Raw genomic sequence first — 114,069 nt, 5'->3', positions numbered from 1 at the left:
CACCGAGCTGGGCCTCGGCCTGGACGAGGTGCGGGACGTCCTCGCCGCGGGCGCGACCGGCCGCACCGGTGACGACGCCCCCTTCCTCGCCGCCTTCTTCGCCGACTTCGCCCCCGCTCAGGCCGCCGCCCTGCGCCTGGCGATCCGCACCGTCACGGGAGAGGAGTCGCCCGCATGAAGCTCGCCCGGGCGGTCGCCGTGCACGAGGCCCGCGTCTGGGCCGGGCTCGTGCTGTGGCTCACCCGGCGCCGCGACGGCGTCGGCGCCGGCGTCCGCGCCCTGCCCTACGCCCGCGCCCAGGCCTCCACGATGTACGCCTTCGCCTTCGTGTGCCTCGTGGAGACGGTGGGGATGTCCTTCTTCACCGCCGCCTACCCCGGCATCCACGAGCTGGTGCTGTTCCTCGACGTCTACACCGTGCTGCTCGTCCTCGGCTTCCACGCCGGCAGCGTCGTCCGCCCGCACACGGCCGGCCCGGAGGGGCTGCGGATCCGCCAGGGCGCGTCCCTGGACCTGTACATCCCGGTGGCGCTCATCGGCGCCGTCCGCCGCGACCTGCGCTTTCCCGGCAACGAGACCCCCGCCGGCATCCTCGACGTGCCCGTCGCCTCCCAGACCTCCGTCACCGTCGAGCTCACCGCCCCCGTCACCGCGGCCCGGCTGTTCCGGCAGCCGCGCGAGGTCCGTACGGTCCGCTTCCACGCCGACGAGCCGCATGCCGCCGTCGAGGCGATACGGGGGCTCATGGCCGCCGAGCCCGCCCCCTAGCCGGGCGAAGGCGGGCGAAGGCGGGCGGGCTGCGCCGGGCGGGTGACGGGTGCGGCGTTAGGCTCGTCGGGGCGCCGCCGGGGCCACCGTGCCCCGCGCCCGATCCGTACCGATGGGAGAAGACACCGTGCTCGTGCTGTTGCCGCCGTCCGAGGGGAAGGCCGCCGCCGTCGGAACCGGCGCCGGGGCCGCACTGGAGGTCGGTGCGCTGTCGCTGCCGGGGCTGACCGGGGCGCGCGAGACCGTGCTGACGGAGCTCGTGGAGCTGTGCGCGGGCGACGAGGACAAGGCGGCGGAGGTGCTCGGCCTGTCCCCGGGGCTGCGGGGCGAGATCGCCAAGAACGCGGCGCTGCTGACCGCGGGCACCCGCCCGGCGGGCGAGGTCTACACGGGCGTGCTGTACGACGCGCTGGGCCTGGCCTCCCTGGACGCCGCGGCGCGGAAGCGGGCCGAGCGGTCCCTGCTGGTCTTCTCGGGGCTGTGGGGCGCGGTCCGGACCGGCGACCCGATCCCCTCCTACCGCTGCTCGATGGGTGTGAAGCTGCCGGGCCTGGGCGCGCTGGGCCCGTACTGGCGCGGCGCCATGGACGCGCACCTGCCGCAGGAGGCGGGCGACGGGATGGTGCTCGACCTCAGGTCGGCCGCGTACGCCTCCGCGTGGAAGCCGAAGGGCGAGCTCGCGGAGCGGACGGCGACGGTCCGGGTGTTGCAGTCGAAGGTCGTGGACGGGGTCGAGAAGCGGTCCGTCGTCAGCCACTTCAACAAGGCCACCAAGGGGCGGATGGTCCGGGACCTGCTGACTGCGGGCGCGGAGCCCGCCGGGCCCGCGGAGCTGGCGGAGGCGCTGCGCGACCTCGGGTACGCGGTGGAGGGGAGCGCCCCGGCGAAGGGCGGCCGGCCGTGGGCGCTCGACGTGGTGGTAACGGAGCTCTGAAGAAGCTTTGACGGAGCTCTGACGAAGGACTGAAAGGCCCGGTAGCCGCGCCCTGTTGCGCATAACGCAACGCCCGTTGCGTGAGCCGATAGCGAGGAACAGGATGGCGGCGTGACCGCCTCCGTCCTCGGCCTCGCCCCCGTCCTCCCCGTCGCCGTCCTCTCCGACGCGGCCGACGCCGTGCCCCTCGCCCGCGCGCTCGTCGCGGGCGGCCTCCCGGCGATCGAGGTGACGCTGCGCACGGACGCGGCCCTGGACGCGATACGGGCCGTCGCCGCGGAGGTCCCGGAGGCGGCCGTGGGCGCGGGCACCGTCCTCTCCCCGGCGCGGGCCGCCGCGGCCGTACGGGCCGGGGCCCGCTTCCTGGTGAGCCCCGGCTGGACGGACCCGCTGCTCGCGGCGCTGCGGGAGGCGGGGGTGCCGTTCCTGCCGGGCGTCTCGACGGTGTCGGAGGTCATGGCCCTGCTGGAGCGCGGGGTGCGCGAGATGAAGTTCTTCCCCGCGCAGGCCGCGGGCGGCGCCCCGTACCTCGCCTCTCTGGCCTCACCGCTCCCCGAGGCCCGCTTCTGCCCCACGGGCGGCATCGGCCCGGCCACGGCCCCCGCGTACCTCTCCCTGCCGAACGTCGGCTGCGTGGGCGGCTCGTGGATGCTGCCCCGCGACGCCCTCGCCCGCCGCGACTGGGCCCGCGTGACGGAACTGGCCCGGGCAGCAGCGGAGTTGGGGCGCGGACCCGCACGTTCCTGATGGTGTCAGCCCCCTTCACAGCCGCCCCACCCGCGCGCACTCTGCACCACATGACCCCCCTCTCCGAAAATCCGTTCACCCTCGGAGTGGCGTCCGGCGACCCCCTGCCGGACTCCGTGGTGCTGTGGACCCGGCTCGCCCCCGCCCCGTACGAGCCGGGCAACGGGCTCCCCGCCGACGGCAGCATCGCCGTCCAGTGGGAGCTCTCCGAGGACGACACCTTCCGCCGCGTCGTGCAGAGCGGCACCGCCCCCGCCCCCGCCTCCGACGGCTACACCGTCCACCTGGACCTGAGCGGCCTCGAACCCGAGCGCGCGTACTGGTACCGCTTCCGCGCCGACCGCTGGATCAGCCCCGTGGGCCGCACCCGCACCGCGCCCCGGGCCGACGCGGCCGTCGCCACCGCCCGCTTCGGACTGCTCTCCTGCCAGCAGTTCGACGAGGGCTACTACACGGCCCTCGGCCACCTCGCCCGCGAGGACCTCGACGCCGTGTTCTTCGTCGGCGACTACATCTACGAGAACGCCATCAACGCGCAGGGCGGCGCCCGCCGCCTGACGGACCCGCTCCCGTCCTTCTACGACCACTGGACGCTCAACCTGGAGGACTACCGCCAGCGCTACGCCCTCTACAAGTCCGACGCCGAGCTCCAGGCCGCGCACGCCGCCCACCCCTGGTACGTCACCTGGGACGACCACGAGGTCGCGAACAACTACGCGGGCGACATCTCGCAGGACAACGACCCCGTCGACCAGTTCCGCGCCCGCCGCGCCGCCGCCTACCGCGCCTACTGGGAGAACATGCCGCTGCGAAGACCCCAGCGGCCCGCCGGACCGGACATGCGGCTGTACCGCCGCTTCTCCTACGGCCGGCTCGCCCAGCTCGACATCCTCGACACCCGCCAGTACCGCTCCGACCAGGCCTACGGGGACGGCTGGCACACCCCCGGGCCCGAGACGCGCGACCCGGCCCGCACGATGACCGGTGACGCCCAGGAGCGCTGGCTCCTCGACGGCTTCCGCGCCTCCGCCGCCACCTGGAACGTCGTCGCCCAGCAGGTGGCCTTCTCCCAGCACAAGGAGACGCCGGACGACGACGCCCGGGTCAGCATGGACACCTGGGACGGCTACTCCGCCTCCCGCGACCGCGTCCTGGCCGGCGTCGAACAGGCCGGCATCCGGAACCTGGTGATCCTCACCGGCGACGACCACGTCCACTTCGCGTACGACGTGAAGGCCGACTTCGACGACCCCGGCTCGGCCACGCTCGGCGTCGAGCTCCTCGGCACGTCCGTCTCCAGCGGCTTCGACGGCGACGAGCGGCCCGCGGACTGGGAGACGACGCTCGCCGCCAACCCGCACCTGAAGTACTACGACGGGCGCCGCGGGTACGTGGTGGTGACGCTCGACCCGCAGCGGGTGCGAGGCGACTTCCGTACGGTCACCAAGGTCACGACGCCGGGCGCGCCCATCGCGACGGCCGCGTCGTTCGTCTCGGAGGCGGGCGCTCCGGGGCTCCACGAGGCGTGACGCGCGCCCGCGCCGGTACGGGGAGCGACACGGGCGCCAGTGCGTCCCGTCACACCCGCCCGCCGAACAACATGTAAGCCCCATATATTGGCCGCGGTCATGACACCATGGTTGAACGAACGACGACCATGGAGCGCCACGCATGACGGATCCCGGCCAGGACACGGCCGAGCAGCAGCAGGAGCAGCAGCCCGCCCGAAGCGCCCGGCCCGCCGACCGGGATCCCGCGGGCCCCGGCATATCCGGGGCCCGTGCCACGGGCCTGATCGTCACCCTCGTCCTCGGCGGCCTGACCGCGCTGCCACCGCTCTCCATGGACATGTACCTCCCGGCCCTCCCGGAGGTCACCGGCGCGCTCCACAGCCCCGCCGCCACCGTCCAGCTCACCCTCACCGCCTGCCTCATGGGCATGGCGCTCGGGCAGCTCGTCGTCGGCCCCATGAGCGACAAGTGGGGACGTCGCCGCCCCCTCCTCGCCGGCATGGTCGTCTACGTCCTGGCCACCGCCGCCTGCGCCCTCGCCCCCACCGCCGGCCTGCTGATCGGCTGCCGCCTCGTCCAAGGGCTCGCCGGCGCCGCCGGCATCGTCATCGCCCGGGCCGTCGTGCGCGACCTCTACGACGGCGTGGCCATGGCCCGCTTCTTCTCCACACTCATGCTGATCTCCGGCGTGGCCCCCGTCGTCGCGCCCCTCATCGGCGGCCAGATCCTGCGCCTGACCGACTGGCGCGGCGTCTTCGTCGTCCTCACCGCGGTCGGCGTGCTGCTCACCCTCGCCGTGTGGCGCTTCCTGCACGAGACGCTGCCGCCGGAGAAGCGCCAGGCCGGCGGCCTCGGCGCGGCCCTGCGCGCCATGGGCGCCCTGCTCGCGGACCGCGTCTTCACCGGCTACATGCTCGCGGGCGGCTTCGCCTTCGCCGCGCTCTTCGCCTACATCTCGGCGTCGCCGTTCGTCATCCAGGACATCTACGGGGCCTCCCCGCAGACCTTCAGCCTCCTCTTCGGTCTCAACTCCGTCGGCCTCGTGCTGGTCGGCCAGATCAACGGCAAGCTGCTCGTCGGCCGCGTGAGCCTCGACAAGGCCCTCGCCGTGGGCCTCACGGTGATCACCCTGGCCGCCGTGGCCCTGCTGCTGATGGCCTCCGGCGCCTTCGGCAAGGCGGGCCTCGCGCCGGTCGCGGGCGGGCTGTTCGTCCTGATGTCCGCGATGGGCCTCGCCATGCCCAACACCAACGCCCAGGCCCTGATGCGCTCCCGCGACGCCGCGGGCTCCGCGTCCGCCCTGCTCGGCACGTCCACGTTCCTGCTGGGCGCGTTGGCCTCCCCGCTCGTGGGCATCGCGGGCGAGGGCACGGCGGTGCCGATGGCGACGGTCCAGCTGGTGTGCGCGCTCGCGGCGGCGGCGTGCTTCCTGGGCCTGTGCCGGCCTTGGCAGCGCTGAAGCCTCCCGGCGGGGTGCGGGGCCCGTGCCGGGCGCATCCCCCGGTCCGGCACCGCCGGTCACGTACGGTGTGGCTTTTCGCCGCCGCGGCGGAAGGACGTGCCGAGGCGCCGGCCTCAGCGCGTCCGTTGCGGCGGCGAGCCCGGTCGTCGTGCGGCCGTGCCGGGTCGGCGGCCCGGCGGATTCTTCCGCCGCAGCGGCGAGTCACCACGACGGCGCAGTCCGGCGGTGCCGGACCGCCGTTTCGCCACGACCTCGCCGGCCGCAGGCCGCCCCGCCCGCATAGACTCCATCAAATGCACGCCCCCCATTTCCCCCGGTCCGGTGAGGAACTGCGCTCCGCGCTCGCCGGTCTCCTCGACGGTCTGCCGCCCCGCCAGGCCGCGCAGGCCGTCGAGCGGCTGATCGCCAGCTACCGGGGGCTGACCCCCACCGACGCCCCCGTACTGCGCGACCGCTCCGACGTGGCCGCGTACGCCGCGTACCGCATGCCGGCGACGTTCGAGGCCGTCCGCTCCGCGCTGGAGGCCTTCCGCGACCGCCTGCCGTCCTTCGTCCCCGCCTCGCACGTCGACGTGGGCGGCGGCACGGGCGCGGCGACGTGGGCCGTGGCGTCCGCCTGGGAGGGCGAGGACCGGGACACGACCGTCCTGGACTGGGCCGCCCCCGCCCTCGCCCTCGGCGCCGAACTCGCCGGGACGGCCTCCGACCCGGCCCTGCGCGCGGCCCGCTGGGAGCGCGGGATCATCGGCGACGGCCTGCGCGTGCCCGACGGCACGGACCTCGTCACCGTCTCGTACGTCCTGAAGGAGCTGACCGACGCCGGCCGCGCCGCGGTCGTCGCCGAGGCCGCCCGCGCCGCGCAGGCCGTCGTGATCGTCGAGCCGGGCACCCCGGACGGCTACCTGCGGATCATCGAGGCGCGCGACCGGCTGATCGCCGCCGGTTTCCGCGTCGTCGCGCCCTGCCCGCACAGCGGGGCGTGCCCCATAGAGCCGGGCAAGGACTGGTGCCACTTCTCGGCCCGCGTGAGCCGCTCCTCGCTGCACCGGCAGGTCAAGGGCGGCTCGCTGGCGTACGAGGACGAGAAGTTCGCGTACGTGGCGGCCGTACGGGGCTCCCTGCCGGAGGCTTCCGGGGAGGTGCCCGCCCGCATCGTGCGCAAGCCGCAGATCCGTAAGGGCCAGGTCCTCCTCGAACTCTGCACGGCCGAGGACGGCCTGACCCGTGAGACGGTGACGAAGCGGCACGGTGACGCGTACAAGGTTGCGCGGGACGCGGGCTGGGGGGACGAGTGGCCTCCGGCTGGGGTTTGAGCTAGCGCTCTGCCCGGCTGGTCGGCTGCGGGTTGTACGTGGCTGGTCGCGCAGTTCCCCGCGCCCCTTGCGGGGCGCGGAACCGTGACGCGGCTGTCTTGCAGGCCGAACCGCGCCCCTACCCCCGCAACTCCTGCGTGCAGCACTTCACGCTGCCGCCGCCCTTCAGGAGTTCGCCGAGGTCCATGCCGATCGGTTCGTAGCCCCGTGCCCGTAGCGGTTCGAAGAGGCCGACCGCCGCCTGCGGCAGCAGGACGTGCCGGCCGTCGCTGACCGCGTTGAGGCCCAGCGCCGCCGCGTCCTCCTCGCTCGCGACGAGGGCGTCGGGGAACAGCCGCCTCAGCACCTCCCGGCTGCCCGCCGAGAACGCGCCGGGGTAGTACATGATCTCGCCGTCGGTGGTGTCGTCGAGGACGCACAGCGCGGTGTCGAGGTGGTAGTAGCGGGGGTCGACGAGGTCGAGGCCGATCACCGGCCGGCCGAAGAACTCCTGTGCCTCGGGGTGGGAGAGCGGGCTGCTGCGGAAGCCGCGCCCGGCGAGCAGCCAGGAGGCGGTGACGGCGAAGTCGCCCTCGCCCTCGTTGATGTGCTCGGGTTCGAGCACGTCGGCGTAGCCCTGCGAGCGGAACCAGGCCGCGTGGACCGCGGCCTCCTCGGCCCGCTCGGGGTGGGCGAAGCGCGCGCCGAGCACCCGTCCGTCCACGACCGTCGCGCCGTTGGCCGCGAAGACCATGTCGGGCAGCCCTCGTCTGGGCTCCAGCTCCTCGACGGTGTGCCCGAGGGCCAGATAGCGGTCCCTGAGGTCCTCCCACTGCGCGAGCGCGAGGGGGATGTCGACCGGCTTGTCCGGATCCATCCAGGGGTTGATGGAGTAGGTGACCCTGAAGTGGGCAGGGGGGCACATCAGATAGCGCCGCTGAGTGGCCGCGCGTGGGGCTGTCCTACGCAAGGAGTGCTCCTCACGGTGGTGTTGGGCACGTACGGGTCGTCGTGCGTGCCCAAATCGTCCACGCTCCACGGGCTTTGGCGCATGAACCGTACGGGTGGTTTACCGCTGGCTCACTCACACTCCGGTGGTTCCGCTTCGTCCTTCCCGCAACTTCCGCAGCAGTTCCCGCTTCTGGGCCGCCGCGTCGGTGCCGCCTCCCGCGCGCCCGGCCCGGCTGCCGCCGCGCAGGGCGCTGCGGGAGAGGTTGCTGCGGGTGCCGCCGACGCCGAGCATGCCGCCCGATCCGCTCCTGCTCATGAGGTTCTCCCTTCGTCCGAGCGAGACGGTGCGTCTCGCTTCCCCCAGAGAGTGCAACGAGACGTATCGTCTTGTCAAGACGATACGTCTCGCTCCATGCCTCGCTAGGATGCCGCCATGACCGACGCCCCGGCCCCCAAGACCCCCGACGCCTCCCGCCGCAGCGAGCGCTCCCGCCGCGCGATCCTCGACGCCGCCCTGGAACTCGTCGGCGAGACCGGCTTCGCGAAGCTCACCATCGAGGCCATCGCCGCCCGCGCCGGCGTCGGCAAGCAGACCATCTACCGCTGGTGGCCCTCCAAGGCGGCCGTCCTCTTCGAGGCCTGCGTGCCCGAGGGCGTCGACCCCGCCGCCATCGAGCTCCCCGATACCGGCGACATCACCGCCGACTTGAAGACCGTGCTGCGGGCCACCGTCGACGACCTCAACAACGAGCGCCTCGACGCCCCCACCCGCGCCCTGACCGCCGAGACCGCCAACAACCCCGAGCTCGGCCGCGCCCTCACCGAGAAGGTCCTCGAACCCCAGCTCCAGGCGTACGTCCGGCGCCTGCGCGCCGCTCAGGAAGCCGGTCAGGTCGACCCGGACGCCGACCTCCGCATCGCCCTGGAACTGCTGGTCGGCCCGCTCTTCCACCGCTGGCAGACCCGTACCCTGCCGCTCACCCACGCCTACGCCGACACCGTCGTCGACCTGGCCCTGCGCGGCATGACCCCGCGGCACCCGTAGCCCGCCGCCCGGACCATCACTCGTCCGGAGGAGGCGCCCGCGGCGGCGCGGAGACCGGCGGCCCCGCCCGCGCGAGCGGCCGGTCTCACACCCCCTGGATACGTCCGACGGTCACACCAGGCGCAGGATGGTGGCAGCATTGACCGGAGACCGCGGTCGAAGTGAGGGGATAGATGGAACGCAAGAGCAGGTTCTCCCAGTGGCTGCGCCGTCCCAGGGGAGCGGGCGGCGGTACGGGCACGGGGGCGGCGGACAGCGCCGCCCGCGAGGAACTGCTCCTGGCCGCGGCGGCCGCAGGCTTCCCGCTGGCCCCGGCCGCCCACCCGTCCGGGTACGGCTGTTCCTGCGAGCGCATCGGCTGTCCCACCCCGGGCCGGCACCCGGTCTCCTTCGCCTGGCAGACGCTCGCCACCACCGACGCCGAGAAGGTCACGGCGTGGCTGCGCAGCCAGCCGGAGGCCAATTTCGTCACCGCCACCGGCATCGCCCACGACGTCCTCGACGTCCCCGTGGAGGCCGGCCGGCAGGCCCTGGCACGGCTGGACAAGGCCGGCGTCGAGACGGGCCCCGTCGCCACCGTCGCCCCCGACCGCATGCTCTTCTTCACCGCCACCCGCGGCACCCCGGACGACGAGGACGAGTGGTGGCCCTGCGAGCTCGACTGCCATCCCGAGACGATGGACGAGCATCCGGGCCTGCGCTGGCACTGCCGCGGCAGCTACGTGCTCCTGCCGCCCTCACGCCTGCCGGATGACGACGCCGGCGTCGCCTGGCTCCAGGGCCCCGAGCGGCCCTTGCCGGATCCGCTGACGCTCCTGGAGACCCTCACCGACGCCTGCGCCCAGTACGCGGGGGACCGCCCGGACCACGAGGCGGCCTGGCCCATCGGCCGCTGAGCAGCCCGTACGACCCATCGGCCGCCGAGCCGCCGCTATTCCCCCTGCGCCGCCGTCATCGTGTCGATCCGGTTGAGGAAGACGATCTGCCCGCCGTCCGCCTGGCGCGGCGGCACCTGGACCGCCGCCTCCGAGACCCGCGTGTACGTCACCGAGCGCTTGAGGGCGCCCTTCAGCAGCGCCTTCGTCCGCGGGTCGGTGACCGCGGGCCGCAGCCCCTCGGCCATGGTCCGCTTCTCCCGGTGGTGCGCGGTGAAGAACACCAGCGCCCCGCCGCCCTCGGTGCGCAGCGCCGGGGCGGGGAAGGCGGGGGCCTGCTCGGGGGTGTCGATGAACTCCGTCCAGAACGTGGCCGTACGGCGCACCTTGTCGCGCTCTTCCCGCAGCCCCGTCGTGCGCGGCCCGGGCGCGAAGGACCTGCCCTCGCCGGTGCGCAGGAAGCCGGTGTAGGCGGCGCTCACCTTGGCGGGGTCGGCCATCAGGCCGTGGTCCTTGCCCTTGGCCGCGGGGACGGCCTCCGCGTAACCGTCCTTGTCCGTCACGAACTTCGGGACCTTGCCCGGGTTCACGAGCGACAGGTAGGCGGCCTTCCACGGCTCCTTCACGCCGTACCGCGTGAAGACCACGAGCCAGCGGTTGCCGTCGCGGTTGCTGCGCGTGTCAGCGAGGAAGAACTTCGGCCAGCCGGCCTGCTTCGGCACGGTGAACCGGGCGTCATCCAGGACGAGGGCGGGGTACTTCGGGTTGCCGCCGGGCGTCTGCGCGCTCTGCGCCGCCAGGTCGGACTTGCCTATCTCGGCCAGGGCACCGGTCTCGACCCGGGCGATGACGCCCGGGTCGAGCTTGCGGTAACCCTCGTTGTAGCCGTCGGTGAAGGCCTTGAGGACCTTGGCGGCCTCAGCCTTGCCCACCGACGGGACGATCTCCCGTTCGCCGTGCACCGTCATGCACCCGGTCGCCGTCAGCAGCAGCAGCGCCGCCGCCGTCGCGGCCGTCCGCACCGTCGTTCGCGTCGTGCGCGGTCTGCCGGCCCGCCGTCGTCTCATCGGGCTTCGACTCCTTGGTGGCTGCTCGGTTCGGCGCCACCCTACCGGGGGCGAAGAACACCAGGAGGGTGGGGACCAGATACAGCGCCCACACCGCCACCTGCAGCCAGGTCGGGTCCGGCTGGAAGTTGAAGACACCCTTGAGCAGCGTGCCGTACCAGCTGTCGGCCGGGATCTGCTCGCTGATGTCGAAGGCCTTGCTGCCCAGGCCGGGCAGGACGTCGGCCTCCTGGAGGTCGTGGAAGCCGTAGGCGAGCACGCCCGCCGCGACCACGATCAGCATGGCGCCGGTCCACGTGAAGAACTTCGCCAGGTTGATCTTCAGGGCGCCGCGGTAGAACAGCCAGCCCAGCACGACGGCGGTCAGCAGCCCCAGCAGCGCGCCGACCAGGGGCCGGACGCCGTCGTCGGTGGCCTGCACGGCCGTCCAGATGAACAGCGCGGTCTCCAGGCCCTCGCGGCCCACGGCCAGGAAGGCGGTGACGACGAGCGCGGTGGTGCCCATCGCGAGCGCGGCGTCCAGCTTGCCGTGCAGCTCCTTCTTCAGGTGCCGCGCGGTGCGCCGCATCCAGAAGACCATCCACGTCACCAGGCCGACGGCGATGACCGACAGCGAGCCGCCGAGCATCTCCTGGGCCTCGAAGGTCATGGTCTGCGAGCCGTACTGGAGCAGCGCGCCGAAGCCCATGCTCAGCAGCACGGCCACGGCGATGCCGGCCCACACCGGGCGCAGGGCGTCGCGGCGCTTCGTCTTGACGAGGTAGGCGACGAGGATGCACACGACCAGGCTGGCCTCCAGGCCCTCGCGCAGGCCGATCAGGTAGTTGCCGAACACGCGGCATCTCCTCTCAAGAAGGACAGAAGGTCAGAAGGGCGGAAGGACAGGTGGGCTGAAGGGCAGGCGGGTCACGCGAACAGGGCCTTGCCCCACCAGTCGCCCTTGTCACGGACGCCCGGCGGCACGGCGAAGATCGCCGAACCCACGTGCTGGATGTACTCGTTGAGGGCGTCGTTGCGCGCCAGGTTCATCTGGAGCGGCACGAAGCCGTCGCGGACGTCCTTCTGGTACGCGATGAAGAACAGCCCGGCGTCCAGCCGGCCCAGCCCGTCGGTGCCGTCCGTGAAGGAGTAGCCGCGGCGCAGGATCGTCACCCCGTTGTTGCTGTCGGGGTGGGCGAGGCGCACGTGCGCGTCGGGCTTCATGGCCTTCAGCAGCGGCTCGTCGCGCTCGCGCTGCTTGCCGGCGGGCGCGCCCTCGGCCTTGTCGCGGCCGAAGACGTCCTCCTGCTCGGCGAGCGAGGTGCGGTCCCAGGTCTCGATGTGCATCCGGATGCGGCGCGCGACCAGGTACGAGCCGCCGACCATCCAGTCCGGGCCGTCCTTCTCGCCGACCCAGACGTGCTTGCCGAGGCGGTCGGTCTCGGTGCCGGCGATGTTCCGGGTGCCGTCCTTGAAGCCCATCATGTTGCGCGGCGTCTGGGCGTCCGGCGTCGTCGAGGACGTCTTGCCGAAGCCGAGCTGCGACCAGCGGATGGCGACCTTGCCCATGCCGATGCGGGCCAGGTTGCGGATCGCGTGCACCGCGACCTGCGGGTCGTCGGCGCAGGCCTGGACGCACAGGTCGCCGCCGCTGCGGGCCGCGTCGAGGTTGTCGCCGGGGAAGGCCGGCAGGTCGATCAGGGCCTTGGGGCGGCGGTCCTTGAGTCCGAAGCGGTCCTTGCCGTCCTTCTCGAACAGGCCCGGGCCGACGCCGAAGGTGAGGGTCAGCCGGGACGGCTTGAGGCCGAGGGCCTCGCCGGTGTCGTCCGGCGGCAGCTCGTCGTTGTCCTGGACGGCGCCCTCGCCCACCTCGTGGCCCGCGGTCATCCGCGCGGCGGCGGCCGTCCACTCCTGGAGCATCTTCACCAGGGCGGCGCGGTCGGTCGTCGTCACGTCGAAGGCGGCGAAGTGCAGCCGGTCCTGGACCGGGGTGGCGATGCCGGCCTGGTGCTCGCCGAGGAAGGGCACCGCGTCGCCGGCGGAGGCGGCCGGGGCGGTGTCCTCGCCGAGGCGCAGCGCGGTGGCGGTGCCGCCCGCGGCCGCGGCGCCGAGCGCGAGGCCGGCGCCGCCCCAGCCGAGGACGGAGCGGCGGGAGGGCTTGGCGGAGGGGGAGGCGGTGGCGGTGGCCTGCGCGGCCTCCGGGGCCTCCGCGGTGCCGGTGTTGCCCGTGTTGCTGCTGCTGTCGGTGTTGTCCGTCATCAGAGGTCCCCCGTTACTTCGCGACGGCGCCGGCGAGCTTGGACAGGGGCTCCGCGAGGGCGTTCACGGCGTCGGACAGCTTCTTGCGGTCGTCCTTGCCGACGCTGTCGTACGCCTTGAAGGAGTCGCCGTCGCGGTACTCGCCGAGCAGCTTCTTCAGGTCGGCGAACTGCTTGTCGAGCTCCGTGGCGAGTGCGGCGTCGCTCTTGGCGGCGACGGGCTTCAGCAGCTCGTAGGACTTCTCGGCGCCCTCGACGTTGGCCTGGAAGTCGACGAGGTCGGTGTGGCTGTAGCGCTCCTCCTCGCCGGTGACCTTGCCGGTCGCCACCTCGTCGAGCAGCTCCTTGGCGCCGTTGGCCATGCTGGTCGGGGTGATCTCGGCGGTGCCGACGCGCTTCTGCCAGTCCTTGAGGTCCGTCATCAGCTGGTCGGCCAGCTTCTTGTCGTCCTCGTCGATCTTCTTCTCGTCCCAGAGCGACTTCTCCAGCTTGTGCCAGCCGGTCCACTTCTGGTCCTTCTCCAGGCCGTCCTCGCGGACGTCGACCTTCGGGTCGATGTCACCGAAGGACTCCGCGACCGGCTCGGTGCGCTCCCAGCCGATGCGGGAGACCGCGTAGAGCTTCTTCGCCTCGTCGACGTCGCCGGCCTTGACCGCGTCGGCGAACTTCTGCGCCGCCGGGATCGTCTCGTCGGCCTGCTCCTGGGCGTACTTGCGGTACGCGGCGACCGCCTTGTCCAGCTCCGGGTTCGCCTTCTCCGCCTTGCCGCCGCCGGTCACCGTGATCTTCTGGCGGATGCCGTCGCCCTTCATGCCGGGCTTGCAGGCGATTTCGTAGTCGCCCGACTTCTTGATCGTCGCGGTGATCTCGGCCTTGGTCTTCGGGCCGATGTTCTCCCGCTCCGTCACGATCCGGTCGCCCGCGGCGTAGACGTAGACCTCGGTGACCTTCGAGCCGGCGTTCTCGATGTTGATCTTTATGTGCCCGGCCGGGAACGAGGTCTTGGAGACCTCGCACTTGTCGTCGGAGGCGGTGACCTTGATCGCGTCCGCGTCCTTGCTGTCCGACTTCTCGGCGCAGCCGGACACGGCGGTCAGGGCCGCGGCCGCGGCGACGGCGGCTATGGCGGAGGAGCGGAAGGCGCGCATAGGGGCTCCAGGCGTGCTCGGAGAGGACGGAAAGGACGTTCGCGCCATAAACGGCATGGCCAAAAAGCGGCTGTCCGAATAAGGCCGCCCTAACTTATCTGAGGCTTGCCTACCCTGTTCCCGGAAGGGTGCGTGATTCTGCTCTCACGAGGCAAAATTTCGTCCAGCGCGCAACGGGATCACCAATGGTTCACCGGTGCGCGGATGATCAATTACCTCCACCGGCTGCAAATAGACACGAGTGAGCAACTCCGCTTCCAGTACGCGGGCCGGCGGGCCCTCCGCCGCGACCCGGCCCCCGTGCAGCACCGCCACGCGGTCCGCGTAGGCGGCGGCGAGCCCGAGGTCGTGCAGGACGACCACGACCGCCGCCCCGGCCGCCGCCCGCTCGCGGCAGATCCGCAGCACCAGTTCCTGGTGGCGCAGGTCCAGCGCGGCGGTCGGCTCGTCGAGCAGCAGGAGCGGGGTGCGCTGCGCGAGGACGCGCGCCAGCGCGACCCTCGCCCGCTCGCCGCCGGAGAGCGCGGCGAACGGGCGGGAGGCGAATCCGGTCACCTCCGCGGCGGCCATCGCCTCCCGCACGGCCGCGTCGTCCTCGCCCTCGGCGGGCGTCCCGGCCCAGGGCGCGCGGCCCATCCGGACGACCTCCTCCACCGGGAACGGGAACGACAGCTCGGCCGACTGCGGCAGGACGGCCCGGCGCAGGGCGAGTTCGGCGGCCGACCAGGAGGCCGCGGGCCCGCCGTCGATCCGGACCTCGCCGGACGCGGCGGGCAGGTCGTGCGCGAGCGCGGCCAGCAGCGTGGACTTTCCGGCGCCGTTGGGGCCGACGAGCGCGAGGACCTCGCCCGCGGCGACGCCCAGGTCGACGCCGTCGAGGACGGTACGGCCGCCGAGCCGCACGGCGAGGGAGCGCGCCTCGGCGAGCACGGTGCCGGCGGGGGAGGGGAGGGGGAGCCGGCGGCGCCGGCGACCGCGGAACGGCAGGGGCCTCATGCCCAGCCTCCCTGCTTCCGCCGGGTCCGTCGCAGCAGCCAGAAGAAGAACGGGCTGCCGAAGAGGGCCGTCAGGACGCCCAGTGGCAGCTCCGCCGGCTGGGCGGCCGTGCGGGCCGCGAGGTCCGCCGCGACGAGGACCAGCGCCCCGCCCAGCGCACTGCCCGGCACCAGGAACCGGTGACCGGGGCCCGCGGCCATCCGCAGCAGGTGCGGCACCAGCAGACCCACGAACGTGATGACCCCCGCCACGGCCACCGCCGCCGCCGTCAGCAGCGCCACCACCAGCACCGTCACCAGCCGCAGCCGCTCCACGTCCACGCCCAGGTGGCGGGCCGGCCGCTCGCCGAGCGCGAGGAGGTCCAGCTTCCGCCCGTACAGCGGCGCGACGGCCAGCCCCACGAGGGCGCACGGCAGCACGGCGAGCACCTTCGGCCAGGTCGCCTGCGCGAGCGAACCGAGCTGCCAGAACGTGATCTGGGTGACCTGGGCGTTGTCGGCGAGGAAGACGCCGAGCCCGACGAGCGCGCCGCCGAACGCGTTCACCGCGATGCCGGTGAGGATGAGCGTGACCACTTCCGTACGGCCGCCCGCGCGCGAGAGCGAGTACACGAGCAGGACCGTCACGAGCCCGGCGGCGAACGCGCAGACGGTGACGGTCCAGTTGCCGAGGAAGGTCAGCCCCAGGGAGATCGCGGCGACCGCGCCGACCGCCGAGCCCATCGAGATGCCGATGACGCCGGGCTCGGCGAGCGGATTGCCGAACACGCCCTGCATCAGCGCGCCCGCGCAGCCGAGCGACGCCCCCACGAGCAGGGCCAGGGCGACGCGCGGCAGCCGTACGTTCCACAGCACGCTCTCGGGGACCCGGTCCAGCCCGGCCCCGCCGAGCCCCGCCCGGTGCAGCAGCGAGCCGACGACGTCGCCGAGCGGGATCTCGTACGCGCCGAGCCCGGCGGAGAGCAGGCACGCCAGCAGCAGCGCCGCGGCCAGGCCGGCGGTGAGGAGGGCGGTGGTGCGGCGGCGCCCGCCGCGCGGCGGCGGCTCGCCCCCGGGCCCGGCGGAAGCGGGTACGGGGGAGGGGCCCGTGGTCTTCAGGAGGCTCACGTCACTTCCCGCCGTTCCCGCCGTGGATCTGCTCGACGAGGGAGGCGAGGACGGTGTCCGTGCGCGGGCCGAAGTTCAGCAGGACGCCGTCGTCCACGGAGGCGACGCGGCGGTCCAGGCCGGCCGGCGTCTGCCCGACGCCGGGGGTCTTCACCAGGCCGTCCACGCCGCCGACGGACGCGAGACCCTTGCTCATGACGAGGATGACGTCCGGCGCGGCCTTGGCGAGGGCCTCGCTCGTCAGCGGCGTGAAGTCCTTCTTCAGCCCGGACTCCTTGCCCGCGTCCACCCCGCCCGCGGCCTCGATGAGCGAGTCCGCGCCGGACCCGGCCCCGCCGAGGAGGTAGACGGAGGCCGTGCCGCGCAGGTAGAGGAAGGCGACGCGGGGCTTCTTGCCGCCGCCGTGCGGGACGGCCGCCGCGGCCTTGTCCAGCCGCTGCTCCGTACGGCGGTTGAGCTCCTCGCCGGCCGCGGGGACGCCGAGGGCGGCGGCCACCTTGCCGATGCGGGGCCCGACGTCGGCCAGCTTGCGGGCCGGGTCGAGGACGACGAGGGGGACCCCGGCGGCGCGGATCTGCTCGACGGCCTCCGCGGGCCCCGTCGTGGTCTCGGCCAGCACGAGCGTGGGCTTGAGCGAGAGGACGCTCTCGGCCGAGACGTCGTGGGCGCGGGTGACCACAGGGAGCTTGGCCGCCTGCTCGAAGGTGGCGGTGACGTCACGGGCGACGACCCGGTCGCCGAGGCCGAGGGTGAAGACGATCTCGGACAGCGCCCCGGTGAGCGGCACGATCCGGTCCGTGCTGCGCACGGTCACGTCGTGGCCGTCCACCGACCGTACGGTGGCGGGCAGTTGCGCCTTGGGCGCGGTGGGGAGTGGCTCGATGCGGTCGGCCGCCGGCGCCTCGGACGCCGCCGTGGGCGCCCCTGAGCTGCTCGAACCGCCCGAGGAGCCGCAGCCGGTGAGGGCCAGAGCGAGCAAAGTGAGCCAAGTGAGCAGTGCGGCGCGTATGCCGGTGCGGCGTGGGGTAACTATCGCGGTGCCCGCCGACTGCCGTTGAAGCACGGTTCTGTCTGCCTTTCGCTCCGGCCGGGGGTTTCCGACCTGATGGAACGTAGCTTAGGTTAGCCTTACCTAAGTTGCTACAGCGCGATGCCGGCGTTTGTGCGCGCCGCCTGGTGCGCTGTCGGCTGTCCCGCCCGAAGGCCGAAAGGGGCTTCCCGATGCCGCCGCCGTCCAGACCTGCCCGTGCCCCCGTCGCCGCTGTGCTGGCGGCGGTGCTGGCGGGGTTGGTGCCGGGGTTGGTGCTGAGCGGGGTCGCGCACGCGGACGGCGCGGTACGGGCGGTCTCCGGCGGGCGGCTGGACTGGGGCATCAAATCCTCCTTCCAGAGCTACGTCACCGGGCCCATCGCCCAGGGGCGCTCGGACCTTCAGGGCGGCGCCACCACGATCGGCGGCAGCAGCTTCCGCTTCCACTCCGCCAAGGGCAGTTACGACGCGAGCAGCGGAGCGTTCGAGGCCGGTTTCTCGGGCGGCGTGCACTTCACGGGCCACAAGAAGCCCGACGGCTCCTACGAACTCGACCTCACCATCAGCCGCCCGGCCGTCCGCATCGCGGGCGCGAGCGGCACGCTCTACGCCGACATGGTCAGCAAGGCCAAGGGCTCGGGCGAGGTCACCCGGGCCTCGCACGTGCCGCTGGCCGCGCTCGACCTGACGGGTGTGAACATGCGCGGCGCGGGGTCGGCCGTCTCCCTGGCCAACGTCCCGGCGACCCTCACCGACCAGGGCGCGAAGGCCTTCGCGGGCTATTACGCGGCCGGTACGGCGCTGGATCCGGTTGCGCTGTCGGCGGACGTGGTGGCCGGGGCGGGGACGGGGGCGTCGCCGGCCGAGCCCGGCCCGTCGGGCAGCCCTGAGAAAAAGGACGCCCCCAAGGGCGAGTTCACCGGCGCGGCCGTCGACTGGGGCGTGCGCCGCACCTTCCGCGAGTACGTCACCGGGTCCGTCGCCCAGGGCTCCTGGAAGCTCAGCGACGGCGCCCAGGACGGCGGCGCGCTCTTCCGCTTCCCCGCGGGCAAGGGCACGTACGACGAGGGCGCGCGCACCCTCGACGGCGCGTTCACGGGCGCGGTCCGCTTCACCGGCAACCATCTTGACCTGGCCCTGAGCGGGGTCAGGGTGAGGGCCGAGGGCGGCAAGGGGACGCTCTCGGCGGACGTCGCCGGCGGCGGGGGCGAGCCCCTGCGTTCCGTTCCGCTCGTCACCTTCGACGCGTCCGGCCTGAAGGAGAAGGACGGCCTCGCCACCGTCACCGAGGCCCCGGCCGAGCTCACCGCCGACGGTGCGAAGGCGTTCGGCGGCATGTACCAGGAGGGCGCGGAGATGGACCCCGTCTCCCTCGCCGTCCCGCTGGGAGCGGAGGCGAAGCTTCCGCCGCTGCCGGACCTGGGCAGGGCGGGGGCGCCTGCCGCGGGCGATCCGACGGCGGGTCAAAAGGCTGATTCCGGCCGTAAGGTGACCGTGAAAAGTGCAACCGATGCCTCATCCTCCTCGTCCTTCCCGGTGCTTCCGGTAGTCGCGGGTGCGGCGGGGGTCGCCGTGGTGGCTGCGGCCGCCGTCGTCGTCCTGCGCCGCCGCCGGTCGTCCACCGGCTGACCCACCACCTCCCGCGCCGGCCGCGGCGCGCCCTTCTTCTCTTGCCTCAGCTAAGGAGACAACCGACGATGAACGTCACCTCACGCCGACGGGGGGCGCTCGTGGCCGTGGCCACGGCGACCGTGCTCGGGATCACCGGGCTCGCCTTGCCGGCGTATGCGGACGGCGCACCGCCGAAGACCGACGGGACGCCGTCGAAGCTGTTCGAGCTGAAGGACGCCACCCTGGAGTGGGGCGTGAAGGAATCGTTCCGCCAGTACGTCGTGGACGGCTTCGCCGACGGCAAGATCAAGGTGGCAGGCGCCGCCAAGCAGGCTTCCGGCAACGGCGCCTTCACTTTCGGCGAGGGCGCGGGCACGTATGACCTGGACACCCATGCGGTGACCACCACGTTCAAGGGCAGCGTGCGGTTCCTGGGCCACGCTGACGACGACGGCAAGTGGGAGCTCAACCTCAAGCTCGACGATCTGCGGCTCAAGACCGACGCGAAGAGCAACGGCAAGACGGGCACCGTCACCGCTGACATCACGAGCCAGGACGGGCCGGTTCAGCAGGACGTCGAGATTGCGACACTCGACCTGGCCGGCGTGAAGGCGAGTGCCGGTGCCGGCGGTGCGATGACCTTCCCGAAGATACCGGCGAAGCTGACGGAAGCCGGCATGAAGGCGTTCTCGTACAAGGGGAAGCCGTTCTACAAGGTGGACACGCCGCTGGACCCGGTCACCCTGACGGCCAAGCAGGGCAGCGAGGTGAAGGAAACGCCGGGGGGCGGCGACCCGAAGACGGATCCCAAGACTGATCCGAAGACGGACCCTAAGGCTGATCCGAAGGCGGATCCCAAGACGGACCCCAAGACGGACCCTAAGACGGATCCCAAGGCGGACCCGAAGTCCGGCGAGAAGTCTGCCAAGGGCGAGCTGTACGACGGCAACCTCGACTGGGGCCTGCGGAAGTCCTTCCGGGACTACATCACCGACGGTTTCGGCAAGGGGAAGATCGAGGTCACCAGCCCCGCGACGAAGACCGGCGCTGGATTCCGCTTCCCCAAGGGCGAGGGCAAGTTCGACGAAGGCGCCTCCACACTGAAGGCGGCCTTCGCGGGCCAGGTCCGCTTCACCGGCCACAACGGCGACCTGGACCTCACGTTCAGCAAGTTCGCGCTGGAGGTCTCCGGCAAGTCCGGCAAGCTCTCCGCGGAGGTCCTCTCCAAGGAGGCCGGTTCGACGCCCAAGACCGTGCAACTCGCCGACCTGGCCGTCCCTGACGGTGCGCTCAAGGCCAAGGACGGCGTGGTGAACCTCCAGGGCGTCGGCGCGAAGCTGACCGAAGCGGGCGCCGCGGTGTTCTCGCACGACAAGAAGCAGTTCTACAAGCCGGGTGCCGACCTCGACCCGGTGACCGTCGCCGTCGCCACCGAGGCGAACGCCAAGCTCCCCGAGCCCCCGGCCGGGAGCGGAACCGGCGGTGCCGGGACCACCGGTAGCACCGGGACCACCGGTACCGCCACAAGCACCGGCACCGCCGGCACCACCGGCGGCGGAGCCGCGACCACCGGTGGTACCGGGACCGGAACCGACACCACCACCCCCCTCGCCAGCACCGGTGCCACCACCCCCACCGGCCCCCTCCTCGGCGCCGCAGGCGCCCTCGTGCTGGCCGGTGGCGGGGCCGTGTACGCCACGCGCCGCCGCGGCCGCGGGCCCGCGCAGGGCTGAGCCGAGCCCCCCACAGACCGGCGTCCCCTGCCTCCACCGGCCCCGGCAGGGGGCGCCGCCGCACCGGCCGCAACCGTGACCGAACTGCCGTTCAACCGCGCCCGGTTGCGGTGTAGCCTCGTGGCCCCGGCAGTCACATGAGGCACGGAAGGGGCAGTGAGCGCACCGTGAAGGCAACGCTGACGGTCAGCACCCCGGGCACCGCTCCCGGCACGGGCCCCGGCGCCGTGAACGACCTCCGCCGCTGGCTGCAACGCCATCCGGAGCTGCGGGCGCACATCCGGCAGGAGCCCGCCCCCGAGCCCGCCCCCGGCACCATGGGCGCGGCGTCCGAGACCCTCACCCTCCTCCTCGCCCCCGGCGGGGCGACGGCCGCCCTGTCCGCCGCCGTCGTCGCCTGGCTGCAGAGCCGCCGCGGCAACCAGACCGTCACGATCACCCTGCCCGACGGCACGCAGGTCACCGTCGCCTCCGAGAAGGTGCGCGACCTGAACGCCCGGGACAGCGGCGAGCTGGCCCAGCGCCTGGCCGAGGCTCTCCGGCGAGGCGAGCTGCCTCCGGCGGACGGGTCCTGACCTCCGTGGACGAGGGGCCCGGAAGAGACCTGACCGGCCCCGACTGCCACGCCCTCGTGGTCGGTACGGGCCGGCACCCCGCCGGCGCCCGCCTCGCCGGCCTGCCGAGCGCCGCCCGCTCCGCCACCGCCCTCGCCGAAGCGCTGCGCTCGGCGTGCGGCATGGCGGACGACCGCGGCGACCGCGTCACCCTGATCACCGACCCGGCCGGCCCGTCGGACGTCCTGGCCGCCATGGAGGCCGTCACCGCCCGCGCGGAAGGCGGCGTCGTCCTCTTCTGTTTCGTCGGCCACGGCCTCCTCGGCCCGGCCGAGCAGCTGTATCTCGCCACCTCGGCCTGCACGTCGGCGCACAGCACCGCCCACGCCGTCCCGTACGCCGAGATCAGGAACCTGCTGAGCTCCTCCTCCGCCCGCCCCGTGGTGGTCCTGGACTGCTGCTTCTCCGGGCTCGCGGAGGCCGTCCAGCAGGGCCCGCGCCGCGACCCGTACGTCTCGGCCCGCCCCGACGGCAGTTTCCTCCTCGCCTCCGCCACGCACTACGCCGCCGCCTTCGCCCCCGAGGGCGAGGAGCACACGCTGTTCAGCGGCGAACTCCTGCGCCTGCTGCGCGAGGGCGACGCGGGCGGCCCGAAGTGGTTCACGCTCGCCGACCTCTACCGCTCCCTCGACCGCCGCCTCCAGGGCGCGCCCGCCCGGCCGCACTCCGGCAGCGTCGGCCGGATCGGCGACCTCGTCCTCGCCCGCAACTCCCGCTCCGCGCCCGCCGCCGGGCCCGGCCCGGAGCCGCCGCAGTCCGACGGCCCGTGCCCGTACCCCGGGATGCGCCCTTTCCAGGCCGAACAGCGCCACCTGTTCTTCGGCCGCGAGAAGCTCACCCGGGCCCTGCTCGACCGCGTGACCGCCGTCGAACCCGGCGGCCCCGTCGTCCTCGTGGGTCCCTCCGGCGTCGGCAAGTCCTCGCTCCTGCGGGCCGGGCTCGGCGCCGCCCTGGACGGTACGGGGCCGGGCCCCGCGCTGCTCGTGCCCGCGCCCGGCGCCCGCCCCTTCCACACGCTCACCGAGGCCTGGGCCGAGGCCACGGGCCGCCCGTTCGGCGAGGTCGAACGGGACCTGGGCGCCGGGCGGTTCGGCGGGCCGGCGGACGGCGGACGCCCGCCCGGCGTCCTCGTCGTCGACCAGCTCGAAGAGATCTTCACGCACTGCGAGGACACGGAGGAGCGCGAGCTGTTCATCCGGGCCCTCACCGGCGCGGAGGGCGCGCCCGCCCCCCGCATCGTCCTCGGCCTGCGCGCCGACTACTTCGGCCACTGCCTGCGCGACCCCCGGCTCTCCCGGCTCGTCCAGGACGGGCAGTTCACCGTCCCGCCGATGACCGACGGCGAACTGCGCGAGGCCGTCGAACGGCCGGCCGCGTACGCCGGGCTGAGTCTGGAGGACGGCCTGGCCGGCCACCTGCTGCGGGAACTGAAGGACGAGCACGCCGGCCCCGGCGAGGCCATCGCCCTGCCGTTCCTCGCCCACGCCCTCCAGGAGACCTGGGCCCGCCGCCACGGCGACCGGCTGACCTTCGCCGGCTACCAGGCCACCGGAGGCATCCGCGCCTCCGTCGGCAACACCGCCGAACGCATCCACGACGCCCTCGACGCCGACGGCCGGCGCGCCTTACGGGAACTCCTGCTGCGCATGGTGCGGCTGGTGGACGGCGACGGCAAGGCCGTACGGCGCCGGGTCCGCACCGGCGAACTCGGCGGCCACGCGGCGCTGCTCGGCCGCCTCGCCGACGCCCGCCTCGCCGTCGTCGACGACGGCGTGGCCCAGCTCTGCCACGACTCCCTGCTCCACGGCTGGCCCCGGCTCCGCGACTGGATCAACGCCGACCTCGACGGGCTGCTGGTGCGCCGCAGGCTGGACGACGCCGCCGACGCCTGGGCCGAGGCGGGCCGCCCCTCCAGCGGCCTGTACGCGGGCAAGCACCTGGCGGCGGCCCGCTCCCTGACGGCCGGCGGTGACGGGCTCGGGCGGCAGCTGCCGCTGCGCCCGGTGGAGCAGGACTTCCTCGCGGCGAGCTGGCGCGCCCAGCGGCGGCGCAGGACCGCCCAGCGCGCCGGGCTCGCGATCGTCGTCGTCCTCGCGGTCCTCGCGTCCACGCTCGCGGTCCTGGCGCGGGGTGCGCAGCACCGGGCGGAGGACCGCGAGTCGGTGCTGCTCTCCCGGCAACTGGCCGCCAAGGCCGACGCCCTGCGCGACCGCGACCCCCTGACGGCGTTCCGGCTGAGTCTCGCCTCCTACCGCCTGGCGAAGACCCCCGAGAGCCGGTCGAGCTTGTACGCGGTGCAGATGTCCCGGGTGCCCGTGGACCTCAAGGGGACGAGCGAGCCCGTGCTGCACGTGGCGTACAGCGGGGACGGCAAGGTGCTGGTGACGAGCCGGCGCGGCGGCCGCGTGCAGCTGTGGGACGTGAGCCGCCCGACGGCCCCGCGCAAGGCCGCCGCCCTGGACCTCGGCTCCACGGCCGCCGTCGCCTTCCACCCCCGTACGCGCCTGCTGACCGCCCAGACGCCCGGCGGGTTCGCGGTGTGGGACGTCACCGACCCGCAGCGCCCGCGCCGCCTCGCCGCGCGCGGGGCACCCGGCGGGGCCGCGTCCTCGCTCGTCTTCAGCCCGGACGGCAGGACGGTGGCGGCGGGCCTGGAGAAGGGCCGGCTCCTGCTCTGGGACCTCGCCGACCCCGCCCGGCCAGAGCTGCGTACGGACCGGACGGTCGCCGAACAGGACGTGGTGTCCGTCGCGTTCAACCGGGACGGGCGGCTGCTGGCCGTGAGCAGCGGCACCCTGGGTGCGGACGACGGGTCCGGCGCGACAGGTGCGATCGGGCTGTGGGACGTACGGGATCCGGCCCGGCCCGCCCTGAAGGACACGGCGACAACCGGGACGGCGACGAGGGTCGCGTTCCACCCGCGGCGCGATCTGCTCGCGGGGGCGAGCCGGAAGAGCGACTTGTCCGGGTGGGCGGTCGAGGGAGGCGAGCGGCTGAAGTCCCTCGCGCCGGCCAAGTCCTATCCGTACTGGAAGTTCGACGACCTGCCCGCCCTCGGCTTCAGCAAGGACGGCGCCCTCCTGGCGGGGGCGGGCAACCGGACCTCCGGAAACGCGGATCCCAGCACGTTGTTCCTGCGGCGCGTCGGGGACGCCGACTCCGCGCTCTTCGACACCCTCGCGGAGGGGAGCCCCCTGCCGGTGAGCGCGCCCGCCCGGACCGTCGCCTGGGACCCCGGAGGCGCCTACCTCGCCGCGGGAGGGGACGACGGCACGGTACGGCTGTGGCCGCAGCACCCGCTCGCCCCGGCGGCCCTCGGCTCGCTGCCCTCCGCCGACCTGGGGACCAGCCCCATCAGCCCCGACGGCACCCTCATGATCACGGAGGAGCGGACCAGGGGATCGGAGGAGGCGGCGAGCCGGGTGTGGGACGTCAGCCGGTGGACGGCGCCGCGGCTGAAGTTCACGCTCCCGCAGGGCTGGGAGGCCCGGAACTTCCTGCCCGGCACGTCCCTCTTCCTGGCCCACAAGTGGACGAGGAGCACCAACGAGCACGTCTTCCGCCTGTGGGACATGAGCGGGCCCGCCGCCCCGGTCCAGGGCGGCGACATCACCCTCACCGCCCCGGACGTGAACGTCGGCTTCAGCCCCGACGGCCGGCTGCTGGCCCTCGGGCGGACGTTCGACCACCGCATCGAGCTGTGGGACGTGAGCAGGCCGCGCACGCCCGTCCGGCGGTCGGTGTTCGAGGGCAGCACGAAGGACTTCACGGCGAGCATCTGGTTCCTGACCGACCGGGTCATCGAGACCCCGGAGGAGAAGGGAAAGGTGCAGCTCTGGGACGTCTCCGACCCCGGCCGCCCCCGGCGGGCGGGGGCCGTCACGGGCATGAAGCCCGACGGGAGGATCGGCTTCGGAAACCCCGGCTCCCGGCCCCTCCTGCTGACGGAGATGCCCGGTCAGAAGTGGGCGATATGGGACCTGTCCGACCCCGACAGGCCGCGGCCGGGCGGCTCCCTTCCGCTCGGCGTGAACGGCTATCAGACGATCGGCGGTGACATGCTGGCGGCCGTCGACCGGAACAACACCCTTCAGTTCTGGGACGTGAAGGACTTCCGGAACCCCCGCAAGACGCGCACCATGCCCCTGGAGCCCGGCGAGAACCAAGCCGAGATCGAGAGGGGCTTCGGCCGCGGCCGGGCCCTGACGGGCAAGAAGCCGTACCGGATCTGGGACGTCGGGCCCGGCGGGGACTGGCGCACGCCCTCCTTCGCCGTGCTGCCGCCGGCGATCAGCGTCCGCCTCTTCCCGGACCGGCGGCCCCTCATCGCGATCTCGACCGGGAAGAGCAGCTACGACGCGGGCACGCTGACGCTCCTCCTGCACCCCGACACCGACCGGCTCTACGCGGACCTGTGCCGGACCTCCCCGGCGAGCGTGCCCGAGGAGGAGTGGAAGAACCTCTTCTCCGACGTGGCCTACCAGCGCTCCTGCTGAGCGCTCCGGTCAGGCGCTCAGCGGGAACTCCCGCCCCAGCTCCTGGAAGACCGCCGTGTTCAGCGCGAAGGCGCGCTTGCACTCGTCCACCACGCGCTGCTTCTCCAGGTCGTCCACCGGCAGGGCGTCCAGCAGCTCGCGGTACTCGCGCTTGAAGGCGGCCGGGTTGGCTATGGCCTCGAAGACGTAGAACCGCACGCCGTCGCCCTTGCGGGCGAAGCCCCACGTCTTCTCGGCGGTGCCGCGGATGATCTGGCCGCCGGAGAGGTCGCCCAGATAGCGCGTGTAGTGGTGGGCGACGTAGCCCGCGGGCCAGTCGCGCGCGCACTCCTCGATCCGGGCCGCGTACCGCGCCGTCGCGGGCAGGGGCGTGAGACCGCCGCGCCAGTCCGGGCCGCCGAGGTGCGCCAGATCGCGCTCCAGCTCCGCGGTGCGGGCCAGGGCGGGGAGGAGGAAGGGCCCGGCCACGGGGTCCTCCGCGAGGGCCGCGGAGGCCGACTCCAGGGCGCGGTAGACGAACCAGAGCTGCTCGGTGTAGCGGCGGTAGGCGTCGACGCCGAGGCGGCCGCCGAGCATGTCGCTCATGAACGTGGAGTTCTCCGCCTCCGTGTGCTGCTCGTGCGAGGCGTTGCGGATCAGCGTGGAGAACGGCGTGCTGGCGGCGGTGCTGGCGGACACGTCCAAGGCGGACCTCCGGGATGGCCGAGGGGACGGGCGTGGCGACGGGAAGCCATCCTGCTACTTAGGCTTACCTAAGTCAATGACTTCCCGACGGTCCGTCGGTAAAACGTTAGCGCCCGGACGCCCGCCCCGCAGGGCCTACGGAAGAGTGAGGACCTCCGCGCCCGTGTCCGTCACCACCAGCGTGTGCTCGAACTGCGCCGTCCGCTTCCGGTCCTTCGTGACGACCGTCCAGCCGTCCTCCCACATGTCGTACTCGTACGTCCCGAGCGTCAGCATCGGCTCGATCGTGAACGTCATGCCGGGCTGGATCAGGGTGTCGTGGTGCGGGCTGTCGTAGTGCGGGACGATCAGGCCGGAGTGGAAGGACGAATTGATGCCGTGACCCGTGAAGTCGCGGACGACGCCGTAGCCGAAGCGCTTGGCGTACGACTCGATGACCCGGCCGATGATGTTGATCCGGCGGCCCGGCTTGACCGCCTTGATCGCGCGGTTCAGCGCCTCCTGCGTCCGCTCGACCAGCAGGCGCGACTCCTCGTCCACGTCACCGCACAGGTAAGTGGCGTTGTTGTCGCCGTGCACGCCGCCGATGTACGCCGTGACGTCCAGGTTCACGATGTCGCCGTCGCGCATGACGGTCGAGTCGGGGATGCCGTGGCAGATGACCTCGTTGATCGACGCGCACAGCGACTTCGGGAAACCGCGGTAGCCGAGCGTGGAGGGGTAGGCGCCGTGGTCGCACATGTACTCGTGCGCGACGCGGTCCAGCTCGTCCGTCGTCACGCCCGGGGCGATCAGCTTGGCCGCCTCCTCCATCGCCCGCGCGGCGATGCGCCCCGCGACGCGCATCCGCTCGATCGTCTCCGCGTCCTGGACCTCCGGGCCGGAGTACGGGGTGGGCGCCGCCTTCCCGACGTACTCGGGCCGCGCGATGGAGGCGGGGACGGGGCGGGTGGGGGACAGGGTCCCCGGCGTGAGAAGCGACTGGCCAGACATGTCAGCGAGTGTAGCCAGGGCCCATCGGGGAGCATGTGGGCGAGAGAACGGATGTGAGGGAGATCCCGATGGCCCTGTTCAAGAAGCGCCCGGAGGGCAAGCCGGGCGAGTGGTACTACTGCCTGAAGCACGGCACGGTCGAGGAGGGCCCGGAGTGCCGCGCCGCGGACCGGCTGGGCCCGTACGGCACGCGCGAGGAAGCGTCCCACGCGATGGAGACGGCGCGCGAGCGGAACGAGGAATGGCGGAAGGATCCGCGCTGGAACGACGATGCCGCCGAGGGCGGGGAGGGCCCGAAGGCGGGCTGAGGGTGCGCTGTCGCGGCGGGGCCCCGGGGCGAAGCCCCAGCACTTTCTTCCGCCGCGACGGCGCCAAGCCCCCACCGGCGTGTCCGGCGGTGCCTAAGCCGCCTCAGCCACCGCCTCCGCGGCCTTAAGCCGCCGCATGCGGACCGCATGCTCGTCCGTCCGCTGGTCGTACGACATCAGCTTCGGCAGCGACGCGGCCAGCAGCCCCACCGACGCCACGCACGCCAGCCCGCCGGCCCACACCGAGGCCCGCACGTTCGTCAGGGACGCCATGCCGCCCGCGCGGACCTGGCCCAGCTGCGGGCCGATCGAGTACGAGAGCATCTCGATCCCGGCGAGCCGCCCCCGGAGCTCGTCCGGGATCGTCTGGTCCCAGATCGCCGACCGGAACAGGCCGCTCACCATGTCGCAGCCGCCCGCCACCGCCAGGAACAGCAGCACCAGCCACACGTTGCCCAGCCGGCCCGCGACGGCCATGGCCGCGCCCCAGCCCAGCGCCGCGTAGACGACCATCCGGCCGTGCCGGTGCACCCGCGACGCCCAGCCGCTGGTCAGGCTCACCACCAGGGAGCCCACCGCGCCCGCCGCGTACATCAGGCCCAGCGCCCACGGCGCGTCCAGGTCGTCGGCGAGGAAGGGGAAGATCGCCGTGGGGAACGCGAACAGCATCGCCGCCATGTCGATCACGTACGTGCCGAGCAACTCCTTGCGGCTCCACGCGTACTGCGCGCCCTCCCAGATGCCGCGCAACGACGGCTTGTCGGCCTCGCGCGCGGCCGGGGACGGAGCGAGCCCGAAGAGCAGCAGGGCGGAGACCGCGTACGAGACGACATCCAGCGCGTACGCCCACTGCAGGCCCGCGAACGCGATGAGCACACCCGCCAGGGACGGGCCGGCGATGGCGCCGACCTGCCAGCGAATCGAGTTCAGAGCGATCGCCGCGGGCAGCTGCTCGTGTGCGACGACGCGCGGCACGATCGCCTGCATCGCCGGCCGCTGCAACCCGCTCAGCGCGCTGACCAGCGCCGCCACCACGTACAGGGGCCAGATCATCGGGTGCGGCAGGAGCGTGTTGAGGAGCAGGAGCGCGGAGAGGACGCCGAGACCGGCCTCCGTCCACAGGATCAGCTTGCGCCGGTCGACGGCGTCGGCGAGCGCGCCGCCGTAGAGCCCGAAGACCACCAGCGGGACCAGCTCGACCACCCCGACCGCACCGACGGCCAGAGCGGACCCCGTCAGCTCCTTGAGCTGGAGCGGCACGGCGATGAACGTCAGGAACGTACCGAAGACGGTGACGAGACCCGCCACCCACATGCGGCGGAAGTCGCGGGAGGAGTGCCAGGGCGTCAGGTCGGGCAGCAGGGCACGGAGCCGCCGGGAAGAGGGCGTGGAGGGCGTGGGGGGAGAAGGGGGGTCTTGCGCAGTCACGGGAGACCATGGTCCATAAGCGGAGGATCCGCAGCGAACGCTTTTTGCCGCTCTCCCAGGGCCGGAGGGCTACCAGCGCGGCGGAGGCGGCGCCGCCAGCTGATCGGCGAGCCGCGCCAGCCGGTCCCGGAACCGCCGCCGCCCGCCGCGCGGCGCGGGCAGCCCGTTCTCCCCGGCGGCCGCGCTGACCAGGTGCTGCACGGTGTCGAGATCCAGCTCCGTCCGCGTCGAACACGGCGCGGGCGGGGGCACCGCGAGCTGATCGTGCGCGAGCGCCCGCAGCTCCGCCCCGGCCTCCGCGGGCGCCCCGTCCAGCGACAGCACGGTCGCCCCGCCCCGCCGGGCGTCGTGCACCCGCTCCAGCAGCCCGTCCCCGGGCTCGTCCGCGGTCACCACCAGCAGCGTCTCGCCCCGCCGCGCCGCCTCCAGCCTGCCCAGGCCGACGGACAGGTGCGCGGGAACTCCCGGCGGCACCCGGTGCCGCACCAGCGTCGGCGACAACTCCGGCAGCCCCGACCACGCCGCCTCGTCATCCAGGTGCGCCGCCAGGTGCCACGGCTCGTACCCCTCCGTCCCCACCAGCAACAGCCCCCCGTGCCGCCGCGCCACCGAGGCCCGCAACGCCCCGGCGAACCGGCGCGTGTCCTGCAACCACTCGGTCCCGGCGAGCACTTCCCTCAGCAGTGCGACCCGTACGGCGTCCATACGCCGAGCGTTCCGCAGGCGGCGGCTCGGGCGGGCGGGTTACGGGGGTTCTCACCCATATGAGCGCGGACGGCGGCGTCACGCCCGTGGTCCACGGCGGGTACGCCGGACGGACCGCCCGGCAGCCGCACTGTCGGCCACCACACTCAGGAGCCCCATCGCGAGCTCACGGCACAGCTCGTCGTGCTCACTCCCCGAGCATCGCCTTACGAGCCTTCGCAGCGCGCACAGCAGCAGTGCGATGCGGCACGTCCTGGCCAGCTCGACCGCCACCGGGGCGGATGCCACGAGCAGGATCACCGTGGTCACCGTGCGCTCCGGTTGTCCGAGGCGTAGAGGGCTGCCAAACGCTCCTGAATGCTCGGCAGTGTTCCTACGGGCATGAAGCACCTCGGCGACCAGCGGAGAGTCACCTTTGCGTGGTCGAAAGAGGGAAAGTCGTCCAGTGGTTCCCGCTCGTGCGGTGGCTGGTGAGGAGGAGCCCAAAGCCCGCTGGTCAGGAGGTCGGCCTTGAAAGCGTCCTTGCTGATGCCACAGCACCACTCGAACACCATGTTGCCGTCCAGGGACCGGTAGGTGTTGACGAATCCATGGACGGCAACACGATTGACCAGGCCTGGCCTCCGGAGCAGCCTGCTGTTCAAGATGTCCGTCGCGCGCGTGAAGTCGCGCCACCGAGCGGCGACGGTCTCATCATGCCGCCATCCTTCGCGCCCGGCGCCTGTCAAGGAACCGGGCGATGCCCGCCAGGGAACCGATGCCGCTCGCTGCCACTCGGGCAATATCGATTCGATGGACCAGTAGTCGATGCCCTGCAGGATCACCCGCCCCTCGCCGGCGAGGTCGATCAGTTCCGTGCCGAATGCGCTGGGGCGCGGGCGGAGCCCCTCGACGCCGAGCACTCCGCCCGCGTCGTCACGGTGCGGCAGAACCTCGCCCAGCCACGCGCCGGCCATGCGGGGGTGCAGATGGAGGGAGAGGCTCTTGGCTGTGGGGCGGGCGCGGAGCACGCCGTACACCGCGCCTACTCCGACCGGGAGCCGGAGCGTCTCGTCAGGTCGTCCCGGGATCTCGAGATCCCGCTTCTCCGTCATCAGCTGTCGGTCTTGGAAGGCGTTGGCGACGGCCTGAAGAATGCGGGATTCAAACTGCTGCTGCCGACCGGAGCCGGCATCAGGTACAGGTGAGCAACGCGTGATCCGACGCGCCTTGGCCCACTGTGCGCAGTCACTCTGCCGCCACCCGGTGAGGGATGAGCAGAGATGCGCGATCTTGGACTTCGCGTTAGAGCTGGGCATGCCGATACCTCCGGTGCGGCTGGAGCCCGGCACAGCTCGGCAGAGATACGTCTACATGTCCAACATCGTGCGCGTTCGAGTCGTGGGGACTGCGAGGAGTCCTCTTGGCAACTCCGTATTGCCGGGCCGGAGTTTCAGCCTGCCGCCTCCACGAAGGCGTCTCGGCAGTATGCCACAGCGTGCTTCCTCGTGCCGTCGTTCACTCACACGTGGGATGCGGGTTCGAACCCGGCCTGTACGGGCCTTGTCCGCCGTAGCGTCCGTTGATACGGACGAGGTACGGGAAGGGACGGGGAACCGTGAGTGTGCTTTCTCAGCCGCCGATGGCGTGGCGGCTCTGCGGGAACCAGGTCAAGCTGTGGCGCATGGAGGCGGGCGTCTCCCGTGAAGAACTGGGGCGCGAGGCGGGGTACGGGGAGGAGGCGGTGAAGTCGATGGAGCAGGGGCGTCGGAAGCCGACGCCGCAGCTGCTCCGGGTGGCGGACGAGATGTGCGGAGCGCGGGGAAAGCTGCTCGCGACGCAGGACTACCTGCAGCCGGACCGAATGGCCCCCTACGTCCGGGACTTCGTACGCCATGAGTCCGAGGCCGTCGCCCTTCACAACTTTCAGCCTCTGCTCATTCCAGGCCTGCTCCAGACGGAGGAGACCATGCGCACGCTGTTCAACACGCATTGGCCGCCGGTGGACGACGCGACGATCGAGGAGCGAGTTAAGGCCCGACTGGATCGACAAGCGATCCTCGCCACGCAGACCAAGGCATTCACGTTCCTCATCGGGGAGCCTGCGCTGCGCAATACGCTCGGCTCCCCCCAGGCGCACAAGAGGCAGCTCCTGCACTTGCTGGAGATGGGCGCGCGGCGAAACATCGTCGTCCAGGCCGTGACCTTTAACGCGTCGCACCCGGGGCTTGACGGGGCATTCGTGCTGGCGGAGACGCGCGAGCACGAGCACTTCGCCTACGAGGAAGGGCAGACGACCAGTTCGATGCACTCGAACCCGGAGAAAGTCGCTGCCCTCATCCAGCGGCATGCAATGATCGCTCGCCATGCGCTCAGCCCCGAGGAAACCGTACGATTCATCAGGAAGCTGGCAGAGGAACTATGAGCACCGAACTCATATGGCTCAAGTCGAGTTACAGCGGTGGTGCGGCGGGCGAATGCGTCGAGGTCGCCGCGTCATCACCCCGCACCGTCCACATAAGGGACTCGAAGCGCCCGAAGGGCCCCGCGCTGGCCGTTCCGAACGTCGTGTGGGCCCAGTTCGTTGCCTTTGCATCCGTGGTTTGACTGCGGGTCAGAACAGGCTGGCAGCAGGGGGAGGGGTGGGGGCTTGGCCACGTCGGGTGTCCGACGCCCGGTGGGTGGCTGGCCGCCGTACTCCTGCCGTCACGGATGCGGCTGCGTGAGGAGACCTCCCCATCAGCCTGGGCTGATGGGGAGCGGGCTGCTGCCGCGATGTGGTTTCTCCCGTCGTGGGCGTTCCACTCACTTGTTCGCCGTCGTGGCTGAGCGGCCGGGTGCGGGTGGTGGGGGTTAGCGCCCTCTTGGCGCGGAAATCAACCGGCGGGGCCGGGCTGCGCGGCGTACAAGTGACCCGAGAGCGGCAGCAGCGCGCTCCCCCTCAGGGGCGCCCCGCACCCCTCCCCCTGCTGCCGGCCTGTCTTGGCCTCGACCCATCCCGATTTCGCGGGCGGCGGAATGCCTCAACACCCCCGAACCGCCGCCGTCGTTCTAGGCTGAAGTGGTGACCACCCAAGCGTCAAAGACAGCCGCGGCCACCGCCCACGTGATCCCCCTGCGCCCCGCCGGGGCGCCCCCCACCCGGGAGCCCCTCTGGCGCGACGTCCTCGGGGACGTGCTGCGGCGCGAGCGGCTGGCGCAGAAGCGGACGCTCAAGGACGTGGCCGACGCCGGGCGGATCTCCATGCCGTACCTCTCCGAGGTGGAGCGCGGGCGCAAGGAGGCGTCGTCCGAAGTGCTCGCGGCCGCCGCCGCGGCGCTCGGACTGAGCCTCGTCGAGCTCCTCCTGCTGGTGCAGAAGGAGCTCATCCGCCTGGCCAGCCGCACGTACACCCCCGGACAACCCGTCAGGGTGCAGCCGGTCCAGCAGATCAGGCAGGCCGCCGCGCCCGCACGCCGAGGCGAAGTGCGCCTCGCGGCCTGATCGGCGGCCGCCCACCCCCGTAGCGCGGCCGCCCACCGCCCTGTCTGCTCAGGCGGGGGTCAGAACCCGCCTGCTCAGAACCTCGTCGGCGAGCCCGTACGCCACCGCCTCCTCCGCCGTGAAGATCTTGTCGCGGTCCATGTCCGCCCTGAGGGACGCGACATCATGCCCCGTGTGCCGCGACAGGACCTCTTCCACCTCCGAGCGGATGCGGAGCATCTCCTTGGCCTGGAGGGTGAGGTCCGAGACCGTGCCCTGCTGGCCGCGGCTCGCGGGCTGGCCGAGCAGGATCCGCGAGTGTTCGAGGACGAAGCGCCGCCCCGGGTCGCCTCCGGCGAGCAGGACGGCCGCGGTTGACGCCGCCTGACCGACGCAGAACGTCGATATGGGGGCGCGGACGAACGTCATCGTGTCGTAGATGGCCATGAGGGAAGTGAAGGACCCGCCCGGCGAGTTGATGTAAAGGGCGATCTCGGTTTCCGGGCTGGAGGATTCGAGGTGCAGGAGCTGGGCGATGACGACGTTGGCGACGCCGTCGTCGATCTCGGTGCCGAGGAAGATGATGCGCTCGGAGAGCAGCCGGCTGTAGACGTCGTAGGCCCGCTCCCCGTTGGGGGTGCGCTCGACGACGGTGGGGATCGTGTACTGGCTCATGGCGGGGGTCCTCAGAGTCCGATGCGTCGCTTGGTGCCGGCCGGGCGTACGTCCTCCAGGGACTCCACGACGCGGTCGATCATTCCGTAGCCCTTCGCCTGCTGCGCCGTGAACCAGCGGTCGCGGTCGCCGTCGCGGGAGATGGTCTCCTGGGACTGGCCGGTGTGTTCGGCGGTGATGCGCTCGACGGCCTTCTTCGTGAACTCGAGGTTCTCCGCCTGGATGGCGATGTCGGCGGCGGTGCCGCCGATGCCGGCGGACGGCTGGTGCATCATGATGCGCGCGTTCGGCAGGGCGTAGCGCTTGCCCGCCGTGCCCACCGTGAGGAGGAACTGGCCCATGCTGGCGGCGAATCCCATGGCGAGGGTGGAGACGTCGTTGGGGATGAGCCGCATCGTGTCGTAGATCGCGAGCCCGGCCGTGACGGAGCCGCCGGGGCTGTTGATGTAGAGGGCGATGTCCGTACGGGGGTCCTCGGCGGAGAGGAGGAGCAGCTGCGCGCAGACACGGTTGGCGGAGACCTCGTTGACCTCCGTGCCCAGGACGACGATGCGCTGCGTGAGGAGCAGCGAGGCGAGGTGGTCGTCGAAGCGGGTGGGGGACGGGTCGCCTTCGGCGGCGGCGCGGGGTGCGGGAGCGAGAGGGGACATCGGGCCTCCTGGCCGGACGGCGCCTGAGGGCGGCGTGGTCGTGGTGGTGTCACCACTCTCCGGCCGCCGGCACCGCCCCGACAGCTTTCTCTGCCCCCGGCAGATTCGCCGACGGCAGAGCGAGGTCCCTGGGCCCCTACGCCTATCCCACCCGGTCCGGGGCCGTGTCCCGTTCCCGCTCGGCGTCGCCCGACGCGACCACCCGCGACCGCTCGCCGCCGTCGCGGTCCAGTGCCCCCGAGACCACCGCGCACAGCAGGCCCGCCGCGGCGAGGGCCGCGCCGACGAGGGTGGGGGAGGTCCAGCCCCAGCCCGCGGCGATGGCGACGCCGCCGAGCCACGCGCCGCCCGCGTTCGCGAGGTTGAACGCGGAGTGGTTGGAGGCGGCGGCGAGGGTGGGGGCGGACTTGGCCTTGTTCATGATCAGCATCTGCAAGGGGGTGCTGGTCATGGAGCCGGCGGCTCCGATCAGGACCACGGTCGCCATGGCGGCCCACTTCACGTGCACGGTGAAGTCGAAGAGCACCAGGACCGCCGCGAGCCCGGCCAGGGCCCCGTACAGCGTGGGGCGCAGTGCCCGGTCGGTCAGCGGGCCCGCGGCGAGGACGCCCAGGGTCATGCCGGTGCCGAAGAGGGCCAGGACGAACGTCACCGAGGTCTCCGAGAAGCCGGTGACCTCGACGGCCATCGCCGACAGGTAGCTGTAGACGGCGAAGACGCCGGCGAAGCCGAAGACGGTGGTCAGCAGGCCGAGCAGCACCTGGCGGCCGCCGAGCGCGCGCAGCTCGCGGCCCAGGCCCGCGCCCTGCTCGTGCGGCAGGTCGGGGATCAGCCGGGCGAGGGCGGCCATGGCGGCGAGGCCGATGCCGGCCACGACGAGGAACGTGGCGCGCCACCCCAGGTGCTGGCCCAGCAGCGTCGCGGCCGGGACGCCGACGATGTTGGCGACGGTCAGGCCGAGGAACATCATGGCGACGGCCCGCGCCTGCCGCCCCTCGCCCGCGAGGCGGGCGGCGACGACGGAGCCCACGCCGAAGAACGCGCCGTGCGGCAGCCCGGCCAGGACCCGGCCCGCGATGAGCGTGCCGAAGGTGGGGGCGAGCGCCGAGGCGAGGTTCCCGAGGGTGAAGACGCCCATGAGCAGGATGAGCATCCGCTTGCGGGGGATGCGCGAGCCGAGGGCGGTGAGCAGCGGGGCGCCGAAGACGACGCCGAGGGCGTAGGCGGAGACGAGGTAGCCGGCGGTGGGGACGGAGGTCCCCAGGTCGCCGGCGACGTTGGGCAGGAGGCCCATCATCACGAACTCGGTCGTCCCTATGCCGAAGGCCGAGACGGCGAGCGCCAGCAGCGCCAGGGGCATGAGGAGGCCTTTCGAACGAGGGTGCGGGGGCAAGCTCTCCAGCCTACGGGATGGCTTCGGCCTCTCCCGCTGCCCCGTGCGACCGCTCGCCCGGCCCCTCTCAGCAGCTCACCTGCCGCGGCCGCTCAGAGCTTGACCCGCGCCGCCACCGGCAGGTGGTCGCTCGGCGTCTTCGGGAGCGTCCACGCCGAGACGGGGTCCATCCCGCGCACCATGATCTGGTCGATCCGGGCCATCGGGAAGCTCGCCGGCCAGCTGAAGCCGAAGCCGTCGCCCGCGGCGCCCTGCGCGGACCGCAGCTGCGAGGTGACGGGGGCGAGGGAGCGGTCGTTCATGGTGCCGTTGAGGTCACCGAGGAGGACGACGCGCTTCTCCGGCTCCTGGGCGATGGCCCGGCCGAGCGCCTCCGCGCTGCGGTCGCGCTGCCCGGCGGTGAAGCCGGCGTTGAACTTCACGCGCACCGACGGCAGGTGCGCGACGTACACGGCCACCGGCCCCTGGGGCGTGCGGACGGTGGCGCGCAGGGCCCGCACCCAGCCGAGCCGGATGTCGACGGGCTGGACCAGCTCCAGCGGGTACTTGCTCCATATGCCGACCGTGCCCTGCACGGAGTGGTACTTGTACGTGCCCTCCAGCGCCTTCTCGTAGCGCGAGGTGTTGGTGAGCTCCTCCAGGGCCACCACGTCGGCGCCGGAGGCGGCGACGGCCCGTGCGGTCGCGGCGGGGTTCGGGTTCTCGGCGTTCACGTTGTGCGTGGCGACCGTGAAGTTGCCGCCCTTGGCGGACTTGTCGCTCAGCAGGCCGCCGAAGAGGTTCACCCAGGTGACGATGGGGAGCAGCAGCGCGACCAGCGCGGTCGCCGAGCGGCGCACGAGCGCGAGGACGAACAGGACCGGCACCGCGAGGCCGAGCCAGGGCAGGAACGTCTCGGTCAGGCTGCCGAGGTTGCCGATCTTGTTGGGGAGCTGGGTGTGCAGGAGCGTCAGCAGCCCCAGCAGGACGGCGATGACGGCGAGGACGATGCCGCGCCGCCAGACGCCGCGGTCCCGCCACTGGTCCATGAGGCGCCGGGCCCCGGATCCGGTCCGCTCCGGACCGGTCCCGTCTCGGCCCGTCTCCTGCATGTACGCCTGCGCCATCCGTCGTCCTCAACTCTTCATCGCTGCGGCCCCGCCCACCAGACGATAGGTGATCACCGAGTGGGTGCGGCATGCGCCGCTTCCGCTTCCTGCCCGACGCCCCTGGAGGGGGTGTCGCAGGGGAGGACGACGGCCCGGCGGACCGGGGTTCCGGCCCGGGGGCCCGCGGGGCGTGCTGTGACAGAACGGGCATAATCAGCGGGAGATCCGCGCCGGCGGGATCAGCGGACCGCCCCGCCGGGGCGGCACCCCCCCCCCGCCCGCCGGCGTCAGCGCGGGCGGATTCCCTCCAGCACCGCGTCGACGATCTTCCCGGGGAGGTCCTCCGGCAGCTCCGCCCGGTCGTGGAACATGGCCCGCGACAGCATGGGGCTGACGACGAGGTCGCCCATCAGCTCGACGTCCAGGTCGGGGCGGACCTCACCGGTGGCCATGCCGCGCCGCAGCACGGCGTGCACGGCCTCGCGGCGGACCCTGACGACCTTCTCGTGGTACTCCTGCCAGAGCTCGGGATGGGCCTTGACCTGCGCGAGGACCGTCCGCAGGACGGCGGAGGAGCGCTTGGCCAGCCCGCGCCGGCGCAGCGTCTCCAGCAGCGTGACGAGGTCGTCGCGTACGGACTGCCCGGCGAGCTCGGGGGCGGTGTGCTCCAGGGAGCGCATGACGTCGAGCATCAGCGCCTCCTTGCCGGCCCAGCGGCGGTAGACCGTGGCCTTGCCGACGCCGGCCTCGCGCGCGATGCGCTCCACCGACAGCTCGCCGAGGGGGACGCCGTCCTCGATGAGGCGCAGGACGGTTTCGATGACGGCGCTGTCGACGGCGGCGTTACGGGGCCGCCCGCGCCGCTCGGCGGTCCCGGGCGGGGCGGCCGGGGCCGGGGCCGGTACTGCGGCCGCTGCCGCTGTCTTCGTCACGCTCCCGCCCCCGCCTGCTCCTTGTGGCCGTCCGGCCGCGCGGCTCCCGCCGGCGGGCGCATCGCCCCCCGCTTGGGCAGGAACAGCCCCACCACGACCGCGCCGAGCAGCGCCGACGCGCTCGCGCACAGGACCGTGACGTGCATGGCGTGGATGAAGGCGTCGTTGGCGGGGCCGATGAGCGCCTTGCCCTGCGGGCCGAGCCGGGCCGCGGTGTTCAGCGTGGCCGCGATGGACTCGCCCGCCGCGTGCCGGGCCTCCTCGCTCAGGCCGGGCAGGGCGTCGAGCCGGGCGGAGATCCCGTCGCGGTACGTCGTGGACAGCACGGAGCCGAGCACGGCGATGCCGAGCGCCCCGCCGAGCTGCCGGAAGGTGTTGTTCACGGCCGAGCCCGAACCGGCCTTGTCGCGCGGCAGCGACTGCATGATCGAGACGGTGGCGGGCGGCATGATGTGCGCCATCGAGGCGCCCTGGAAGAACAGCAGCACCTCCAGCACCCACACCGGGGTGTCCCGGTCGAGCAGCAGGAAACCGGCCATGGTCGCGGCGACCAGCACCATGCCGCCCGTGCAGACGACGCGCACGCCGAGCTTCGCGACCACGCGGCGGACGCGGACGGCGAAGAACATGTGGGCCGCCGCCAGCGGGAGCATCAGCAGCCCGCTCTGGAGCGGGGTGAAGCCCCGCACGCTCTGCGTGTAGAAGACGGTGAAGAACGTGACGCCCATGAGGGCGAAGAAGACCAGCGCGATGGCGGAGACGGCGGCGGAGAAGGCCCGGTTGCGGAACCAGCGCACGTCGAGCGCGGGGTGCCGGGAGCGCCGCTCGTGCAGGACGAACAGGGCCAGGACGAGCAGGCCGCCGCAGACCGTGCCGTAGACCTCGGGGTCGGTGAAGTCGGCGAGCTGGCCGCCCTTGATGATGCCGTAGACCAGCAGGACCAGGCCCGCGACGGAGAACACCACGCCGAGCGGGTCCAGGCGGCCGGGCCGGGGGTCCTTGGAGTCGGGGACGAGCAGGGACATCGCGATCACGGCGGTGATCACGATGGGCACGTTCACGAGGAAGACCGAGCCCCACCAGAAGTGGTCGAGCAGGATGCCGCCCGTGATCGGGCCTATCGCCACGGCCAGGCCGACGGCGCCCGCCCAGATGCCGATGGCCTTGGGCTGCTCCTCGCGCTCGAAGACGTTCACGATGATGGCGAGCGTGGCGGGCATGACGAACGCGCCGCCGAAGCCCATGACCGCGCGGAAGGCGATCAGCTCGTGGGGCGAGCCGGCGAACGCCGACAGCACCGACCCCGTGCCGAAGACGGCCATGCCGAAGAGCAGGACCTTCTTGCGGCCGAGCCGGTCACCCAGCACGCCCGCCGTGAACAGGATCCCGGCGAAGACGAGGGTGTAGGAGTTTATGGCCCACTCGAGCTCGCTCTGGGTGGCACCGAGGCCCGTGGGGGCGGGGGTGGCGATCGTCTTCATCGCCACGTTCAGGATCGAGTTGTCCAGCACCACGATGAGCAGGCTGAGCAGCAGGACGGCCAGGATCGCCCAGCGTCTGCGGTGGACCGCCTCGGGGACTCTCCGGGGCGGGGCGGCGGGGGCGGCGCCGGAGGGATCGGTTGCCATGCCGACCAGCCTAGATCTTTTTTCGATACGGGTCCGTCTCGTATTGGAAAACCTTTACCCGGAGCCGACGAACAGGTGTGCGGATCGTGGGCCCCTTGCCCTTCCCCGCCCTTTCCCGGCCGCGGGCGGCGTGTCAGCATGGAAGCGATCCGGGGACGCCGTCAGGGCGCCTCGAGACGACACATCACAGGAGCACACCGCCATGACGACGACGCCTGCCCAGAACGGCCCCGGCAGCCCCGGTAGCGCCGACAGCAGCCGCGACCCCAAGGCGCTGTACGGGGGCACGAGCTCCCGCCGCATCACCGTCCGCGACATCGCCGCCGCGAAGGCGCGCGGCGAGAAGTGGCCCATGCTCACCGCCTACGACGCGATGACCGCCTCCGTGTTCGACGAGGCCGGCATCCCCGTCCTCCTCGTCGGCGACTCCATGGGCAACTGCCACCTCGGCTACGAGTCCACCGTGCCCGTCACCATGGACGAGATAGCCGTCCTCTCCGCCGCCGTCGTACGCGGCACCAAGCGCGCCCTGATCGTCGCCGACCTGCCCTTCGGCTCGTACCAGGAAGGCCCCGTCCAGGCGCTGCGCAGCGCCACGCGGCTGATCAAGGAGACGGGCGCGGGCGCGATCAAGCTGGAGGGCGGCGAGCGGTCCGCCGAGCAGATCAAGCTGCTGGTCGAGGCCGGCATCCCGGTGATGGCCCACATCGGCCTCACCCCCCAGTCCGTCAACGCCTTCGGCGGCTACCCCGTGCAGGGGCGCGGCGAGGAGGCCGCGCAGCAGCTGCTGCGCGACGCCAAGGCCGTGCAGGACGCGGGCGCGTTCTCCGTCGTCCTGGAGCTCGTCCCGGCCGAGCTGGCCGCCGAGGTCACGCGCACGCTGCACATCCCGACCGTCGGCATCGGCGCGGGCGCGGAGTGCGACGCGCAGGTGCTGGTGTGGACGGACATGGCCGGCATGACGCCGGGCCGCGTCCCGCGCTTCGTCAAGCAGTACGCCCAGCTGCGCGAGGTCCTGGGCGGCGCGGCCCGCGCCTTCGCGGAGGACGTGGTCGACGGCGCGTACCCGGCCCCGGAGCACGCGTTCCACTAGGCGTGGGGCCCCGCCCCCTCAGCGTGCCTCGCACACCCTTCCCCGCCGCGGCGCGGGGCCGCACGATCCCTTCCGCCGCAGCGGTGCTCAGCCCCCATGACGCTGTCCGGCGGTGCCGTGCCCGGCTTGCAGGCCGGTCCGGCACCGCCGGTATCCGCCGCGCCAATTGCTCGCCGCTGCGGCGGAGGAGAGTGTGCGAGGCGCCTCGCACCGCTGCGGCAGCCCCGAGGGCGTGCGGCCCCCCGACAGGGCGCCGACAAGGTCGCCGACAGGCGGTGTCGGCGCTCTGTCGGTGCGATGTCAGTGGCCCCTGGCACTGTGGTGGGCATGACGCGAAACGACACCACACGGGGGGCGGGCAGCGGCGGCAACGCCGTCGAAGTCCGCGGCCTCGTCAAGCACTTCGGCGCCACCAAGGCGCTCGACGGAGTCGACCTGGACGTCCGCGAGGGCACCGTCCTCGGCGTTCTCGGGCCCAATGGCGCCGGCAAGACCACGCTCGTGCGCTGCCTGTCCACCCTGCTCCGGCCCGACGCGGGCACCGCCCGCGTCGCGGGGTACGACGTGGTGGCCCAGCCCCGGCAGCTGCGCCGGGTGATCGGCCTGACCGGCCAGTACGCCTCGGTGGACGAGAAGCTGTCCGGCTTCGAGAACCTGTACATGATCGGCCGGCTGCTGGACCTGTCCCGCAAGGACGCCCGCCGCCGCGGCGAGGAGATGCTGGAGCGCTTCTCCCTCACCGAGGCCGCCAAGCGCCCCGCCGGGCAGTACTCCGGCGGCATGCGCCGCCGGCTGGACCTGGCCGCCTCCATGATCGGCCGCCCGGCCGTGCTCTACCTGGACGAGCCCACCACCGGCCTCGACCCCCGCACCCGCAACGAGGTGTGGGAAGAGGTCCAGCGGATGGTCGCCGAGGGCTCCACCGTCCTCCTCACCACGCAGTACATGGAGGAGGCGGAGCAGCTGGCCAGCGAGCTCACGGTCATCGACCGCGGCCAGGTCATCGCGGGCGGCCGGGTGGACGAGCTGAAGGCGAAGGTCGGCGGCCGCACCCTGCAGATCCGCCCGGCGGACCGCGGCGAGTTGCACCGCATGGTCGGCGCGCTGGCCCACGCCCAGCTCGACGGGATCTCCGGCGCCACCGCCGACGAGGCCGAGGGCGTCGTCAACGTCCCGATCATCAGCGACGAGCAGCTGACGGCCGTCGTCGCCCTGCTGGGCTCGCGCGGCTTCGCGATCTCCGGCATCTCCACCCACCTGCCGAGCCTCGACGAGGTCTTCCTCGCCGTCACCGGCCAGAAGGCGTCCGTCCCGCAGCAGGACGCCGCCGACACCGACGCACTCCAGGAGGTCGCCGCATGAGCGCGGCTACGCTCAGCGCGCCCGCGGCGGCGCCCGCCCGCGAGGGCCGCATCGGCCTGCGGGCCAACCTGCGGCACATCGGCGCCCTCGCGCGCCGCAACATGCTCCAGATCAAGGCCGACCCGGAGTCGATGTTCGACGCCGTGATCATGCCGATCATCTTCATCCTGCTCTTCACGTATGTCTTCGGCGGCTCGATGGCCGGCAAGGGCCACGAGAAGGAGTACCTCAACTACCTGGTGCCCGGCCTGATGGCCATGCAGGGCATGAACATCGCCATGGCCGTCGGCACCGGCGTCAACGACGACTTCAAGAAGGGGGTGATGGACCGCTTCCGCACCATGCCGATAGCCCGGTCCTCCGTCCTCATCGCGAAGATCGTGGTCGAGATCGGCCGGATGCTCATCGCCACCGCCATCCTGCTGGGCATGGGCTTCGCCCTCGGCCTGTCCATCACGACCACCCCGCTGCACCTGCTGGCCGCGGTCGTCCTGTCCGTGGTGTTCGGCGCCTCGCTGATGTGGGTCTTCATCCTGCTGGGCCTGTCCCTGAAGACGCCGCAGGCCGTCCAGGGCATCGCGATGCTCGTCCTGATGCCGCTCCAGTTCGGCAGCTCGATCTTCGCGCCGACCGCGAAGATGCCCGGCTGGCTGGAGGGCTTCACCAAGTACAACCCGCTGTCCAACCTCGCCGACGCCGCACGCCACCTGATGCGCGGCGGGCCCGTCGCCCACTCGGTGTGGATGACGCTGGCCTGGGCCGTCGCCATCACGCTCGTGACCGCGCCCCTGGCCGTCTCGAAGTTCCGCAAGAAGACCTGAGCCGGGCCGGCAGCGCAGGCGTCGGACGCGTCATACGAGGGCGGTGGCCTCCTCCAGGGAGAGGCCGCCGCCCTCGGCGTACGCGTGCTCGTAGACCCGGTCCTCGCCGAGGGCGGCCCGCACCGCGGCCTCCGTGGCCTCGCGGACCTCGCGCTCCACGGACGACGGCAGGTCGCCGGGGCGCAGGGCGTCGGCGGCGCCCATCAGCCTGGCGGCCGTCAGGGCGTGCTCCTCCCGGGCCGCCGGATCCGTGAGCTCCCCGCCGGCCAGCCCGGCGTGGGCGGAGGCGGCGAACAGCAGGTGCGTCATCGGCAGTTGCGGCACGGCCAGCATCGACAGCGGGTCGCGGGCCCTCGACAGCGCCGTCCGCAGCCTGGGCAGGGCGTCCGCGGGCTTGCCCTCCAGCGTGTCCAGCCAGGCCATCTGGCCGCACATCAGGCTCTCGAACATCACCACCGAGCGGATGCCGAACTCGGTCACCAGCTGCTCGAAGATCTCCCGGGCCTCGGCCGTCCGGCCGTCGCGGGCGACCCGGACGCCGAGCTGGAGCCGGCCGAAGATCGCGGAGTCCGTGTTGCCCGCCTCCGCCTCGGCGATGGCGTCGCGCAGCATCTGCTCGCCCTCGTCGTCACCGACCACGCCCGCTTCGACCAGGGCCCCCGCGAGCCGCGCCCGCAGCGCCGGGAGCTGGCCGGTCGAGCCGATCTCGCGGACCTGCTCGACGGCCTCCCGGTAGTCCTCGGCGGCCAGCGCGAACTGCCCGCGCCGCTCGTGCACCTCGCCCAGGCACGTCAGCCCCTCCGCCACGCCCCACGCGTCCCCGAGCCGCCGGAAGATCCGGATGCCCTCCTCCGCGTCCGCCGTGGCCCGGTCCAGGCCGTCGGGGTGGTCGTTGATTATCTTCGAGCGCAGTTGCAGGGCGTGCGCGAGCTCCCAGTCGTAGCCGAGCTCGCGGCAGCGCTCCACTATGCCGTCCAGGGTCCGGTGCAGCGCCCCGAAGTCACCGGTCATGATCGTGGCGTAGAAGACGATGAAGCCCGGCGCGCGGCAGACCTGCGGCGGGTTGCCGGCGTAGGCGGCGACGATGCTGCGCATCCGGTCCTGCGTCTCCGGCAAGCGCATTTCGGCCATGTCGTTGATGCTGATCAGGCGCATCAGATGGACGCCGCGCCGGGCCTCCGCCAGCAGCTCGGGCGGCATCGGCGGCGGCTGTTCGATGCACGACACGTGCAGCGGCGGGGCCGGGGCCACCGGCTCGGCGAAGGGGTCGGGGCCCAGCGCCCCCACCGCCTCCGCCCAGTGCATGCCGTCCGCCCGGTGGTCCCGCAGCTGCCAGAACCAGCACAGGGACAGCACCAGGCACAGCGCCTCCTGCTCGTCCCGCGCCGCGACGGCGCGGCGCAGGGCCGTGCGCAGGTTGTCGTGCTCCAGCTCCAGGCGCTCCAGCCACACGCCCTGGGCGGGGCCGCGCAGGAGCGGGTCGGCGGTGCGGGCCAGCTCGCGGTACGCGACGAGGTGGCGGTGCTCGGTGGCGGCGCGCTCGCCCGCCTCGTCCAGGCGCTCGGCGGCGTACTCCCCGACGGTCTCCAGCAGCCGGTAGCGCATCTCGCCGCCGGCCGCGGGCGCGGCGACCACCAGCGACTTGTCGACGAGCGAGCCGAGGAGGGCGGCGACGTCGCGGGCGGGGGCGGCGCCGGGGCCCGCCGGGGCGCCGTCCGGGCCGTCCGAGCAGACCTCCTCCGCGGCGGTCAGGTCGCAGCCGCCGGAGAAGACGGACAGGCGGCGCAGGACGGCCTTCTCGGGGCCGGTCAGCAGGTCCCAGGACCAGTCGACGACCGCGCGCAGCGTCTGCTGGCGCGGCAGTACGGTGCGGCTGCCGGAGGTCAGCAGCCGGAAGCGGTCGTCCAGGCGGTCGGCGAGGGTGCGCGGGCTGAGCATCCGCAGCCGGGCGGCCGCGAGCTCGATCGCCAGCGGGAGGCCGTCCAGCCGCCGGCAGATCTCGGCGCAGGCCTCCGGGTCGTCCTCGGTGCGGAAGCCCGGCCGGGCCGCGGCACCGCGGTCGGCCAGCAGCCGCAGGGCCATGGTGTCGGGCAGCGGCTCCACGGGCCGTACGGCCTCGCCGGGCACGCCCAGCGGCTCCCGGCTGGTGGCGAGCACCGTGACGGCCGGGCAGTGCGCGAGGAGCGTCTCGGCGACGCGGGCGGCGGCGTCGATCACGTGCTCGCAGTTGTCGAGGACGAGCAGCATGCGGCGCGGCGCGCAGTGCTCGGCGAGCCGCGCCAGCGGGTCGCTCGCGGAGGAGTCGCTCGCGGCCCGCAGTCCGTCGGCGGTGGTCCGCACCACGGTCTCGCGGCCGCCGAGCGCGGTCAGCACGGCCTCGGGCACGGTGGCCGGGTCGTCGACGGGCGCGAGCTCGGCGAGCCACACCCCGTCCGGCCAGCCGCCCCCGTCCGCGGCGGCGGCCTCGGCGGCCTCCTGCGACAGCCGCGTCTTCCCGGCCCCGCCGGGGCCGAGGAGGGTGACCAGGCGCTGCGTCCGCAGGTCGGCGCCGAGGGAGGCGATGTCGTCCTCCCGCCCGACGAAGGAGGTCAGCCGCGCCCGGAGGTTGCCGGGGTGGGCGGGCGTGACGCCCGGGGCGAGAGGCGCGGCGCCACGGGAGGCTGCGCCGTGCGGGGCGGGCGCGAGGCCGAAGGCGGAGGGCGCGGAGGCGCCGTCCGCGCCTGTAGCGCGGGGGGAGACAGGGGCTCCGGCCGCCGCAGGCGGAGCGCCCTGCGGAGCCGCGGCGCCGCCGGCGGCTTCCGGGCGCGGTCCCGCGCCGGCCCCGTACGGCGTGCCGTACGACCCCGGGGCGCCGTGCACCACCTCCGGCCCGGGCGCCTTGCCCTGCCGGGAAGGCGCGGGCAGCGGCTCGGGCGACAGCAGCTCCGCGTGGAGCGCCCGGAGCTCCGGGCCCGGGTCCGTACCGAGGCGGTCGGCGAGGTCGCGGGCGAGGCCGGCGTAGGCGGCGAGGGCTTCCGCCGGGCGCCCCGCCGCGCGCAGGGCGCGCAGCCGGACGGCGTGCAGCGGCTCGTCCAGCGGATGCTCGCCGCACAGCGCCGCAAGCTCCGGAAGGATCTGCTCCGCATCGCCGAGGGCGACCGCGGCCGCGAGCCGCGTGCGCCGCGCGTCCAGGCGGCGGGCCTCGTACCGTACGGCGAGCGCCGCCCGGCCCGGCAGGTCGGCGAGGACGGGCCCGCGCCACAGGGCCAGCCCGGTGTCCAGCAGGTCGGCGGCCTTGGCGGGGTCGCCGTCGGCCAGGGCCCGGGCCCCTTCGTCGGCCAGGCGCAGGAAGCGGTGCAGGTCGACGTCCTCGGGCCCGGCGCAGAGCCGGTAGCCGCCGGCGGCCGAGGCCACGGCGTCGTGCCCGATGGCCCGGCGGAGCCGGCCGACGAGGGCCTGGAGCGCGCCCGCCGCGTCGGCGGGCGGCTCGTCCTCCCAGACGGCGCCGATCAGCGCCTCGGCGGTGCGGACGCGCCCCGGGTGGAGCGCGAGCGCGGCGAGGAGGGCGCGCAGCCGGGCGCCGCCGAGGGCGGCTGCCCGGCCGTCGCCGGAGTGGGCCTGGGTGGTGCCGAGGATGCAGTAGCGCACCCGCCCATTCTCTCCCGTCCCGCCCGGCCGGGTTACGGGCAGGAGGGGTGGAGCAAGTACCGTCACCCCGGTACCTCCCGGTACGTCACGGCCCCACCCACAGGAGCACAGGTATGTCGACAGCGACCCGCGGCGAACGGCGCGTGAGCCCCGTCTTCCTCGCCCTCGTCGCCATCATGGCGGTCTCCATATGGGCGGTGTGGACGGACTACTCGGCGAGCCCGGGCTTCGCCGTCTTCCTGTTCGTCGTCTCGGGCTGGATCGTGTCGCTGTGCCTGCACGAGTACGCGCACGCGCGCACGGCCCTGTACGGCGGCGACCTCACGGTCGGCGCCAAGGGCTACCTGACGCTGAATCCCCTGAAGTACACGCACGCCGTGCTGAGCATCGTGCTGCCGGTCATCTTCGTGATCATGGGCGGGATCGGCTTGCCCGGCGGCGCGGTCTTCATCGAGAACCACCGCATCCGCGGCCGCTGGAAGCACAGCCTGATCTCGGCCGCGGGCCCGCTGACGAACGCCGCGTTCGCCGTGGTCGTCACGGCCCCCTTCTGGCTGGGCGCCATGGACGGCGTGCCGGACCACTTCCGCTACGCCCTCGGCTTCATGGCCCAGCTCCAGGTGACGGCCGCGATCCTCAACTTCCTGCCCGTGCCCGGCCTGGACGGCTACGGGGTCGTCGAGCCGTGGCTGTCGTACAAGGTGCGGCGCCAGGTGGAGCCGTTCGCCCCGTTCGGGATACTGGCCGTCTTCGGCTTCCTGTGGATCCCCGAGGTCAACCACGCGTTCTTCGACATGATCGACGCGGTGCTGCGGTCCCTCGACGTCACGCCGTGGGACACGTACTGGGGCCGGGAGCTGTTCCGCTTCTGGCAGGGGACGCCGGACATCCCGCCGCTGTCGGGCATCATCTTCTGAGCCTTCTGAGCCTTCTGAGCCTTCTGAGTCTCCTGAGCCCTTTGAGTCCTTGGAGCCGCGGCTAAGCGGCGTCCCAGGTGACCGGGAGGCTGTGCACCCCGTAGATGTTCGCGTGGTGGCGCAGCGGCACCTGCTCGGCCGGGACGGCCAGCCGCAGCGACGGGAAGCGGGCGAAGAGCGCCGGGAAGGCGACCCGCATCTCGACGCGGGCCAGCTGCTGGCCCAGGCACTGGTGGACGCCGTGGCCGAAGCCCAGCTGCCCTATCGCCCTGCGGCTCAGGTCGAGCGCGTCGGGGCCGGGGAAGCGCTCCGGGTCGCGGTTCGCGGCCTGGAGGGACAGGGTGACCGTTTCGCCGGCCCTGATCAGCAGGCCGTCCACCTCGACGTCCTCCAGCGCCGACCGCACAGTGGTGTGGGCGACGGTGAGGTAGCGCATCAGCTCCTCGACGGCCCCGTCGGCGAGGCCGGGGTCGGCGCGCAGGGCGGCGAGCTGGTCCGGGTTGCCCAGCAGGGCGAAGGTGCCGTGCGCGAGCATGTTCGCGGTGGTGTCGAGGCCGGCGCCCAGCAGGAAGGCGCCGAGGCCGGTGAGCTCCTCGTCCGTGAGGTCGGTCGCGGTCAGGTCGCTGAGCAGGTCGTCCGTGGGCGCGGCGCGCTTGGCGGCCACCAGCGTCCCGATGTACGCGTGCAGCCCGGTCAGCGCCGCGTGCAGTTCCTCCATGGAGCGGTCCTGGTCCATCAGCGTCGCCGTGTGCCGCTGGAACACCTCCCGGTCCGCGTACGGCACTCCGAGCAGCTCACAGATCATCAGCGCGGGCACGGGCTGCGCGAACGCCTCGACCAGGTCCAGCGGGCCTCCCCGCTTCTCCATGGCGTCCAGCTGCGCCGTGGTGATCTCCTCCAGGCGCGCGGTGAGCGCGTCCATCCGGCGGACGGTGAACTTTCCGGCGAGCAGCCTGCGGTAGCGGGTGTGCTCGGGGGCGTCGATCCCGGTCATGTCGCCGACCGGCGCGGACGGCAGGGTGCCCTCGGGCCCGCCGGGGAGCGGGTAGTGCATGAGCTCGTAGCGCGCGCTGAAGCGGGGGTCGGCCATGATCGTGCGGACCGTGGCGTAGCCGGTGGCGAGCCAGCCCAGGTGGCCGTCCGGGTAGCGCATCCGCTTCAGCGGCTGCTGCTCGCGCAGCCCCGCCAGCTCGGCGGGCGGGTCGAAGGGGCAGCCCGCGGGACGGGCCGTCGGCAGCGTCGCCGCGTCCTGGGCGGGCAGTGCGCGTTCCATGGAGTCCTCCGGTTGCGGTGTGGTGTGCGGTGACGCCATCGTGGCACCTGGGTGGCGCCACGCGCAAGGCCGGAGGAGGGGGTGGTCAGGAGAGCGCGTCCCCGGAGTTCGTCACCCAGTACGTGACACGCAGGGAGTTGTCGATGTGCACGTCCTGCGCCTGGAGGGCGGCCTCGGCCATCTTGTCGCTGCCCTGGAAGCCGATTTCGAGGCTCTGCGCCGGGTAGCCCTCGCCGCCCCTGCCGTCGCCCGCGGACAGGATCACGCCCGCGTAGCCCTTCCCGCCCGGCGGCAGGGACGTGACCGCCTGCGGCTTGGTGTTCTCCATGACCGGCGGGACGGACTGGGCGCCCTCGAACTTCACGATGGGGTAGCCCTTCAGGTCACACAACTTCGACCCCGTGTTGGTGACCGTGAGCAGCATGTGGTTGAGCGGGCGGGAGACGGGCGCAGCGGTGACCGTGGTGTTGTCGGCGGTGCAGGGCACGCGGTTCTCCGGGGCGTACGGGTCCTGCGTCGCGCCCGTCCGCTGTGCGCCGTGGGGCGTGGCACCCGACGGCCGGTTCTTCTCCCGGGCCTTCTCCCCGGCCGGCTTGCCCTGGGACGCCTGTGAGCCCTGCGAGGGCGCCGGGGGCTGCGAGGGCAGGGCGTCCGGGCCCGGCTGGGAAGGCTGCGAGGAGGCGGCGCCCTCCTGGCGTACGCCCTCGCCCTTCCCGCTTCCGCTGCACGCCGCGAGCGAGAGCGTGGCGAGCGCGACGGCCGCCAGGCCCGCGGAGGCGAACGGGCGGGAGCGGGGGAGGATTCGGCGGGCGGAGGCGCGCATGGCTGGTCTCTTTCTTCACGGGCCGGGCAGCGGAGCGCCGTTCAACCCGGTGCGGGGAGCGGCGTGCTTGGATGGCGAAAGCTTGTGCGGTACGGCGTCCCGGAGGCCAGCGCTACGGCGGAGTTCGGGACGCGGGAATGGCTGCATAGGCTTTGACCTGGGAAAACAGTCGTTCCCTGGAACGGGGAGCTGGGATGGGGAGTGACGTGGGGGCGGGCGATCTCGCTGAACTGCTGCGGGCGCTGAAGGAGCGGTCGGGCCTGAGTTACGGCGTGCTGGCCAAGCGACTGCATGTCAGTACGTCGACGCTGCACCGGTATTGCAGCGGGAGCGCCGTACCGGCGGAGTTCGCGCCGGTCGAGCGGCTGGCCCGCCTGTGCAAGGCCACGCCGGAAGAGCTGATGGAGGTCCACCGGCGGTGGATCGTGGCGGACGCGACGCGCGGCCGCAAGCCGCAGGCGGAGCCGGCGGCGAAGGCGGAACGGGCGGCGGAGGACTCCGCGGCGAAGGCGGCGGCGGGGGAGGCGGCAGCGGGGGAGGCCTCTGAGGCGGGAGGGAGCCCCGCGCGGGGAGAGGGCTCCGCCGCGCCGGGAGAGCCCGCAGCGCAAGACGCCGCCGAGGTGCCGAAAGTGCCCGAAGCATCGATGGCGCCATCCATGGCTCCATCGGGCGAGCCGACGGCGCCACAGCCTCGGCGGCTGTCCCGCAAGACCCTCCTCGCGGCGCTCGCCGCCGCCGCGGCCGTCACCGTCCTGGGCTCCGCGGCGCTCGCCGTCACGCTCGGCGGCGGTGACAGCAAGGGCGGCGGGTCCGGCTCCGGCGACGACGGGAAGGGCCGGGTCGTGGGAGCCGCCCCGTCGGCGAAGGGACGGGCGCACGAGTCCGGGAAGCCGGGTCCGGACGGGAGCGGCAGCCCGTCCGCCGAGCCGTCCCCCTCACAGAGCCGGGAGCAGGAGAGCGGAAAGCCCGGCGCGCCCGCGTCCCCCGGCAGCAGCCCGGAGCAGGAGACCGGCGGCGGAGCGGCCCCGGACAAGAACGCCGGCGTGCCCCTGACCGCCCACGTCCGGCCGTACGCCTACGAAGACCCCTGCACCCAGCACTTCCTGGTCGACCGCTCGCCCGGCACCGTCCCGGAGCCTCCCGGCGAGCCGGACGCGCCCGGCTGGGTGGCCAAGCTCGGCGCCGTCGCGGCCGGCGAGCAGTTCATCAAGATCACTCTGCAGGGCACCGGCAAGGAGACCGTCGTCCTCGAAGGGCTCCAGGTCCGGGTGCGGAACACCAGGCCGCCGCTCGCCTGGAACGAGTACGGGACGGGCGTCGGCTGCGGCGGCGACGTCGCGACGCGGTCCTTCGGCGTCGACCTCGACTCCGCCCACCCCGTCGCCGCGCCCAGGGCCGGGCAGCGCGACTTCCCGTACAAGGTGAGCGAGACCGACCCCGAGGTCTTCTACGTCAAGGCGGCCGCCCAGCGGCAGGACGTCACCTGGTACCTGGAGGTGCAGTGGTCCAGCGGCGTCCGGCGCGGGGTCCTGCGGATCGACGACCAGGGCAGGCCCTTCCGCACCAGCGGCGCCGCGGGCAGGCCCTCGTACCACTGGCCGCTCGGCTCGCCGGCCTGGGAACCGGCGCCGCCGCCGGGCTGAAGCCGGGCCGGGCCGGAAGGCGGCGGCCGGCGGGCCGGGGCCGCCGGCCGCCGTCAGGAGGCCTTGTCGGCGGCGGCCGCGGCCTTGTCGTTCTTCGCCTTGCGCACGTAGTACCAGGCGATGTTGGACGAGACGCCGAGCAGCAGGATCCAGACGATGCCGAGCCAGCTGCCCCGCGCGAAGGAGACGACGGCCGCCGCGACCGAGAGGACACAGACGGCGAGGGCGTAGAGGGCGAGGCGGGGCATGGGGGACGGCTCCTGTCCGGGGGCGCATACGGTCACGATCCCGGCCATTGTCGCTCAGGCGCCGCGCCCGCGTCCCCCCGCCCCGTCGCCGCGGCGGCCGCCCCGGGCCGCCGGGGGCTTGCCCTCCGCCCGTCAGACGTCGGTGACGCGCAGCCCGGCGTGCGCCTTGTAGCGGCGGTTCACCGAGATCAGGTTGGCGACCAGCGACTCCACCTGGTGCGCGTTGCGCAGCCGGCCCGCGAAGACGCCGCGCATGCCGGGGATGCGGCCCGCCAGGGCCTGCACGACGTCGGTGTCGGCGCGCGCCTCGCCGAGCACCATCACGTCGGTGTCGATCGCGTCGATCTCCGGGTCCTGGAGCAGCACGGCCGACAGGTGGTGGAAGGCGGCGGTGACGCGCGAGTCCGGCAGCAGGGCGGCGGCCTGCTCGGCGGCGCTGCCCTCCTCCGGCTTGAGGGCGTACGCGCCCTGCTTGTCGAAGCCGAGCGGGTTGACGCAGTCGACGACGAGCTTGCCGGCGAGCTCCTCGCGCAGCCCCTCCAGCGTCTTGGCGTGGCCGTCCCACGGCACCGCGACGATCACGATGTCGCTGCGCCGCGCGCACTCGGCGTTGTCGGCGCCCTCGACGCCCAGGCCCAGCTCGCCGGCGGCCGCCTGCGCCCGCTCGGCCGCGCGCGAGCCGATGATCACCCGCTGGCCGGCCTTGGCCAGCCGGTAGGCGAGGCCGCGGCCCTGGTCACCGGTGCCGCCGAGCACGCCGACGACGAGGCCGGAGACGTCGGGCAGCTCCCAAGGGTCCTTCGCCGGGGCCTTCTTCACGTTCTGGGCGTCATCAGAAGTAGTCATGACAGCGATACTGTCACGCTGCCGTTCGCGCACGGACGAGGGAGTCGGCGGCACACGGGGCCGCTGCGGCACACTGGACTCATGTGCCGCAGCATCAAGACCCTGCGCCCGCCGATGACGCCCTCCGTCGAGGACGAGGACATCCGGGCGGCCGCCTTGCAGTACGTGCGGAAGGTGTCCGGGTTCCACCACCCCGCCGCGCACAACCAGGCCGTGTTCGAGGAGGCCGTGACCGCCGTGGCGGCGGCCACGAAGCGGCTGCTCGACGGGCTGGAGGTGCGGGGCGCGGGCGCGGCGAAGGCGTAGCGCCGGACCGCGCCGGGCTCAGACCGCGCAGGCGCCGTCCGCGCAGGCCTCGCCGGGGCCGGAGTCGGCGCCGGCGTCGGTGGCTCCCGCCCCCGCCTCCGTCTCCGCCGCCTCCGCGACCTGCTGGAGGACCTTCAGGAAGGTGGCCGGCTCCTGGCCACCCTGCACCGCCCACTGCCCCTCGAAGACGAACGTCGGAACGGCCGTGACGCCCCGCTGCCGCGCCTCCTCGATCTCGTCGAGGACTTCGTCGTGCAGGTCGTCGCCGTCGAGGAAGGCGGCGACGGGGTCGCGGTCCAGGCCCACGGTGACGGCGGCGTCCGTGAGGTGCTCGCGGTCGCCGATGTCGAGGCCCTCGCCGAAGTGGGCCTCCAGGAGCCGGCCCTTGAGCCGGGCCTGGGCGTCCCGCCCGTACCGCTCCAGGACGAAGCGCAGCAGGCGGTGGGCCAGCAGGGAGTTGTTCTCGACGACGGTGTCGAAGTCGAAGGTCAGCCCCTCGTCCGCCCCCAGCCGCGTGATGTGGTCGTCCATGGCGACGGACTGCGGCCCGTACTTGGCGGCCAGCACCTCGCGGTGGGGGAGCGGCTCCTCGGGGGCGTGCGGGTCGAGCTGGAAGGGCCGGTAGACGACCTCGACATCGCCCGCACCGGGGAACGCGGCCAGCGCCTGCTCGAAGCGGCGCTTGCCGACGTGGCACCACGGGCAGGCGATGTCGCTGTAGATCTCGACCTTCACGGCAGACTCACTCCATCAGCATTGCTTGAATAATCAAGCAATGCTAACGCGTGAGCGAGGCGGCTCGTCAGCCGACGAGCTGGACCTCGTTGCGGGCGCCGGAGGCGTCCACGTCGGCGTAGTAGCTGAGGTTGCCGTCGGACCAGCGGGCCAGGAGGTCCTCCTGCTTACCGCTGCCGAAGGAACCCGCCACCAGCGGCTGGGCGTACTTCCAGGCCGAGCCCTCGGGGCGCAGGGCGACGCCGTCACGGAAGCCGCGCGCGCCGAAGCCGGGGAAGAGGTCCGTCCTGCCGTTCTTCAGGCGCACGACCAGGTCGTTCGCCTTCTGGCCGGTGAACCGGCCGGAGGTGATCTGGGCGCCTTCCCGGGACTTGTCGGCCCGGGTCAGCTGGATCTCCTTGGAGATGCCGTTGTCGGAGGTGCCGGGGTACATCGAGGTGGAGCCGTCGGCCCACAGGACGACCAGGTCGTCCCGCCGGTACTCGTCGGTGTGGCTGCCGGCCGCTATGGATCGGGCGTTCTTCCAGCTGTCGCGGTAGACCAGGGTCTTCTCGCGGGCGAAGCCGAACTCGTTGACCGCCTCGAAGGTCGAGAGCTTGCCGCTCTTCCAGCGGACGGCGACCCCGTCCTTGTCGTTGAAGCCCACGCCGATGGAGGTGACGGCCTCCGCGTCCTTCCAGTAGCTCCCCGCGGCCGCGAGCTTGTGCTCCTTCCAGAGGGGAAGCTTGGGGTCGGCCTGACCGGAGCCCTCGAAGAGGCTGGCCGAGCCGTCGGCCCAGACGACGAACAGGTCCGAGCGCTCGTTGTCGTTGCGCGAGACGAAGTGGCCCGGGACGACCTGGACGGCGTCCTTCCAGTTCACCCGGGGGAGGACGGTGCGGGCGGCGACGGCCTTGATCCACCCCGCGATGTCGTCCACACGGGTCTCGGAGGCGGTCCGGCGCTTCTCCGACTCGTCGGTGCCGAAGCAGCCCGCCTGGCCGGAGGTGCTGTGAACGCCGGCCAGCACGCGGAACGTGCTGACGCGGTCGAAGAGCGGGCCGCCGGTGTCGCCCTGGCACACGGCGGCATCCGGGGACTCGCCGGTGACGCGCAGCGTGGTGGTGTCGGCCGAGTCGACGGTGAAGCGGGCGGCGTGCAGGCGGTCGGGAACCCACTCGTCCTTGGTCCGGCCGTACCCGGCCGCCCACAGGGCGTCGCCCTTCTTCGAGGGGTTGGTCATGATCCCGTCGACGGGCTTGACGCCGGTGACCGGCTTCGCCAGCCGGGCCATCACCAGGTCGCGGTCCTCGCGCGGGACGAGTTCGACGACGTCCACGACCGCGCCGCCGTCCTCACGGCCGAGGTCCGTACGGCCGATGGTGGCGGTCGTCTTCCACTTCGGGGCGCCGGGGGCGACCTTGAAGCCCTTCGCCGGGTCCTCGGCGAAGCAGCTGGCAGCAGTGATCAGCCACTCCTGCTGCACGAGCGTGGCGGAGCAGCTGCGCGAGCCCTCGTTGATGTCGAGCTTCGCCGTGAAGGCGTACTCGCCGTCGGCGACCGGCTCGCCGGCGACGGCGTGGGCCGGGGCGGCGGTCAGCAGGCCCGCGGTGACGGCGGAGGCGAGCAGGCCGGTCATCCACGCGGCGCGCGGACGGATGGCAGACATTGATGTTCTCCTCAAGGGCCCGCCGTCCGGCGGGCCCGAGTCATGAGCTGTGGTGCGTGGAGCCGGACGGGCCGGCGCCCGTCAGATCTGGAGCGCGAGCAGGGAACCGGGCGTGCCCGTGACGGCTTCGCCGACGGCCTTGAAGTCGCCCTTGGGAACCTCGGTCATGCCGTTGCCCGACACGGAGGCCCACGCGCCGTACTTGCCGGCGGCGACGCCGATCGCGTCGGGAAGCTCGAGGGCGAGGTAGCCCTTCTTGCCGTTCCCGGTGACCCGGAAGCAGTACCTGCCGTTGTTGGGTCCGGCGGTCGTCTTCGTGTAGACGACGATGTCCTGGGAGACGCTGCAGTCGGCGAACAGGATGTGCCCGTCGCCGCGCTCCAGCTTGATGCCCCGCTCCTTGAAGATCTTCGCGGCGCCGGGGTACTCGAAGGTCTCCACCGCGGACGGCAAAGCGGTGTCATCCCCCGCCGCGACCCCCGGTGACGCCGCGCCCAGGACGACGGCCGCGGCGCCCGCGCCGCTGATCAGAAGTGTGCGTGTACGAGAAAACACGAAGAAATCCCCCCGGGTACGAATAAAGCCAGGTCGCAAGCTACCACGCAGTACGACCTTGGTTGTCCGAATATCCAGGGGGATGGGCGGAGAACGGCCGGGGCGGTGGAGCCGGCCCCGTCAGCCCCTCTCGCGCCAGCGATTCGTGATCGGCAGGCGCCGGTCCTTGCCGAAGCCCTTCGCGGAGATCTTCGTGCCCGGCGGGTACTGCCGCCGCTTGTATTCCGCCGTGTCGACCATCCGCAGGATCCGCGTGACCAGCTCCGCGTCGAAGCCCTCGGCGACGATCTCGGCGTGGCCGCGGTCGCGGTCGACGTACAGCTCCAGGATGCGGTCGAGGACCTCGTAGTCGGGGAGGGAGTCCGTGTCGACCTGGCCCGGGCGCAGTTCGGCGCTCGGGGGCTTGGTGATGGAGTTCTCCGGGATGGGCGGGGTCTCGCCGCGGGAGCCGGCGTCCGCGTTGCGCCACTTGGCGAGGCGGAAGATCCAGGTCTTGTAGACGTCCTTGATCGGCCCGTACGCGCCGACGGAGTCGCCGTAGAGCGTCGAGTAGCCGCACGCGAGCTCGGACTTGTTGCCCGGCGCGAGGACGATGTGGCCCTCCTGGTTGCTGATGGCCATCAGCATCGTGCCGCGCAGCCGCGACTGGAGGTTCTCCTCGGCGAGGCCGGTCAGGCCCAGCGCCCCCATGTATGCGTCGAACATCGGTGCGATCGGGACGGTGCGCAGCCGCAGCCCGGTGCGCCGCGCGAGCTCCTCGGCGTCGGCGATCGAGTGCGCGGAGGAGTAGCGCGAGGGCATGGCCACGCCGTACACGTTCTCCGCGCCGATCGCGTCGCACGCGAGCGCGGCGACGAGCGCCGAGTCGATGCCGCCGGACAGGCCGATGAGGACGCTGCGGAAGCCGTTCTTGACGACGTACGCGCGCAGGCCCATGACCAGCGCCTGGTAGACCTCGGCGTCGTCGCTCAGGTGCGGCGCCGCGCCGCCCGGCGTCTCCGGCTCGTAGGCCGGGAGCGGGTCCGCGGAGAGGACGACGTGGTCGATGCGCAGGCCGTCGTCCACCGTCCCGGACGGCGCCTCGGGGGCGGCGGCCGGCAGGTCGAGGTCGATCAGGACGCAGCCCTCCTCGAACTGCGGGGCCCGGGCGATCACCCGCCCGTCGCGGTCGACGACGATCGTGTCGCCGTCGAAGACCAGTTCGTCCTGGCCGCCGGTCATGGCCAGGTACGCGGTCGTGCAGCCGGCCTCCTGGGCGCGCTTGCGCACCAGCTCCAGGCGCGTGTCGTCCTTCTCCCGCTCGTACGGGGAGGCGTTGACCGACAGCAGCAGCCCGGCGCCGGCCGAGCGCGCGGCGGGCACCCGGCCGCCCTCCTGCCACAGGTCCTCGCAGATGGCGAGGGCCACGTCCACGCCGTGCACCCGGACCACCGGCATGGTGTCGCCGGGCACGAAGTACCGGAACTCGTCGAAGACGCCGTAGTTCGGCAGGTGGTGCTTCGCGAAGGACAGCGCGACCGCGCCCCGGTGCAGCACGGCCGCGGCGTTGCGCGGCGCGCCCGCCGGGCGGCCCAGGCGCGGCCGCGCCTCCTCGCTGCGGTCCAGGTAGCCGACGACCACCGGCAGCTCGCCGAGGCCCTCGGCGGCCAGGCGCGCGGCGAGCGCGTCCAGCGCGGCCCGCGACGCCTCCACGAAGGAGGGCCGCAGGGCGAGGTCCTCGACCGGGTAGCCGGTCAGCGCCATCTCGGGGAACGCCACCAGGTGGGCGCCCTGCCCGGCGGAGTGCCGGGTCCAGTGGACGATCGACTCGGCGTTCCCGGCGAGATCGCCGACGCAGGAGTCGATCTGGTTCAGAGCGAGGCGAAGTTGAGGCACGCCGCCCAGAGTACTCGTCTAACTGACGCGATCTCTGAGCGGCGAGTTGCGCCTCGCGCGGGCGGCCGCGATTACTTCCGGTAGCCGAGCAGCGTCATCATCCCCGACTCCGCGTGGTAGACGTTGTGGCAGTGGAGCATCCACAGCCCCGGGTTGTCCGCGTCGAAGTCCACGTCCAGCCGCTTGCCCGGCAGCACGATCGCCGTGTCCTTGCGCGCGCCCCCGCCCGCCAGGCCGAACGTGTGGCCGTGCAGGTGCATGGGGTGCCACATCGTCGTCGCGTTGACGAACGAGAGCCGCACCCGCTCGCCCGCCGCCACGGGCAGCCGCCGCGACGGCGCGTACTTCTCCCCGTTGATCGCCCAGTCGTACTTCGCCATCGACCCGGTCAGCCGGAGCGTGACCGTCCGGTCGGGGGAGCGGTCCCGCAGGCGTACGGCCTCGCCCGCCTTGAGCCGGTCGGCGGTGAGCAGCTTCCCCTCCAGCTCGCGCGGGCGCGCCGACGCGTCGGGGGCCGCCCCGCCACCCGTCCGCAGCAGCGCCACCGCCGCCTCCTTCTTGCCCTCGGCCAGTGCCGTCAGCGGGAAGACGCCGTCCTTCGCCTCGACGAGCACGTCGTAGCGCTCGCCCATGCCCAGCAGCAGGGCGTCCGTCTCCGCGTGCTCGACGGGGAAGCCGTCCGTGTGCGTGACCGTCATCTTGTGGTCGCCGAGGGCCACGCGGAAGGCGGTGTCCCCGCCCGCGTTGACGAAACGGATCCGGACGCGGTCGCCGGGGCGGGCGGTGAACGTCTCGGGGTCGGCCGCGGTGCGCCCGTTGACGAGGTAGTGCGGGTAGGCCACGTCGCCCGCGTCACCGCCGAGGAGGGGGCTGGTGGCGCCCATCAGCATGCGGGAAGGGGACGCTTCCGCCTTGGCGGCGGTCATCGACATGTGGTGCATGCCGCCCATGCCGCCGCCCCCGCCGTGGTCCATGCCCCCGTGGTCCATGCCGCCCATGCCCTTCGACAGCTCCGCCAGCACCGCGTCCGGCGTGCTGCCGTCCACCCCGTCGACCCAGTCGTCGAGCACGACGACCCACTCCTTGTCGTACTGCAACGGCTCCTTGGGGTCCTCCACGATCAGCGGTGCGTACAGCCCGCGGTCCTGCTGGACGCCCGAGTGGGGGTGGAACCAGTACGTGCCGGGGTGCGTGACCGCGAAGCGGTAGTCGAAGGACGCGCCCGCCTGGACGGGGCGCTGGGTGACGCCCGGAACGCCGTCCATGTCGTTGCGGAGCGCGAGCCCGTGCCAGTGCATGGACGTGGCCTCGGGCAGGTGGTTGGCGAGGGTGAGGGCGAGGGTGTCGCCCGCGGTGACCCGGACCTCCTTGCCGGGCAGCCGGTCGCCGTACGCCCAGGTGTCGACCGTACGGCCGCCCAGGTCGATCCGCGTGCGGGTCGCGGTCAGCCGGACGCTGCGGACCGGGCCGCTCCCGCGCTTCGCCTCGGCCGCGGCGACCTCCGCGCCGTCCGGCGCGACGAAGGCGGCGGGCGCGGCCGAGGGGGAGGAGGAGCCGCCCGCGCCGTCGGAGCAGGCGGCGAGCAGCCCGCCGCCGGCAGCGGCGAGACCGGCGCCCAGGACGGCGCGGCGGGTGTGTGTGCGGTTGTGCGTACGCATGGGTGAGTGCACCTCTGAGGGGTCGGTGAAGAAGGGGTAGGGGCGACGCGTGGAAGCGCGCTCCTACACCCGCAGCACCGACAGCCGCGCGAGGGACTTGTGCCGCGGAGGCGGCGGGATGGGCCACAACGGCCGCAGCAGCCGCGCCCGGGCCGCGGCCAGGGCGGCGGCGGGCCGGCGCAGGGCCGCGGTGACGAGCAGCAGGACGAGCGCCAGCAGGGCGGCGCCGAGGACGGCCAGGCAGACCGACATGGGGTCCATGCCGGGGGCGGTGAGGGGGTCGTGTGCAGCGGGCCCGGGGGAGTGCACCTGTGGTGCGTGCGCCTCCGCGGCCGCATACGTACCGGCCTGGTGGCCCGTACCCGTACCCGTACCCGTACCCGCATGCGCACCGGCCTGGTGGCCCTTACCCGTACCCGTACCCGCATGCGCACCGGCCTGGTGGCCCGCACCCGTACCCGCATGCCCCGTCGGATGTCCCAGCGTGTGCATCGTGACGACGCCCAGCAGCAGGGCGGAGAGCAGCAACAGGCGTCCGCACCACGCGGCCGCCGTCCCCTGCTGTCCGTTGACGATCACCCTCGCACCCTACCCCCGCGGGGTATGCGCACGTTTCCACGGCCCCGGAAATGGGATTATGGGCCGAAACGTTCAACGCTCCACGCACGGCCTGAAGGACGCTCCCCCTCCCATGACCATCACGGACCAGGTGAGGGACGACCGTCCCGCCGCCGTCCCCGCACCGCCGAAGACCCCGCAGCCCCGGCCGCAGCCGCAGCTCATCTCGTGGGTCACCCTCGCGATGATGACCACGGCCTCCGTGGCCAACCTGCGGCCCGCGCCGTCCATGGCGCTCTACGGACTGGCCGCCGTCTTCCTCTACCTCCTCCCGGCCGTGGTCTTCCTGCTGCCGACCGCCCTCGTCTCCGCCGAGCTGGCCTCCGGGTGGACCGGCGGCATCTACCGCTGGGTCAGCGAGGGACTCTCCAAGCCGCTGGGCTTCCTGGCCGTGTGGTGCCAGTTCGCGATGACGATCGCCTACTACCCGAGCCTGCTGGCCTACGTGGCGAGCACCTTCGCCTACGTCATCGACCCGCGCCTCGCCGACAACGGCCTCTACGTCGCCGTCGTCATCGTCGTCGTCTACTGGGCCGGCGTGCTGATCTCCTCCCGCGGGACGAAGGCCGTGGCCGGCCTGTCGAGCATCGGGCTCGTCGTCGGCACCCTGGTCCCGGGCGTCGTCCTCGTCGTCCTCGGCCTGGTCTTCCTCGGCCAGGGCAACGCCTCCGCCGCGCCCATGGACAGCGGGCACCTCCTGCCGCCGTGGACCGGCCTGGCCAGCCTCGTGCTGATCGTCGGCAACTTCCTGTCGTACGCGGGCATGGAGATGAACGGCGTCCACGTCTCCTCGCTGCGCGAGCCCGGCAAGCAGTTCCCGCGCTCGGTGTTCGCGGCCACCGGCCTCGTCCTGCTGATCTTCATCCTGCCGGCGCTGGCCATCAGTTGGGTCATGCCGGGCGAGGACCTCAGCCTCACGGCCGGCGTGATGCAGGCCTTCCAGGGCTTCTTCGACCACTTCCACGTGGGCTGGCTGACCAAGGTCGTCGGCGTGCTGCTCGTCGCCGCCGCGCTCGGCGGCATGCTCGCGTGGCTGGCCGGGCCCTCCAAGGGCCTGCTGATGGTCGCCCGGCAGGAGGGCTACCTGCCGCCCGCGCTCCAGAAGCTCAACAAGAACGGCGTCCAGCGCAACATCATGGTCGCCCAGGGCGCCCTGACCACCGTCATCGCGCTGCTCTACGCGTTCATCCCGGACGTCTCCAGCGCGTACTGGATCTTCTCCGTGATCACCACGCAGATCTACCTCGTCGTCTACCTGCTGATGTTCGCGGCCGCCGTCCGCCTGCGGCGCGCCCAGCCGGACCGGCCGCGCGGCTTCCGGGTGCCCGCGCTGCACCTCGTCGCGGGCGTCGGGTTCGCGGCCTCCCTCGCGGCCATGTGCATCGGCTTCGTCCCGCCCGAGCAGTTCGGCGGCGGCCCGCTCTGGCGCTACCTGCTCACGGTCGGCGGCGGCCTGTTCGTCCTCGGGTTCCTCACCCCGCTGGCCCTCCTGAAGTTCCGCAAGCCGCACTGGGTGGCGCCGGAGCACCGGGAGAGCCCCGTCCGTTAGCTTGTCGGAGAGCGACGAGGGGGAGCCCATGATCAGCGCGAACGGCGGCAACGGCGTGAACGGCGGCAGCGGTGCCAACGGCGGCAGCGGCGTCAACGGCACGGTGCGGCCGCCCGCGGAGCCCGGCACGCAGCGGCCCCCGGGGCGCATGCTCCGCGTCGGCGGAGTGCCGCTGCACGTGGTGCGCGAGGGCTCCGGGCCGGTGTGCGTGCTCAGCGCCGGGCTCGGCATGGGCTGGTTCGACTGGGAGCCCGTCGTGCCGCTGCTCACCCCGCACCGCACCGTCGTCCGCTTCGACCGGCCCGGCCTCGGCTTCAGCGCCCCGCCCCTCGAACCGCCCACCGCCGCGGGCGAGGCCGACCGGATAGCCGGCGTCCTCGACGCCCTCGGGCTGGGCGAACCCGCGACGGTCGTCGGCCACTCCCTGGCCGGCTTCCACGCCGAGGCGTTCGCCCGGCTGCACCCGCAGCGCACGGCCGGCATCGTCCTCGTCGACGGCAGCGTCGAGGAGGACCCGCGGCCCGCGCCCGCCCGCGAGCTGCGCACCAGCGCCGCCCACGCCCGCGGCCGCGTCCTCGCCGCGGCGGGCCTGCCGCGGGCGCTCGGCCCCGCCCTGCGCCGGCTCACCGTCCGCGCCTCGTCCGTCAGCCGCCAGGACCCGGCGCCCGCGGACCTCGTGCGGCGCACGTACGGCACGGGGCGGGTGGCGCGGGCCCTCCTGATGGAGAACGCCCGCTACCGCGACGTCGCCGCGGAGCTCGACGCCCTGCGCGAGAGCCGGCCCATGCCGCCCGTGCCGGTGAGCGTCCTGGCGGCCTCCCCGGGCACGGGGTCCTGGCTGGAACGGCGCTGGCTGGAGCGCCAGCGGGCGCTCGCCGCGCGGCTCGACGGCCGCTTCGAGGCGGTGGCCCCGGCGGGCCACCTCCTGATGTACGACCGCCCGCAGGCGATCGCGGCGGCCGTCCTGGCCACGGGCCCCGCGGCCCGCTGAGGCAGCCCTGCGGGAAGCCCCCGCCCCGCCGGTGCGGGCACCGCTCCCGAGCAGGCAGTATGGGGGGAGAGCCGTACACGCACGCGAAAGGGAACGTTCGGACCCACGTCTGCAACGCACCCGACATCATGTGGTGGGATGCTCTACGCCCCAGATGTGCCCCGAGGCTTGGGAAGGGGCGGCCTGACCAGCGAGGATGGGTAGCTATGGATAAGCAGCAGGAGTTCGTGCTCCGCACCCTGGAAGAGCGCGACATCCGCTTCGTGCGGCTGTGGTTCACCGACGTGCTCGGCTATCTGAAGTCCGTGGCCGTCGCCCCCGCCGAGCTGGAGCAGGCCTTCGACGAGGGCATCGGCTTCGACGGCTCCGCGATCGAGGGCTTCGCGCGGGTCTACGAGTCCGACATGATCGCGAAGCCGGACCCGGGCACGTTCCAGATCCTGCCCTGGCGCGCGGAGGCCCCCGGCACCGCCCGGATGTTCTGCGACATCCTCATGCCGGACGGCTCGCCCTCCTACGCCGACCCGCGCTACGTCCTCAAGCGCATCCTCGCCAAGACCTCCGACCTCGGCTTCACCTTCTACACCCACCCCGAGATCGAGTTCTTCCTGCTCAAGGACAAGCCGGTGGACGGCACCCGCCCGGTGCCCGCCGACTCCTCCGGCTACTTCGACCACACCCCGCAGAACGTGGGCATGGACTTCCGCCGCCAGGCCATCACCATGCTCGAATCCATGGGCATCTCGGTCGAGTTCAGCCACCACGAGGGCGCCCCCGGCCAGCAGGAGATCGACCTGCGCTACGCGGACGCGCTCTCCACCGCCGACAACATCATGACCTTCCGGCTCGTGATGAAGCAGGTGGCGCTGGAGCAGGGCGTGCAGGCCACGTTCATGCCGAAGCCGTTCTCCGAGTACCCCGGCTCGGGCATGCACACCCACCTCTCCCTCTTCGAGGGCGACCGCAACGCCTTCTACGAGTCCGGCGCCGAGTACCAGCTGTCCAAGGTCGGCCGGTCGTTCATCGCGGGCCTGCTCAAGCACGCCGCCGAGATCTCGGCCGTGACCAACCAGTGGGTCAACTCCTACAAGCGCATCTGGGGCGGCTCGGCCCGCAGCGCCGGCGCGGGCGGCGAGGCCCCCTCGTACATCTGCTGGGGCCACAACAACCGCTCCGCGCTCATCCGCGTCCCGATGTACAAGCCCGGCAAGACCGGCTCCGCCCGCGTCGAGGTCCGCTCCATCGACTCCGGCGCCAACCCCTACCTGACCTACGCGGTGCTGCTGGCCGCCGGCCTCAAGGGCATCGAGGAGGGCTACGAGCTCCCGGCCGGCGCCGACGACGACGTGTGGGCGCTCTCCGACTCCGAGCGCCGGGCCATGGGCATCGAGCCCCTGCCGCAGAACCTGGGCGAGGCCATCGAGCTGATGGAGCGCAGCGAGCTGGTGGCCGAGACCCTCGGCGAGCACGTCTTCGACTTCTTCCTGCGCAACAAGAAGCAGGAGTGGGAGGAGTACCGTTCGGAGGTCACCGCGTTCGAGCTCCGCAAGATGCTGCCCGTGCTCTAGCCGGTGCCTATCATGGCGGCGAGCCGGCCGGCAGCGCGGAGCGAGGGGTGCCGATGACACTGCCCGAGGGGCGTCGCAGCAGCTCGTACACCCGGCTGCTGAAGTACGGCTTCACCGATCCGGCCGCCGCCGAGCGGCGGCTGGAGGCCCCGGTGCTCGCGGCGAGACGCGGCGACCCCGTCCTGCTCGACGCCCTCGGTGCCACCGCGGACCCGGACCTGGCCCTGCACGGCCTGGTCCGGCTCGCCGAAGCGCTGGACGCCCGGCCCGGCGGCGACCGGCAGGCCCTGCTGGACACGCTCGTGACGGCCAAGCCGCTGCGCGACCGGCTGCTCGGGGTGCTCGGCGCCTCCGAGGCCCTCGGCGACCACCTGGCCCGCCACCCCGCCGACTGGCACGCCCTCGTCACGTACGAGGCGGCCGATCTCAACCCCGGTGTGCCGGAGTTCGAGAAGGCCCTGGCCGACGGCGCGCGCGCCGGACGGGAAGCCGGCCTCGGCGCCGCCGACGCCCTGCGCGCCGCCTACCGCCGCTGCCTGCTGACCATCGCCGCGCGCGACGTGTGCGGCACCACGGACGTCGCCCAGACCGCCGCCGAGCTCGCCGACCTGGCCATGGTCACCCTGCGCGCCGCCCTCGCCATCGCCGCCGACGAGCAGCCCGCGGACGCCGCGGCCTGCCGCCTCGCCGTCATCGGCATGGGCAAGTGCGGCGGCCAGGAGCTCAATTACGTCTCCGACGTGGACGTCGTCTTCGTGGCCGAAGCGAAGGAGGGGACCGCCGAGGGCCCGGCCCTCCAGGCCGCCACCCGGCTCGCCTCCCGGATGATGCGCGTCTGCTCCGACGTCACCCCCGAGGGCACCATCTGGCCCGTGGACGCCAACCTGCGGCCCGAGGGCCGCAACGGCCCCCTCGTGCGCACCCTCTCCAGCCACCTCGCCTACTACCAGCGCTGGGCCAAGACCTGGGAGTTCCAGGCCCTCCTCAAGGCCCGCCCGGTCGCCGGCGACCCCGGCCTCGGCCGGGCGTACGCCGATGCCGTCGCCCCGCTGGTGTGGCAGGCCGCCGAGCGCGAGAACTTCGTGCCCGACGTGCAGCAGATGCGCCGCCGCGTCATCGCCTCCATCCCCGCCGGCCAGGTCGACCGCGAGCTCAAGCTCGGCCCGGGCGGGCTGCGCGACGTCGAGTTCGCCGTCCAGCTGCTCCAGCTCGTCCACGGCCGCGGCGACGCCACGCTGCGCGCCGCCGGCACCCTCGACGCCCTGACCGCGCTCGCCGCGGGCGGCTACGTGGGCCGCTCCGACGCCGCCGCCCTCGACGCCGCCTACCGCTTCCTGCGCACCGTGGAGCACCACATCCAGCTCCACCGCCTGCGCCGTACGCACCTGATGCCGGAGGCCGAGGCGGACCAGCGCCGCCTCGGCCGCTCCCTGGCCCGCGTCCTGCAATGGCCGCCGGGCACGGACCCCGTGGACGGCCTCGGCCGCGAGTGGAAGCGGCACGCGCGCGAGGTGCGCCGGCTGCACGAGAAGCTCTTCTACCGGCCGCTGCTGGACGCCGTCGCCCAGCTGGAGCCCGGCGAGATCCGGCTCAGCGCCAAGGAGGCCGGAAACCGCCTGCAAGCCCTGGGCTACGCCGACCCCGCCGCCGCCCTGCGCCACCTGGAGGCGCTCGCCTCGGGCGTGAGCCGCAAGGCCGCCATCCAGCGCACCCTGCTGCCCGTCCTGCTCGGCTGGTTCGCCGACTCCGCCGACCCCGACGCCGGCCTCCTCAACTTCCACAAGGTCTCCGACGCCCTCGGCCGCACCCCCTGGTACCTGCGCCTGCTGCGCGACGAGGGCGCCGCCGCCGAGAACCTCGCCCGCGTCCTGTCCGCCGGCCGCCTCGCCCCCGACCTGCTGCTGCGCGCCCCCGAAGCCGTCGCCCTGCTCGGCGACCCCGAGGGCCTGCGCCCGCGCGGCCCGGAGGCCCTCGAACAGGAGACGCTGGCCGCGGTCAACCGCTCCGAGGGCGCCGAGGCCGCGATCGTCGCCGTCCGCGGCGTGCGCCGCCGCGAGCTGTTCCGCACCGCCGCCGCCGACATCATCGGGGCCTACGGCCGCAACGGCTCCTTCGGCCGCAACGGCTCGCACGGCACGGGCGAGCCCAACGGCGAGCGCGACCCGCACCTCCGCGTCGACACCGTCGGCGACGCCGTCTCCGAGGTCAACGCCGCGGCCGTCGCGGGCGCCCTGCGCGCCGCCGTGCGCGCCGAGTGGGGCGACACCCTGCCCACGCGCTTCGCCGTCATCGGCATGGGCCGCTTCGGCGGCCACGAGCAGGGCTACGGCTCCGACGCCGACGTGCTGTTCGTGCACGAACCGCGCGAGGGCGTCCCCGACGAGGAGGCCGCCAAGGCCGCCTCCGCCGTCGCCGGGGAGATGCGCCGCCTCCTCCAACTTCCCACGACCGACCCGCCCCTGCACATCGACGCCGACCTGCGGCCCGAGGGCAAGTCCGGGCCCATCGTGCGCAGCCTCGCCTCGTACGCCGCCTACTACCGGCGCTGGTCGCTGGTGTGGGAGAGCCAGGCGCTGCTGCGCGCCCGCCCGGTCGCCGGCGACGCCGAGCTGGGGCGGCGCTTCATCGACCTCATCGACCCGCTGCGGTATCCCATGGAGGGCCTCGGCGAGGACGCGGTGCGCGAGATCCGGCGGCTCAAGGCCCGCATGGAGAGCGAGCGGCTGCCCCGCGGCGCGGACCCGGCGACCCACACCAAGCTCGGGCGCGGCGGCCTGTCGGACGTGGAGTGGACCGTCCAGCTGCTCCAGCTGCGGCACGCCTGGGCGGAGCCCGGGCTGCGCACGACCCGCACCCGCGAGGCCCTCGCGGCCGCCTGCGCCGCCGGGCTGCTGAGCACGGACGCCGCCGCCATACTGGACGACGCGTGGGTTCTCGCGACGAGCGTGCGCAATGCGGTCATGCTCGTCCGCGGCCGGTCCGGCGACACCTTCCCCACCGAGCCGCGGGAACTCGCGGCGGTGGGCCGCTACCTCGGCTACGAGCCGGGCCACGTGGGGGACATGCTCGACGACTACCGGCGGACCACGCGGCGGGCCCGCGCCGTCGTGGACGAGCTCTTCTACGGGGCGTGATACGGGGCGGGACGCGGGATGTGACGCAGGGCGTGAGCCGCGGCCGCTACGCCACGTGCCGTTCCAGCCGCCCCGGCGTCGCCCTGAACCACAGGAACGAGACGGCGAAGCCGAACGACAGGCACAGCAGGCCGCCCACGGCATCCAGCCAGAAGTGGTTCGCCGTCGCCACGATGACCACCAGCGTCGCCAGCGGATACAGCAGGCCCAGCACCTTCGCCCACACCGGCCGCGCCACCATCGCGATGATGACGCCGCACCAGGTCGACCACCCGATGTGCATGGACGGCATCGCCGCGTACTGATTCGACATGTCGGCGAGATTGCCGGAGGCCATCGAGCCCCACGTGTGGTGCACGACGACGGTGTCGATGAAATGCGCGCCGGACATCAGGCGCGGCGGAGCGAGCGGAAAGAGGTAATAGCCGAGCAGGGCGACGCCCGTCGTGGCGAAAAGGGCCAGCCGGCCCGCGGCATAACGCCCCGGATGCCAGCGGTAGAGCCACACCAGCACCCCGATCGTCAGGACGAAGTGCAAAGTGGCGTAGTAGTAGTTCATCCCCACGATCAGCCACGTCACGGAATTCACGGCGTGGTTGACGCTGTTCTCCACAGCGATGTGGAGCGTGTGCTCGGCCCGCCATATCCAGTCGGCGTTGCGGAGCGCGGCCGCGCGCTGCTCGGGCACGGCATTGCGCACCAGGGAATACACCCAGTAACTCACCGCGATCAGCAGCACCTCGAACCACAGCCGGGGCCTGCGCGGAGAGCGGAGCCTTTGCAGGCCCGTCCTCCGTGCTGCGGCACCCTCGGCCGGTGGCCGGTCCGCTCGCTCCTCGCTGGGTGGCGGGGCGGCCGTCCGGCCTTCCAGTGTCCTTGCCGTCGCTTCACCCATAGGGAAACAGTCTGCCAGAAACCGGCCTGCCGCAGATCATCCCCAAGTCTGGTCTTCGTCCGCTTTCGGCCGGGTACCCGGCACCGATGCGGTTGAACCCCGGACCACCAGCTCGGGGAGGAACACGAACTCGCTGTGCGGCGCCGGAGTCCCGCCGATCTCCTCCAGCAGCGCCCGCACCGCCGCCTGCCCCATCGACTGCACCGGCTGCCGGATCGTCGTCAGCGGCGGGTCCGTGAAGGCGATGAGCGGCGAGTCGTCGAAGCCGACGACCGAGACGTCCCGCGGCACTTCCAGCCCCTGCTGACGGGCCGCCCGGACGACGCCCAGCGCCATCATGTCGCTCGCGCACACCACGGCCGTGCAGCCCCGCCCTATGAGCGCCGTGGCCGCGGCCTGCCCGCCCTCCAGCGAGAACAGCGAGTGCTCCACCAACTGCCCGGCCTCGGCCTCCGCCAGGCCCAGCTCCTCGCGCATGCTGCGCAGGAACCCCTCGATCTTCCGCTGCACCGGAACGTAGCGGCGCGGCCCCAGCGCGAGACCGATCCTGCGGTGCCCCAGTGCGGCCAAATGGGTGACGGCCAGCCTGACCGCCGCCCGGTCGTCCGGCGACACGAAAGGAGCCCGTACTTTCGGCGAAAAACCGTTGATCAGCACGAACGGAACGCCCTGCGCGCGCAGCCGCTCGTAGCGCTCCATGTCCGCCGAGGTGTCGGCGTGCAGCCCGGAGACGAAAATGATGCCGGAGACCCCGCGGTCCACGAGCATCTCCGTCAGCTCGTCCTCCGTGGAGCCCCCGGGCGTCTGCGTGGCCAGCACCGGGGTGTAGCCCTGGCGCGTCAGGGCCTGGCCTATCACCTGGGCGAAGGCCGGGAATATCGGGTTGTCCAGCCCGGGCGTGATGAGCCCCACCAGGCCCGCGCTGCGCTGCCGCAGCCGCACGGGGCGCTCGTAGCCCAGGACGTCGAGCGCGGCCAGCACGGACTCGCGGGTGGAGGCGGCGACCCCCGGCTTCCCGTTGAGTACCCGGCTGACGGTTGCTTCGCTGACACCCGCTTGGGCTGCGATATCGGCCAGCCGTGCGGTCACAGGACTGGACCTTACCGGTCGCATTTCAGACTGCCCACCAAACACAGGAATCGACGGGGATACGGACCGTACCACCGGTGAATTCCAGGGCGGACGTGGCCAGCACCGGACGGCCCGGCACCGGCATCCCCACCTCGTCCGCCCCCGTGTTCAGCGTGCACACCAGGCCCGGCCGGGAGAACGCGAGCACCCCCTCGGGCGCCTCCAGCCACGTCATCTCCCCGTCGCCCAGGCCCGGCAGCTCGTGCCGCAGCGCGAGCGCCGAGCGGTAGAGCTCCAGCGTGGAGCGCGGGTCCCCCGACTGCGCCGCCACCGACAGCTCCGCCCACTGTTCCGGCTGCGGCAGCCAGCTGCCGCCCGGCCCGAAGCCGTACGGGGCCTCCCCGCCCGACCACGGGATCGGCACCCGGCAGCCGTCGCGCGTGCCGTCCTGCCCGTCGCCGCGGAAGAACGCCGGGTCCTGGCGCACCTCGTCCGGCAGGTCCACGACCTCCGGCAGGCCCAGCTCCTCGCCCTGGTAGACGTACGCCGAACCCGGCAGGGCCAGCATCAGCAGCGCCGCCGCCCGGGCCCGCGCCAGCCCCCGCTCGCCGCCGCCGTAGCGCGTGGTGTGCCGCACCACGTCGTGGTTGGACAGCACCCACGTGGTCGGCGCGCCCACCGACCGCGTCGCGGCCAGCGACTCGTCGATGACCGTCCGCATCGCGGCCGCGCCCCAGTCGCACGTCAGGAACTGGAAGTTGAACGCCTGGTGCAGCTCGTCCGGCCGCACGTACAGCGCGAGCCGCTCCGAGGTCGGCGCCCACGCCTCCGCCACGCCGACCCGCTCGCCCGGGTAGGAGTCCAGCAGCCGCCGCCAGGCGCGGTGGATCTCGTGCACCCCGTCCTGGTCGAAGAACGGCAGCACCTGCGCCCCGATGAGCTTCGCCTGCTCGCTCAGCCCGATGTCGGGCAGGCCCGCCGCCTTGACCATGCCGTGCGCGACGTCGATGCGGAACCCGTCCACGCCCAGGTCGAGCCAGAACCGCAGCACCGACTCGAACTCCTCGCGCACCTCCTGGTTCTCCCAGTTGAGGTCCGGCTGCTCCGGTGCGAACAGGTGCAGGTACCACTCGCCGGGCGTGCCGTCCGCCCGCGCCGTCCGCGTCCACGCCGGGCCGCCGAAGACCGACTCCCAGTCGTTCGGCGGCAGTTCCCCGGTCGCTCCGCGGCCCGGCCGGAAGTGGTAGCGCTCCCGCTCCGGACCGCCCTCTCTGCCGGCGAGGGCCGCCCGGAACCAGGCGTGCTGGTCGGAGGTGTGGTTCGGCACGATGTCGACGATCACCCGCAGGCCCAGCCGGTGCGCCTCCCGCACCAGGTCGTCCGCGTCCGACAGGTCCCCGAACAGCGGGTCCACGGCCCGGTAGTCCGCCACGTCGTAGCCGCCGTCCGCCTGCGGCGAGGCGTAGAACGGCGTGAGCCACACCGCGTCCACACCCAGCTCCGCCAGGTACGGCAGGCGCTCGCGGATCCCCCGCAGGTCGCCGATGCCGTCACCGTCGCTGTCCGCGAACGAGCGCACGTACACCTGGTAGATGACGGCGCTGCGCCACCAGCCCCCCGTCTCGGCGGGGGAAGCGGCGGCCGGGCGGACGGAGGGCGCGAGGTCCTGGGTCATGTACGTCCTATTCGATAGCGGGTGACGGAGTCGGAAGCGGTGGTGCGAAGGCGTCAACACGGTCAACGACGGCGGGCGGACAAGGTCAGCCCTTGGTGCCGCCCGCGGTCAGGCCGGCCACCAGGTGCCGCTGGGCGAGGAAGAACACCGCGGCCGCGGGAACGGTGATCAGCACGGCGGCGGCCGTCATCAGACCCCACTCGGCCTTCTGCTGGCCGACGAACGTCTGCAGGCCGACGGCCAGGGTGTAGTGCTCCTCGGAGCTCATGAACTGGCTGGCGAAGGCGACCTCGCCCCACGCGGTGATGAACGAGTAGAAGCCGGTCACCGCCAGGCCCGGCCGGGCGAGCGGCACGACGAGCCGCCAGAACGTGCCGAACGGGCTCAGCCCGTCCACCCGGCCCGCCTCGTCGATCTCCGCGGGGATGGTGTCGAAGTACCCCTTGAGCATCCAGGCGCAGAACGGGACGGACACCGAGCAGTACGTCACGATCAGCCCGGCGTAGGAGTCCAGGAGTTCCAGCTCACCGAGGATGTTGTACAGCGGCACGATGAGCACCGCCATCGGGAACATCTGCACGACGAGGAAGGTCCACATCAGCGGCCGGTGGCCGGGGAAGCGCATCCGCGAGACGGCGTAGCCGGCCGTCGCCGCGATGAGCACGCCGAGCACGGTCGCGCCCAGCGCCACGATCACCGAATTCCCGAACCAGGTCAGGAACTTCGTCTCGCCCAGGATGTGCGTGTAGTTCGAGACGTCGAAGCCGGTCCACCGCGTGGGCTCCTGCCAGCCGTCCCGGCCGCGCAGCGACACGTAGACGATGAACAGGACGGGGAAGACGGACACCACGCTCGCGGCGACCAGCGCCGTGTGCAGCGCGGCTGACGCCGTGCGCGAACGCTCCTCGCGCGGGCGCTGCTTGCGGGGCTGTACGGTCCGGGCGGCGCTCATCGCACGGCCTCCTGTCGGGAGAGCATCCGGCGGTAGAAGACGGCGAAGACCAGCAGCAGCGAGAGGATGAGGATGCCGTACGTGGCCGAGCCCGCGTAGTCACGGATCCCCTGGAACGCCAGCCGGTAGGCGTACGTCACCAGGATCTCGCTCTCGGAGCCCGCGCCCTGCCCGATCAGCAGGTAGATCACCTGGAACATGTTGAACGTCCAGATCACGCCCAGCAGGATCACCGTCCCGCTCACCGAGCGCAGGCCCGGCAGCGTCACGTGCACGAACCGCTGCCAGGGCGTCGCGCCGTCCATCTCGGCGGCCTCGTGCAGTTCCCGCGGGATCGACTGGAGCCCGCCGAGGATGGCCACCATCATGAACGGCACGCCCAGCCACACGTTGACCGCGACCGCCGACACCTTCTGCAGCGTCGCGTCGCCCAGCCAGTCCACGGAGCCCACGCCGAGCTTGGTGAGGAAGGCGTTGAGCACGCCGTACTTCTCGTTGAACATCAGCCGCCACGAGAAGGTGGCGACGAAGGCCGGCACCGCCCACGGCAGGATCAGCAGCACCCGGTACAGCGCCCGGAAGCGCATCGGCCGGTTGAGCAGGAGGGCGAGCCCGAGACCGAGCGTGTAGTGCAGGAACACGCACGACGCGGTCCACACGACCGTCCAGCCGAGGCGCGAGTAGAAGTGCCCCTCCTGCCCGGACAGCACCTTCCAGTAGTTGTCCAGGCCGACGTACTGGTACGTCGCCTCGATGTGGTTGACACCGATCGTGCGCCCGACGTTCGCCTCGTTGGCGTCGGTGAAGGACAGGTAGATGCCCTTGCCCAGCGGATACCCCACGAGGACCGCCAGGACGATGACGACGGGCAGCACCATCGCCCACGCGTACCAGTGGGTGCTGAAGGAGCGCCTGACCGTGGTGACGACTGTGGCCATCAGGCCCTACTCCTCGATGCCGTAGTCCTTGAGGAGCGCGGACTGCCAGGCCTTGGCCGTGGCGTCCAGCCCGTCTTTCGGCTCCTCCTTGAGCGTGAGGATCTGCGTGTAGTGCTTCAGCCAGTCGGTGAACAGGTCGCCGCCCTGCGGGATCGCGGGCCGCGCGTGGGCCTTCGACAGCGCCTGGTAGTACGCGCTGCGCACCGGGTCGGCCAGCACGGCCTCGGTGTAGGCGGACTTGCGCGTCGGCAGCACGCCCACGCTCGTCGAGGCCTGCTCCTGCTGCGCGGCGCCGGTCATGAAGCGCGTGAAGAGGTAGGAGGCGTCGAAGTTCTTCGAGCCCGCGTAGACCACCAGGTTGTGGCCGCCGACCGGCGCGCCCGCGGTGCCCGTGGAACCGGCCGGAATGGCCGCGATGCCCAGGTTGTCCTTGGACTTGTACGCGTCGCCGCCGAAGATCTCCTTCGTGGCCCAGGGGCCGTCGATGAGCATCGACAGCTTGCCGTTCTTGAAGTCCGTCTTGAGGGCGTTGTAGCCGTCGGTGCCGGCCGGCTTGGGCGCGGCGCCGGACTTCACCAGGTCGACGGCCGTCTCGATGCCCTTGCGGGACGCGGCCGAGGAGATGGTGATCTTCTTCTTGGCGACGTCGACCATGTCGCTGTTCTCGCCGTAGAGGAAGGGCAGCGAGTAGTAGCTGTCCGGGCTCAGGCCGATGCCCTCGGCGCCCGTCTTGTCCTTGATCTTCGCGGCGGCGTCCTTGACCTCCTGCCAGGTGGCCGGGGGCTTGTCGATGCCGGCCTTCTTGAACAGCTCCTTGTTGTAGAGCAGTCCGAGGGTGTCGGTGACCTGCGGGACGCCGTACGTCTTGCCCTGGTACGCCGCGTTCTTCAGCGGGCCCTCCAGGAAGTCCTCGGGCTTGTCGAGGGCCGCGGAACCGGTGAGGTCCTTGAGGTAACCGAGCTGGGCGAAGCCGGGCGTCCAGCCGACGTCGGAACGGAGCACGTCCGGGGCGCCCTTGCCGGTGGCGGCGGCGGTCTTGAACTTCTGCTGGGCCTGGTCGAAGGGCACGTTGACGTACTCGACCTTGATCTTCGGGTACTTCTGCTCGAAGGCCGAGACCAGCTTCTTGAACGCGGGCGCCTCGTTGGTGGCGTCCGACGTGTCCCACCAGGTGACCGTGCCGCTGACGCTGCCCGGGTCGCTCGCCGCCTTGGAGCCGTCGTTCCCGCCCCCGCCGTCACCGCCGCACGCGGTCGCGGTGAGCGCGAGCACACCGACGACGGCAGCGACCGATATGCCTCTTCGCATATGGATCTCCTCGTGAAGGAGGCCGACCGTCGCGGGCGGCCCCGAGCTGTGGAGGAAGGTAACAGGCTGCAATCTCTTGCGAAAGGGTTTGCAAGCACGAAACGGCGAGATTTCCCGGTGGTAACCGTCTCGTGTCCAGGGGGTTGACCGGCTCTTACGGGCCTCGTACGGTCTCGTGCGCGGCAGGTTCCGGTTGGCTTGCGAACGGCTTGCGCAAGAACCTTCATTGCTGCACATCCCCCACCCCAGGAGCTCCGCATGCCTGCGACAGCCCGAAGAACTCTTTCCGCGGCTTTTGCCCTGGCGGCCGCCGTCACGGTCTGTGTCCCGCGGGCGGAGGCCGCCGCGCCCGGCGAAAAGGACGTCACCGCCGTTCTCTTCGAGTGGAAGTACGACGCGGTCGGGAGGGAGTGCAAGGACGTTCTCGGGCCGTCGGGTTACGGCTACGTCCAGGTCTCCCCGCCGCAGGAGCACGTCCAGGGCCCGCAGTGGTGGACCTCTTACCAGCCGGTGAGTTACGCGATAGCGGGCCGGCTGGGCGACCGGGCGGCCTTCGCGAACATGGTCAATTCATGCCATAGCGCGGGCGTCAAGGTCGTCGTCGACGCCGTCATCAACCACATGGCCGCCGGCTCCGGCACCGGAACGGGCGGCTCCGCGTATACGAAGTACGACTACCCCGGCACGTACCAGCGCCAGGACATGGACGACTGCACGACGGTCGTCAGCGACTACCGCGACCGTCGCAACGTCCAGGACTGCGAACTCGTCGGCCTCGCCGACCTCGACACGGGCGAGGAACGCGTCCGCGCGCGCATCGCCCAGTACCTGAACGACCTGCTGTCGCTCGGCGCCGACGGCTTCCGAGTCGACGCCGCGAAGCACATCCCGGCGGCGGACCTCGCGGCGATCAAGTCCCGGCTGAGCCGGAGCGGCGTGTACTGGAAGCAGGAGACGATCTACGGCGCGGGCGAGGCCGTCCAGCCCGAGGAGTACCTCGCCACCGGCGACGCCCAGGAGTTCCGCTACGCGCGCGACCTCAAGCGGGTGTTCCAGCGCGAGCGGCTCGCCTACCTGAAGAACTACGGCGAGGGCTGGGGCTACCTGCCGGGCGGGCAGGCGTCGGTCTTCGTCGACAACCACGACACCGAGCGCGGCGGCGACACCTTGAACTACAAGGACGGCGCCGACTACACCCTCGCCAACGTCTTCATGCTCGCCTGGCCGTACGGCTCGCCCGACGTCCACTCCGGCTACGAGTTCACCGACCGCGACGCGGGGCCGCCCAACGGGGGTGCGGTGGCTGCGTGTTGGCAGGACGGCTGGAAGTGCCAGCACAAGTGGCCGGAGATCCGGAGCATGGTGGGGTTCCGCAATGCGGTGCGGGGGACGGCGGTCACGCGCTGGTGGGACAACGGCTACCAGGCCGTCGCCTTCGGCCGGGGCGACAAGGGCTATGTCGTCGTCAACCACGAGGGTTTCCCGCTCGCGCGCACCTTCGAGACGGGGCTGCCGGGCGGCGACTACTGCGACGTGCAGAGCGGGCGACGGGTGACGGTGGACACGAACGGCCGCTTCACGGCAACGGTGTCACCGAACACGGCGCTGGCGCTGCATGCGGGCGCGCGTATGTGCGGTTAGCCCAGCTGTATCGAATTGTTGCCGCACCAGGTTGTGGGCAGGCGTTCCGCAGGGCTGGGGGCACCCCCGGACGGAGTTTGGGGGAGGGTGGGCACAACCTGACCTCAGCCAAGGAGCAACCTTCCGTGAAACGACTAGCCGCACTCGCGGCAGCGGTCATCGCGCTGCCCCTCGCCGGCACCGGCATCGCCCAAGCCGCCACCCCGCCCCCAACGGGGGCAAAGGTCCAGTGGATCGACCGCACCACCGTCGCCTGGCCGAAGGGCCTCGGCGACCCCGCCCGCCCCCACCGCCTCCTCCACGACGGCGGCAGCTTCACGCTCACGGCCACCCCCGGCGGCCTCACGGCCGCCCAACGCACCGCATACCCCCACCTCGCCGCCTACGACGCCTACCGCGTCAACGCGACCCCGGACCAGGAGCGAACCGCCCTCCGAGGCGCCCTCACAGCCGTCGCCGGCGACGTCACCACCGGCGTACAGACCCCCGGCGTGCTCGACGACCTGTACGCGGCCGCGGCCACCAAGGCCACCCTCGGCCCGTCGTTCCGCAACGGCCGCCCCACCCTCTCCGTCTGGGCCCCCACGGCCCGGAACGTGGCCCTGGAACTCGACGGCCGCACCCTCCCCATGCACCGCGACGCCGCCACCGGCATCTGGAGCGCGTCCGGCAGCCGAGCCTGGGCCGGCAAGCCCTACCGCTACGCCGTCACCGTGCACGCCCCGGCCGCCGGCAAGGTGGTCACCAACCTCGTCACGGACCCGTACTCCACGGCCCTGACCGCCGACTCCGCCCGCAGCCTCGTCACCGACCTCGCCGACCCGGCCCTGGCCCCGCCGGGCTGGCGCGGCCTGCGCAAGCCGAAGGCCGTACCGCTGCGCGACGCGCAGATCCAGGAGCTGCACATACGGGACTTCTCCCCAAGAGGCGATTACCTCGCCTTCGCCGACCGCACGTCCCCCGGCATGCGCCACCTCTCGGCCCTCGCCGCGGCCGGCACCTCCTACGTCCACCTCCTCCCCGCCTTCGACTTCGCCACCGTCCCCGAGCGCCGCGCCGACCAGGCGACCCCGCCCTGCGACCTCGCCGCCCTCCCCGCGGACTCGGACCGCCAGCAGGAGTGCGTCCGCGGCACCGCCGCGCGCGACGCGTACAACTGGGGCTACGACCCGCTGCACTACACCGTCCCCGAGGGCTCGTACGCCTCCGACCCCGACGGCCCCGGCCGCACCCGCGAATTCCGGGGGATGGTCCAGGGACTGGCCGGCGCGGGCCTGCGCACGGTCATGGACGTCGTCTACAACCACACCGCCGCGGCCGGGCAGGACGACAAGTCCGTCCTCGACCGGATCGTGCCCGGCTACTACCAGCGCCTCATGGACGACGGCGGCGTCGCCACGTCGACCTGCTGCGCGGGCACCGCGCCCGAGCACGCCATGATGGGCAAGCTCGTCGTGGACTCCGTGGTCACCTGGGCGAAGGAGTACAAGGTCGACGGCTTCCGCTTCGACCTCATGGGCCACCATCCCAAGGCCAACATCCTGGCCGTGCGCAAGGCCCTCGACGCGCTCACCCCGGCCAAGGACGGCGTCGACGGCAAGTCCGTGATCCTCTACGGCGAGGGCTGGAACTTCGGCGAGGCCGCGAACGACGCCCGCTTCGTGCAGGCCACGCAGCGGAACATGGCCGGCACCGGCATCGCCACCTTCTCCGACCGCGCCCGCGACGCCGTCCGCGGCGGCGGCCCCTTCGACGCCGACCCCCGCATGCAGGGCTTCGGCTCCGGCCTCTTCACCGACCCCAACGCCGCCCCGCAGGGCACCCCGGCCGAGCAGCGCGCCCGGCTCCTGCACGACCAGGACCTCCTCAAGGTCGGCCTGACGGGCAACCTCGCCGGCTACCGCTTCACCGACTCCGCGGGCCGCGGCGTCCGGGGTGCCGACGTCGACTACAACGGCTCGCCCGCCGGCTACGCCGCCGCCCCCGGCGACGCCCTCGCCTACGCCGACGCCCACGACAACGAGACCCTCTACGACGCCCTCGCCTTCAAGCTCCCGCAGTCCACGCGGCCCGCCGACCGGGCCCGCATGCAGGTCCTCGCCATGGGCACGGCCGCCCTGTCCCAGGGCCCGGCGCTCTCCCAGGCCGGCACGGACCGGCTGCGCTCGAAGTCGCTGGACCGCAACTCGTACGACAGCGGCGACTGGTTCAACGCGATCCACTGGGACTGCGCCGACGGCAACGGCTTCGGCCGCGGCCTGCCCCCGGCCCGCGACAACGAGGCCAAGTGGCCCTACGCCCGGCCGCTGCTGGCGGACCCGGCCCTGAAGGCCGGCTGCGGGCCCGTCGAGGCGGCCTCCGCCGCCTACCGCGACCTGCTGCGCATCCGTACGACGGAGAAGGCGTTCGGCCTCGCGACCACCGAGGCCGTCCAGGCGGCGCTGTCGTTCCCGCTGTCCGGCCCGGACGAGACGCCCGGCGTCGTCACCATGCGCCTCGGCGACCTGGTCGTCGTCTTCAACGCGACCCCGCAGTCGCAGGACCAGCGCGTCGCGGCCCTCTCCGGCACGCCCTACGCCCTGCACCCGGTGCAGGCGTCCGGCGCGGACCCCGCCGTCAAGGCCGCGGCCTACGCGCCCGCGACGGGCACGTTCACCGTCCCCGCCCGCACCGTCGCCGTCTTCAAGGCCGGCCAGGGATCCGGAACCGCCGGTGCGTCAGCGGGCCGGCTGAGGGGCTGACGCGCCGAGCCGGTCCACGAGGTCCGCGAACGGCCCGTGGGCCGGCTCGTCCTCCAGGATGCGGTGCAGCACGGCCGCCATGTCGTCGTCACTGGCCGCGCCGACGGCGGCGAGCGCCGCGAAGGCGTGGACCAGCTGCACCTCCAGGTCGCCGCGGGGGACGCGGCGGCCGTCGAGCCAGAGCAGGGCCGTCGTCTCCGTGAGGGAGATCCAGGAGCGGAGGGCGAGCTCCAGGCGCGGGCCGGGGGAGGGGATGCCCAGATGGCCGAGCATCTCGTCGTACGCGGCCTGACGCACCTTGTTGATCACGGCGCACGTGCGGCCGGAGCCCGCCACGGGGCCGCCGCGCATGAGGGCGGAGAAGCCCGTGCCGTGCACCTCGACGAAGTCGAAGAAACGGTTCATCACGCGGAGCAGCCGAGCGCCGAGGGGGCCCTCGCGGGGCTCGTCGAAGAGGGCCGCCAAGTCCTCCGCGGCGCGGCCCAGCGCGGCCTCGTAGAGGCTCTGCTTGCCGGGGAAGTAGTGATAGACGAGCGGCCGGGAGATCCCGGCCGCGGCTGCTATCTCGTCGATGGAGACGTCGTCCGGGGCCCGTCGGCCGAAGAGCTCGAGCGCGACCGAGATCAGCTGCTCACGGCGCTGCTCGACACCCATCCTGCGACGTATCCCGGTTGTCATGGCGGTCATCTTAGGGCAGACCGGAAACCGTCATCCCGCCGTGGTCTCCAGCCTGCTGACTATCTTTCAGCTCTTGGAGCGGCGCTATCGCAGAGTGGAAATCCGCGTTCCGTCGGCGAGGCGGGCGCTCAGCTCGGCCTGGGCCCCGGCCTTCGCCGGAACGGCCAGCCGGTCGCCGGCGGCGGTGCCGTGGACGCCGCCCGAGGCCGTGATGGACCGGACCTCGCCGCCACCGGCCGCCAAGGCGTACCACGTGCCGCTCGCGGCCTTCCACAGCACTCCCGCGAGGACGTGCGGGTCGCGGGCTCCGCAGGCGGGCGTGGACTCGGCGCGGGCGACGACGGTGGCCGGTGCCCCGGCCCGCGCGCCCGGCGGCTGGAACAGGGCCAGCGCCCGGCTGCCCGCGCCCCGCCACGTCTCGGCGCGGGCGCACGTCCACTCGGCGCTGCCGGCCCCGCCGGGCAGCTGCTGGGCCGCGAACGGCCAGGCGTTGACCGAGCGCACGCCCTGGCCCCGCATGGTCCGGAGGTGGCAGGCGGCGTGGGCCCAGCCGGCCCGGGCGCCGTCGCCGCTCACGTCGCGCGGGGCGGCGGGGGTGCCCGTGGTGAGGAGGGCGGGGGCCAGCTCGCCGAGGTCGGTGACGAGGCGGTTGCCCATCTGCAGGGCGGGCCAGCCGTTGCAGTCGTTGCCCGGGGCCGGGCTGGGCGTCGGGTCCGTCACGCCGTCGGCGTCGCGGTGCAGCGGGATCGGGGCGTCGCCGGGCTTGAGGAGGTCGCGCACGGAGACCTCGTCGACCCAAGGGGCGGTCAGATAGCGGACGTTGTTGTCGGCGCGGCCCACGACGACGGCCGTCGCCGTGCCGGCGTCCGCGGCGTCCGTCCGCGCGAAGTCCAGGGCGGCGGCGCCGGTGTCGCCGTCCTTCGACTCGGCGTAGCGCACGACGCGCAGGCCGTCGTGGAGCAGCACGACCGCGGCCTGCCCGACCTCGCCCGCGAACAGCAGCTGGGGAGGGCCGGCGGCCGGGCCGGAGGGGGTGCCGGGGGTGGCGGTGACCTGGACCGTACGGCCCGGGCGGGCCCAGACGGCGAGCGCGCGGTGCAGCAGCTCCTCGTCGCCGAGGCGGTTGCCGCGGGCGGGCCAGGCGGCGAAGCCGGGGCGGTCCGCGGTCTTCCAGGCGCCCGGCGCCGCCTTCGTCAGCTTGGCCGGGTCGAGGGCCTGCTGCGCCGCGGCGTTCTGCGCGTAGGGCGGGGCGGCGGCGCCGTCCGGGCCCCAGCCGTCGCCCGGCAGGGCCACGAGGACCCCGCACACCGCGACCGCCGCGAAGGCCGCGAGCGCCGCCCGGGTGTGGTGCCGGCGGCGCATCAGATCGGTGGGCCGCGCCTGGAGGGAGCAGGGGTCGAACTCCATGGACTCCAGCAGCGAGCCGTCCCGGCTGCCGGGCGGGGTGCGCAGCCCGTCCGCTTCGAGCACCGCGGCGCCGGGGTCCTCGACGCCCGCCGCGGCCAGCACCTGCCGGACGTCACGGTCCGCGGGCAGCTCCAGGGCGCGCAGCACGTACGCCGCACGGCCCGGGCCGGACAGCGTGGCCAGCCCCTGGTCCAGGGCGAGCTCGTCGGCGCCGCCCGAGCGGGGGAACAGCCGCAGCCCCCACACCTGCGGCAGCAGCGGCGGCAGCTGGCCCGGGCGCGGCAACTGCCAGCGCCCGCGCGGCCGGCAGGCCTCCAGCGCCGACCGCAGTACCCGCAGCCGTACGTAGGCGTAGCCGGGGTCGCCCGGGGATCCGCCGGGCCCGCGCGGCGGAGGCACCGGGAGCCCGGCCTGCTCGTCCGCCGCGACGCGGTTGCGCGGCAGGGCCCGCTGGACGAGGGCGTGCGCGGTCAGCACGCGGCGGTTGCGGCCCAGCGACGGCGGCAGGACGAGATACCCGAGGCGCACCAGGCGCGGGTAGTGCTCGATGAGCGCGGCCTCGGCCTGCTCGACGTCGACGGGGGCGGGGAGGGGGCGGGGGGCTGTCGCTTGCTGCTCCACGATCCATAGAACGAGTGAATGGTGAGATGGTCACCTCACACCCCTGGGAGTGCCCCGGCCCCGGGTGCGTCACCCTGCGTCACCCGCGGAGGGCGTCAGGCGATGCAGCGCGCCCGGATGCGGTCGACCGCGTCGTCGGAGATGCCCAGGCCGCCGCGGACGTACGCCTCCACGCCGCCGTAGGTGCGCTCCATCTCCTCCAGTGCCGCCGTCAGGTACGCCGAGCGCACCCCGAGGATCGCGTCGGCGATCTCCGGGTCGCCGCCCGCGGCGGTGAAGCGGTCGCTGAGCGGGGCGAAGGCGGCGCGTACCGCCGGGTTCACCGCGAGGTACTCGGCGCGGACCGCCTCCTCGTCCGCGCCCAGGAGCAGCAGGATCACGGCGGCCGCCCAGCCCGTACGGTCCTTGCCCGCCGTGCAGTGGAACAGCAGCGGGCCGCAGTCCGGCTCGGCGAGCGCCGACAGCAGGCGGGCGTAGGCGGCGCAGGCGGACTCCGACGTGACGAAGGAGCGGTACGAGTCGCAGAGCAGCTTCTCGGCCTTGCCGCTGCCCAGGTGCTCCTCGGCGAGGGCGGGGCTGCCCAGCACGGAGTCGAGCCTGGCCGGCACGCCGTCGCCCGCGGCGCGGGCCGCCACGCTGTCGGCCATGACGTCCGCGACGATGAGCCGGGCCCCGGCCGGAACCTGGTCGGGCCGCTCCTCCCGTTCGTGCTCGGTACGCAGGTCGACGACCGTGTGGATGCCGAGGGCGGCGACCGCGGGGTCGGCGGCGGGGTCGAGCCGGTCCAGCTGGCCCGAGCGCAGCAGCAGGCCGGGGCGGACGGCGGAGTCGCCGGTCAGCGCGATGCCTCCGAGGTCACGGAGGTTGATGATGGTCGAGGCGTCGAACTGCGGCATGCGGGCGTCTCCTGTGTCTGTAGCGCACAGCGTGTCTGATATTGATCAGATATCTGCCGTTTATCTACCGTTATTGTGCCCAACAGACCCGAAGCCCGCGCCCGCACCCCTCACGCTGCGCGATGCGGAGGCCAGGGGTGGTCGGGCGCCCCGTGCCGCCGAGGCCGCCTACGGCGTCACCGCCCAGTCGGCGAACTGCGCCGTCCCCCGCGCCCCGCTGCCGTCGTTGCCCGCGGTCAGGAACAGGCCGACGTCCTGGGAGGCGGCCGTGCCGGGGACCTTCGCCGTGGCGACCGGGAGCCACGTCGTGCCGTCCGCCGCGTACTCCGCGGTGAACTCGCCGGGCCCCGTGCGCGTCAGCCGCAGGGAGACCGGGGCGCGGACGCCGGCCACCTGCCGGTAGGCGTCGAACGTCCCGTCGCCGTTCGCGTCGTACGACAGCACGACGCCCTGCCCGGGCGTCACCGCGAGGTTCACCGCGCCCGCCGACCACCGCGTGCCGAGCGCGTTCCGCGCGATGATGCCCGAGCGGGCCCAGGCGTTCGTGTCGGTCTGGCTGAGGACCCGCACCCGGACGCTCGCGCCGACGCCCAGCGCCCCCGCCCGGTACACCGCGCCGAACTCCTCGGTCCGCTTCCACAGGTCGTCGCCGGAGCCGTCGATCGCGAAGCGGTCCTCGCCCAACTGCCCGAAGACGGCGGCGTTGTTGGTGACCGTGCGCCAGCCGGCGGACAGCGGCCCGGCCAGGAACAGCGTTCCGGCCCGCACGGCCCGCACGGGCTCCTCGCCCTGCGGCCCGTAGCGCGCGCTCACCTCGTACGGAAGCGGCTGCAACGGCCGTTCCAGGGGCGCCGCGGGAGCGGTGACGCGCCAGCGGGCCGACAGCGTGGCGCCGGGCTCCAGCCGCGGCACCGATGTGGGGCCCTGCGCGCCCGCGGGCAGGCCCGAGACGGCGAGGTCGGCGCGGCCCGTGGCGCGGAAGCCGTTGGTGTTGGTGAGCGAGGCGGTCAGCGCCGCCGTGCCGCCGGGCGCGACGGCCACCGGGTCGAGCGTGCTCGCGAGCGTCCCCTGGTAGGGCAGTGCGGCCAGGGTGTCCCGCACGCGCAGCGCCGTACGGTACGGGTCGCCCACCGGCCGCTGCGGGTGCTCGGTGCGCTCGCGCGTCCAGAACTCCTCTATCGTGAACCAGCCCACGGCCCGCGGCGCCCGCCCCACGCGCAGGGAGTCCTCCAGCTCCTCCAGCAGGCGCCGCCAGCGCGGCAGGTAGAAGTCGCCCACGAGGCCGTGCCAGTCGCGGCTCGCGTAGTCGTGCAGCTTGCCGCCGTCGGACGTGCTCCGCTCGCCCCACACCGTGACGAGCACGCGCGCGGTGCGCTCCAGCTCGGCGGCCTCGTCCGCGTCGGAGCCCATCGCCCGGGCGGCGGCGGTCCAGGGGCCGAGCATGAAGGCCTTGTGCGTGCCCGCGACGTCGTCGGCGAGCCGCATCAGCTTCAGCCACAGCGCGGACAGCGCGCGGAAGGCGGTGCGGTCCTTGCGCGCGTACGCCTCCTTGAGCTGGGGGAGGAGCTGCCGGCTGCGGTGGGCGAGGGCCTGGCGGGCCACGTCGACCAGGTCGTAGCGGTACGTGTCCGCGCCGCGCAGGCCCGCCGCGACGCCGAGCAGCCCGCCGAGGGCGGCGTCGAAACGGACCGGGTCGTAGGCGGGGGCGGTCGGCGCGTACTCGGCGGCGCGGTCCGCCCCGAGCGCCGGGCGGGCGGCGAAGAGGCTGTCGTGCGGGTCGCTGCGCTCGGGGGCGTTCTGCCGGTACGCGGTCTCGCCCAGCACCGTCCACGCCTCCCGCGCGGCCTTGTCCCCGCGGCCGTAGCGGAACGCGGCGTACGCGCCGAACCACTGCGCCCGGCCCGGCGCGCTCTCCAGCCACGCCAGCTCGGAGAAGTACTCGAAGGCCGCCGGGTCGCGGTCGGCGCCCTCGGGCATGTACGCCGTGCCGGCCAGGGCGCTGCCCGGCTTGTCGCGCCACGCGAAGAACCGCTCGTCCCACACGTGCGTCTTCGCGCCGAGCGTGGTGCGGCCGCCGTAGTTGGGGATGCTGCCGAAGGCGTACGGGGTGCCGCCCCAGTCCTTCTCGCGGTCGGTGACGCCCGTGAACCGGTCGGAGACGCCGTCGACGATGAGCATCCGCCGGCGGTCCACGGCGCCCAGCAGCTCCGGCAGCGGGTTGTCCTCCCAGCCGAGGATCACCCACGTCGCGCCCGGGTGCGCGGTGCGCAGGGCTTGCTCGACGGCCTGCGCGGCGGCCGCGACGGGCACGTCGCCCGCGGTGCCGCCCTCGTGCAGCAGGTCCATCTTGAAGTGCCCGGCCGGGCCGAGGAGACGGGCCTGGTGCTCGTAGAAGGAAGCGGCGACGCGGGCGAACGCGCCGGAGCGCGGGTCCAGCCAGTCCGGGCGCCGGAAGCCGTGCCAGATGCCCTGCGGGACGACGCGCGCGTCGGCGTTGCGGGAGGAGAAACCTTCCGGCACGGAGCCGTAGTAGCCGGGCAGCACGGGCGCCATGCCCAGCTCGCGCAGCCGGGCGGTGATCCGGGCGCCGAGGGCGGCACGGGAGTCGATGAGCTTCTGGCCGAGCGGGCCGCCGTAGCCGCTGAGGTTCTGCAGGAGCCACCACGGCTGGTGGGACGGGGCGGGCAGCCAGGCGCGGGCCTCGGCGTCGCTGTAGCCGAAGTCGAGGAGGACGCGCTGGTAGACCGCCTCGTGGCCGCTTATGACGAGGACCTCGTTGCAGCCGTGCAGGGCCAGGACGTCGATCATCCGCTCCCAGTAGGGCCAGTCGGCGTACGGGAGGGTGTAGCCGTCGTTGGTGTCGTTGAGGGCGAAGCGGTGCCGGAGCCTGCTCGCCCGTCTCAGGGGGCGGGCCGGGGCGGGGAGGCTGCGGGGCAGGTCCACGTGGCGCGCGCCCCAGGTGATGTGCGCCCCGCACACGTACTTGAGGTACCAGTGCACTCCCGTCAGCAGCACCGCGGGGCTCGTGCCGGCGACCTCGATCCGCCCTGTGCGGCCGGTCACTTCGAACCGGTCCTCGTCCCCGGCGCCTGCGAGCGCGGTCAGATGGAACTGCTCCGCGTGCCCCTTGCCCAGCAGCCGCACGAGGGCCGCCGCGGCGGGGGCGGTGTCGAACGGCGGGCGGTCCGCGGCCCGGGCGGGCGGCGCGTGGGAGGCGAGGACGGCACCGGCGCCGAGCGCACCGGCGGTTCCCAGCAGCAGGCGTCTCGACGGCTTCGGCTGGTCGGCCGGCTGACGGGTCGACTGATCCGTCGGCTGATGGGTCGGCTGATCGGTCATGGCGCTCTCCACTGTGCTGAATGCGACAACGGACGCGTGCGCGGCGCACGTTAACCGGCGTCACCAGAGGGAGCAATGGGGCGCGCTCGGCGTTCAGCCGTGATCGGTTGCCCAGTCGGCCGGTCAGCCCCGGTCGGGAGTGACTCGGATCCGGCCGGGGTCGGTCAGCCCCGGTCGAGATACGCCAGCACCGCGAGCACGCGGCGGTTGTCGTCGTCGGACGGCGGCAGACCGAGCTTCCCGAAGATGTTCGACGTGTGCTTGGCCACCGCCCGCTCGGTCACGTGGAGCTGCGCGGCGATCGCCGCGTTCGACCGGCCCTGGGCCATCAGCTCGATCACCTCGCGCTCGCGCGGCGTCAGCCCGCCCATCGGCCGGTCCTGCGATCGCCGCGACAGCAACTGCGAGATGACCTGCGGATCCATGGCCGTACCGCCCGCCGCGACCCTGCGGACCGCGTCCACGAACTGGTCGGCGTCGAAGACCCGGTCCTTCAGCAGATAGCCGACGCCGCCGCTGCCGTCCGCGAGCAGCTCCCGCGCGTACAACTGCTCCACGTGCTGGGAGAGCACCAGCACCGGCAGGCCCGGCGTCTCCCGCCGCGCGGCGAGCGCGCACTGCAAGCCCTCGTCGGTGAACGACGGCGGCAGCCGTACGTCCACCACCGCCACGTCCGGCCGCAGCTCGGCGAGGGCCCGGGACAGCTCGGGGCCGCTCTCCACCGCCGCCGCGATCTCGAAGTCGTACGCCTCCAGCAGCCGGACCAGACCGTCCCGCAGCAGGAACAGGTCTTCGGCGATCACAACGCGCACGGGCACTCCAACGTCGGCGGGGACAGCGCCCCTCGACGGCCGGGAGGGCGGGGGCGGTTCCCTCCTATGGTCGCCGATCCCGCGGCCCGTCGATCAGTGCCTGCGGGCAGCTCGTCTCCGCAGTGAGGACAAGCCCGCCGCAACGGCGACGCGTCACGACGGCCGGGAGTCCGGCGGACGGCGCGGTCACCGGCACCGAGGCGCCCGTCATGACAGGGCGCAGGGGATCTCCATCGTGACCATGGTCGGCCCGCCGGCGGGGCTGCTCACTGCCAGCACGCCGTCCAGCGTGCCGATGCGCCGCTCGATGCCGGCGAGCCCGGAGCCCGCCGCGCGCCTCGTCCCGGCGGTGCCGTCCGCCGGGGCGACCGCCCCGCCGCGGCCGTTGTCCGTCACGGAGATCCGCAGCATGCCCTCCGCGTGATGTACGTCGAGCCAGACCCGCCGGGCCCCCGAGTGCTTGGCGGCGTTGGTGAGCACCTCGCTGACCGCGAAGTACGCCGCCGTCTCGACCGGCTCCTCGGCCCGGCCCGCCAGGTCCACGTCCACCTCGACGGGCAGCGGCATCCGCAGCGCCAGGGCCCGCAGGGCGTCGCCCAGGCCGCGCTCGGCGAGCACCGGCGGGTGGATGCCCCGTACGAGGTCGCGCAGCTCGGTCAGGGCCTCGGCGGAATTGGCGCGGGCCGCGGCGACGAGCTGCTTGGCGCGGGCCGGGTCCTTCTCGATCAGCGCCTCGATCGTGCCCAGGCTCATGCCCATGGCGACGAGGCGGGCCTGGGCGCCGTCGTGCAGGTCGCGCTCGATGCGGCGCAGCTCGGCCGCCGAGCTGTCCACCGCGTCGTGCCGGGACTCGGTGAGCCGGTCCACGCGCCGGGCCAGTTCGAGCTCCCGGGCCGTGGCCGGGCCGGGCGCGATCAGCTGCTTGGCCAGCAGGAAGTCCGCGCGCAGCAGGGGCCGGGCGAGGAAGAGGCCCAGGATCGACCAGACCAGGCCGAGCGGGGCCGCCAGATTGGCGGTGGACTGGTCGGTGATGTGGAGGAAGGTGAACCACAGGCCGCCGCCGGCCCGGTCGATCGGCTCCCAGACGCCGAGGGCGAGCACGACCCCCCACGGCAGGTAGAGCACGAGGGCGGGCGCCAGGACGGCCAGCAGCGTGCCGGCCGTCGCGTCCACCAGCAGCCACAGCAGGTCGCGCCAGGTGGCGGGGTCCTTGAGCAGGGCCGTGCAGAGCTCCACCTGGCCGGCGAGGCCGGGGCGCCGTTCGGGCAGCGGGCGGTACGGCTCGGGGATCTCCACGCACGTCCACGCCTTCGCCTGGCGGCGGCGCAGGGAGGCGTGGGCCCGGAGGGCCCTCACGGCCAGGGGGGTGGTGAACAGGCCGATGCCCAGGATCGTGAACGCGATCGAGAGCACGGTGAGCACGAACAGCAGGATCGACGTCGCCATGCCGAAGATCGCCAGCCATAGGCCGCGCGCCGCCGTCAGCAGTGCGTTGCTGATCTTCTTCATCCGGTGTCCCCCTGGTGCTGTGCTCCCGGGCCCGCGGCTCGGGCCCGGGAACCAGTGTGGACGACCGCCTCATGATCGTCACGGGGGGTGCCGCCCCGGTGATGGTGTACCTAGCCCCACCCTCTGACCTCGGGGTTCGTCTACGGAACCGGGGCTTCGGGGGCGCGGGGGCCGCCGATCCGGATCAGTAGCCGACGGGCGGCGCGTACTTGTAGCCGACCCGGCGGACGGTCACGATCGACGCGCGGTGCTCGGCACCCATCTTGCGGCGCAGCCGGGCCACGTGGACGTCCACGGTCCGGCCGTCGCCCACGTGGCCGTAGCCCCACACGGTCGTCACCAACTGGTCGCGCGTGTGCACCCGGTGGGGGTGCGCGACGAGGTGGGCCAGCAGCTCGAACTCCAGGTACGTGAGGTCGAGCGGGCGCCCGGCCACGCTGGCCGTGCGCTGCTCGGGGTCGATGCTCACCAGTGCGTCCCCGCGGGTGGCGGCGGGCGCGGTCTCGGGGGCCTGCTGCTCGGCCGGGACGAGCACCAGATAGCCGATCATCGGCGGCTGGCCGGGCAGCGACGGCACGGTGTGCTGCGGCGCCGGCATCCAGGTGGCCGCGCCGGAGTGCAGCAGCTCGGCGACCGGCGGCACCTCGTCCGGCGAGACGGCCCGGAGCCGGTGGCGGTGCGCGGTATGCGAGGGGTGGGAGGGGTGCGTCGTGGCGTGCGGGGCGGCGGAGGCGGCCGTGGCGGTGGCCGCGGCGGACGGGGCGGGCACGGTGAGGGTACGGAGGTTCGTCATGGAGAGCTCAGCTCTTTCGCGCGAGAGACCGTCGAGGGGACGTGCGTGTGCGCGGGGCCGTTGGCCGGGACCGGGGACCGGCGGCTGACTTCGACGTGGGGGTCAGCGGGAGGAGAGGGCCTGCGCGGAAGTCGCGCGGCAACACACTCGGTCGAAGTCGTCGTGCTGACGGGAAGGCCAGAAGGGCTCAAGGTCGAAACGACCCGTCGCGGTGTTCTGGAAGCTGGCCATGCCCCTATTGAAGCATGACCCGCGACGGCGCAGCAGACTCCGGGTGGGGGCGGATACGCGACCTTGGCGTGATGCCCGCCACCCGCGAAGGGCCCGGCAAATACGGAGCAGTCGACTCCGGAAGGCGGGGGCGGACGGACCGGCCCCCGCGAGGCGATCACGCCGCGGGCAGCCGCCTGCGCCACTCCAGCGGCTCGACCCGTATCGCCCGGTCCGGATCACCGTCCCACTGCGAGGACAGGCCGGCCGCGGTGAGCGCGGCCACGACCTCCCGCCCCACGGCGACGGAGGCCTCTTTGCGGTCTTCCTCGTCCTTGTGAGCGCCGAAGGTCAGCAGCAGGCCGCCGCCGTCGGCGGCGTGCCGGGTGTCGTCGTGGTAGAAGAACACGAAGCCGTGATCGCCATCGGCGGCCTCGCCGCCGATCTCCGTGAAGGCGCAGTTGCCGCAGCAGGCGAAGTGCATCCGGGCCGTGACGCCGCTGCCGTTCAGCGCCGCGAACGCCGCCGCGACCCGGTCGGCGTCGGTCACCTCGGGCCAGCCCTCCTGCTCGGCCAGCCGCTCGCGCCACAGGCGGCGCACGATCCGGCGGGCGGCCGGCACGGAGAGCGGGGTGGCGCCGTCGGCGTGGAAGTGGTCGGAGACGGACTCGGTGATCTCCTCGGCCGTGCCGAACCCGCACCGGATCAGCCGCCCGGCTTCCGCTTCGGCCTCGGCCAGCAGCTCCGGATCCGGCTCAGCAGGGTCTTCGTCCTCCTCCTCCGGAAACCGGACCTGCTCCCAGGCGTACCCGTCCGCCCACCCCTCCTCGCCCCGCGCCCACGCCACGAACACGGCCGTCACCTCGCCGGCGCTCTCCATCCGCACCCCGAAGTGCCGCTCGGCCGTGCCCTCGCGGTACTCGACCTCGTACGGCCCGCCGTCCTCGTGCCAGGTCTGGATGTAATGGTCGCCGCCGCCCTCCGCCTCCCCGGCCCCCTCCGCGCGCTCGACCACCGCGAACCGGTCGCCTTCCCCACCCAGCCGGGCGATGACCCCCGCCAGCTCCTCGGCACTGACGCGCGAACGGACCTCACCGGACTCGGTGTTGACGGTGATGGGCAGCACGGATGACAGCATGGATCCCCCTCGCGGATGGGCCGCCCCCCGTTCGGCGACCGCGTAGGAATCATCCTGACACCCCCCACTGACAACGAGGCGCGTCAGGACTTCCCGGCGACGACCGGGTAGTGGTCGCTGAGGTTCGTGTACGTGTAGTCCTTGCCCCAGCTGGAGACCGTCCACGGTGCGGACGACTCCTTGACCACCGTGTTCTTCCAGGTCGCCGGGCGCGCGTGGCCGTTGCGGTGCAGGACGTAGTCGAGGTCCTCGCGGCCGTCCGTCGGATAGCGGTAGGCCGCGATCGAGTTCTCCTTCGTGTCGAAGGAGTACGGGTGGCCCGTGCGCTCCGTCGGCGGGGCGAGGTCGGCATTCGCGAGCAGGGCCGCGTATTCGCTTCCTTGCGAGTCCACATTCAGGTCACCGGCGACCATGACCTGCTCGTTCGAGGGAATGTTCTTCGCGTCCAGGAAAGCGTCGATCTGGCGGAACTGCTTCGCCCGGTCCGCCGCCGCCTCACCTGCCGCGCAGCCGCTGTCGGTCGATTGCGCGTGCGTTCCCACCACGTGCACCTTCACGCCGTTCACCTTCAGCACGACGTAAGCGAAACCCTTGTTGGACCACCAGTCCGCACCGCACGCGTCATTGAAGATCACCTGCTCCTTGCGGACGACCGGCCACTTGCTGAGCACCGTCACCCCGCCGTCCTCCGGCGTGGTGGACGAGTAATTCCCGCTCGTGGCGTCCCAGCCGTCCTTGCTGCGCCCGACGACCGGTGTCTGATACGGGTACGAGCCCGCCGCATTCGCCTTCAGCGCGTCGGAGGCGCCGTTGTCGAAGGCCTCTTGGAGGACGACGACGTCATTTCCCTGGAAGAAGCCGGCGGCCGGTATCTCCTTGGCGCGGTGGTCCTGACCCCAGTTGGGGTAGAGGTTCTTACTCATGAGGAAGGTGTTGTACGTGAGCACCTTCAATTCCGGAACATCGGCGGGCGAGGCGGCCTGAGCGGCTGCGCCGGGCACCGCGGCGGCGAACGCGACGGTGGCGAGGGTGATCGTGAGCGCGGGCTTGAGGTTCGGCATTGCCACATCAAATCAGCCACTGTTACTTCCCGACATCATTACGGTGATCAATTCCCCTACGCGGGGCGACGACTTCGTGCCGCGTCTTCGTGTCGCGTTCGTGCATGACTCGTTGAGTGCGTTGGAAGAGTGGAAGAGATGCGGTGACCACCCACCGTGAGGAGTTCCCATGCCCCCGCCCCTGCACCAGGGTCTCGTGCTCGATTTCGGCGGCGTCCTGACCACCCCGATCGCCGACTGCACCCGGGCCTTCTGCCTGCGCGAAGGCCTCGCGCCCGACGCGTTCCTCCAGGTCATCTCCACGGACCCGGAAGGCCGCGAGATCTACGCACAGCTGGAGCTCGGCCGGATCGGCCAGGCCGAGTGGAACGAACGCACCGCCGCACTGCTCGGCGTCGCCCCCGGCAATCTGATCGGCCGGGTCCTCGCCGACCTCCGCCCCGAGCCCCTGATGCTCGCGGCGGGCCAGGCGGCCCGCCGCGCGGGCGTGAAGGTGGGCATCCTGTCCAACAGCCTCGGCTCCGGCCCCTACGACCCCTACCGGGGCTACGGCTTCGGCACCCTCTACGACGCCGTGGTGCTGTCGGGCGACCACGGCCTCCGCAAGCCGGAGCCGGGGATCTACCCGCTCATCCTGAAGGAGCTGCGGCTGCCCGCCGAGGCCTGCGTCTTCGTGGACGACTCGGCCCGCAATCTGCCGCCCGCCCAGGACCTCGGCATGACCACCGTCCTGGACGCCGATCCCGCGGAGACGGTGAAGAAGCTCGAAGAGCTGTTCCGGCTCCCGCTGAGGTGACCGGCCGGCCCCACCGAAAGGAGTTCGGAGTCCAGTGAACATCGACGGCTCCACCGTGCTCGTCACCGGCGCCAACCGCGGCATCGGACGGGCGCTCGTCTCCGCGTTCCTGGCGCGCGGCGCCCGTCGCGTCCACGCCGCCGCCCGGAATCCGGCCGCGCTCGAACCGGTCGTGGCCGAAGCCCCGGACCGCGTGGTCCCGCTGGCGCTGGACCTCACCGTGCCTGCCACGATCGACGCCGCGGCGGAAGCGGCCGCCGACGTCACCCTGCTCGTGAACAACGCCGGCACGCACGCCGTCGGCCACCTCCTCGACATGGACTTCGGCGCCGTCGAGGACGTGATGCGCACCAACTACCTGGGCACCCTGCGCGTCCTCCGGGCCTTCGTGCCCGTCCTGGAGCGCAACGGCGGCGGGGCCGTCGCCAACGTCATCAGCGTCGGCGCCTTCGGGGGCACGCCGTCGCTCGGCGGATACCCGGCCTCGAAGGCCGCGCTGCACCTGATGACGCAGGCCGTACGGGCGGACCTCGGCCCGCGCGGCATCGCCGTCCACGCCGTCTTCCCGGGGCCCGTCGACACCGACATGATCGCCTACGTCGTCCGCAACGAGCCCGCGTTCGCGGACTTCCCGCTGGCACCCGTCGCCGAGGTCGCCGCCGCCACGCTCGACGGCCTGGAGGCGGGCGAGGAGGACATCTTCCCGGACGCGTTCGCCGCCCAGGTGGGGCGGGAGTGGAGGGCCGACCCGAAGTCCGTGGAGAGAAGGCTGACGGGGATCCCGTAGGCCGTGCGGACCACGTGCCGCTCAGCCGTGCGGACCACGTGCCGCTCAGGGGATGTGCCGGCGCCGCTCAGGCCGTGTGCCAGTGCCGCGCCGCCGGCCCGTGGTGCGTGGCCAGGGCGCGGTCCAGGTTCGTCGCGGCGCTGATCAGGGCGAGGTGGGTGAACGCCTGCGGGAAGTTCCCGAGCGCCTCGCCCGCGGGCCCGATCTCCTCGGCGTACAGGCCGAGGTGGTTCGCGTGGGTGATCATCTTCTCGAAGACGTAGCGGGCCTCGCCGACCCGCCCGGAGCGGGCCAGCGCCTCGACGTACCAGAACGAGCACAGGTTGAACGTTCCCTCGCCGCCGTCCAGGCCGTCGCTGCCGTCGGTCCGGTAGCGGTGTACCAGGCTGTCGCTGACCAGCTCCTCCTCGATCCGCCGCACCGTGGACAGGAACCGCGGGTCCTTGGGCCCGGAGAACTTCACCAGCGGCATCACCAGCAGCGAGGCGTCCAGCGTCGGGCTGCCCGGGTACTGGCAGTACGCGCCGAGGTCCGGCGCCCAGCAGCGGTCCTGCACGAACCGGTACGCGGCCGCGGCCGTGTCCCGCCACTGCTCGACGGGGGCCGGCATGCCGCGGTGGCGCGCGATGCGCATGGCCCGCTCGAAGGCGACCCAGGTCATCAGCGCGGAGTACGTGAAGCGCTGCCGGCCGCCGCGGGTCTCCCAGATCCCGTCGTCGGGCTCCTCCCAGTTCTTCTGCAGCCAGTCGAGCTGCCGGGCGAGCGCCTCCCACAGCTCGTACGAGATGGGCTCGGCGTGCTTGTTGTACAGGTAGACGGAGTCCATGAGCTCGCCGTGGATGTCGAGCTGGGTCTGGCCGGCCGCGGCGTTGCCGATCCGGACCGGGCGCGCGCCGTTGTAGCCGCAGAGGTGGTCCAGGACCGTCTCGGGCAGGTCGGGGCGGCCGTCGATGCCGTACAGCACCTGCAAGCCGGTGCCGGGCGGGGCCTGCACGCAGCGCTGGTGGAGCCAGTCGATGAACGCGGCGGCCTCCTCCGTGAAGCCCAGCCGCATCAGTGCGTAGAGCGTGAAGGCGGCGTCGCGGACCCAGGTGTAGCGGTAGTCCCAATTGCGGCCGCCGCCCGGGGCCTCGGGCAGGGACGTGGTCGCCGCGGCGACCAGGGCGCCGGTCGGCTGGTAGACCAGCAGCTTCAGGGCCAGCGCCGAGCGTTCGACGACCTCGCGGTAGCGGCCCCGGTACTGCGACTGCCGCAGCCAGCCGTCCCAGTACCGCAGCGTCATGTCCAGCAGCCGCGTGGCCTCCGTGCAGTCCAGCGGGCGCACCACGCCCTCCCGTACGGCACCTTCCCCGCCCCACTGCGCGGCGAGCTCCAGCGGCTGTCCGGGCTCCAGCGTCACCGTCGCGCGGGCGGAGCCCCCGTCGCCGGGCGTCAGGGGCGCGGAGGAGCGCAGCACGAGGCAGCCGGCCGGGCTCGCGAAGACGGCGCCCGCGCCGGGGACGGGCGTGACCGTGTGCGGGGCGCGGCCGTAGTCGAACGCGGGCCGGCAGTAGACGTCGATCACGGCCCGGCCGCGCAGCACCCGCACCTCCCGCACGATCTGGCGGGTGCCCGAAGCCGGGCAGGACGGGTGGTCGGGCACCATGAAGTCGTACAGCTCGGCCACCGAGTCCCGGCCGAGGAACCGGGTCAGCAGCACGTTCGAGTCGGGCATGTACATCTGCTTGGTGCGCTCCGCGCCACGCACCGTGACGGAGAACGACCCGCCGCGGTCGGCGTCGAGCAGCGACCCGAAGACGGAGGGCGCGTCGAAGCGGGGCAGGCAGCACCAGTCGATCGTGCCGTCCGCCCCGACGAGCGCCACGGTGTGCAGATCGCCGATGATCCCGTGGTCCTCGATGGGCAGGTAGCCGGGTTTCATGGGCCCCTCCTCCGCGGAGCGGGCATGCCACACCACCCGTTATACCGCTGGTAGCGGCCGGGTGCCTGCGCTCTTTCGTCAGCCCCTGCGTGCTCCCGTCAGCCGGCGGGCTGCGACCGTGACAGCGCCTCCCGTACGGCCTCCTCCGTACGCCCCACCACCGCCGTGCCGTCGTCGGCGGTGATGATCGGCCGCTGGATGAGCTCGGGGTGCTCGGCCAGGGCCTTGATCCACCGCTCGCGCGCGCTCGCGTCGCGCGGCCAGTCCTTGACGCCGAGCTCCTTCGCCGCCGCTTCCTGGGTGCGCGTGATGTCCCACGGCTCCAGGCCGAGCCGGTCGAGCATCGCGCGGAGCTCGTCCTCGCCGGGGACGTCCTCCAGATAGCGGCGCACGGTGTACCCGGCCCCTTCGGCGTCGAGCAGGCCGATGGCGCTCCGGCACTTCGAACAGGCGGGATTGATCCAGATCTCCATGCCGCACACCGTACCGCGCACCACCGTCAAATCCCGCCTGAGCTGGGGCGATTGTCAGTGGTGGGCAGTAAAATCGAAGGCATACGAGAGAGGCTGTGACCCCCCTCAGGAGGAACGCCGATGGCCGTAGCCGCACCCACTCTTCCCGATCTCCCGAGCCTTGCCACGCTGCCGAAGAAGCCGATGCCCGCGGGCCGGCCGCGCGCGTGGTACGAATCCCACAACCGCCAGCTGAAGGCCATGCGCCTGGCGATCGCGCTCCTGCACTCCGGGGTCTACCGCCCGGAGCAGGCGAGCAACCGCCGGATAAGGGCGACCGCGGTCAGCATCGGGGTCCACACGCCCTCCGACACGACGTGCCGGGCGGTGCGCTCCCTCATCCACGACGCCGCCAACTACTGACAGGAGCGGCAGGGGCCTCTCCCGGCGCGGCCGACGCCCGCATGCGGACCCGCGAACTTGCCCATACCGTGGCAAAGGGTTCGTCATGTCGTCGCTGGTCATCACTGACCATCACTGACCATCACTGGTCGTCACCGGGAGAGGCCCATGCCTGCTCGTACGCTCAAGGACAAGGTCGTCGTCATCGGCGGCGCGTCGAAGAACCTCGGCGGCCTCGTCGCCCGCGAGCTCGCCCGGGACGGCGCCAGGATCGTCGTCCACTACAACAGCGACTCCTCGCGCGACAAGGCGGAGCAGACGGTCGCGGACGTGAAGGAGGCCGGCGGCGACGCCTTCGCCCACCAGGGCGACCTGACGAAGGTCGCCGAGGTCGGGAAGCTCTTCGACGCGGCCGTGCGGACGTTCGGCAGGGTCGACCACATGGTGAACACCGCCGGCATGGTCATCAAGAAGCCGATGACCGAGACGTCGGAGGAGGAGTTCGACAAGATGTTCGCCGTCAACAGCAAGGCGGCGTACTTCATGATGCGTGAGGCCGCCAAACGCATCGAGCGCGACGGCTCCATCGTCACCGTCGTGACTTCCCTGCTCGCCGCGTACACCGGCCTCTACTCCGTCTACGCCGGCAGCAAGGCCCCCGTCGAGCACTTCACCCGCGCCCTCTCCAAAGAGCTCTTCGGGCGGAACATCTCGGTGAACAACATCGCCCCCGGCCCGATGGACACCCCGTTCTTCTACCCGGCCGAGACGGACGACTCCGTCGCGTACCACAAGTCCTCGTCCATGAACGGCGACCTCACCAAAATCGAGGACATCGTCCCGTACGTGAAATTCCTGCTGACGGACGGCTGGTGGCTCAACGGCCAGACCCTCTTCATCAACGGCGGCTACACCACTCGCTGACGTGGGGCTGACATAGGGTTGCCGCTTATGTGGCAAGGACAGCAGTCTCCGGGGGACCCGCGGCATCCGCAGGGCGGGCAAGCGAATCCGTATCAGCAGCCGAGCCCGTACGGGCCGCCGCCGCAGCCGCCACGAGGCGGGAGAAACAGGACGAAGGTCATAGCCATAGCCGCGGCGACGGCCGTCGTCATCGCCGCGGGCGTCACCGGTTTCCTCGTCCTGGGCGGCGACAAGGACGCCGAGGCGAAGAACCCGAAGCCCGCCACGAGCCCCTCGTCAGCCGCCCCGAGCACGGACCCCGGCGCGTCGGCCGGCACCGACAACCCCCGCGCGGACCGCGACCCCAAGCCGGTCGTCCCCGGCTGGAAGGTCGTCACGAACCCCGCGAAGGGCATCGCCTTCGACGTGCCCCCCGAGTGGGACCGCAAGCAGTCCGACTGGGTCACCTACGTCGCCGAGAACGACGACCCCGAGGACAAGCCGCTCGTCGCCTTCATGGCACCGGCGATGCTCGACCCGACGTGGTGCAGCACCGGCAGCGGCGACAAGAAGGAAAACATGGCCCTCGCCGCGGCCGGCTCCCGCAGCGAACGCGGCCAGGACCCCGAGGCCGCCGCCCGCGCCAACGCCGAGGCCTGGCTCTACGGCTTCTACACCCAGCCCGACAAGAAGAAGATCAAATCCGCCCCGGCGGAGCAGCACACCACCACGTCCGGCCTGTCCGGCACCGTGGTCACGTCCTCCACCTCGGGCGTCCCGAAGAAGAACAAGTGCGCCTCCGACGGCAAGGCCACCGCCTTCGTCTTCAAAAACCCCAAGGGCAACGAATACACGTCCTGGACCCTCTTCGCCGCAAAGGACGTCAAGAACGAACTCCCGGACGACACGGTCCGCAAAATCCTCAACACGGTCCGGCTCTTGGAGCCCGCCAAGTAGCAGAACACGTGTGGGCCGCCACCCGAATTCGGGTAGCGGCCCACACGCGTGGTCAGCCCGGCGTCTTAGATGTCGAAGTAGCACATAAACATCACTCTGAGCTGTATAGATGCGTGCCTCCGGAGAGGTTGGCGCACAACCGGTGCGCACCGGAGGCTGCTTGCGAAGTGAGTGGCTGTACTGGTGCGAGGCGGTACGGAGCCATGTTGAGCGTTGCGTACAGGCTGTGGCGACGGCTGATGGGTGAAGGATTGGGTTCGGCGGAATGGCGGCACGCCTGGAGCTGGCACTGCTCCGTACCGGAGCTCCACGATGCCGCGCACGCGGCCCGGCCGTCGACCGACAGGCGCCCGGAGTGACGGTGCCGTCGAGGGACATGAGGCGGCAGCAAAGGTGCCACCCACTCGCACAAGCCTCCTATTGTGAGGGGGGTATGACGAAACAGTGATCGATTACAACGTCAGCGCCCACTGGTTCGCTGACGATCCAGACTGGCTGAACTCCCTCGTCTCATCACTCGATCGCGGCCACGGCGTTAGCAGCGTTCTGCCGCTGACCGTGATCCGTAGAAGAGGTGCTGGAGTGGCTAGAGCTCGCCAGCGGCGTCGATGCATGGAAGAAGTCTGCCAACCGAAATTCGCTGCGGCTCGACCTTGACGAGTCTCCACCAGTGCGATCGGGACCTCGCTGCGAGCACACATCGCCGCACTGCTCGCACATTTCCAGGCCCCTCCGAGCGGCTCGACGGTAGTCCCGCGGCGCTTTTGGCGCAGCCACCAGGCACCCGCGTCCACGCCATTTGGGCCGATGTCACCATGGCCGCGAAGGATCTCCTTGAAGCGCTCGGCCATGACGAGGCTGTCCGCGCCAGCTGGGGTGATCTCATGGCCACAGCCCAGGACCGTTCTTTGGAAGGCCGGGAGTGCCGCCGATTGCTGAACTGCTCTACGGCCAGTTGCGCAGACGCGGCCTCAGCGCGCAGCAGACCTTCCGGAACCTTGTCTCCGGGGTCGCATTCGGTCGTCCCGACGATATCCCCGGTTTCGAGGACGGCGCGGGTGACGTCGATGAGGCTGGCGTTTTTGAGGCGATGCAGGCATGACTTCGCGCAGGCGCCCCCAGACGCCCGGCTCTCGATCAGATTAGAAACTGGCCGTGGGCGGTCGACTTCGATATCCCCAGGCAGAGTGGCACCTGCCGCCAGGCAGACCCGCTAACCAGAACGTAGATGATGGCCGCGAGCAGCGTCTCATCAGGCGAATCTTACGTTCCGCCGCCCTGCGATTTCCCGCAACCCGTCCGGAATGATCCAACTCCACATACTCCACCCCATGAAGGGATCAATATCCGCCTCACCACGTAGGGCGCGGTCTAAGTGATATGTGCGCTTCCTGTGAGGCGGGGGTCGCAGGAGGGCGGCTTGCATCGGCAAACATGGTTCACCCGAAAAGAGTATTCGTAGGAAGTCGGGATTCAAGGGAACGTCGTCGCGCCATGCTTTTCTCGACCACCTGGAGCTTAATTCGGAGGCCGGATCGTGTTGGATATTTTTTCCTGTACGGAGCGGTACGTTCTAGAGGCATTCGCTGGCACTGCGGTATGTGTGCATACGGGTGATGTGGGGGAGTGTGCTGTCCAGCGGCATCCTGGGTACTCCCGTTTCCGTAGCGAGATGATGGACGATCTGACCAGAAGGAAGGGGAAGCGCTCTAAGCGCTGGGAGGCGCTCATCGCAATGGGGAGACTGGCTGACATGGGCGGTGACGATACGTGGAAAATGGCCTTCGTTGACTGTCTTTCACCCGTACTTCGGCGGCGCTCGCGAATTATTGCGCGAGATCTTCGTACGGATTTTGAGGATGTGCTCTCCGACATGTTCGAGGCTACGCTTCTCGCGTGGGTGGACACGGAACGGGGGTGCCCACCAGGGAGTGTGCGCCACTATGTGATCAAGAGCGCTTACGATATCGCTTACAAGAGAGCTAGGGCGTATGGGGAAGAGCGATCGTCTGATGGCATGGATGACCTTCCCTCGTTGCCGGAGGCCCCGTCAGAATTTACGATGAAGGCTTCGGTCATCGTAAATCTTGCTGACGTGCGAGATCCGGTCGTTGCCGAACAGATTCGTGGCGAGCGCTTCGGTGCCCTCCTGCGGAAGATGGGCTACGTCGAACGCATGGCGTCGTTCCACCAGGAGATCCGTAACGGACTCCACCCTGGGATCGCGCAGAAGGTTCTGAAGGGTGGAGCGGTGACAAGAGCCTGGGTCGATGGCGTGGAGCGGTACTACTACGTATCTGATTTCTACCCAAAATTCATGGGGCTGCGTGACGCCGCCAAAGTGATGGGGATCGCCGAGTCTGCTGCATATCGAAAGGTCAGGGATGGGGATTTCCCCTTCCCTGTGAATTCATCCGGGCGGAGCTATCAGGTGTCCGTGAGGGCGCTCATGCATCATATGGAAATCCCGGATGCGATCGTTCACATGGATGACGTGGAGAACGGGGCGGGGTATGCCGGGTAGCCGGTCGCACGGTCTTCATCCATGCCGCCCCACGGGCCCCGTGCGTCTCGGTGATCGGCGTAGCGATGGCGCTTGTCCCCGCTGAAGAACTCCGAAGCAGGAATGCGGCCGATGGCCGGCCCGAGTGTGATGCCACGGCCTCCTAGCAGCCTGGCACGGATGACACTCCTCCCCCGAGGGGAATCCGTCGGCCAAGGATCGATAGGTCGGCCACACCCGTCCGGGTGACTGCGCGACGCGGTCGGGAACGCCCCGCCGCGCAGGCGGCGACCCGTCCAACGACCGTGGGCCGTGCTCTCCTTCTTGACGGGAAAGGACACGGCCCACGGCCCAAGTACCGCCCAGAGCGCTACAAGGCGGCTCTGGCCTGCGCACTTTCTAGATGTCGAAGTACATCTCGAACTCGTGCGGGTGCGGGCGGAGCTGGATCGGGGCGATCTCGTTGGTGCGCTTGTAGTCGATCCAGGTCTCGATCAGGTCGGAGGTGAAGACACCGCCGGCCTGGAGGTACTCGTTGTCGGCCTCGAGGGCCTCGAGGACGGCCGGGAGGGACGTCGGGACCTGGGGGACGTTGGCGTGCTCGTCGGGGGCGAGCTCGTAGAGGTCCTTGTCGATCGGCTCGGCGGGCTCGATCTTGTTCTTGACGCCGTCGAGGCCGGCCAGGAGGAGGGCCGAGAAGGCGAGGTACGGGTTCGAGGACGGGTCCGGGGCGCGGAACTCGACGCGCTTGGCCTTCGGGTTGGAGCCCGTGATCGGGATGCGCATGGCGGCGGAGCGGTTGCGCTGGGAGTAGACCAGGTTGACCGGGGCCTCGAAGCCGGGGACCAGGCGGTGGTAGGAGTTCACCGTGGGGTTGGTGAAGGCCAGCAGCGACGGGGCGTGCTTGAGGATGCCGCCGATGTAGTAGCGGGCGGTGTCCGAGAGGCCGGCGTAGCCCTGCTCGTCGTAGAAGAGGGGCTCGCCGCCGGTCCACAGGGACTGGTGGACGTGCATGCCCGAGCCGTTGTCGCCGAAGATCGGCTTCGGCATGAAGGTGGCGGTCTTGCCGTTGCGCCAGGCGACGTTCTTCACGATGTACTTGAAGAGCATCAGGTCGTCGGCGGCGGCGAGCAGCGTGTTGAACTTGTAGTTGATCTCGGCCTGGCCGGCGGTGCCGACCTCGTGGTGCTGGCGCTCGACCTGAAGGCCGGCCTTGTCCAGCTCCAGGGAGATCTCCGCGCGCAGGTCGGCGAAGTGGTCGACCGGCGGGGCCGGGAAGTAGCCGCCCTTGTAGCGGACCTTGTAACCGCGGTTGTCCTCGACCGCACCGGTGTTCCAGGCGCCGGCCTCGGAGTCGATGTGGTAGAAGGACTCGTTCGCCGCGGTGTTGAAGCGCACGCTGTCGAAGACGTAGAACTCCGCCTCCGGGCCGAAGTACGCGGTGTCCGCGATGCCCGTGGAGGCGAGGTAGGCCTCGGCCTTCTTGGCGATGTTGCGCGGGTCGCGGCTGTACTGCTCGCCCGTGATCGGGTCGTGGATAAAGAAGTTGATGTTGAGAGTCTTGTCCCGGCGGAACGGGTCCATCCGGGCCGTGGACAGGTCCGCGCGCAGGGCCATGTCGGACTCGTGGATCGCCTGGAAACCGCGGATCGAGGAGCCGTCGAAGGCGAGCTCCTCGTTCGGGTCGAAGGCCGCGGCCGGGATCGTGAAGTGCTGCATCACGCCAGGCAGGTCGCAGAATCGGACGTCGACGAACTTGACGTCCTCATCCGAGATGAACTTCTTGGCCTCGTCGGCGTTCTGGAACATCCAACTCCTCCTAGCCCGGCCGCACGCGGTCGGGGATTGCTTCGGTGGCGCGGTCCGTATCGCACCGGCGCGCTGCGGCCGACCCTAGAGAGACGGGATTTCCCGGGCATGACCCATTTGTTTCGCCGAGGTTAACCGGGGTGCGGCCCGGATGTGCTGTGTAACACGGCCTTCCGACCCCGGGCGGAAGGGAACGAATACGGGCGCAGTACCGTGGACGGGTGGACAACAGGCAAGCAATCGGCTCATGGCTCTCCGGCCCGCGCGCGGCCGCCGAGGAGATGGGCGTCGACTTCGGGCACCGGGGCGAGCGCCTCGGGCTCCCGGCGGACGGGCCCGGCTCCATCGCCCCGCTCGGGCGGCGCATCGGCGCCGTCTTCATCGACTGGGCGCTGTGCATGCTCATCGCCTACGCCTTCCTCGCGGACGGCAAGCCCCAGCAGGCCGGCAACTGGGCCCTGCTGATCTTCTTCGTACTCAGTGTCGTCACCGTCGGTACGGTCGGCTGCACCCCTGGCAAGCGCCTCCTCGGGCTGCGTGTCGTCGCCGAGGGCGGGGGCCGGCTCTCCCTGCCCCGCGTCCTCTTCCGCAGCGTACTCCTCGCGGTCGTCATCCCGGCCGTCATCTGGGACCGCGACACCCGCGGGCTCCACGACCGGCTCGCCCGCGCCGTCCAGGTGCGGATCTGACCGCACGGAGGAGACAGCAACGACGAGGGCGGGGCGGAAACCGAAAAGGTTTCCGCCCCGCCCTCGTCGTTCGCTCTGCTGTCCAGGCTTTCTAGCGGCCCTTCGGCATCCGCGCGCCCTTCGGCAGCGGACCCTTCGGGATCGGCATGTTCTTCATCGGGTCGCCCATGGCCCGCAGCCGGTCGGTGGTCGCCGTCACCTTGTCGCCCGGGACCACGCGCGGCAGCTTCGCCAGCGTCGTGCGGAGCTTCTTCAGCGGCAGCTGGCCCTCGCCGTTGCCGATGATGAAGTCGTGCACCGGGACGTCCGTCATGCGCGCCATCTTGCGCTTCTCGGCCGCCAGCAGGGCCTTGACCCGGCCGGGGTTGCCCTCGCCGATGAGCACGATGCCGGCCTTGCCGATCGCGCGGTGGACCATGTCCTCGTCACGGTTGAACGCGACGGCGGTCGTGGTCGTCCACTGCCGGCCCATCTGGCCTTCCATGATGGCCGCGGCCGCGCCGCGCTGGCCCTCGATCTTGCTCTGGTAGGCGCGCTGGGCGCGCTGGCCGAAGACGATGGCCATCGCGAGGAACGCCAGCAGGACGCCGAGAATGCCCAGGTAGACCGGGTGGCCGATAGCGAAGCCCACGGCGAGCAGGACACCGAGGGTCACGATGCCCACGCCTGCGACGACAAGACCGACCTTCGGGTCGGCCTCTCGCGTCATCTTGTAGGACAGGACGATCTGCTGCAGTCGCCCCTGCTTCTCAGTCTCAGGTGTTGCCTTCCTCGCCATAAGGCGAAGTTTACGTCGCCTGCGGACCGGGGGCCGCCACGGCCTCCAGCACGTGCTGCGCCTCGCGCCGGTCCTTGGCCCGGCGGCGGTCCTCCAGCACCGCGGTCCAGGCGTTCCGCCGCGCGGTGCGCTGGCCACCGCGCATCAGCAGCCCCTCCAGGGCCCGCAGGGCCCCGGTGACGGACGGGGGCCGCACGGCGAGCGTGGTGGGCAGGGCGGAAGCGGCACGGGTGGCTGTCGCCATGGCTGCGTGGGCGGGCGCGGCCTGCATGTCGTTGTCCCCTCGGGAGCGGAAGTGATCAGTGGGCAGCGGGGGGCTGGAGGTGCGTACCGGCGAGGAAGGTCGTACGTGCGGAAAGGTCGTACGTACTGAAGGCGTACTGAAGGGTCGTACGTACGGGGAACTGCTGTGCGTGCCCCTATCGTCACGGAACGGTGTTACCAATGGATGACCTCTTGGTCAAACACCTATGAAACGTTGACGCGGCCCGTACCTTCCCCCACCGTCCGGCAGGGGAGACACGGGCCGCGTCCATGAGCGTGTGCAGGGCCGAAGCCGCAGGTCAGACCGCCTGGGTCGACGGGGCGGCCGCGCGCCGCTCCATCGCCTGCTGGTAGAGGCGGCCGGCGCGGTACGACGAACGGACCAGGGGGCCGGACATGACACCGGCGTAGCCGATCTCCTCCGCCTCGTCCTTCAGCTCGACGAACTCGTGCGGCTTCACCCAGCGCTCCACCGGGTGGTGCCGCGGCGAGGGCCGCAGGTACTGGGTGATGGTGATGAGCTCGCAGCCCGCCTCGTGCAGGTCGCGCAGGGCCTCGCTGACCTCGGCGCGCTCCTCGCCCATGCCCAGGATCAGGTTGGACTTGGTCACCAGGCCGGCCTCGCGGGCCTTGGTGATGACCTCGAGCGAGCGCTCGTAGCGGAAGCCGGGGCGGATGCGGCGGAAGATCCGGGGCACGGTCTCGACGTTGTGCGCGAAGACCTCGGGGCGCGAGGCGAAGACCTCGTCCAGCAGCTCGGGGACCGCGTTGAAGTCCGGTGCGAGCAGCTCGACCTTGGTCCGGCCGGCCTCTCGCTCCGCGGTCTGCTGGTGGATCTGGCGCACGGTCTCCGCGTACAGCCAGGCGCCGCCGTCGGCCAGGTCGTCGCGGGCGACGCCGGTGATCGTGGCGTAGTTCAGGTCCATCGTGACGACCGACTCGCCGACGCGGCGCGGCTCGTCCCGGTCCAGGGCCTGGGGCTTGCCGGTGTCGATCTGGCAGAAGTCACAGCGCCGCGTGCACTGGTCGCCGCCGATGAGGAACGTGGCCTCGCGGTCCTCCCAGCACTCGTAGATGTTGGGGCAGCCCGCCTCCTGGCACACGGTGTGCAGGCCCTCGCGCTTCACCAGGCCCTGCAGCGAGGTGTACTCGGGGCCCATCTTCGCCCGCGTCTTGATCCACTCGGGCTTGCGCTCGATGGGGGTCTGGGCGTTCCGGACCTCCAAGCGCAGCATCTTGCGTCCGTCGGGTGCGACTGCCGACACGTCCGGCTCCCTATGACTTCGATTCCTCGGCGGACACCAGGGTACGCCCGTTATTTCCTACGCTCGTCATTCCTGTGCCCTGGGCAACTCATGGAGGCCCGGACACATTCCCCCACCGGCCCCTCACCGGCCCGTCACCGGCTCCCCACCGGCCCCGCGGGCTAGCTCGCCCCGGCCGCCTCGGTCACCCCGGCCACGCCGCTCGCCACCCCCGCCTCCACGGGGCGCGGCCGCGGCTCCGCCGACTCCAGGATCTCCCGCAGGTGCTTCTCCACCACCGGCAGGACCTCGGCCACGGACACCCGCCGGCCCAGCTCGTTCGAGAGGGAGGTCACGCCCGCGTCCCGGATGCCGCACGGCACGATCCGGTCGAACCAGGTGTTGTCAGGATCACAGTTCAGCGCGAAGCCGTGCATCGTCACGCCCTTGGCGATCCGGATGCCGATCGCCGCCAGCTTGCGGTCCTCGCGGCGCTGGCCGGCGTTGGACGGAGCGTACTCCGGGCCGTTCAGCCGGGGGTCGAACTCCTCGTCCGTCAGCCGCGGGTCGAAGTCCAGGGACAGGCCGCCGATCGCGGGGCGCTCCTCGACGGGATCGCCCAGCACCCAGACGCCGCTGCGGCCCTCCACGCGCGTGGTCTCAAGACCCAGCTCCGCGCAGGCGCGGATGAGCGCCTCCTCCAGGCGGCGGACGTGCGCGATCACATCCACCGGGCGCGGCAGCTTGAGGATGGGATAGCCGACGAGCTGGCCCGGGCCGTGCCAGGTGATTTTTCCGCCGCGGTCGACGTCAACCACAGGGGTGCCGTCCAGGGGGCGCTCGCTGTCCTCCGTGCGCCGCCCCGCGGTGTAGACCGCCGGGTGCTCCAGCAGCAGGCAGGTGTCCGGGATCTCGTCCGCGAACCGGGCGGCGTGGACCCGCCGCTGCTCCTGCCACGCCTCCTGATACTCGACGGCGTCCGCCCCGAAGCCCAGGTGGACGAAGCGCAGCTCACTCACGGCGGCTCCTCAGCTCCTCTTCAGCCCTTTTCGACGTGCTCCTTTGCCACTGTACGGCCGCCCGCCGACATCGCCGCAGGCGGGCGGTGCACGGCGGGCGGAGGGGCGATCCCGGACCGCCGCGGCGGGGTGAGGGGATCCGGAGCGCCGTCCGGGTGTATTTGATCTGTCCTCACACGATCGGATGAATGCGGGGCGAAGGGAGCGATCAGGGCGTTGGGGACCGCTAAGTTCGCGCCGTTCCAGAACGAGATCAGGGAGACCGGCAGGCTGATGACGGAACGACCCCCGCAGCGCATCCCCAACCGTCAGCTCGCCGCATTGATCGCGGAGGCGGGCTTCTCCAACGCAGGGCTGGCTCGGCGAGTCGATCAGTTAGGGCTTGAGCACGGCCTCGACCTGCGTTACGACAAGACGTCCGTCACCCGCTGGCTGCGCGGCCAGCAGCCCCGGGGCACCACCCCGGCGCTGATCGCCGAGGTCTTCACCCGGCGGCTCGGGCGGCGGCTGTCCGCGCAGGACCTGGGCCTGGACGCCTGCGCTCCCGTGTACGCCGGGCTCGAATTCGCCGCGTCCCCGGAAGAGGCCATTGACATCGTCAGCGGCCTCTGGCGCAAGGACTCCGGCAGCCACACCGAGCTCCGGAAGATCGCCTTCACCCCGGCCGGGCTGGTGGTGCCCAGCCGGGACTGGCTGATCGGCCGCGCCGACGAGCGGGTCGCCCGCGGGGCGCCCGCCGCCGAGGGGGGCGGCCGGGTCCCGGCCCAGGGGCGCGCGCACCAGCCCCGCCAGCGGCACGTCGAGCGCGGGCCCGGCGGCCGGGTCTCGATGGGCGACATCGCGGCGCTGCGCTCGGTCGGCGAGCTCTTCCGCACGCTCGACCACGCGTACGGCGGCGGGCACGCCCGCCAGGCCCTCGTGCGGTACCTGGAGCACGAGGCCGAGCCGATGCTGCGCGGCACGTACGGGGAGGCGACGGGGCGCCGGCTCTTCGCCGCCGTCGCCGACCTCACCCGGCTCGCCGGATGGACGTCGTACGACATCGCCGCGCACGGGCTGGCGCAGCGGTACTTCGTCCAGGCGCTGCGGCTCGCCCAGGCCGCGGGGGACCGCTCCTATGGCAGCTACGTGCTCGTCACCATGAGCCGGCAGGCGGTCTACCTCGGCCACGGCCGGGAAGCCGTCCAGCTGGCCCGGGTCGCCCAGCAGGGCGTCGGCTCCAGCGCGCCGTCGGTCGTGCAGTCGCTGCTCCATGCGGTGGAGGCGCGCGGGCACGGGGTGCTCGGCGAGGTACGGGCCTGCTCGGCGTCGCTGGCGCGGGCGGAGCGGGCCCTGGAGTCCGCCCGGCCGGGCGACGACGTGCCGTACTGGGCGCGCTTCTTCGACGAGGCCCAGCTGGCGGACGAGTTCGGGCACTGCCACCGCGACTTGCAGCAGTACCGGGCCGCGGCGCAGCACGCCGAGCGCTCGTTGCAGCTCCGCAGCCAGGCGTACGCCCGCAGCCGGCTCTTCTGCCGGGTGGTGCTGGCCACGGCGCGGCTCGGCCTCGGCGAGCTGGAGCAGGCGTGCCAGCTGGGGGCGGAGGCCGCGCAGGCGGCGGCGGAGATGCGGTCGGTGCGGGCGCTGGAGTACGTCCGGGACTTCGAGCGGCGGCTCGAACCGTACCGGGACGCGGCGGCGGTGCGGGCGTACCGGGAGAAGGTTGCGGCGCTTTAGCCGGCGGCGGTTCGCCTGCGGCGGGCGGTGCGGGGCTCCCCGGCCGGGGGTGGTTCGGCACCGCCGGTCACCTCCGGTGGGGGTGCTCGCCGTTGCGGCGGGGCTTTTCTTGCCTGCGGCAAGGGGCTTGGGTTTGCGGCCGGGCCGGGCCGGGTCTGGCCTGAGCCTTGTTCGGCACCGCTGGTGTCCCCGGTGGGGGTTGCTCGCCGTTGCGGCGGGGTTTCTTGCCTGCGGCAAGGGGTGTGGGCCGGCGGTGCGGGGTGCCCTGGCCGAAGGCCGTTCGGTACCGCCGGTCACCTCCGGTGGGGGTGCTCGCCGTTGCGGCGGGTTCAAGAGGCCTGGCCTCTTGAGCTCCTTGAGCTTCGGCGGTTCGAGCCGCCGGCCGGCAAGCCGACCACACCCTTGCCGCAGGCAAGAACCCTCCCGCCGCAACGGCGCGTAACCCCCACCGGAGGTGACCGGCGGTGCCGTGCAGCCGTGCGCAAGGGGGTCGGCCTTCTTGCCCGCAGGCAAGAACAGTCGTGCAGCCCGTACAACGGGAACCCCCGGCCGGAGGCCCTACGCCGCCTGTAGTTCTTCCGAGTCCTGGGGGGCTCGGATGCCCAGGTCGCGGAGGACCGCCAGGGCCGCCCGCCGGCCTGAGAAGAGGGCGCCCTGGACCGTGCTCGTGTCGCGGTGGTCGCCGCAGACGTAGAGGCCCGACAGCAGCCGCACCGGACGCCGGACGTCGTGCGGGGCCGGCATGGCCGGGACGGCCTCGGGGTCGTGGTGGGCGGCGAGGAGCTCCCAGCCGTCCGTCGGGGTGCCGTAGACCCGGGCGAGCTGGGCCCGCGCGGCGCGGTCCAGTTCGGCGGTGGGCAGCGAGGCCGCCGCGCCCAGCACCGTCGAGGTGATCAGGGGCCGCCCCGCGGGCGCCCGGGAGGGGTCCACCTCGCTGGCGACCATGGTGTGCGCGACGGGCCCGCGGCGCCCCGCCGCGATGATGAGCGAGGCCTCGCGCAAGGGCGCCTCGGGGGCGGTGTGGTGCAGCACGGTCACCGGATGGAAGCCGGGCATCCGCAGGCCCGGGATGAGCTCGGCCGCGGCCCGCGCGCCGGTGGCCACGACGACCGAGCGGCAGCGCAGCTCACCGTGCCCGGCGGTGGACACGGACGTCGTACAGGCGGCCTTGGCGTGGACGCCGGTCCGCACCGTGCCGGGCGGCAGCAGCGCGGCGAGCAGCGCCGGCACGGTGTCCGCCCCGCCGGCCGGCAGGCAGAGGCGGCCACGCGCGTAGCCCCGCAGCACGAGGTCGGCGCAGCGGCTCGACGTGGTGAGGTCCGGGTCGCACAGCAGGGACGCCAGGAGGGGCCGCAGGAAGCCCTCGACGGTGCGGGCCGGCAGGCCGCGCCCGGCGAGCGTCTCGGCGGTGGGCCGGTCGGGGCGGGCGAGGACGCGGTGGGCGGGCAGCGCCGCGAGGCGGCCCAGCGCGGTGCCCAGGCGGGCCTGGTCGAGGCCGCCGGCCCGCGCCGCCCGTGCCGTCCGCGACGCGCGGGCGGCGGTCGCGAAGGCCCGTGCCGTGGGGAACGCGCGCTTCGTGGAGCGCGGTTCGCCCGTGCGCTGGTTGCGCCCGTCGGCGTGGACGAGCACTCCCGGGGTGAACGGCCGCAGCACGAGGGCGTCCAGGCCGGGCGTGCGGAGCAGCTCCGGGAAGGAGGTGTTGAGCAGCTGGGCCGTCCGGTCCAGCAGGAAGCCGTCGGCGCGGTCGGTGGTCATCCGCCCGCCGACGTGGGGGGCGGCCTCCAGGACGATGACCGATACCCCGGCGGCCGTGAGCCGGTGGGCCGCGGAGAGCCCGGCGAGGCCGGCTCCCACGATGACGACGTCGGCGTCGATAGCGGTGTCGCGTGCGCTGCTGAGCACGTGCCCTCCCGGATTCGGTCCGCTCGCTCGGTGCCCTGATGCCCTCAACGGGCAGCGCCGATGCGCGATTTGACATGACCGTAGAGAGAAATTCGGTCAATAACAGTCGCGCACGGACAGGGCACGGTCGCACAGCGGGTAGCACGGCGAGCGGCCCCGTGCGCGGTCCGTGGTCACTGTGTGTCCGCCAGCGCGGCCCGTACGGCGCTCTCGACGTCCGGGAAGGCGAAGGAGAACCCGGAGTCCAGCAGCCGCCGGGGCACGACCCGCTGGCTGCTCAGCACGTCGGAGGCCATCTCGCCCATGGCCAGCCGGAGCGCGGGGGCGGGCACGGGGAGCAGCGCCGGGCGGTGCAGCACCCGCCCCATGACCTCGGTGAGCTGACGGTTGGTGACCGGATGCGGCGCGGTGAGATTGACGGGTCCGGACAGCGACGTGTCCTCCAGGAGGTGCCGGAGCGCGGCGACGTGGTCCTGGAGGGCGATGAAGCTCCAGTACTGCCGGCCGCTGCCCATGCGCCCCCCGAGCCCGGCCCGGAAGAGCGGGAAGAGCTTCTTCCACGCCCCGCCCCGCCGGGACATGACGAGCCCCGTACGCGCGTACACCGTCCGTACGCCCGCCTCGGCGGCGGCGACGGTGGCCTCCTCCCACTGCTGGCAGACGTCGGCGAGGAAGCCGTGCCCGGGCGGGGTGTTCTCGTCGGCGAGCCGGTCGCCGGTGTCGCCGTAGATGCCGATCGCGCTGCCGCTGATCAGCACGCGCGGCGGGGTGTCGAGGGAGGCGACGGCCTCGGCGATCGCGGCGGTGCCCAGCACCCGGCTGTCCCGGATCTCCTTCTTGTAGGAGGCCGTCCAGCGGTGGTCGCCCACGCCCGCCCCCGCCAGGTGCACCACTCCCGTGCAGCCGGCGAGCCCGGCGGCGTCGACGGTCTGGCGCACGGGGTCCCAGGAGACCTCGCCCCGCGCGCGGGCAGGGCGCCGCACGAGGCGCACCACCTCGTGGCCGTCCGCGTACAGGGAGCGCACGAGCGCCGTGCCGATGAGCCCGGAGGAACCGGTGATCGCGATCCGCATACGCCCCATCCTGCCCCCGGACCCGTAAAAAATGACTCAGGAGGGGCGGGGCACGCCTGGCACAGTGACCCCATGGAGAATCTGATCATCCGGGCGGCCACGGAGGCCGACGACGGCCCGCTCGCGGAGCTCGACGGCCGCACCTGGTCCACGCTGCACGCGGTCCAGCCGCGGCCCGAGCCGCCCTACGAGCCCTTCTTCACCGAGCGGAACCGGCCCGGGCACATCCTGGTGGCCGAGGCCGGCGGCCGGCACGCGGGGTACATACGGCTGGTGCCGCCCACGCCGCTCGCCGTCAACGCCCACGTGCGCCAGATCCAGGGCCTCGCCGTGGACGACGCCTTCCGCGGGCACGGCATCGGCCGGGCGCTGGTGCGGGCGGCGATGGAGGAGGCGCGCCGGCAGGGGGCGACACGCATCACGCTGCGCGTCCTCGCGCACAACGCGCCCGCCCGCGGCCTCTACGAGGCGGAGGGCTTCGCCGTGGAAGGCGTGCTGCCGGGGGAGTTCCTGCTGGACGGCGGCTACGTCGACGACGTGCTGATGGGCCGTTCGCTCGCTCCCTGAGCCGCGCCCCTGTCCCCGTCAGCTACTCGCTGAAGCGCGCCCAGAGGCGGGGGAAGCGCTCGGCGAGCGCCGCCTCGTCCTCCGGGTCGATCGGCGTTCCCGTGGGCTCGGCCGGCTGGTCGGGCAGCCCCAGGTCCGGCGTCTCCGCCCCCGTGAGCTGCTCGTACGCCTCGTCGGCCGCGTAGCCGAGGTCCTCGCCGTCCCCGTCGACCTCCTCGTCGAAGTCCTCCAGCAGCTCGGCGAGGTGGTCCGGATCGTGTATCCCGCCCTCGAAGACCTCCCGGCCCTGGCCGATCAGCCAGCACCGGAAGTAGTCGAAGGCGTCGTCGCTCGCGCCGCTCAGCAGGATGGCCGCCGCGCCCCACAGGTCCCAGGTGTACGAGCGGTTGTAGCGGGACTCGAAGTGCCGGGCGAAGTCCAGCACGCGCTCGGGGTCGAGCTGCATCAGCCGGTCGACCAGGATGTCCGCCTGGTCCTCGGCGTCGCCGTCGGCCGCCTCGCGCGTGGCGTCGATCAGCTCCCAGAACTCCGTCTCGTCCACGCCACCAGCATCGGGCCAAGCATCCCGCCCCGCACGCGGAGCGCAGCGGATGCGGCCGTCTCGTTATCGGGGCGTCACACCGGGCGCGGTGCGACGCGTGAAACAGGACAGAGGGTGTCTTGATTCGGTGACAGGGTCACGGCCGTACCGAGGAGAGGGAGACCCGAGGAATGAACACGCAGATGACGCAGACGCAGGTGACTGGGACGGAGAAGGCGCGGACGCAGGACGACCGGCCGCTCGCGGGCAAGGTCGCGCTCGTGGCGGGGGCCACCCGCGGCGCGGGCCGCGCGATGGCGGTCGAGCTCGGCAGGGCCGGCGCGGTCGTCTACGCGACCGGGCGCACCACGCGCGAGCACCGCAGCGAGGTCGGGCGGCCCGAGACCATCGAGGAGACGGCCGAACTGGTGACGGCGGCCGGCGGCACGGGGATCGCCGTTCCGGCGGACCACCTGGAACCCGCGCAGGTCGAGGCTCTCGTCGCCCGCATCGAGCGGGACCACGGACGGCTGGACGTGCTCGTGAACAGCATGTGGGGAGGCGACCACCTCGTCGGCTTCCCCGACGCCTTCAGCAGGAAGATGTGGGAGCACGACCTGGAAGCCGACCTGCGCATCCTCCGGCTCGGCATCGACTCCCACCTGATCACCAGCCGCTACGCGCTGCCGCTGCTGACCCGGCGCCCCGGCGGGCTGGTGGTCGAGATGACCGACGGGACGGCCGGCTACAACACGAAGTACCGCGGCCACCTCGCCTTCGACCTCGCCAAGTGCGCGCCGATCCGCATGGCCTTCGGCCTCGCCGAGGAACTCCGGGACCTCGGATGCACCGCCGTCAGCCTCACGCCCGGCTACCTGCGGTCGGAGGCGATGCTGGACACGTACAAGAAGGTGACCGAGGAGACCTGGCGCGACGCCCTGCCGGAGGACCCGCACTTCTGCATCTCGGAGAGCCCCGCCTACGTCGGGCGCGCGGTGGCCGCGCTCGCCGGTGACCCCGAGGTGTCGCGCTGGAACGGGCAGTCGCTGTCCAGCGGGCAGCTGGCCCGCGTCTACGGCTTCACCGACACCGACGGCACGCAGCCGGACGCCTGGCGGTACATCACGGACCTGGAGGCGGGCAAGGAGCCGCAGGAGGCGGACTACCGGTAGAGGCCCGCACTGCGAGCGGCCGCCTCCGCGAAGCGGTCCCGCAGGGCCTGCGGTTCCAGGACCTCCGCCTCCGGCCCCAGGCCCAGCAGCTGTTCGTAGGCCACCTCCAGGGACTCCACCGGCAAGGTGACCATCACCCGGCCCCGCTCGTCCGGTGCGCCCGCGGCCTCCAGGGCTTCCGTGGCCGCCACGCGGTCCGTCACGTGGGGCAGGCGCCGCGCCCCCTCCGGGGTGAGGCGCAGCCCGACCCGGTCGCGGAGGATCGAGCGGGCGAACTCCGCCGCCCGCTCCTCCCAGAAGGCCGGCAGGTCGAACGCCGCATCCCGCTCGAAGCGGTCCGCCCCGGCGGCCACGGCCGTGAAGCGGTCCACCCGGTAGACCCGGAAGGCCCCGGCCCCCGCCGGCCGCGCCGCCAGGTACCAGATGCCGCCCTTGAGCACGAGCCCGTACGGCTCCAGCTCGCGCTCGGCCTCCGTGCCCTTGCGCAGGTAGCGGGCGGTGACGGCGCGGTCGTCCCAGACGGCGTCCGCGAGCGCGGGCAGCAGGGCCGGCGGATCGCCCTCGCGCCACCAGCCGGGCGCGTCGAGGTGGAAGCGCTGGGCCGCGGACGCCGAGGCGTCCCGGAGCTCGGGCAGGAGGGCGGCGGAGACCTTCAGGCGGGCGGCCGAGGCGGCGTCGGCCAGGCCCATCTCGCGCAGCGCGGAGGGCACCCCGGACAGGAACAGCGCCTCCGCCTCCGTACGGCCGAGGCCCGTCAGGCGGGTGCGGTAGCCGCCGACGAGGCGGTAGCCGCCCGCGCGCCCGCGGTCGGCGTAGACGGGGACGCCCGCTTCGGACAGCGCGAGGACGTCCCGGGCGACGGTGCGCTCGGAGACCTCCAGCTGCCGGGCCAGCTCGGCGCCCGTCATGGACGGCCGGGACTGCAACAGCAGGACCAGCTTGATCAGCCGTGCAGCGCGCATGGGCCAAAGGGTAAGGGGATCGCAGAGATCAAAGAGTGAGGGGAGTGGCGACAGGAGCCGGTGCGCAGCCAGGGCAGGAAAACGCACGGGCTCCTGTCGTCACTTCTGAGCCGTACCGCGACACAGGACAGGGCGCACGGACGGCTCGGACGAGACTGTACGCCTCTGATCGATGATCGATCAATCCCTGAGGTCCGGCCGGGAGCTCAGATCCTCGGTGCGCAGCTCAGCACGTGCGTCTTCAGCAGCTCCCCGATCGCCGGATCGCGCCGCCGGAACGCCGCCACGATCTCCGCGTGGTCCTCGGCGTGCGCGCGCGGCTCGGGGCTCAGCCAGCGGATCGACAGCGTCGTCCACACCTCGATGCCCAGCGACTCCCAGGTGTGCAGCAGCACCGCGTTGCCGGCCGCCTTCACGATCTCGCGGTGGAAGGCCACCGTGTGCCGGACCTGCGCCTCCCCGTCGCCCGCCCGGTCCGCCGCGTACAGCGCCGCGACCTCCGGCTCCAGCGCGGAGACGTCCTCGGCCAGGGCGGGCGCGGCCAGCTCCGCCGCGACCTGCTCCAGGCCCGCCCGTACGGGGTAGCTCTCCTTCAGGTCCGTGGCGGTCAGCTCGCGGACCCGGACGCCCTTGTTGGGCGAGGACTCGATCAGCCGCAGCGACTCCAGCTCGCGCAGCGCCTCGCGCACCGGCGTCTGGCTCACCGCCAGCTCGGCGGCGATCCGCCGCTCGACGATCCGCTCGCCCGGCTGCCAGCGCCCGCCGACGATCCCTTCGAGGATGTGCTCACGGATCTGCTCACGCAGCGAGTGCACGACGGGTGTGGCCATGGGAGGGGCTCCTCAGCGGGGTGGTGCGCGGTAGTGCGGGTGGTGCGGTGGGGCGCGGCCGGGGGCGGCGGGCGACGTCGTCGGGCGGCGGGTGCCGTCCTGTGCCCGTGTCGGTGCCTGTGCCGTCAATTATCCCGGCGGTGCACAAGGGCGCGGCCCCGGCTCGTACGAAACGAGCCGGGGCCGCGCCCTGCTGATGCCTTGCCGGTTGCCGCGAGGACTACAGGCCGATCTCGGCCTCGAACTCGGCGGCCTCCAGGAGCTCCTTGATCGCCGTCAG

At 72.5% G+C, this 114,069-nt stretch carries 97 protein-coding genes and 2 pseudogenes (2 of these 99 cut by a window edge); 39 read left to right on the top strand and 60 right to left on the bottom strand.

What is annotated here, in order from left to right:
* From PS271_RS07110 to PS271_RS07080, 7 genes are all read left to right on the top strand, one after another.
* Positions 1-178 carry the 3' portion of a MerR family transcriptional regulator gene (locus tag PS271_RS07110; protein ID WP_398381078.1) on the top strand. Its footprint begins 158 nt before the window's first position, so the window shows 178 of its 336 coding nt (coding positions 159-336); its start codon lies beyond the left edge, outside the window; the stop codon is at positions 176-178.
* Entirely contained in the window at positions 175-768 is a 594-nt protein-coding gene (locus PS271_RS07105; RefSeq protein WP_398381076.1) for a hypothetical protein, read from the top strand. The genes PS271_RS07110 and PS271_RS07105 overlap by 4 nt, the downstream gene beginning before the upstream one ends.
* Before the next feature lie 127 nt (positions 769-895).
* Positions 896-1,702, top strand: a complete 807-nt coding sequence (yaaA, locus tag PS271_RS07100; protein ID WP_398386719.1) for a peroxide stress protein YaaA — start codon at positions 896-898, stop codon at positions 1,700-1,702.
* 111 nt (positions 1,703-1,813) lie between these two features.
* Positions 1,814-2,449 (top strand): bifunctional 4-hydroxy-2-oxoglutarate aldolase/2-dehydro-3-deoxy-phosphogluconate aldolase, encoded by a 636-nt coding sequence (gene eda, locus PS271_RS07095; RefSeq protein WP_398381074.1) that lies wholly within the window; start codon positions 1,814-1,816, stop codon positions 2,447-2,449.
* Positions 2,449-3,978 (top strand): alkaline phosphatase D family protein, encoded by a 1,530-nt coding sequence (locus PS271_RS07090; RefSeq protein WP_398381072.1) that lies wholly within the window; start codon positions 2,449-2,451, stop codon positions 3,976-3,978. Before eda ends, PS271_RS07090 begins: the two co-directional genes overlap by 1 nt.
* 142 nt (positions 3,979-4,120) lie before the next feature.
* Positions 4,121-5,419, top strand: a complete 1,299-nt coding sequence (locus PS271_RS07085) for a multidrug effflux MFS transporter (RefSeq protein ID WP_398381070.1) — start codon at positions 4,121-4,123, stop codon at positions 5,417-5,419.
* Positions 5,420-5,715: 296 nt separating this feature from the next.
* Complete coding sequence (locus PS271_RS07080; RefSeq protein WP_398381068.1) at positions 5,716-6,735, top strand: small ribosomal subunit Rsm22 family protein; 1,020 nt, start codon at positions 5,716-5,718, stop codon at positions 6,733-6,735.
* A gap of 118 nt (positions 6,736-6,853) precedes the next feature.
* On the opposite strand, the gene ddaH is transcribed toward PS271_RS07080, so the two are convergent.
* A complete protein-coding gene (gene ddaH / locus PS271_RS07075; RefSeq protein WP_398381066.1) occupies positions 6,854-7,684 on the bottom strand; it encodes a dimethylargininase in 831 nt (276 codons plus the stop codon).
* Between the two features lie 114 nt (positions 7,685-7,798).
* A complete protein-coding gene (locus PS271_RS07070) occupies positions 7,799-7,981 on the bottom strand; it encodes a DUF6243 family protein (RefSeq protein WP_398381064.1) in 183 nt (60 codons plus the stop codon).
* 117 nt (positions 7,982-8,098) lie between these two features.
* Between PS271_RS07070 and PS271_RS07065 the strand changes: the two genes are divergently transcribed.
* Complete coding sequence (locus PS271_RS07065) at positions 8,099-8,710, top strand: TetR/AcrR family transcriptional regulator (RefSeq protein ID WP_398381062.1); 612 nt, start codon at positions 8,099-8,101, stop codon at positions 8,708-8,710.
* 173 nt (positions 8,711-8,883) lie between these two features.
* A complete protein-coding gene (locus PS271_RS07060) occupies positions 8,884-9,606 on the top strand; it encodes a bifunctional DNA primase/polymerase (RefSeq protein WP_398381060.1) in 723 nt (240 codons plus the stop codon).
* A 35-nt stretch (positions 9,607-9,641) separates the two neighbouring features.
* On the opposite strand, the gene PS271_RS07055 is transcribed toward PS271_RS07060, so the two are convergent.
* The 7 genes from PS271_RS07055 to PS271_RS07025 form a co-directional block, all read right to left on the bottom strand.
* On the bottom strand, positions 9,642-10,607 hold the full coding sequence (locus tag PS271_RS07055) for an SCO2278 family lipoprotein (protein WP_495656772.1): 966 nt from the start codon (positions 10,605-10,607) through the stop codon (positions 9,642-9,644).
* Positions 10,504-11,487: an iron uptake transporter permease EfeU gene (efeU, locus tag PS271_RS07050; protein WP_398381058.1), complete on the bottom strand. Its 984-nt coding sequence runs from the start codon at positions 11,485-11,487 to the stop codon at positions 10,504-10,506. The genes PS271_RS07055 and efeU overlap by 104 nt, the downstream gene beginning before the upstream one ends.
* A gap of 71 nt (positions 11,488-11,558) precedes the next feature.
* On the bottom strand, positions 11,559-12,890 hold the full coding sequence (efeB, locus tag PS271_RS07045; protein ID WP_398381056.1) for an iron uptake transporter deferrochelatase/peroxidase subunit: 1,332 nt from the start codon (positions 12,888-12,890) through the stop codon (positions 11,559-11,561).
* Positions 12,891-12,903: 13 nt separating this feature from the next.
* Positions 12,904-14,037, bottom strand: a complete 1,134-nt coding sequence (efeO, locus tag PS271_RS07040; RefSeq protein WP_398381054.1) for an iron uptake system protein EfeO — start codon at positions 14,035-14,037, stop codon at positions 12,904-12,906.
* Positions 14,038-14,181: 144 nt separating this feature from the next.
* Positions 14,182-15,033 carry a heme ABC transporter ATP-binding protein gene (locus PS271_RS07035; RefSeq protein ID WP_398381052.1) on the bottom strand — a complete coding sequence of 284 codons (852 nt, stop codon included), beginning with the start codon at positions 15,031-15,033 and terminating at the stop codon, positions 14,182-14,184.
* Positions 15,030-16,130 carry a FecCD family ABC transporter permease gene (locus tag PS271_RS07030; protein WP_398386716.1) on the bottom strand — a complete coding sequence of 367 codons (1,101 nt, stop codon included), beginning with the start codon at positions 16,128-16,130 and terminating at the stop codon, positions 15,030-15,032. Before PS271_RS07030 ends, PS271_RS07035 begins: the two co-directional genes overlap by 4 nt.
* Before the next feature lie 10 nt (positions 16,131-16,140).
* A complete protein-coding gene (locus PS271_RS07025; protein WP_398381050.1) occupies positions 16,141-17,202 on the bottom strand; it encodes an ABC transporter substrate-binding protein in 1,062 nt (353 codons plus the stop codon).
* A gap of 158 nt (positions 17,203-17,360) precedes the next feature.
* On the opposite strand from PS271_RS07025, the gene PS271_RS07020 reads away from it, so the two are divergent.
* From PS271_RS07020 to PS271_RS06995, 4 genes are all read left to right on the top strand, one after another.
* Positions 17,361-18,797 (top strand): HtaA domain-containing protein, encoded by a 1,437-nt coding sequence (locus PS271_RS07020; protein WP_398381048.1) that lies wholly within the window; start codon positions 17,361-17,363, stop codon positions 18,795-18,797.
* Positions 18,798-18,865: 68 nt separating this feature from the next.
* Positions 18,866-20,512, top strand: coding sequence for an HtaA domain-containing protein (locus PS271_RS31355; RefSeq protein WP_495656749.1), 1,647 nt, complete (start codon positions 18,866-18,868; stop codon positions 20,510-20,512).
* Positions 20,513-20,679: 167 nt separating this feature from the next.
* Positions 20,680-21,087: an effector-associated constant component EACC1 gene (locus PS271_RS07000; protein ID WP_398381046.1), complete on the top strand. Its 408-nt coding sequence runs from the start codon at positions 20,680-20,682 to the stop codon at positions 21,085-21,087.
* 5 nt (positions 21,088-21,092) lie between these two features.
* A complete protein-coding gene (locus PS271_RS06995) occupies positions 21,093-25,622 on the top strand; it encodes a caspase, EACC1-associated type (RefSeq protein WP_398381044.1) in 4,530 nt (1,509 codons plus the stop codon).
* A 9-nt stretch (positions 25,623-25,631) separates the two neighbouring features.
* Here PS271_RS06995 and PS271_RS06990 read toward each other — a convergent pair whose 3' ends face one another.
* Together PS271_RS06990 and map are read right to left on the bottom strand one after the other, a co-directional pair.
* Positions 25,632-26,306: a biliverdin-producing heme oxygenase gene (locus tag PS271_RS06990; protein ID WP_398381042.1), complete on the bottom strand. Its 675-nt coding sequence runs from the start codon at positions 26,304-26,306 to the stop codon at positions 25,632-25,634.
* A 135-nt stretch (positions 26,307-26,441) separates the two neighbouring features.
* Positions 26,442-27,299, bottom strand: coding sequence for a type I methionyl aminopeptidase (gene map / locus PS271_RS06985; RefSeq protein WP_120754365.1), 858 nt, complete (start codon positions 27,297-27,299; stop codon positions 26,442-26,444).
* Positions 27,300-27,367: 68 nt separating this feature from the next.
* Here map and PS271_RS06980 point away from each other — a divergent pair, with 68 nt between their 5' ends.
* Positions 27,368-27,607, top strand: coding sequence for a hypothetical protein (locus PS271_RS06980; RefSeq protein ID WP_398381040.1), 240 nt, complete (start codon positions 27,368-27,370; stop codon positions 27,605-27,607).
* Between the two features lie 93 nt (positions 27,608-27,700).
* On the opposite strand, the gene PS271_RS06975 is transcribed toward PS271_RS06980, so the two are convergent.
* The 3 genes from PS271_RS06975 to PS271_RS06965 form a co-directional block, all read right to left on the bottom strand.
* Entirely contained in the window at positions 27,701-29,035 is a 1,335-nt protein-coding gene (locus PS271_RS06975; protein ID WP_398381039.1) for an MFS transporter, read from the bottom strand.
* 69 nt (positions 29,036-29,104) lie between these two features.
* Positions 29,105-29,740 carry a hypothetical protein gene (locus tag PS271_RS06970; protein WP_120754363.1) on the bottom strand — a complete coding sequence of 212 codons (636 nt, stop codon included), beginning with the start codon at positions 29,738-29,740 and terminating at the stop codon, positions 29,105-29,107.
* Between the two features lie 305 nt (positions 29,741-30,045).
* The gene (locus PS271_RS06965; protein ID WP_398381036.1) at positions 30,046-31,038 is read right to left on the bottom strand and encodes a hypothetical protein; all 993 of its coding nucleotides are present in this window, start codon (positions 31,036-31,038) and stop codon (positions 30,046-30,048) included.
* Positions 31,039-31,337: 299 nt separating this feature from the next.
* On the opposite strand from PS271_RS06965, the gene PS271_RS06960 reads away from it, so the two are divergent.
* The 3 genes from PS271_RS06960 (at position 31,338) to PS271_RS06950 (ending at position 33,203) form a co-directional block, all read left to right on the top strand.
* On the top strand, positions 31,338-32,144 hold the full coding sequence (locus PS271_RS06960; protein WP_398381034.1) for a Scr1 family TA system antitoxin-like transcriptional regulator: 807 nt from the start codon (positions 31,338-31,340) through the stop codon (positions 32,142-32,144).
* Positions 32,141-32,326 (top strand): DUF397 domain-containing protein, encoded by a 186-nt coding sequence (locus PS271_RS06955; RefSeq protein WP_398381032.1) that lies wholly within the window; start codon positions 32,141-32,143, stop codon positions 32,324-32,326. The genes PS271_RS06960 and PS271_RS06955 overlap by 4 nt, the downstream gene beginning before the upstream one ends.
* 457 nt (positions 32,327-32,783) lie before the next feature.
* Entirely contained in the window at positions 32,784-33,203 is a 420-nt protein-coding gene (locus tag PS271_RS06950; protein WP_398381030.1) for a helix-turn-helix domain-containing protein, read from the top strand.
* A gap of 48 nt (positions 33,204-33,251) precedes the next feature.
* Here the strand turns inward: PS271_RS06950 and PS271_RS06945 are convergent, their stop codons facing one another.
* The 6 genes from PS271_RS06945 to PS271_RS06920 all read right to left on the bottom strand — a co-directional run bounded on the left by PS271_RS06945 (position 33,252) and on the right by PS271_RS06920 (position 39,548).
* Positions 33,252-33,857, bottom strand: a complete 606-nt coding sequence (locus PS271_RS06945) for a ClpP family protease (RefSeq protein WP_398381028.1) — start codon at positions 33,855-33,857, stop codon at positions 33,252-33,254.
* Between the two features lie 11 nt (positions 33,858-33,868).
* On the bottom strand, positions 33,869-34,507 hold the full coding sequence (locus PS271_RS06940) for a ClpP family protease (protein WP_398381026.1): 639 nt from the start codon (positions 34,505-34,507) through the stop codon (positions 33,869-33,871).
* A gap of 142 nt (positions 34,508-34,649) precedes the next feature.
* Positions 34,650-35,867, bottom strand: coding sequence for an MFS transporter (locus PS271_RS06935; protein ID WP_398381024.1), 1,218 nt, complete (start codon positions 35,865-35,867; stop codon positions 34,650-34,652).
* Positions 35,868-35,992: 125 nt separating this feature from the next.
* Positions 35,993-36,928, bottom strand: coding sequence for an endonuclease/exonuclease/phosphatase family protein (locus tag PS271_RS06930; RefSeq protein WP_398386711.1), 936 nt, complete (start codon positions 36,926-36,928; stop codon positions 35,993-35,995).
* 347 nt (positions 36,929-37,275) lie between these two features.
* Positions 37,276-37,920 (bottom strand): TetR/AcrR family transcriptional regulator, encoded by a 645-nt coding sequence (locus tag PS271_RS06925; protein WP_398381022.1) that lies wholly within the window; start codon positions 37,918-37,920, stop codon positions 37,276-37,278.
* Positions 37,917-39,548, bottom strand: coding sequence for a DHA2 family efflux MFS transporter permease subunit (locus tag PS271_RS06920; RefSeq protein ID WP_398381020.1), 1,632 nt, complete (start codon positions 39,546-39,548; stop codon positions 37,917-37,919). The genes PS271_RS06925 and PS271_RS06920 overlap by 4 nt, the downstream gene beginning before the upstream one ends.
* 202 nt (positions 39,549-39,750) lie before the next feature.
* Between PS271_RS06920 and panB the strand changes: the two genes are divergently transcribed.
* From panB to PS271_RS06905, 3 genes are all read left to right on the top strand, one after another.
* A complete protein-coding gene (panB, locus tag PS271_RS06915; protein WP_398381018.1) occupies positions 39,751-40,641 on the top strand; it encodes a 3-methyl-2-oxobutanoate hydroxymethyltransferase in 891 nt (296 codons plus the stop codon).
* A gap of 327 nt (positions 40,642-40,968) precedes the next feature.
* Positions 40,969-42,003, top strand: a complete 1,035-nt coding sequence (locus PS271_RS06910; RefSeq protein ID WP_398381016.1) for an ATP-binding cassette domain-containing protein — start codon at positions 40,969-40,971, stop codon at positions 42,001-42,003.
* Positions 42,000-42,824 carry an ABC transporter permease gene (locus PS271_RS06905; protein WP_356276163.1) on the top strand — a complete coding sequence of 275 codons (825 nt, stop codon included), beginning with the start codon at positions 42,000-42,002 and terminating at the stop codon, positions 42,822-42,824. Before PS271_RS06910 ends, PS271_RS06905 begins: the two co-directional genes overlap by 4 nt.
* A gap of 30 nt (positions 42,825-42,854) precedes the next feature.
* Here PS271_RS06905 and PS271_RS06900 read toward each other — a convergent pair whose 3' ends face one another.
* Positions 42,855-46,451: an AfsR/SARP family transcriptional regulator gene (locus PS271_RS06900; protein ID WP_398381013.1), complete on the bottom strand. Its 3,597-nt coding sequence runs from the start codon at positions 46,449-46,451 to the stop codon at positions 42,855-42,857.
* Between the two features lie 113 nt (positions 46,452-46,564).
* On the opposite strand from PS271_RS06900, the gene PS271_RS06895 reads away from it, so the two are divergent.
* The gene (locus PS271_RS06895) at positions 46,565-47,368 is read left to right on the top strand and encodes a site-2 protease family protein (RefSeq protein ID WP_398381011.1); all 804 of its coding nucleotides are present in this window, start codon (positions 46,565-46,567) and stop codon (positions 47,366-47,368) included.
* Between the two features lie 61 nt (positions 47,369-47,429).
* On the opposite strand, the gene PS271_RS06890 is transcribed toward PS271_RS06895, so the two are convergent.
* The gene (locus tag PS271_RS06890) at positions 47,430-48,641 is read right to left on the bottom strand and encodes a cytochrome P450 (RefSeq protein WP_398381009.1); all 1,212 of its coding nucleotides are present in this window, start codon (positions 48,639-48,641) and stop codon (positions 47,430-47,432) included.
* Positions 48,642-48,726: 85 nt separating this feature from the next.
* Positions 48,727-49,464 carry a DUF4232 domain-containing protein gene (locus tag PS271_RS06885; RefSeq protein WP_398381007.1) on the bottom strand — a complete coding sequence of 246 codons (738 nt, stop codon included), beginning with the start codon at positions 49,462-49,464 and terminating at the stop codon, positions 48,727-48,729.
* Positions 49,465-49,658: 194 nt separating this feature from the next.
* Here PS271_RS06885 and PS271_RS06880 point away from each other — a divergent pair, with 194 nt between their 5' ends.
* Complete coding sequence (locus PS271_RS06880; protein ID WP_398381005.1) at positions 49,659-51,107, top strand: helix-turn-helix domain-containing protein; 1,449 nt, start codon at positions 49,659-49,661, stop codon at positions 51,105-51,107.
* Positions 51,108-51,160: 53 nt separating this feature from the next.
* Here PS271_RS06880 and PS271_RS06875 read toward each other — a convergent pair whose 3' ends face one another.
* Both PS271_RS06875 and npdG read right to left on the bottom strand, forming a co-directional pair.
* Complete coding sequence (locus PS271_RS06875; RefSeq protein ID WP_120754342.1) at positions 51,161-51,355, bottom strand: hypothetical protein; 195 nt, start codon at positions 51,353-51,355, stop codon at positions 51,161-51,163.
* A gap of 132 nt (positions 51,356-51,487) precedes the next feature.
* Entirely contained in the window at positions 51,488-52,201 is a 714-nt protein-coding gene (npdG, locus tag PS271_RS06870) for an NADPH-dependent F420 reductase (protein ID WP_398381003.1), read from the bottom strand.
* 81 nt (positions 52,202-52,282) lie between these two features.
* On the opposite strand from npdG, the gene PS271_RS06865 reads away from it, so the two are divergent.
* Positions 52,283-52,507 (top strand): DUF2277 domain-containing protein, encoded by a 225-nt coding sequence (locus PS271_RS06865; RefSeq protein ID WP_398381001.1) that lies wholly within the window; start codon positions 52,283-52,285, stop codon positions 52,505-52,507.
* An 18-nt stretch (positions 52,508-52,525) separates the two neighbouring features.
* On the opposite strand, the gene PS271_RS06860 is transcribed toward PS271_RS06865, so the two are convergent.
* The 6 genes from PS271_RS06860 to PS271_RS06835 form a co-directional block, all read right to left on the bottom strand.
* Positions 52,526-53,242 (bottom strand): DsbA family oxidoreductase, encoded by a 717-nt coding sequence (locus tag PS271_RS06860; RefSeq protein ID WP_398380999.1) that lies wholly within the window; start codon positions 53,240-53,242, stop codon positions 52,526-52,528.
* A 67-nt stretch (positions 53,243-53,309) separates the two neighbouring features.
* Entirely contained in the window at positions 53,310-54,890 is a 1,581-nt protein-coding gene (locus PS271_RS06855; protein ID WP_398380997.1) for a S1 family peptidase, read from the bottom strand.
* 81 nt (positions 54,891-54,971) lie between these two features.
* On the bottom strand, positions 54,972-55,445 hold the full coding sequence (locus PS271_RS06850; RefSeq protein ID WP_398380995.1) for a hypothetical protein: 474 nt from the start codon (positions 55,443-55,445) through the stop codon (positions 54,972-54,974).
* A gap of 120 nt (positions 55,446-55,565) precedes the next feature.
* Positions 55,566-57,320, bottom strand: a complete 1,755-nt coding sequence (locus tag PS271_RS06845; RefSeq protein WP_398380993.1) for an NAD+ synthase — start codon at positions 57,318-57,320, stop codon at positions 55,566-55,568.
* 71 nt (positions 57,321-57,391) lie between these two features.
* Positions 57,392-58,978: a multicopper oxidase family protein gene (locus tag PS271_RS06840; RefSeq protein WP_398380991.1), complete on the bottom strand. Its 1,587-nt coding sequence runs from the start codon at positions 58,976-58,978 to the stop codon at positions 57,392-57,394.
* A gap of 63 nt (positions 58,979-59,041) precedes the next feature.
* Positions 59,042-59,557 (bottom strand): hypothetical protein, encoded by a 516-nt coding sequence (locus tag PS271_RS06835; protein ID WP_398380989.1) that lies wholly within the window; start codon positions 59,555-59,557, stop codon positions 59,042-59,044.
* A 112-nt stretch (positions 59,558-59,669) separates the two neighbouring features.
* Here PS271_RS06835 and gadC point away from each other — a divergent pair, with 112 nt between their 5' ends.
* The 4 genes from gadC (at position 59,670) to PS271_RS06815 (ending at position 66,838) form a co-directional block, all read left to right on the top strand.
* A complete protein-coding gene (gene gadC / locus PS271_RS06830; RefSeq protein ID WP_398380987.1) occupies positions 59,670-61,145 on the top strand; it encodes a glutamate/gamma-aminobutyrate antiporter GadC in 1,476 nt (491 codons plus the stop codon).
* Positions 61,146-61,293: 148 nt separating this feature from the next.
* On the top strand, positions 61,294-62,136 hold the full coding sequence (locus PS271_RS06825; protein WP_398386710.1) for an alpha/beta fold hydrolase: 843 nt from the start codon (positions 61,294-61,296) through the stop codon (positions 62,134-62,136).
* 206 nt (positions 62,137-62,342) lie between these two features.
* Positions 62,343-63,704, top strand: coding sequence for a type I glutamate--ammonia ligase (glnA, locus tag PS271_RS06820; RefSeq protein ID WP_106676269.1), 1,362 nt, complete (start codon positions 62,343-62,345; stop codon positions 63,702-63,704).
* A gap of 53 nt (positions 63,705-63,757) precedes the next feature.
* Entirely contained in the window at positions 63,758-66,838 is a 3,081-nt protein-coding gene (locus tag PS271_RS06815) for a bifunctional [glutamine synthetase] adenylyltransferase/[glutamine synthetase]-adenylyl-L-tyrosine phosphorylase (protein WP_398380984.1), read from the top strand.
* Between the two features lie 46 nt (positions 66,839-66,884).
* Here PS271_RS06815 and PS271_RS06810 read toward each other — a convergent pair whose 3' ends face one another.
* The 6 genes from PS271_RS06810 to PS271_RS06785 form a co-directional block, all read right to left on the bottom strand.
* Positions 66,885-67,733, bottom strand: a complete 849-nt coding sequence (locus PS271_RS06810; RefSeq protein ID WP_398380982.1) for a phosphatase PAP2 family protein — start codon at positions 67,731-67,733, stop codon at positions 66,885-66,887.
* Between the two features lie 36 nt (positions 67,734-67,769).
* On the bottom strand, positions 67,770-68,822 hold the full coding sequence (locus PS271_RS06805; protein ID WP_398380980.1) for a LacI family DNA-binding transcriptional regulator: 1,053 nt from the start codon (positions 68,820-68,822) through the stop codon (positions 67,770-67,772).
* A 25-nt stretch (positions 68,823-68,847) separates the two neighbouring features.
* Positions 68,848-70,479 carry a glycoside hydrolase family 13 protein gene (locus PS271_RS06800; protein WP_398380979.1) on the bottom strand — a complete coding sequence of 544 codons (1,632 nt, stop codon included), beginning with the start codon at positions 70,477-70,479 and terminating at the stop codon, positions 68,848-68,850.
* Positions 70,480-70,564: 85 nt separating this feature from the next.
* Positions 70,565-71,431: a sugar ABC transporter permease gene (locus PS271_RS06795; RefSeq protein ID WP_398380977.1), complete on the bottom strand. Its 867-nt coding sequence runs from the start codon at positions 71,429-71,431 to the stop codon at positions 70,565-70,567.
* Positions 71,428-72,369 carry a carbohydrate ABC transporter permease gene (locus PS271_RS06790; RefSeq protein ID WP_398380975.1) on the bottom strand — a complete coding sequence of 314 codons (942 nt, stop codon included), beginning with the start codon at positions 72,367-72,369 and terminating at the stop codon, positions 71,428-71,430. The genes PS271_RS06795 and PS271_RS06790 overlap by 4 nt, the downstream gene beginning before the upstream one ends.
* A gap of 6 nt (positions 72,370-72,375) precedes the next feature.
* On the bottom strand, positions 72,376-73,677 hold the full coding sequence (locus PS271_RS06785; RefSeq protein ID WP_398380973.1) for an extracellular solute-binding protein: 1,302 nt from the start codon (positions 73,675-73,677) through the stop codon (positions 72,376-72,378).
* A 258-nt stretch (positions 73,678-73,935) separates the two neighbouring features.
* On the opposite strand from PS271_RS06785, the pseudogene PS271_RS06780 reads away from it, so the two are divergent.
* Positions 73,936-75,312, top strand: a pseudogene (locus PS271_RS06780) (alpha-amylase); the annotation flags it as partial.
* A gap of 131 nt (positions 75,313-75,443) precedes the next feature.
* Entirely contained in the window at positions 75,444-78,059 is a 2,616-nt protein-coding gene (pulA, locus tag PS271_RS06775; RefSeq protein WP_398380971.1) for a pullulanase-type alpha-1,6-glucosidase, read from the top strand.
* Here the strand turns inward: pulA and PS271_RS06770 are convergent.
* The 9 genes from PS271_RS06770 to sph all read right to left on the bottom strand — a co-directional run bounded on the left by PS271_RS06770 (position 78,036) and on the right by sph (position 90,523).
* Entirely contained in the window at positions 78,036-78,737 is a 702-nt protein-coding gene (locus tag PS271_RS06770; RefSeq protein WP_398380969.1) for a TetR/AcrR family transcriptional regulator, read from the bottom strand. The two genes, pulA and PS271_RS06770, sit on opposite strands and share 24 nt — an antisense overlap.
* An 84-nt stretch (positions 78,738-78,821) precedes the next feature.
* Positions 78,822-80,765: a hypothetical protein gene (locus tag PS271_RS06765; RefSeq protein WP_398380968.1), complete on the bottom strand. Its 1,944-nt coding sequence runs from the start codon at positions 80,763-80,765 to the stop codon at positions 78,822-78,824.
* A 95-nt stretch (positions 80,766-80,860) separates the two neighbouring features.
* Positions 80,861-81,661 carry a tyrosine-protein phosphatase gene (locus PS271_RS06760; protein WP_398380967.1) on the bottom strand — a complete coding sequence of 267 codons (801 nt, stop codon included), beginning with the start codon at positions 81,659-81,661 and terminating at the stop codon, positions 80,861-80,863.
* Between the two features lie 168 nt (positions 81,662-81,829).
* Positions 81,830-85,000 (bottom strand): alpha-N-acetylglucosaminidase TIM-barrel domain-containing protein, encoded by a 3,171-nt coding sequence (locus tag PS271_RS06755; RefSeq protein WP_398380965.1) that lies wholly within the window; start codon positions 84,998-85,000, stop codon positions 81,830-81,832.
* 164 nt (positions 85,001-85,164) lie between these two features.
* Entirely contained in the window at positions 85,165-85,812 is a 648-nt protein-coding gene (locus PS271_RS06750; protein WP_398380963.1) for a response regulator transcription factor, read from the bottom strand.
* Positions 85,813-86,019: 207 nt separating this feature from the next.
* Positions 86,020-87,321: a sensor histidine kinase gene (locus tag PS271_RS06745; protein WP_398380961.1), complete on the bottom strand. Its 1,302-nt coding sequence runs from the start codon at positions 87,319-87,321 to the stop codon at positions 86,020-86,022.
* A gap of 184 nt (positions 87,322-87,505) precedes the next feature.
* A complete protein-coding gene (locus PS271_RS06740) occupies positions 87,506-88,114 on the bottom strand; it encodes a winged helix-turn-helix domain-containing protein (RefSeq protein ID WP_398380959.1) in 609 nt (202 codons plus the stop codon).
* A gap of 388 nt (positions 88,115-88,502) precedes the next feature.
* Positions 88,503-89,462 (bottom strand): DUF6891 domain-containing protein, encoded by a 960-nt coding sequence (locus PS271_RS06735; protein ID WP_398380957.1) that lies wholly within the window; start codon positions 89,460-89,462, stop codon positions 88,503-88,505.
* Positions 89,463-89,545: 83 nt separating this feature from the next.
* The gene (gene sph, locus PS271_RS06730) at positions 89,546-90,523 is read right to left on the bottom strand and encodes a sphingomyelin phosphodiesterase (protein ID WP_398380955.1); all 978 of its coding nucleotides are present in this window, start codon (positions 90,521-90,523) and stop codon (positions 89,546-89,548) included.
* A gap of 169 nt (positions 90,524-90,692) precedes the next feature.
* Here sph and PS271_RS06725 point away from each other — a divergent pair, with 169 nt between their 5' ends.
* Both PS271_RS06725 and PS271_RS06720 read left to right on the top strand, forming a co-directional pair.
* Complete coding sequence (locus PS271_RS06725) at positions 90,693-91,319, top strand: HAD-IA family hydrolase (protein WP_398380953.1); 627 nt, start codon at positions 90,693-90,695, stop codon at positions 91,317-91,319.
* A 34-nt stretch (positions 91,320-91,353) separates the two neighbouring features.
* The gene (locus PS271_RS06720) at positions 91,354-92,106 is read left to right on the top strand and encodes an SDR family oxidoreductase (RefSeq protein WP_398380951.1); all 753 of its coding nucleotides are present in this window, start codon (positions 91,354-91,356) and stop codon (positions 92,104-92,106) included.
* 67 nt (positions 92,107-92,173) lie between these two features.
* Here PS271_RS06720 and PS271_RS06715 read toward each other — a convergent pair whose 3' ends face one another.
* Entirely contained in the window at positions 92,174-94,027 is a 1,854-nt protein-coding gene (locus PS271_RS06715; RefSeq protein WP_398380949.1) for a glycoside hydrolase family 15 protein, read from the bottom strand.
* Positions 94,028-94,125: 98 nt separating this feature from the next.
* The gene (locus tag PS271_RS06710) at positions 94,126-94,500 is read right to left on the bottom strand and encodes an arsenate reductase family protein (RefSeq protein ID WP_398380947.1); all 375 of its coding nucleotides are present in this window, start codon (positions 94,498-94,500) and stop codon (positions 94,126-94,128) included.
* 120 nt (positions 94,501-94,620) lie between these two features.
* On the opposite strand from PS271_RS06710, the gene PS271_RS06705 reads away from it, so the two are divergent.
* From PS271_RS06705 to PS271_RS06695, 3 genes are all read left to right on the top strand, one after another.
* Positions 94,621-94,902 (top strand): hypothetical protein, encoded by a 282-nt coding sequence (locus PS271_RS06705; protein WP_398380945.1) that lies wholly within the window; start codon positions 94,621-94,623, stop codon positions 94,900-94,902.
* Between the two features lie 147 nt (positions 94,903-95,049).
* Entirely contained in the window at positions 95,050-95,805 is a 756-nt protein-coding gene (locus tag PS271_RS06700) for an SDR family oxidoreductase (protein ID WP_398380944.1), read from the top strand.
* 27 nt (positions 95,806-95,832) lie between these two features.
* Positions 95,833-96,741 (top strand): DUF8017 domain-containing protein, encoded by a 909-nt coding sequence (locus tag PS271_RS06695; protein WP_398380943.1) that lies wholly within the window; start codon positions 95,833-95,835, stop codon positions 96,739-96,741.
* A 1,030-nt stretch (positions 96,742-97,771) separates the two neighbouring features.
* Here the strand turns inward: PS271_RS06695 and PS271_RS06690 are convergent.
* Positions 97,772-98,074 (bottom strand): annotated as a pseudogene (locus PS271_RS06690) (transposase); the annotation flags it as partial.
* Between the two features lie 339 nt (positions 98,075-98,413).
* Here PS271_RS06690 and PS271_RS06685 point away from each other — a divergent pair.
* Positions 98,414-99,265: a helix-turn-helix transcriptional regulator gene (locus PS271_RS06685; protein WP_398380941.1), complete on the top strand. Its 852-nt coding sequence runs from the start codon at positions 98,414-98,416 to the stop codon at positions 99,263-99,265.
* A gap of 378 nt (positions 99,266-99,643) precedes the next feature.
* Here PS271_RS06685 and glnA (PS271_RS06680) read toward each other — a convergent pair whose 3' ends face one another.
* On the bottom strand, positions 99,644-101,053 hold the full coding sequence (glnA, locus tag PS271_RS06680; RefSeq protein WP_356276309.1) for a type I glutamate--ammonia ligase: 1,410 nt from the start codon (positions 101,051-101,053) through the stop codon (positions 99,644-99,646).
* A gap of 221 nt (positions 101,054-101,274) precedes the next feature.
* On the opposite strand from glnA (PS271_RS06680), the gene PS271_RS06675 reads away from it, so the two are divergent.
* Positions 101,275-101,742 (top strand): RDD family protein, encoded by a 468-nt coding sequence (locus PS271_RS06675; RefSeq protein WP_398380939.1) that lies wholly within the window; start codon positions 101,275-101,277, stop codon positions 101,740-101,742.
* 91 nt (positions 101,743-101,833) lie between these two features.
* On the opposite strand, the gene PS271_RS06670 is transcribed toward PS271_RS06675, so the two are convergent.
* From PS271_RS06670 to lipB, 4 genes are all read right to left on the bottom strand, one after another.
* Positions 101,834-102,520, bottom strand: coding sequence for a DUF4191 domain-containing protein (locus tag PS271_RS06670; protein ID WP_398380937.1), 687 nt, complete (start codon positions 102,518-102,520; stop codon positions 101,834-101,836).
* Between the two features lie 10 nt (positions 102,521-102,530).
* Positions 102,531-102,791, bottom strand: a complete 261-nt coding sequence (locus PS271_RS06665; protein ID WP_398380935.1) for an SCO2195 family GlnR-regulated protein — start codon at positions 102,789-102,791, stop codon at positions 102,531-102,533.
* A gap of 292 nt (positions 102,792-103,083) precedes the next feature.
* Positions 103,084-104,049, bottom strand: coding sequence for a lipoyl synthase (gene lipA / locus PS271_RS06660; protein WP_398380933.1), 966 nt, complete (start codon positions 104,047-104,049; stop codon positions 103,084-103,086).
* A gap of 161 nt (positions 104,050-104,210) precedes the next feature.
* On the bottom strand, positions 104,211-105,047 hold the full coding sequence (gene lipB, locus PS271_RS06655; protein ID WP_398380931.1) for a lipoyl(octanoyl) transferase LipB: 837 nt from the start codon (positions 105,045-105,047) through the stop codon (positions 104,211-104,213).
* A gap of 273 nt (positions 105,048-105,320) precedes the next feature.
* On the opposite strand from lipB, the gene PS271_RS06650 reads away from it, so the two are divergent.
* Complete coding sequence (locus tag PS271_RS06650) at positions 105,321-106,763, top strand: NsdA family TPR-like regulatory protein (protein ID WP_398386708.1); 1,443 nt, start codon at positions 105,321-105,323, stop codon at positions 106,761-106,763.
* 558 nt (positions 106,764-107,321) lie between these two features.
* Here the strand turns inward: PS271_RS06650 and PS271_RS06645 are convergent.
* Entirely contained in the window at positions 107,322-108,665 is a 1,344-nt protein-coding gene (locus PS271_RS06645; RefSeq protein ID WP_398380929.1) for an NAD(P)/FAD-dependent oxidoreductase, read from the bottom strand.
* A 173-nt stretch (positions 108,666-108,838) separates the two neighbouring features.
* Positions 108,839-109,747 carry a TIGR01777 family oxidoreductase gene (locus PS271_RS06640; protein ID WP_398380928.1) on the bottom strand — a complete coding sequence of 303 codons (909 nt, stop codon included), beginning with the start codon at positions 109,745-109,747 and terminating at the stop codon, positions 108,839-108,841.
* A gap of 63 nt (positions 109,748-109,810) precedes the next feature.
* Between PS271_RS06640 and PS271_RS06635 the strand changes: the two genes are divergently transcribed.
* A complete protein-coding gene (locus PS271_RS06635) occupies positions 109,811-110,305 on the top strand; it encodes a GNAT family N-acetyltransferase (protein WP_398380926.1) in 495 nt (164 codons plus the stop codon).
* 22 nt (positions 110,306-110,327) lie between these two features.
* On the opposite strand, the gene PS271_RS06630 is transcribed toward PS271_RS06635, so the two are convergent.
* The gene (locus tag PS271_RS06630; protein WP_398380925.1) at positions 110,328-110,846 is read right to left on the bottom strand and encodes a DUF4240 domain-containing protein; all 519 of its coding nucleotides are present in this window, start codon (positions 110,844-110,846) and stop codon (positions 110,328-110,330) included.
* Positions 110,847-111,028: 182 nt separating this feature from the next.
* Between PS271_RS06630 and PS271_RS06625 the strand changes: the two genes are divergently transcribed.
* A complete protein-coding gene (locus PS271_RS06625; RefSeq protein WP_398386707.1) occupies positions 111,029-111,997 on the top strand; it encodes an SDR family oxidoreductase in 969 nt (322 codons plus the stop codon).
* Here the strand turns inward: PS271_RS06625 and PS271_RS06620 are convergent.
* The 3 genes from PS271_RS06620 to sucB all read right to left on the bottom strand — a co-directional run.
* On the bottom strand, positions 111,988-112,959 hold the full coding sequence (locus tag PS271_RS06620; RefSeq protein WP_398380924.1) for a helix-turn-helix transcriptional regulator: 972 nt from the start codon (positions 112,957-112,959) through the stop codon (positions 111,988-111,990). The two genes, PS271_RS06625 and PS271_RS06620, sit on opposite strands and share 10 nt — an antisense overlap.
* A gap of 206 nt (positions 112,960-113,165) precedes the next feature.
* Entirely contained in the window at positions 113,166-113,789 is a 624-nt protein-coding gene (locus PS271_RS06615; RefSeq protein WP_398380922.1) for a GntR family transcriptional regulator, read from the bottom strand.
* A gap of 220 nt (positions 113,790-114,009) precedes the next feature.
* Positions 114,010-114,069: the 3' portion of a 2-oxoglutarate dehydrogenase, E2 component, dihydrolipoamide succinyltransferase gene (gene sucB, locus PS271_RS06610; RefSeq protein WP_398380920.1), read on the bottom strand. Its footprint extends 1,758 nt past the window's final position; 60 of the gene's 1,818 nt are visible here — the last part of the coding sequence; the start codon falls outside the window, past its right edge; it ends in the stop codon at positions 114,010-114,012.

It is taken from the genome of Streptomyces sp. SCA2-17 (assembly GCF_044336695.1).
The sequence above is the reverse complement of the archived record's forward strand: the minus strand, read 5'-3'. Positions and strand labels throughout refer to the sequence as shown.

Excerpts from the sequence above, each read along its gene's own strand:
- PS271_RS06695 (WP_398380943.1), top strand. The coding sequence starts at position 95,833 with ATGTGGCAAGGACAGCAGTCTCCGGGGGACCCGCGGCATCCGCAGGGC.
- PS271_RS06910 (WP_398381016.1), top strand. The coding sequence starts at position 40,969 with ATGACGCGAAACGACACCACACGGGGGGCGGGCAGCGGCGGCAACGCC.
- PS271_RS06790 (WP_398380975.1), bottom strand. The coding sequence starts at position 72,369 with ATGGCCACAGTCGTCACCACGGTCAGGCGCTCCTTCAGCACCCACTGG.
- PS271_RS07035 (WP_398381052.1), bottom strand. The coding sequence starts at position 15,033 with ATGAGGCCCCTGCCGTTCCGCGGTCGCCGGCGCCGCCGGCTCCCCCTC.
- PS271_RS06885 (WP_398381007.1), bottom strand. The coding sequence starts at position 49,464 with ATGCGCGCCTCCGCCCGCCGAATCCTCCCCCGCTCCCGCCCGTTCGCC.
- PS271_RS06865 (WP_398381001.1), top strand. The coding sequence starts at position 52,283 with ATGTGCCGCAGCATCAAGACCCTGCGCCCGCCGATGACGCCCTCCGTC.
- PS271_RS06635 (WP_398380926.1), top strand. The coding sequence starts at position 109,811 with ATGGAGAATCTGATCATCCGGGCGGCCACGGAGGCCGACGACGGCCCG.
- efeB (WP_398381056.1), bottom strand. The coding sequence starts at position 12,890 with ATGACGGACAACACCGACAGCAGCAGCAACACGGGCAACACCGGCACC.
- PS271_RS07080 (WP_398381068.1), top strand. The coding sequence starts at position 5,716 with ATGCACGCCCCCCATTTCCCCCGGTCCGGTGAGGAACTGCGCTCCGCG.
- PS271_RS06965 (WP_398381036.1), bottom strand. The coding sequence starts at position 31,038 with ATGCCCAGCTCTAACGCGAAGTCCAAGATCGCGCATCTCTGCTCATCC.
- PS271_RS06740 (WP_398380959.1), bottom strand. The coding sequence starts at position 88,114 with ATGACGAACCTCCGTACCCTCACCGTGCCCGCCCCGTCCGCCGCGGCC.
- PS271_RS06930 (WP_398386711.1), bottom strand. The coding sequence starts at position 36,928 with ATGGACCAGTGGCGGGACCGCGGCGTCTGGCGGCGCGGCATCGTCCTC.
- PS271_RS06920 (WP_398381020.1), bottom strand. The coding sequence starts at position 39,548 with ATGGCAACCGATCCCTCCGGCGCCGCCCCCGCCGCCCCGCCCCGGAGA.
- PS271_RS06880 (WP_398381005.1), top strand. The coding sequence starts at position 49,659 with ATGGGGAGTGACGTGGGGGCGGGCGATCTCGCTGAACTGCTGCGGGCG.
- PS271_RS06875 (WP_120754342.1), bottom strand. The coding sequence starts at position 51,355 with ATGCCCCGCCTCGCCCTCTACGCCCTCGCCGTCTGTGTCCTCTCGGTC.
- gadC (WP_398380987.1), top strand. The coding sequence starts at position 59,670 with ATGACCATCACGGACCAGGTGAGGGACGACCGTCCCGCCGCCGTCCCC.
- map (WP_120754365.1), bottom strand. The coding sequence starts at position 27,299 with ATGTCTGGCCAGTCGCTTCTCACGCCGGGGACCCTGTCCCCCACCCGC.
- PS271_RS06795 (WP_398380977.1), bottom strand. The coding sequence starts at position 71,431 with ATGAGCGCCGCCCGGACCGTACAGCCCCGCAAGCAGCGCCCGCGCGAG.
- PS271_RS06650 (WP_398386708.1), top strand. The coding sequence starts at position 105,321 with ATGACGGAACGACCCCCGCAGCGCATCCCCAACCGTCAGCTCGCCGCA.
- PS271_RS06665 (WP_398380935.1), bottom strand. The coding sequence starts at position 102,791 with ATGCAGGCCGCGCCCGCCCACGCAGCCATGGCGACAGCCACCCGTGCC.
- PS271_RS06810 (WP_398380982.1), bottom strand. The coding sequence starts at position 67,733 with ATGGGTGAAGCGACGGCAAGGACACTGGAAGGCCGGACGGCCGCCCCG.
- PS271_RS06905 (WP_356276163.1), top strand. The coding sequence starts at position 42,000 with ATGAGCGCGGCTACGCTCAGCGCGCCCGCGGCGGCGCCCGCCCGCGAG.
- PS271_RS06685 (WP_398380941.1), top strand. The coding sequence starts at position 98,414 with ATGATGGACGATCTGACCAGAAGGAAGGGGAAGCGCTCTAAGCGCTGG.
- PS271_RS31355 (WP_495656749.1), top strand. The coding sequence starts at position 18,866 with ATGAACGTCACCTCACGCCGACGGGGGGCGCTCGTGGCCGTGGCCACG.
- PS271_RS06705 (WP_398380945.1), top strand. The coding sequence starts at position 94,621 with ATGGCCGTAGCCGCACCCACTCTTCCCGATCTCCCGAGCCTTGCCACG.
- efeO (WP_398381054.1), bottom strand. The coding sequence starts at position 14,037 with ATGCGCGCCTTCCGCTCCTCCGCCATAGCCGCCGTCGCCGCGGCCGCG.
- glnA (WP_356276309.1), bottom strand. The coding sequence starts at position 101,053 with ATGTTCCAGAACGCCGACGAGGCCAAGAAGTTCATCTCGGATGAGGAC.
- PS271_RS07060 (WP_398381060.1), top strand. The coding sequence starts at position 8,884 with ATGGAACGCAAGAGCAGGTTCTCCCAGTGGCTGCGCCGTCCCAGGGGA.
- glnA (WP_106676269.1), top strand. The coding sequence starts at position 62,343 with ATGGATAAGCAGCAGGAGTTCGTGCTCCGCACCCTGGAAGAGCGCGAC.
- PS271_RS07105 (WP_398381076.1), top strand. The coding sequence starts at position 175 with ATGAAGCTCGCCCGGGCGGTCGCCGTGCACGAGGCCCGCGTCTGGGCC.
- PS271_RS06800 (WP_398380979.1), bottom strand. The coding sequence starts at position 70,479 with ATGACCCAGGACCTCGCGCCCTCCGTCCGCCCGGCCGCCGCTTCCCCC.
- PS271_RS07070 (WP_398381064.1), bottom strand. The coding sequence starts at position 7,981 with ATGAGCAGGAGCGGATCGGGCGGCATGCTCGGCGTCGGCGGCACCCGC.
- PS271_RS06710 (WP_398380947.1), bottom strand. The coding sequence starts at position 94,500 with ATGGAGATCTGGATCAATCCCGCCTGTTCGAAGTGCCGGAGCGCCATC.
- PS271_RS06700 (WP_398380944.1), top strand. The coding sequence starts at position 95,050 with ATGCCTGCTCGTACGCTCAAGGACAAGGTCGTCGTCATCGGCGGCGCG.
- PS271_RS06615 (WP_398380922.1), bottom strand. The coding sequence starts at position 113,789 with ATGGCCACACCCGTCGTGCACTCGCTGCGTGAGCAGATCCGTGAGCAC.
- PS271_RS06955 (WP_398381032.1), top strand. The coding sequence starts at position 32,141 with ATGAGCACCGAACTCATATGGCTCAAGTCGAGTTACAGCGGTGGTGCG.
- PS271_RS07065 (WP_398381062.1), top strand. The coding sequence starts at position 8,099 with ATGACCGACGCCCCGGCCCCCAAGACCCCCGACGCCTCCCGCCGCAGC.
- panB (WP_398381018.1), top strand. The coding sequence starts at position 39,751 with ATGACGACGACGCCTGCCCAGAACGGCCCCGGCAGCCCCGGTAGCGCC.
- PS271_RS06840 (WP_398380991.1), bottom strand. The coding sequence starts at position 58,978 with ATGCGTACGCACAACCGCACACACACCCGCCGCGCCGTCCTGGGCGCC.
- PS271_RS06980 (WP_398381040.1), top strand. The coding sequence starts at position 27,368 with ATGGCCCTGTTCAAGAAGCGCCCGGAGGGCAAGCCGGGCGAGTGGTAC.
- PS271_RS06760 (WP_398380967.1), bottom strand. The coding sequence starts at position 81,661 with ATGCCGCAGTTCGACGCCTCGACCATCATCAACCTCCGTGACCTCGGA.
- PS271_RS06935 (WP_398381024.1), bottom strand. The coding sequence starts at position 35,867 with ATGCCCCTGGCGCTGCTGGCGCTCGCCGTCTCGGCCTTCGGCATAGGG.
- sph (WP_398380955.1), bottom strand. The coding sequence starts at position 90,523 with ATGCCGAACCTCAAGCCCGCGCTCACGATCACCCTCGCCACCGTCGCG.
- PS271_RS06785 (WP_398380973.1), bottom strand. The coding sequence starts at position 73,677 with ATGCGAAGAGGCATATCGGTCGCTGCCGTCGTCGGTGTGCTCGCGCTC.
- PS271_RS07020 (WP_398381048.1), top strand. The coding sequence starts at position 17,361 with ATGCCGCCGCCGTCCAGACCTGCCCGTGCCCCCGTCGCCGCTGTGCTG.
- PS271_RS06640 (WP_398380928.1), bottom strand. The coding sequence starts at position 109,747 with ATGGGGCGTATGCGGATCGCGATCACCGGTTCCTCCGGGCTCATCGGC.
- PS271_RS06735 (WP_398380957.1), bottom strand. The coding sequence starts at position 89,462 with ATGCTGTCATCCGTGCTGCCCATCACCGTCAACACCGAGTCCGGTGAG.
- PS271_RS07090 (WP_398381072.1), top strand. The coding sequence starts at position 2,449 with ATGGTGTCAGCCCCCTTCACAGCCGCCCCACCCGCGCGCACTCTGCAC.
- PS271_RS06670 (WP_398380937.1), bottom strand. The coding sequence starts at position 102,520 with ATGGCGAGGAAGGCAACACCTGAGACTGAGAAGCAGGGGCGACTGCAG.
- PS271_RS06855 (WP_398380997.1), bottom strand. The coding sequence starts at position 54,890 with ATGTCTGCCATCCGTCCGCGCGCCGCGTGGATGACCGGCCTGCTCGCC.
- PS271_RS06940 (WP_398381026.1), bottom strand. The coding sequence starts at position 34,507 with ATGTCCCCTCTCGCTCCCGCACCCCGCGCCGCCGCCGAAGGCGACCCG.
- PS271_RS06945 (WP_398381028.1), bottom strand. The coding sequence starts at position 33,857 with ATGAGCCAGTACACGATCCCCACCGTCGTCGAGCGCACCCCCAACGGG.
- PS271_RS06745 (WP_398380961.1), bottom strand. The coding sequence starts at position 87,321 with ATGAAGAAGATCAGCAACGCACTGCTGACGGCGGCGCGCGGCCTATGG.
- PS271_RS06890 (WP_398381009.1), bottom strand. The coding sequence starts at position 48,641 with ATGGAACGCGCACTGCCCGCCCAGGACGCGGCGACGCTGCCGACGGCC.
- PS271_RS06770 (WP_398380969.1), bottom strand. The coding sequence starts at position 78,737 with ATGACAACCGGGATACGTCGCAGGATGGGTGTCGAGCAGCGCCGTGAG.
- PS271_RS07085 (WP_398381070.1), top strand. The coding sequence starts at position 4,121 with ATGACGGATCCCGGCCAGGACACGGCCGAGCAGCAGCAGGAGCAGCAG.
- PS271_RS06970 (WP_120754363.1), bottom strand. The coding sequence starts at position 29,740 with ATGGACGCCGTACGGGTCGCACTGCTGAGGGAAGTGCTCGCCGGGACC.
- PS271_RS06620 (WP_398380924.1), bottom strand. The coding sequence starts at position 112,959 with ATGCGCGCTGCACGGCTGATCAAGCTGGTCCTGCTGTTGCAGTCCCGG.
- npdG (WP_398381003.1), bottom strand. The coding sequence starts at position 52,201 with ATGACTACTTCTGATGACGCCCAGAACGTGAAGAAGGCCCCGGCGAAG.
- PS271_RS06755 (WP_398380965.1), bottom strand. The coding sequence starts at position 85,000 with ATGACCGATCAGCCGACCCATCAGCCGACGGATCAGTCGACCCGTCAG.
- PS271_RS06815 (WP_398380984.1), top strand. The coding sequence starts at position 63,758 with ATGACACTGCCCGAGGGGCGTCGCAGCAGCTCGTACACCCGGCTGCTG.
- PS271_RS06715 (WP_398380949.1), bottom strand. The coding sequence starts at position 94,027 with ATGAAACCCGGCTACCTGCCCATCGAGGACCACGGGATCATCGGCGAT.
- PS271_RS06895 (WP_398381011.1), top strand. The coding sequence starts at position 46,565 with ATGTCGACAGCGACCCGCGGCGAACGGCGCGTGAGCCCCGTCTTCCTC.
- PS271_RS06725 (WP_398380953.1), top strand. The coding sequence starts at position 90,693 with ATGCCCCCGCCCCTGCACCAGGGTCTCGTGCTCGATTTCGGCGGCGTC.
- PS271_RS06625 (WP_398386707.1), top strand. The coding sequence starts at position 111,029 with ATGACGCAGACGCAGGTGACTGGGACGGAGAAGGCGCGGACGCAGGAC.
- PS271_RS06825 (WP_398386710.1), top strand. The coding sequence starts at position 61,294 with ATGCTCCGCGTCGGCGGAGTGCCGCTGCACGTGGTGCGCGAGGGCTCC.